Source organism: Actinoplanes sp. NPDC049548 (assembly GCF_040676695.1).
GTDB lineage: Bacteria > Actinomycetota > Actinomycetes > Mycobacteriales > Micromonosporaceae > Actinoplanes.
The window spans coordinates 1-114,695 of record NZ_JBFAPM010000007.1; the positions used below are offsets into that span (position 1 = coordinate 1).

The following is a 114,695-nucleotide window of genomic DNA, read 5'->3' on the forward strand; positions in this document are numbered from 1 at the left end:
TGCGCAACCTGACCAACGGCAAGACCAACCACCTGAAGACCGACTCGGACGCGTTCGTCGAGGAGATCCGCAGCCTCGCCGCCGCGGGCTTGGTCACCCCGGCCCCCACCCTTGCGTGGGGCTCGGTTGCGGGTGCGGGATGGGTTGCTCGCCGCTGGGTGGGCGGCTGGGATGGTGGCTCACCTTGCGGTTCGGGGTCTGGCTGCCGCGCCGGGGTTGATGGTCGTTCGTTTGTCGGGCGGGCCGGGCTGGGCGGTGGGTCAGGCGGACGTACCGCGCCGGTTCTGGTTGGTGGGGTGCGATCAGCGGGGCCGATCGCTTGTCGCGGTCCGGTCATCGTGCGGCGGCCGCTTTGCTCTGCCGTCCACGGCGGCTGGGGTCGGGTCAGGCCGCAGGTCGGGTCGAGACGGCCGGGGCGGGGTCTGCAGGACTTTGCCGGCACACGCATACTCAGGACATGAGCCTCAACGATCACCGCTCCGCGCCACCACTGTGGACGGGGCTGCCGCAGACGGCGTACAGCGCACTGACTCCTGCTGGTGAGGTGGAACAGGCGGCCAAGGTTGCCGAAGGGTTCCGTCAGCGGCGCCAGGGGTGGCGGCGGGTTGTCTTCGTCGCCGGGGTGGGCGTTCTGGGGCTTATGGCCGTTTTTATGCTCGTGTTCGCTCTCTTCGGTTCTTCCTCGTAAGAAGGCGTGGAGGGGAGAGGCTTCCCGCCCTCCTTCGATGAGGAACGAGCCGCTGGGCGACCGGACCCCGGCCACGCTCGTCTCAGGATCTTCGACGGAGCATAACTAGCTGTAACTGACATTCATCACGCACAGTGTTTACTTGTGTGACGGGAATGGCGCTGGGCGCCTCGCGAGCCGGCAGGGGTGCCGCCGGCCGCGTTTCCTTCGGCTCTCGCGTTCGGAATGGGTGCGAAATTGCCCGGAACCTGATCCGGAAAGGGCTCATCGGCACCCGGATGTGGAACGGGCGTGGGGGCCTGGGGGAGGCTCGGCTGTCCATCGCATGAGTGGGTCTTGTCCGGTTGGGGGAGGTTAGCCGGAATGGTGAACACTACTGTGCGTAGTTATGGAAAACCTCAAGACACGCAGTGTTACTAGCCGTCGCCGCTTCCTCTCGGTGCTTGCCGCGGGCGTCGCTCTCGGGGCCGTGGTGTCGACCGGGGTGTCGGCGCCTGCTCTGGCGGCGGTGTCCGAGGCCGGTACGGACCTGTCCGGGTGGACGAACGTGGTGGGTGACGGGGTGTTCGCCGCCTCCGGCCAGGCGCCGGTCACCAGTGCCGACATCGCCGTCGAGAACCGGGGAGCCGACTCACGCCTGCGTGCCAACGTCCAGAACCGCGGCATCATGGCGCACGTGATCTCGTTCAAGCGGGTCACCGACGTGTCGATGATGAAGACGGTGCACCAGGCCGGCTTCTCGTTCCAGATGCCGTACGTGCCCTCCACCGCCGGCGGTCCCCGCAACGCGCAGACCGTCGAGGGTGGCCTGTTCGTCTGGGACGGCATCAACACGCGCGTCGACCACGGTACGGCCTTCCAGTGGGTGCTCAACCCGTGGCAGTCGAACTTCGGCCAGATTCGCGTCTGGACCAGCGCCAATGGGGGCAGCTGGGCGGCCGCCGGATACCTGAAGCCGGACACCGCGCTGCACAACGTGTCGATGATGGTGGACCCGGTGAACCGCAAGGTGAAGCTGGTCATCGACGGTGTCGACATGAACGCGCCGTACTCGGTGACGCCCAAGAGCGGCTGGGGCACCGACGTGTCCGCCCGCCTGCAGATCGAGACCATCTCGCTCTACCCCGGTGCCACGGCGACGTGGGGTCCGCAGCAGGAGCTGCTGGCTCGCAACTGGAGCTGGACCCGGCAGTAATCTCGACGGTCGTCCGACTGCGTGATGCGGCCCCTGGAGTGTTTCCGGGGGCCGCATCACCATGTGGGTCGCACCCGCCCGGGGGTCGCGAGCTTGGAGAGGTCCTGCCGCAGGGTTGCCAGGCGTTCGGGTCCGAGCTGCTCGGCCCAGGGCCGGAGGACCTCCTCGGCGGCTTCGTCGGCCGCTCTTGTGCAGGCGCGGCCCTTCTCGGTGAGCACGATCAGGCGTGCGCGGGCGTCGTCCGGGTGCGGCCGGCGTTCCACATAGCCCTTCTTCGCCAGGTCTTCCACCATCTGGCTCGCCGCCTGTTTGGTCACGTCCAGGTGCTCGGCCAGTTGCATCACCGTGGCTCCGTCGCCGGCGAGGCGGGCGAAGGCGAAGCCGTGGGCCGGCCGGAGGTCCGTGAAGCCGCGGGCGCGTACCCCGGCGTCGATGCCGTCCACCAGGGCCCGTGCCGCGCTCAGCAGGAGCACCGGCAGATCGAGGAGTTGCACGGGCACCAGTTTGACAGATGGGTCAAGCTGCTTGACTATATGGTCAAGCTGATTGACTAAATGGAGGTTCGGAGATGACGGTCGTTCGTGAGCGGGACGCGGTCGAGCACCACCTGCACGGTGCGACGTTCCGGTCGTTCGTGGCTCCCGCCCGGGGGAGCCGGGAGTTGTGTGCCTGGCGGCTGGAGATCGCCGACGGCACCGTCGGGGTGCCCCACCGGGTCAGCCGGGAGGAGGTCGTCCTCGTGCTCTCCGGGCAACTGACGGCGACCATCGACGGAGTGGCCGCCACGGTACGCGCCGGGGAGGCCGCTTTCGTGCCGTCCGGGGCGGAGTTCGCCGTCGACAACACGTCCGGCGGTCCCGCCGCCGCCTGGGTGACCACCAGCGTGGGGCTGACGGCCACGCTCGCCGACGGTTCGACGATCAGCCCGCCGTGGGCGGCCTGACGGCGGGGACCGGAGATCTGTCCCCGCCGTGGGCGGACGTGCCCGGGCCGTCTACTTCGACGGCTCGGGGATGTCGCACTTGACCTTGGGGTTGACGCCCAGCCAGTTCAGCGGGCCCGCCACCACGGTGACGATGACCGTGCCGGCCTCGGCGCAGCTGGCGTCGCCGGTGTCCTTGAAATAGCCGCGCTCGAACGCGGCGACAACGCCGAGCACGAGCCAAATGATGACGATGATTCCGCCGATCGATCCAACGCGCATCGGGGGCTCCTATACGAGGTGGGGGAGTGGCCCGCGAGATACCCCGTACCCGATGATCTCTAAACGGCCGTGCGCACCGCCTGGAGGGTGTAGGTGTGCGGCAGCCGCCGTGGGCGTTCGGTGACCTGCCACTCGCCGCCCGGCAGCAGGGTCATCCGGCCCGGCAGGGCCTCCCAGGGCACGCTGTCGTGCTCGACCAGGCCGGTGATCGTCATGCCCGCCTCGAGCAGGGCGGTGACGATCTCGCCGAGGCCGTGGTTCCACTCGTGGGTGGTGGTGTGCTCGAACGTGTGGTCCGTGTCGACGTAGGTGCCGCCGTCGTCCCAGACCGTCGGCTCGGCGTGCTCGAAGTAGGGGTACTCGAGCACGAGCAGGTCGTCCTCCCGCTCGTCCTGCAGCGACCACAGCACCGGGTGGCCCTCGCGGATGAACAGCCGGCCGCCCGGTCGTAGCAGGGTGGCCACGACCTGCGCCCAGCGGCGGATGTCGGGCAGCCAGCCGAGCGCCCCGATGCCGGTGTAGACCAGGTCGAAGGAGCCGGCGTCGAGCACGTCGGGGGCGCCGTACAGGTCCGACTCGACGAAGTCGACCGGGGTGCCGGAGGCCGCCGAGAGCTTGCGGGCCTCCGCGAGAGACGCCGGGGAGAAGTCGAGGCCGGTCATCGTGGCGCCGAGCCGGGCCAGCGACACGGTGTCCGTACCGATATGGCATTGCAGATGAACGGCCCGCAGGCCCGCGATGTCCCCGAGCAGCGGCCGGTCGAAGGTGACGACGTCGCTCAGATGGTGCGGGTCGCGGGTGAAGGCGGCGAGGTTGTAGCCGGCCGAGGCGGCGTGGGCCGGCGCCCGTTCGTCCCAGTTGGCCCGGTTCACGTCCCGGTAGTCGGTCATGAGCTGGAGACGGTAGAGCACGAGACGGCCGTCCGCGCCATGGTTTCCGCGGGGTGCGTGGCACATGATGAGGCGGAGCCTTCCGTCCGGTCGTGGGTGGCGGTGGGGCGGTTGGGTTGGCGTAGCGTTTAATGGCGGGTCGGCGAACGTGGATTGAAGGCGGGTGCGGGTTGGAGACCAGGCGTACGACGGTGCGGGACGTCCGCCGAGCGAACCGGGCCAGCCTGCTCACCGATCTCTTCCACGGCGGTCGCCAGAGCCGCCAGGAGCTCGGCGACACCACGGCGCTGAGCCAGGCGAGCGTCAGCAACCTCATCGGCGAGATGATCGAGGAGGGGCTGGTCGAGGAGGCCGGCCTGGTCGGCTCGGACGGCGGCCGGCCGCGGGCGCTGCTGCGCGTCGCGCCCGGCTTCGGCTACGTCGCCGGTGCCGACGTGGGCGAGACCAGGGTCACGGTCGAGCTGTACGACCTCGCGATGTCCCGCCTCGGCTTCGCCCAGTTCTCACTGAACTCCGACGATGCGGACGGCGGTCGCCCCGATCCCGCCCTGGCCGCCGCGAAGCTGCTCGAGGGCCTCGACGCGGTCGTCGCCGAGGCGGGCATCGAGAAGTCCTCGGTGCTGGGGTTCGGTGTCGGCGTGGCCGGTGTCGTCGACCAGACCGGTGAGGCACCGGTCGTGCACTCGCAGACGACCGGCTGGGAGGGGGTGCCGCTCGGGCGGATGCTGCGCGACGGCACCGACGTCCCGATCTTCGTGGAGAACGGCGCGAAGACCGTCGGCCAGGCCGAAATGTGGTTCGGCGCCGGCCGCGGGGCGCGGCACGCGGTCATCGTCATGGTGGGTACGGGGGTCGGCGCCGCGGTCGTGATGGACGGACGCAGCTACCGCGGTGCCCACAGCAACGCGGGCGAGTGGGGACATACCACCCTCGTGTACGACGGGGACGTGTGCCGGTGCGGGGCCAAGGGGTGCCTGGAGGCGTACATCGGCTCGGACAAGGTGATCGCCCGCCTGGCGGAGGCGACCGGCCAGGCGCCCGACCCCAAGCTGCTCCATCGGGTGCTGGCGGCGGAGGGTGAGCTCGACGAGGCGGTGGCCGAGGTGATCCGGCAGACGGTCGGCTACCTGGGCGCCGGCATCGCGGGTCTGGTCAACCTGTTCTCGCCCGAGCGCATCGTGCTCGGCGGCCCGGCGGGCTTGGCCCTGGGAGAGCGCTTTCTTCCGGACATTCGGGATGCGGCCTCGCGAAATGCGCTGCGGCACCCGTACTCGCGTACCCGGATCGACCTCTGCCAGCTGGGACCCGACGCGGTCGCGATGGGCGCGGCCACCCTGCCGATCGCCCGCCTGCTCGCCGACGGCGGCCTGCCCGCGGCGGCCGGGCCGGCGCCGATGTCCCGGGCCGCGCACCGCCGCTCCTTGAGCCGCGGCCGGCACTGAGGTCTATTCTGGACGGGCGCGAAAACACTGCCCCGTCGGTAGTCGGGGCGTCGCCCCTCCCGGGTGGCCCGTCTCCTGCCGGTCGCGTCGTCGACCGGTTGTCCAGCGCAGGACGAACCATGCCTGCGCTGAGGAGACACGATGGCAACGATGACGGTGTACTTCGACGACCCGTTCTGGGTCGGCGTGCTCGAACTGCTCGACGGCGACGAGGTCCGTGCCACCCGGCACGTGTTCGGTGCGGAGCCGACCGATGCGGAGCTCTACCAGTTCCTGCTTCGCCACGGCGGTGCCCTGTTGACGAACGCCCAGGACAGCCCGGCCGTGCCGGTGGCGAAGGTGCCGCCGCCGGGGACGCGCAACCCGAAGCGGGCTGCCCGCGCGGCTGCCCGGGCCGCCGCCGAGTCCCGGCCGAGCACCGCCGCGCAGGACGCCATGCGCAAAGCCACGGAACTGCGCAAACAGGCGTCGGCGGAGCGGGGCCGGGAGAACCGGGCGGCGCACGACGAGCATCGCCGGCAGCGGCGGCGTGCCAAGTCCCGTGCGCGACGTCGAGGTCATTGACCTGACACAGCAGGGCGCGACATGGGTCGCGCCCTGCTGAAGCCGTCAGCCGTTGCGGTGCCGGCTGATCGTGTCGCGGTACCACAGGGCCGACTGCTTCGGCGTACGCTGCTGCGTCTCGTAGTCCACGTGCACGATGCCGAACCGCTTCGCGTACCCCTCGGCCCACTCGAAGTTGTCCAGCAGCGACCACGCGAAGTACCCGCGGATGTCCGCGCCCTGCTCGCGGGCCGCCGCCACCGCCGCGATGTGCTCCGCCAGGTATGACGTGCGGTCGTCGTCCGCCACGAAGCCGGACTCGTCGGCGGTGTCGTGGAACGCCGCGCCGTTCTCGGTGACGACGATCGGCAGGCCGGGGTAGTCCCGGTGCAGGCGGACCAGCAGCTGGGTGAAGCGTTCCGGGGTGATCGGCCAGTCCATCGCCGTGCGGGGGCGGTCCGGGATCACCGCCCGGACGACGGGGTTGCCGTCGGCGTCGGTCGTGCTGCCGTCCTCGTCGGTGCCGCTGAAGTCCTGGCCGAAGTAGAAGTTGACGCCCAGCACCTCGAACGGCGTGGAGATGATGTCCAGGTCGCCGTCCTGCACGGGGAAGGTCGAGCCTCGGGCCGCCAGCTCCGCCACCATGTCCTGCGGGTACTCACCCTTGCGCAGCGGGTCCAGGTAGACGCGCAGGCCCATGCCGTCGGCGCGGCGGGCGGCGTCGCGGTCCGCCTGGCTGTCGGTGGCCGGGTCGGCCGTACCCATGTTGAGGGTGATGCCGAACGTGTGGTCGCGGGTCGCCGCGGCCCGCATCCGCTGGGTGGCGAGGCCGTGGCCGAGCAGCAGGTGGTGCACCGCCGCGAGGCCCGCGTCGAAGTCCTTGCGGCCCGGGGCGTGCACGCCCGTGACGTAGCCCAGCCACGCCGAGCACCACGGCTCGTTCATCGTGGTCCACGTCTCGACGCGGTCGCTCAGCTTGTCGAACACCATCATCGCGTAGTCGGCGAAACGGTACGCGGTGTCGCGGTTGGGCCAGCCGCCCGCATCCTCGAGCTCCTGCGGCAGGTCCCAGTGGTACAGCGTCACCCACGGGTCGATGCCCGCGGCCAGCAGCTCGTCGGTCAGCCGGTCGTAGAAGGCCAGGCCGGCCTGGTTCACCGGGCCGCGTCCGCGCGGCTGGACCCGGGGCCAGGCCACCGAGAACCGGTACGTGTCCACGCCCAGGCTCTTGATCAGGGCGACGTCCTGCGGCATCCGGTGGTAGTGGTCGCACGCCACGTCACCGTTGTCGCCGCCCACGACGGCGCCGGGTACCCGGCAGAACGTGTCCCAGATGGACGGTGTCCGGCCGTCCTCGGCGACGGCTCCCTCGATCTGGTACGAGGAGGTGGCGACGCCCCACTTGAACGACGGGGGGAAGTCGGCCGCGGGCAGGAGCAGCCCGGGGGCGGAGCTGGCGGTGGGGTTCATGCTTCTCCTGGTGGGGATGGATAGGAGACGGCCCCGGCGGAGCAGGGCCGGGGCCGTCGGATTCCGGGGTCTAGCCGACCGGTTGCTTGACCGGGTGGAGCCAGCAGGCCACGGTCCGCGTCGACCCGTCCGGGGTGTCCGGGTTGCCGAGCACCGGGATGTTGTCGGCGCACGGGTCGAACACCTTGGGGCAGCGCGGGTGGAACGAGCAGCCGGTAGGCATGCCCTTCAGGTCCGGCGGCGAGCCGGGGATGCCGCTGAGCTCCCGGCGCGGGCCGCGCAGTGCCGGGAAGGAGCTGAGCAGGCCGGCGCTGTACGGGTGCAACGAGTCCCGGTACAGCGACGTGGCCTGCGCCTCCTCGACGATCCGGCCGCCGTACATGATGGCGATCCGGTTCGAGAACTCGACCAGCAGGGACAGGTCGTGGGTGATGAAGATGACCGAGAAGCCCAGCCGCTCCCGCAGCTCGATGAGCTGGCCGAGGATCTGCCGCTGCATCACCACGTCCAGGGCGGTGGTCGGCTCGTCCATGATGACCACCTGCGGCTGCAGGATCAGCGCCATGCCGATCATCACGCGCTGCCGCATGCCGCCGGAGAGCTGGTGCGGGTAGGCGTCCATCCGGTCCGGGGAGATGCCGACGAGCTTGAGCATCTCGCGGGCCCGGGCGTTGCGGCTGTGCGCCGTCATCTTCGGCTCGTGGGCCTGGAGGACATCGGTCAACTGCGTGGAGATCTTGTGTACGGGGTTGAGCGAGTTCATCGCCCCCTGGAACACGATCGCCGTCTCCGCCCACCGGAACTTGCGCAGTCCGTTGTCGTCGAGGCTGAGCACGTCGTACGGCTCGCCGTTCTCGGGGTGGTAGATGACCTCGCCGCCGCTGATCACGCCCGGCGGGGCGAGCAGCCGGGTGAGGCCGTACGCGAGGGTGGACTTGCCGGAGCCCGACTCGCCGGCCAGGCCGAGGACCTCGCCGCGGTGCAGCGTCAGGTTGACGTCGCGGACCGCGTGCACCGCCTGGTCGCCCAGGCCGTAGTCCACGTTGAGGTTCTTGATCTCGAGGACGGGATCGCCGCTCACTGCGTGGCCTCCTTGCTGCCGCGGTTCACCGGCGTCGCCGCCGCTGTGTTGATCGTGGGGATCGGCCGCGCGTGGGTGTGCGGCGCCGACGAGTTGCTCAGGACCGGGGTGAAGCCGACGCGCATCCGTACCGTGTGGCCGGAGGCGGTCTTGACCTTCGTCTTGCCGGCGCTGCGCAGGCGGGGGCTGACGAACTCGTCGATGCCGAAGTTGATCAGCGACAGGGCGGTGCCGAGGAACGCGATCGCCAGACCGGCCGGAACGAACCACCACCAGGCGTGCTGGGCCAGCGCCTGCTGGCTCTGCGCCCAGAACAGGATCGTGCCCCAGTTCCACTCCGACACCGTGCCGATGCCGATGAAGGCGAGGGTGATCTCGGAGGTGACGGCGAAGATGACCGTACCGACGAAGCCGGAGGCGATGATCGCGGTGAGGTTGGGCAGGATCTCGAAGAGGATGATCCGCCAGGTCTTCTCGCCGTTGGCCCGGGAGGCCTCGACGTAGTCGCGGCGCCGCAGCGACAGGGTCTGCGCCCGCAGGATGCGCGCGCCCCAGGCCCAGGACGTGAGACCGATGATGAGGGCGACCAGGACGTCACCGCCGCCGGGAACCGCCGCCGTCACGATGATGATCAGGGGAAGCGCCGGGATGACCAGGAAGACGTTGGACAGCGCCGAGAGGCTCTCGTCCCAGCCGCCCGAGAGGTAGCCCGCCGTGACGCCGATGAGCACGGAGAAGACCGTGGCGATCACGCCGGCGGCTAGGCCGACGAGCATGACCCCGCGGGTGCCGACCAGGACCTGGCTGAACACGTCCTGACCGAGGTGCGTGGTGCCGAACCAGTGGTCGGCCGAGGGCGGCGCCGTCAGCGCCGAGCTGCGCGCGTCCGGGTCGTAGGGTGCGACCCACGGTCCGATGATCGCGAAGAGGATGTAGATGCCGAGCACGATGAGGCCGGTGGCGGCCTTGGCGTTGGAGACGAAGCGGAACCGCTTGCGCTTGGCCTTCGCCGGCTTCGCCGTCTCGGGCTGCGCCATCGCCCCCTGCCCGGGGATGACCTGCTCGACGCTCGAGGTAGGAATGGTCACCGGTCAGCCCTCCTTGCGGGTACGCGGGTCGAGCAGCAGGTAAGCGATGTCGGCCACGAGGTTCGCCACGAGCACCGAGATGGTGATGACGAGGAAGATGCCCTGCATCAGCGGGTAGTCCTTGGCGCCGACCGCTCGGAACAGCAGGAACCCCAGACCCGGGTAGGAGAAGACGATCTCGACCAGCAGCGTGCCGCCGACGATGAAGCCCAGCGCCAGAGCGAAGCCCGAGACGTTGGGCAGCAGCGCGTTGCGGGCCGCGTAGCCGAGCGCCACCCGGCGTTCCGGAAGGCCCTTGGCGTGCGCGACGGTGATGTAGTCCTCCGCCGCGACGGTGACCATCATGTTGCGCATGCTCAGGATCCAGCCGCTGACCGACGAGATGAGGATCGTCAGCGCGGGCAGCAGGCTGTGCCGGATGGCGCTCGGGATGAAGAACTGGTCCCAGGCCGGCACCAGGCCGGGCTCGTAGCCGCCGGAGGACGGGAAGAAGCTGTCCGGTCCGGTCAGCAGGTAGATCGCCAGCAGGCCGAGCCAGAAGTACGGCACCGAGGACAGGAACGTGGTGGTCGGCAGCAGGCCGTCGATCCACGAGCCGCGCCGCCATCCGGCGATCACGCCCAGGCCGGTGCCGATCAGGAAGCTGATGATGGTGGTGATGCCCACCAGTGCCACGGTCCAGGGCAGCGCGTCGGAGATGACGTCGGAGACCGCGGCCGGGAAGGCGGTGAACGACAGGCCGAGGTCGCCGTGGAACAGCTGCTTCCAGTAGTCGACGTACTGGCTCCAGAGGCTGGCGTCCTTGTCGAGGCCGAACAGCACGTAGAGCGAGTCGATCGCGTCCGAGCTCATCTGGCCCTGGTAGCGGGCGAGCAGCGACTTGACCGGGTCGCCCGGGATCATCCGCGGGATGAAGAAGTTGATGGTGATCGCGGCCCACGCCGTGAAGACGTAGAACAGGATCCGCTGGAGCAGGTACCTCATCGGGCGCCCTCCACCTTGACGATGCCGGCGGCGGCGGCCGATCCCGGCTCCTGCGCGGCGACGGTGGCCTCGTCGTACAGCCAGCAGGCGGCCCAGTGGCCGGGGGCGTCGCCGATCTCGAGGCGGACGGGAAGGTCGGTGGTGCAGCGCGGCATCGCCATCGGGCAGCGCGGGTGGAACCGGCAGCCGGCGGGCGGGCGGATCAGGCTGGGCGGCTCGCCGTTGCCGCGGTCGCCGGTGTCCTCGAGCATGTTGTGGATGCGGTCCGGGTCCGGCGCCGACTCGATCAGGAGCCGGGTGTACGGGTGGGCCGGCGACTGCGTGACGCTCTCGCTGTCGCCGCCCTCGACCATCCGGCCCGCGTACATCACGAGCGTCTCGTCGGCGAAGTAGCGCGCCGACGCGATGTCGTGGGTGATGTACAGGATGGCGAGGTTGAGCCGTTCTTTGAGGTCCTTCAGCAGGTTGAGCACGCCGAGGCGGATCGAGACGTCCAGCATGGACACGGGTTCGTCGGCCAGCAGCGCCTCAGGGTTCGCGCCCAGTGCCCGGGCGATCGCCACGCGCTGCCGCTGGCCGCCGGAGAGCTCGTGCGGGAACTTGTCCAGGTAGCGCTCGGGCGGGGTCAGGCTGACCCGCTGGAGCAGGTCCGTGAGCGCGCGCTCGAGGTCCGCCGCGGACGAACCGGCGTTGCCGTGGATCTTCAGCGACCGGGTCAGGTGGTACCGGATGGTGTGCACCGGGTTCAGCGAGGCGAACGGGTCCTGGAAGATCATCTGGACCCGCCGGACGTACGCCCGGAACTGCCGGCCGCCCTTGACGCGGGTCGACTGCCCGTGCAGCTGGATGTCGCCACCGGTGCGCGGGTACAGCTGCGACAGCAGGCGCGCGACCGTGGACTTGCCGGAGCCGGACTCGCCGACCAGCGCGACCACCCGACCGCGCCGCAGCGTCAGGTTCACGTCGTCGACCGCGTGCACGGCGTCGTGCTCGCGCTTGAACAGGTCGCGCAGCTTCCGGCGGACGGGGAAGTGCTTGGTCAGGCCGATCGCCTCAAGCACCACCTCGTTGGCCGGCGCTTTCGCGTCGGGGCTCAACGTCATGCCGAGTTCCTTAGAGAAAGGGGGGTCACAACCGCCGCGGTGCCGCCCCCGGGACGCGGGTCCCGGGGGCGGCGGAGCGGATCAGGAGTTGGCGGGCTTGAGGTGCAGGACGACGTCCAGGGCGTTGGCCTGCGTGGGCTGGCCGGCGCCGTAGGGGTTGGTGTCGTCGGGCCAGCCGACCCAGTTCTTGGTGCTGTACGCCATGCCGACGTTGTCCGCGCCGACCGGGATCATCGGAACCTGCTCGACGAAGACCTTCTGCAGCGTGTTGATGGCGGTGGTGCGGGCCGCGTCGTCCGAGGCGTTCGCGTAGTCCTGGATCGCCTTGGTCGCGTCGTCGTTCTTGAAGCGGCCGAAGTTACCCGCCGGGGACGCGGTGCCGACCGGCTTGAGCAGCTTGCCGTCCATCACCGTCTGGTAGATGTCCCACGGAGTCGAGCCACCGTTGGTCCAGCGGAAGGTGGCGTCGAAGTTGCCCTCCTCCACGTTGCGGAACCAGGCGTCCTGGTTGGCCTTGTCGACCGTGGCCTGGATGCCGATCTCGGCGAGGTTGCTCTTCACGATCTCGAGCGAGGTCTGGTAGTCGGACCAGCCGCTCGGGTCGGTCAGGGTGAGCTTGACCGGCTTGCCGCTCGGGTCGTTCAGCGTGGTGCCGTTCAGCTTGTAGCCGGCCTGCTCGAGCAGGGTCTTGGCGCCCGCCACGTCGACGGCGTGGTTCTTGCCCTTGTACTCCGGCGCGATGAACGCGTCACCGGCCGGCGTCGGCAGACCGGTCACGCTGGTGACCAGCGGGTGGAAGTAGCCGGCCTCGGCCTGGTTGAAGATGTCCTCGCGGTTGACGACCATGTTCATCGCCTGGCGCAGCTTCGGGTCGTCGAACGGCTTCTTGGTGGTGTTGATGTAGAGGCCGTGGATGCCGAGCACCGGCGGCGCCCAGACCTTGTAGTGGGCCGGGTCCTTGTCGATGAAGACCGTCTTGTAGTTGGGGATGAAGACGAAGCTCCACTCGTTGGAGCCGTCCGACAGGGCGGTCGTCTGCGCGTTGTTGTCGGTGTACGACGTGTAGCGCAGCTCCTTGACCTGGGGCAGGTCCTGCCAGTAGCCATCGGTGCGCACCGACAGCGTGGTGGTCTGCGGGGTGAAGGTCTTCAGCGTGTACGGGCCGGAGCCGATCGGCTTCTTGTTCGGGTCCTTGGTGGGGTCGCTGATCTTCTCCCAGACGTGCTTGGGCACGATCGGGGTCTGGCCCAGCCACTTGTCCTTGTAGACGAACATCGAGCTGGTGAACGTCACGGTGACCTGGTTGCCGTTGGCGGAGATCTCGCCGTACGGGGTGGCACCGCTGTTGAGCGCCTCGTTCTTCTTGATCAGGTTGAAGGTGAAGGCGACGTCGTCACCGGTGACCTTCTGCCCGTCCGACCAGGTCGCGTTGTCCCGGACGGTGATGACGACCTTCTTGTAGTCGGGCGACCACTCGGCGCCGGTGGCGAGCCACGGCTTCGACGGGTCGGCCGGCTTCACCGGGTTCCACATCATGAGGGGCTCGTAGATCATCCAGCGGTAGCCCAGCGAGGCGCCCGCCGACGTGCTCAGGAAGGGGTTGTGGTTCTCGGTCTGCGGGCCGTTCGGCATGCCCACGGTGAGGAACGTGTTGCCGCCCGAGGCGTTCTTGTTGCCCGCGTTCGGCGAGTCGCTGCAGGCGGCGAGCCCGCCCGAGGCGAGCACGCCCGCCAGGGCGACCGCGAACAGTTTCCTTCTCTGCATCTCTAGATCTCCTCAGGGTATTGCGATCGGGTGAGAGGGGTGCCCGAGGAAGGGCGGCGGTACGGCCGGACGCCTAGGCAACCGGCGAGTGCGGTCGGTGGTCAAACAGTGGCCGGGCCCGCGCCCGTGGAGCCGCGGGCCATGAACGTGGCGGGAATGACGGTCGGTCGGTTGGGCAGGGGTGAGCCCTCGAAGTGGGCGAGCAGCGTGCGTGCCGCGGCCTCGCCCATCTCGCGCAACGGTTGGTGCACGGTGGTGAGTGGCGGCTGGGTGTGCGCCGCCAGGGGAATGTCGTCGAAGCCCACCACCGCGACGTCCTGCGGGATGCGCCGGCCGCTGTCGAGCACGGCCTGCATGGCGCCGGTGGCGGAGAGGTCGTTGTGGGCGAAGACCGCGTCGAAGTCGAGGCCCGCCTCGATGGCGGCGTTCACGCCCTCGAAGCCGCAGGCGATGGTGAAGTCGCCGGGCAGGTGGTGGCTCGCCGGGATCGGGTGGCCGGCCTCGGCGAACTCGGTGGCGAAGCCCTCGAGCCGCTGGACGGTGCAGCCGAAGCGCTCCGGACCGGCGATCACCAGCGGCTTGTGCCGGCCGATCTCGAGCAGGTGCCGGGCGGCGGCGCCGGCTCCGGTGAAGTTGGTGGTGCCCACGCTCGGGATCTGGCCGGGCTGGACGTCCCGGTCGTCGATGAGCACGACCGGAAGGCCCCGGGCGTGCAGCGTGGCGATGTAGTCGAGGGTGCCCTCGGGCTCGATGACCAGCAGCCCGTCGAAGCTCTTGGCGGAGACCTGCGCGCCGAACTGGCGCATCGACTCCTCACCGCGGTTGCAGGTGAACAGCAGCAGCCCGTAGCGCTCGGTCTCCAGCACGTCGACCGCGCCCTGCAGCACCTCGCCGATCCACGGCCAGGTGAGCGAGGGGACGAGCATGCCGACGACCCGGGTACGCCCGCGGGCCAGCCCGACGGCCCGGGAACTGGGCACGTAGCCGAGCTCCTCGATGACCGCGCGGACCCGGGCGGCGGTGGATTCGTCCAGCTCACCCTTGCCGTTCAGGACCCGGGACACCGTGGTCTTGCTGACCTTGGCGCGGGCCGCGACATCGGCGATGGTGATCGGCACTGGTCCTCCGACGTGTGTCCGTGGGGTTTCGGAACCGGTTTCGGGAGCGGTTCCGGCAGTAAACTCCGGTGAGCCCCGTCACGTCAACGCGTCGACGTCTTTATTTAGGTTTCGAGACGGTAACCACGGGGAGGCACACTCGTTATCCGGCTTTCCAAGCGGTAACGAAGGCCGCGAATCGGCCAGATGGTGTGTCAGAAGCGGACAGCGGCGCCTTCGACACGCTGGACGATCTCCGGAAGCACGCGGCCCAGCGGCGCGTCCACGATCAGCCCGGCGTACGGCTCGCCGCGCGTGACGCCCTGGTTGACGATCGCCACCCGGATGCCGTCCTTGGCGGCGCGCAGCACGAACCGGCGGCCGGACATCACCGTCAGTGATGAGCCCAGGACGAGCAACGTACGCGCCCCGGCGACGAGCTCGAAGCTGCGGCTGACCCGCTCCGGCGGCACGGTCTCGCCGAAGTAGACGACATCCGGCTTCAGCATCCCGCCGCACACCGCGCAGTTGACCACCGTGAAGCCGTCCAGCTCGGCGTCGTCGATCTCCACGTCACCGTCCGGGTTGACCGCCGACACCGCGGCTGCGAAACCCGGGTTGGCGGCGTCCAGCCGCTCCTCCAGCTCGGCGCGGCCGGTGCGTCGCCCGCAGCCCAGGCAGACGACGTATGCCAGATTCCCGTGCAGCTCCACGACACCGTGGGCCCCGCCCGCCTGGTGCAGGCCGTCGACGTTCTGAGTGATGATCCCGTCGAGCCGGCCGAGCTCCTGCAGCCGGGCGACCGCCCGGTGCCCGGCGTTGGGGCGGGCGTCACCGATCGTGCGCCAGCCGAGGTGACTGCGCGCCCAGTACCGGCGCCGGGCCACCGGGTCGCGGGTGAACACCTGGTACGTCATCGGGGTCGCCCGCCGCGCGACGCCCGAGGGGCCCCGGTAGTCGGGAATGCCGGACTCGGTGGAGAGCCCCGCACCGCTGAGCACGACCACGCCGCCGTCGCCGACCCATCCGGCCAGCTCGTCCACTCGTTCCACCCCACCATGGTCCCTCACCCGGATCACCCGCCGGAGTGGGACGAAGCACTCAGTCGATGCGATCTGTGCACGGACCTGCGGATCACGGTAAGTTGACCGGGTGACTGTCGTCGCGCGCCTGCTTCCCCGTCTCTGGGACGGGCGTCGCCTGCTGCAGTTCCTCACCGGCCTGGCGCTGATCGCCCTGGCCTTCGCGGCCCCGGCCCTGGCCGCCGTGCCGCAGCCGCCCACCCCCGCGGTCGTCGTCACCACGGTCGACGCGCCCGTCCGCGGCGCCGTGACCGACCGGGTCGCCGAGCCCGCCGCGGCCGGGACCGAGGCGGCCGACTCCGGCGCCGGCCATGCCCCGATCGTCCTCTCCGTCGACCGGGCCGGCTCCAAGCCGTTCCGCGACGGCGACGTCCGCCGCCCCGGCAGCGTCGCCCAGCGGCCGTTCTCGGGCCGCGGCCCCCCGCTCGCCTGAGCCACCCCGCTCACTGCCCGTGACATCCACCGGGCCCACTGTGTGCGCATGCCGGCGTGCCGGCGAAGTCCTTCCCACCACCGAAAGCGAACCCCCCACGCACGAGAGAAGCCGGTGTCAACCGTGGAAACCGCTGCCGTCCTTTGGATGACCTTGTTGCTCGCCGTCGCCGCCGCGACGGCCGCTTTCGCCGTCCCCCGCCGCGAGTCCCGCCCCGAGCCGGGCGGCCGGTCCGCTGCTCGGCGCGCCGGCTCGGGCCGTGGCGCCGTTGCTGCCCGCTGGGGGCTCGGTCCTCGCCCCAGCCGTCCTTGCGCGCGAGCGGTCCTTTCGGGCCGCCACGCCGAATCCCGAGGCATCGCCGACGCGGGCGGTTCCGCGTCGTCGGGCGGTTCCGCGTCCTCGGGCCGTTCCGCGTCCTCGGGCCGCTACGCCTCCTCGGATCGCTACGCGGATGAGGTCACGGCAGCGGCGGAGCAGGCCGCGGAGATCGCGCTGCGCCGGCGCCAGGCTTGGGAACACGCCCAGGAAGAGGTCGACGAGGCCTGGGCCGCCTTCGACGCCGCCGACCAGGCCGCCCGCCGGTGCACCGCCGCGGCGGCATTCCCCGTGCTGAAGCAACGCCGCACCCGCGCCGAGATCGCCGACCGCGAGCGCTTCCTGCATCGCTCCGCACTGGCCGCCTGCCGTCGTAAGGAGCTGTCGATCGCGCAGCTCAACGAGGTCCTCGCGCACCGCGACGGGTGGAATCCCCGCAAGCATCCGGTGGCTCAGGAGACCGCGCTGCGTGCCGCCGTGCGGGAGCATCGCTTCAGCGCGTACCAGGCGGCGACGCAGCGGGAGCAAGCCGCGTGGACGGAGGCCGAGAAGGCCGCTGCGGCCCTGCGCAGCCTCCGTGCCGAGGCGCTGGCGGCCCGCCTGCGTGCCGGGCGGAACCTGCGCTCCGAGGACGCGCGGCACCTGCGTGTCGAGGAGGCGCCGCGGCGTGCCGGGCAGTGGAGTCCCGCCGAGCCGGTCGCCCGCCCTGCCGCCGCCGCGACCCTCGCGGCCAGGTGAGCCGCCCGCTGACCCGCGCGGTGAGCCGCCTGGTGACGCTCCAGAGTGGACCGGTGCCCGCCGTTCACCCGTTGGGGCGCGTGATGAAAGCAGGCCAGGTACCGTCACAGGGGCGTTGACTGGCGAAAGACGGCAGGAGGGCGAAGTGTCTGGGACCCCGGCGGGCGGGCCGCCCGCCGTGCGGCTGCACCGCGCCGCACGGATCGAGGACGCCGTGCACGAGGTCGTCGAGCGCCGGCTGCGGCAGCGTGGCTGGCAGCCCGTGATCACGGCCTACACCGGGTACGGTGCGCCGGGCTGGGCGCGTGTCATGGCGCGGGTCGTACTGACCCGGCGTACGCAGGCGCGCAAGAAGCTCGAGAAGGTGCGCGGCTGGCGCAGCTTCACCACGTCGCCGGTGCACAACGCCCCGGTGCAGATCCAGGTCGGTGACCAGGTTCATGAGACGCGTACCGATCGCAGCGGTTACGTGGACACCCGGGTCACCGGCGACCTGAAGCCCGGCTGGGGGTGCGTCCGCCTGGTCACCGAGGGCGCGGAGCCGGTCGAGGCGCCGATCCGGGTGGTCGACCCGGCCAGCAAGTTCGGGCTCATCAGCGACATCGACGACACGGTGATGGTGACCGCCCTGCCGCGCCCGCTGCTCGCCGCCTGGAACACGTTCGTCCTCGACGAGCACGCGCGCACCGCGGTGCCCGGCATGGCGGTGCTCTACGAGCGGCTCGTGACCGCGAACCCCGGTGCGCCGGTCTTCTACCTGTCCACCGGCGCGTGGAACGTGGCTCCGGCGCTCAGCCGCTTCCTGTCCCGCCACCTGTACCCGGCGGGGCCGCTGCTGCTGACCGACTGGGGTCCGACCCCGGACCGCTGGTTCCGCAGCGGCCAGGAGCACAAGCGCAACACCCTGGCCCGGCTCTCCAGCGAGTTCCCCGACATCCGGTGGCTGCTGATCGGTGACGACGGCCAGCACGACCAGGAGATCTACTCGGAGTTCGCCCGGGCGCACCCGGACAACGTCGCGGCGGTGGCGATCCGCCGGCTGTCGCCGACGCAGGCCGTGCTGGCCGGCGCCATCCCCGGGCCGTCCGGTCAGGCGGAGGCGGTCGGCTCCGGCGGCAAGACGTGGTTCTCGGCGCCGGACGGCGCCGGCCTGTGGTCGCTGCTGCGGGACGCCGACGTTGTCTGACCGTCAGCTCTCGTCCGCCGTCGCGGCCGGGCCCTGTTCCGCCTCGGCGACCCGGGCGTGCAGCCGCTCCCGGATCTCGTCCGGCGTGTACGCACGCCGCCGCCGCTCCTGCCGTGCCAGCACCACACCCGTGGCGGCGACCCCCGCCAGCCCGGCCAGTCCCGCTACTTTCCACCAACGCATCTGCCGAGGATAGACACGTGGTTGCCGACATCAGTCTCGAAGAGGCCATCGATCTGACGCGTACGGGTGACATCTGGCTGTTCCGCGGCCGCTCGGGCCCGGACCGCGCCATCCAGGCCATGACGAACAGCCCGGTCAACCACGTCGGCATGTCCATCGTGATCGAGGACATGCCGCCGCTGATGTGGCACGCCGAGCTCGGCAAGTCGCTGCCGGACCTGTGGTCGGGCACCTTCCAGCGCGGCGTGCAGCTGCACGACCTGCGGGACGCGGTCACCGTCTGGGCCCACCGGTACGGCCAGCGGGGCTGGCTGCGCCAGCTGGAGCAGCCGGTGACCCCGGAGATGGAGGACAAGGCGCTCAAGACGGTGGCCCGGCTGGACGGCACGCCGTTCCCGTCGACGGCGCGGCTGGCCTGGCGCTGGGCGCGTGGCCGGGTGCCGCAGCTGCGCCTGCCGTGGCAGGAGTCCGAGAAGAGCGAGGGCGACCTGGAGACGGCGTACTGCGCCGAGGTGGTCGCGGTCACCTACGAGGACATGGGGCTGCTGCCGCGGGGCAAGAACCCCAACTGGTACGACCCGGGTCGCTTCTGGAGCGGCGACGACCTCGAGCTGTGCGACGGTTACCGGCTCGGAACAGAGATCGCCGTCCACACCCCCTGAGGCGGGGGAATACCCTGTCGGCGTGGGTCTCGTCGCGCGGGTGCCCGAGATCGTCACCCTGGACCGGCTGCGGGCCGCCGCGGCCGCCGGGGCGGGCGCGGCCGTGCTGGTCACGGGCGAGGCGGGGATCGGCAAGACCGCCCTGGTCGAGGAGGCCGTGGCGCGTGCCGGGGCGGCCGGTGCGACGGTCCTGACCGGACGGGCGGTTCCCGACGAGGGTGCCCCGGCGTGGTGGCCGTGGCTGCGCCTGCTCGAGGACGCTCCCGGGCTGCCGGACCTGCTGACCGCGACGCCCGCCGAGGGGGAGACGCCGGCCGCGACCCGCTTCCGGGTCGCCCAGCGGACGGTACGGGCACTGCGCGACGCCGGTCACCTCGTCCTCGTCCTCGAAGACCTGCACTGGGCCGACGCCGCCTCGATGGCGCTGCTGCGGCTGCTCTGCACGGAGATCTCGGGATCGCGGCTGCTCGTCGTCGGCACCGCCCGGGAGGCGCCCGACCTGCCCGGCGCCGAGGTGCTGCGACTCGAACCGCTCACCCCGGCCGCCGTGGGCGCGTGGCTGGCCGACCGGGCTGCCGGGCCGGTGCACCCGTCCTGGGCCGCCGAGGTGCACCGGCTCAGCGGCGGCAACCCGCTGTTCGTCCGGGAGGTGGTGCGCCGCCTGGTCCGCGCGGACCGGCTGCACCGTCCCGCCGGACCGGTCGATGTGCCGGCGGAGCTGCGCGGGCTGGTGGAGCGGCGGCTGGCGGACCTCAGCCCGGGATGCCGGGACCTGCTCGGCGGTGCGGCGGCGCTGGGTACCGAGATCGATGTGGCGGTGCTGCGCGCCGCCGCACCACACCCGGACACGGTCGACGCCCTGCTCGCCGAAGCCCTCGACGCGCGGGTGCTGACCGAGGATCCGTGGCGCCCGGCCCGGCTGCGGTTCGCGCACGAGCTGGTCCGGCAGGCGCGTTACGCCGGACTCGCCCGCGGCGAGCGGATCGCGTGGCACCACCGCCTGGCCGACGCGCTGGGAGCCCAGGCCGAACCGGGCGAGGTGGCCCGTCACCGTGTCCGGGCCGCCGTCGACCCGCCGTCGGTCGCGGCGGCGGTGGCGGCCTGCCGGGACGCGGCGGCCGCTGCCACCCGCGGACTCGACTTCGCCGAGGCCGTGCGCTGGTACGGCCACGCGGCCGACCTCGGCGCCGACCCCGCCGACCTGCTCGCCCGCGCCCGGGCCGCGTACGCCGACGGCCGCCTGGACCTGGCGACAGCCGACTGCGCCGCGGTGCTCGACGCGGGCGGTCCCAGCCTCGCCGTGGAAGCCGCCCTGGTGGTCCGCGGCGTTGCCACACCTGCCGTGCTGGTGCTCTGCGAGCGGGCGATCGCCCTGGCCGGCCGCCGGCCCCGCGTCCTGGCCCAGTACGCCTTCCAGCTCGCCGAGGCGGGCGACCTGCAGCGCGCGCACGCCATCAGCGCGGAGGCGATGGCACTGGCCGAGCGCTCGGCGGACGTGCAGGACGTGGCCGCCGCCGTGCACGCCCGGCACCAGGTCGTCGACCCTTTCGAGGACCCCGCGGAGGCGTATGCGCTCGCTGACCGCGGCTGTGCGCTGGGGCTGCCGGATGCCGAGCTCTGGGCCCGTACCTGGCTCATCGACCTGCATCTGATGGCAGGTGACCAGGCCGCCGCGGATGCCGAGACCACCCGGCTGGCCGCGCTCACCGACCGGCTGGGCTGGCCGCTCGCCCGCTGGCACCTGCTGCGGGCCCGGGCGACGCGGGCGTTGCTGGCCGGGCTCTTCACCGAGGCCGAGCGGCTGGCGCTGGAGGGCCGGGAGCTCGCGGTCCGCATGCAGGACCGGGCGGCCGCCACGGTGTTCCACGCCTTCACCGCCGACCTGGCATTCCACACTGGACGCAGCGAGCGGTTCCTCGACGAGGCGGTGCCGCTGCGCGCGGCGATGCACGAGGTCCCGGTCGCCGCGGCGCAGTTCGGCCGGATCGCGTTGGACGCGGGCCTGACCGACGTCGTGGCGGAGAGCTGGCAGAGCCTGCGGCCGGCGCTGGCCGGGCTGCCCAGGGACGGCAAGCGCACCTACATCCTCGTCACAGCGGGGGAGCTGGCCGCATCGCTGGGCGACGAGGAGGCCGCCCGGGAGTGCTACGAGCGGACCGTGCGCTACGCCCACTTCCACCTGAACACCACGACCAGTTGTTACGGCGCGGCGGCACGCCCGCTCGGCGTGATCGCCTCCCGGCTCGGCGAGCACGACACGGCGGTCGCCCACCTGGAGGCCGCGGTGGCCATGGATGCCGGGTCGCCGCCGTTCCTCGCGCACGCCCGGCTCGGGCAGGCCCGGGCGCTGGTGGCGCGTGCCGCACCGGGGGACCGGCAGCGGGCGCGCGAGGCCGCCGGGCAGGCCGTGGCCATCGCGCGCCGGCTGGGCATGACCCGGGTCGCAGCCGACGGGCAGGCTTTGGTGGACGAGACCGCCGGCGTACGCGCGGGAACCGGCGCCCTGACCGCCCGGGAGCGGGAGATCGCGCACCTGGTCGCCGACGGACTCGCCAACCGGGCCATCGCCGACCGTCTCGTGCTGTCCGAGCGGACCGTGGAGACCCACGTCCGCAACCTGCTGGCCAAGCTCGGCCTGACCAACCGCACTCAGGTCGCGGCCTGGGTACGTACCGTTTCTCAGCACTGGCACTGAGGTCCGATCGAGCCGCGGCGACGAGGCTCGAGGCATGACCGACACCCTGCGCCTCGAGAGCGCGATCACACCCGGCACCTACCGCATCGACACCGGCCGGTCGACGGTCCGGTTCACCGCCACCCACGCCTTCGGCCTCAAGCCGGTCGACGGGACGTTCGCCGTACGCACCGGAACGGTGGTCGTGGCCGCCGACCGGGACCGGTCCACCGCGTCCGTGGAGCTGGACGCGGCCTCCTTCACCACCGACGACCCGCGCCGGGACCGGGACATCCGGGGCCGGCGGTTCCTCGCCGCGGACGCGCACCCGTCGATCGGGTTCCGCAGCAGCGGCATCACGCGTACCGCTTCGGGCGTACGGCTCGACGGCGTGCTCAGCGTCCGCGGCGGTTCTACGCCCATCGGCCTGACCATCGTGGAGGTGACGCCGATGGTCGACGGCTACCGGTTCCGCGCGACCGCCTCCGTCGACCGGGTCGCCGCCGGCGTCAAGGCGGGCCGGGGAATCATCGGCCGCCAGGTGGCCGTCGTGGTGGACTGCTGTGTGACCCGCGCCTGAGCGGGGTACCGGGAGCCGATGACCAGTCGCATCGCGCAGTGGACGCTGGACGTGCAGGACATCGGCGTCATGTCCCGGTTCTGGTCGGCGGCGCTCGGCTACCGCGTCGAGGCCGGTGACGACGGCTCCGCGAAGCTCTATCCGCCGGACGAGGCCGTGCCCGGGGCGCTGCCGGTGTGGTTGCAGGCGTCGGCCGGACCGAAGTCCGGCAAGAACCGCAACCACCCGGACCTCGTCTCCCCTGACGGCGACCACGCGGCCGAGGTGGAGCGGCTGCTCGCGCTCGGCGCCCGGCGGGCCGACGTGGGCCAGACCGGCGAGGAGGGGTTCACCGTCCTCGCCGATCCCGAAGGCAACGAGTTCTGCCTGCTCAAAAGCCCGCCGGTCTAGGGGCTAGCGGCCGCGGCGCCCGCCGACGCGGGTGCCCGCCGAGAACGCGGCGGCGCCGCCGGACTCGCTGGTGTGCACCGCAGTGGAGCCCGTCGCGCCCGACCGCCGGGCGCGAGGCTGACCCTGGCGAGCCGCCTGAGCACCGCGGGCCGGCTGACCGCCGCGGGCGCTCTGGCCCCGGCCGCCCTGTGACTGGGCGCCGGCCTGGCCCCGGCCGCCGCCCGTGGCGGGAGCGGCCTGGTCGTGGGTCGCCGTGGCGGGACGGCTCGCGCCTCGCCCGCGGCCCCGGCGCGGACGGCCCGGACGGGCACCGCCGGCCGGTGCGGCCGGCTCCTCGGCGGCCGGTGCCGCGGGCGGGGTGAAGCTGCGCTCACCCGGCGCCAGCCGGGCCAGCAGGGCGTCGCCCGGCCGCGCCTTCGTGGTCGTCGGCTTGATGCCCGCCTTGCGGGTCAGGTCGCGCACGTCACCCTGCTGGTCGTCGGTCATCAGCGTGATGACCGTGCCCTGCGCGCCGGCCCGCGCCGTACGCCCGGAGCGGTGCAGGTACGCCTTGTGCTCCACCGGCGGGTCGGCGTGGATCACCAGCGCGACGTCGTCCACGTGGATGCCCCGCGCGGCGATGTCGGTCGCCACCAGCGTCTGGGCGCTGCCGTCGGAGAACGCCGACAGGTTGCGGTTGCGCGCGTTCTGCGCGAGGTTGCCGTGCAGCTCCACGGCCGGTACGCCCGCAGCCACCAGCTGCCGGGTCAGCGTCTTGGCGCGCCGCTTCGTACGGGTGAACACCACCGTGCGGCCCGGCGCGGCGACGAGGTCGACGAGCACCGGGAAACGGTCGTCGTGGCGTACGTGCAGGACGTGGTGGGCCATCTCCACCGGCGCCTCGGCGGCGGCGTCCACGTGGTGGGTGACCGGCTTGCTCATGAAGCGTTTGACGAGCACGTCGACGCCGCCGTCCAGCGTCGCGGAGAAGAGCATCCGCTGGCCGTCGCGGGGCGTGGCGTCCATGAGGCGCCGGACGACCGGGAGGAAGCCCAGGTCGGCCATGTGGTCGGCCTCGTCGAGCACGGTGATCTCGACCGCGTCCAGGCTGGCGTGTCCGCTCTGCAGGTGGTCGGCGAGCCGGCCCGGGCAGGCCACGAGCACGTCGACGCCGGCCTTGAGGCCCTTGATCTGCGGGTTCGGCCCGACACCGCCGAAGACGGTCAGCGTGCGCAGGCCCATCGCGGTCGCGAGCGGGGCGAGGGTGGCGTCGATCTGGCTGGCGAGCTCGCGGGTCGGCGCGAGGATCAGCGCCCGCGGCCGGCCGGGGCGGCGCGGCGTGCGGGACCGGGCGAGGCGGGCGACGACCGGCAGGACGAACGCGTACGTCTTGCCGGAGCCGGTGCGGCCGCGGCCGAGCACGTCGCGGCCGGCCAGCGAGTCCGGCAGCGTCGCGGCCTGGATGGGGAACGGGGTGGTGATGCCGAGGTCGGCGAGCACCGTGGTGAGCTCGGCGGGCAGGCCGAGGTCGGTGAATGACGGCATGTGGGTGAGAACTCCGAACGTCTGAAGGGGTCGTCCTGCCCGGCGCAGACCGCACGGGTCGCGGCGCGTGGTGGCCGATCCGTAACGCGGCCCGAGGCAGAACAGGTCGTGACCGCGAGATCAAGTGTACGCGCCCGCCGACCGCAACCCCGCTGCACCCGACTGTGACCCGTCCTGCACCTCGTGGATCGGACCGTTTCTCCTCAGTGCCGGTGTCTCCCCCCGACCCGGCCAGGTACCTCTGAGGAGACCCCCCATGAGCGGTGCTGTTCAGGTCGACCGCCGTCGCGAGGACGTCGTACGGGCGCACATGCCCCTCGTCGGGCACCTGGTCCGCGAGATGCTCGCCCGGGTGCCGTCCCACGTGAACCGGGACGACCTGCTCTCGGCCGGGTACGCGGCGCTGGTCGCGGCGGCACGCGGCTTCGACGACTCCCGCGGCGTACCGTTCGCGCGGTTCGCCGCGGCCCGGGTCCGCGGCGCGTTGCTCGACGAGCTGCGCGGGCTGGACTGGGCCAGCCGGTCGGTGCGGCAGCGCGCCCGCCGGACCGACTCGGCGCGCCAGGAGCTGACCGCCGAGCTGGGCCGCACGCCGACGGTCGCCGAGGTCGCCGACCGGCTCGGCTGCTCGGTCGAGGACATCGAGGCGGCGGACGACGACGTGCAGCGCGCGGTGGTGTTCAGCCTGCAGGGCTTCGCGACGGCCGCGGCCGACGACATGGTCACCGAGCCGAGTGCCGGACCGGAGGAGATGCTGATCCGGCGCGAGCGCCTGGGCTATCTCCGGCACGCCGTGGACGTGCTGCCGGACCGGCTCCGCGCGGTGATCATCGGCTACTTCTTCGAGGAGCGGCCGATGGCGCAGATCGCGACCGACCTCGGCGTCACCGAGTCGCGGGTGTCGCAGCTGCGCGCCGAGGCGCTGTCGCTGCTCAAGGACGGCTTGAACACGCACCTGGAGCCGAGCCTGGCCGCGGCGCCCAAGGATGGGTGCGTGGCGCGGCGGCGGGCGGCGTACTACGACCAGATCGCGACGCGCGGCACGCTGCGTGACCGGCTGGCGGTCACCGGACCGGACGGCCTGCCGGTAGCGGCCTGAGGACGCGCCCGAGGCCCGGTCACCGCTCCTGCGTGCGGTGACCGGGCCTCGGGGCTTTTCGGTGGGATCAGGCGTTGGCGCAGGTACCGGCCTTCTTCTGGGCGGCGATGGCCTTGTCGGCGCCCTTGGCGTACAGGGCCAGGCCCTCCTTGGCCGGCTCGAGCCGCCAGGCGTTCTGCTCGTACACCATCGTGTACGACTGCGCGGCGACGAGCTGCTTGGCGATGACGACGGCCTTGTCCGTGCCCTCCATGCGCGCGCTGGTCAGCTGGATGGCGAGGCCCTTGCGCGAGCACGCCTCGTTGAGCTTGACGTAGTCCGCCTTGCTGATGGCGGCCTTGCCGGCGGCGGTGTACATCTCCCACGCGCCGCCGAAGTCGCCGCCGCTGAAGCGGTCGAAAACGGTCTGCGCGGCGGCCTTCGCGCCTTCGATGGTCTTCGGCTCGGGGCCGCCGGCCGCGGCCGCGGCGGCGTTGCCGGCGGGTGCGTCGTCGGCGTCGTCGGAGCAGGCGGAGCTGAAAGCGAGTGCGGCGACGGCGACGAGGACCAGGGCGCCGGCACGCCGGATCGGGTGGTTGTGGTTCATGACCCGGTTCAACCCGGGACCGGCTCGCACGTAACGGCAAGGGCCGATGGTGACGGATTACTGACAGTGTCGGAGTTCGCCGTAACCTCGCTCACGTGGTCGCCCGGCGACCGGGCATCGGCTATTCTGAGCGTTTGCACGGCAACAAAAAAGCGGCCATCAATGGCCGCGGACTTGCGAATGCTACCACGATAGGGAGTGGTTTTGTCAAGCTCCGCCGACGGTACGGACACCTTGCGGAACGATGACATCGAGTCCGAACAGGCCTATCTGACCGCCCTCTACGCCCGCCTCGACCAGCTCCGTGAGCAGGCCGCCGAGCGGTTGCGCGCGATCCTCCTCGAGGCCGGCGGCACGCCGCAGGGCCGTTCGCAACGGGAGGCCACCCGCAGTCACTGGGCCGAGCAGGTGGCCCAGATGAATGCCGTCGAGAACGGATTGTGTTTCGGCCGCCTGGATTTCGCGGCGGACAATCCGCGCTACATCGGCCGGCTCGGCATCTTCGCCGAGGACCGGGACCGTGATCCGTTGCTGGTCGACTGGCGCGCGCCCGCCGCGCGGCCGTTCTACCTCGCCACGGCGGTGTCCCCCGAGGGGGTCACGCGCCGCCGCCACCTGCGGACCAAGGGCCGCGAGCTGACCGGGATCGACGACGAGGTGCTCGACCTCGACGCCGGCGGAGCGGGCGGGCGCGAGGACGTGACCGGCGAGGCGGCGCTGCTGTCCGCGCTCAACGCCGGGCGCACCGGCCGGATGCGCGACATCGTCGAGACGATCCAGGCCGAGCAGGACGAGGTCATCAGGTCCGGGCTGGCGGGCGTGATGGTGGTGCAGGGCGGCCCGGGTACGGGCAAGACCGCGGTGGCGTTGCACCGGGCGGCGTACCTGCTCTACACCCACCGCGCCCAGCTGACCAAGCAGGGCGTGCTGATCCTCGGTCCGAACGCGACATTCCTGCGCTACATCTCCCAGGTGCTGCCGTCGCTGGCGGAGACCGGCGTGCTGCTCGCCACCCTCGGCGACATGTTCCCGGGCGTGACGGCCCGGGCGAGCGAACCGGCGGCCACCGCGGCGCTGAAGGGCCGGCTCGCCATGGCCGACGTGCTGGCCCGGGCCGTGGCCGACCGGCAGACCGTGCCCGACGACTACGTCGAGGTCGACCACGACGGCTACCCGCTGCGCATCGAGCGGTCCGTCTGCGAGGACGCCCGGGCCGCCGCCCGCCGCTCCGGCCGCCCGCACAACGTGGCCCGGCAGCTGTTCGTCACCGAGGCGGTGCACGCCCTGTCGCTGCAGATCGCCGAGCGGATCGGCGCCGACCCGCTCGGCGGCGACAACCTGCTGGAGGAGGCCGACCTCGCGGAGACGCGCCGAGAGCTGCGCGAGGACGAGGACGTGCAGCGGGCCCTCTTCGAGCTGTGGCCGGTGCTGACCCCGCGGCAGGTCCTGCGCGACCTGCTCAGCGACGCCGACCGCCTCGAGTCGGCCGCGGCGGAGCTGAGCCCCGAGGATCGCGCGCTGCTGCTGCGCGACCGTGCGGCGCGCTGGACCCCCGCCGACGTCCCGCTCCTCGACGAGCTCGCCGAGCTGCTCGGCGTGGACGACACCCTCAGGGCGCGGGCCGCGGCGCGCGAACGGAGCCAGGCCATCGAGTACGCCGAGGGCGTGCTCGAGATCGTCGAGGGATCCCGCTCGCTCGACTTCGAGGACGAGGAGGAGGAGATCCTCTCCGCGATCGACGTGGTGGACGCGAGCGCCTTCGTCGAGCGGCACGAGGTGATCGACACCCGGACGGCGGCCGAGCGAGCCGCCGCGGACCGCAGCTGGGTCTTCGGGCACGTGATCGTCGACGAGGCCCAGGAGCTGTCGCCGATGGCGTGGCGGCTGCTGATGCGCCGCTGCCCGAGCCGGTCGATGACCGTGGTCGGTGACGTGGCGCAGACCGGGGAGCTGTCCGGTACGACCACCTGGGACCAGGCCTTCGAGCCGTACGTGGGCCAGCGCTGGCGGCTCGTCGAGCTGACGGTCAACTACCGCACGCCGGCGGAGGTCATGGCCGTCGCGGCCGACGTGCTGGCCGCCGTCGACCCGTCGCTGCAGCCCCCGCGATCGGTGCGGGAGTCCGGAAGCGTCCCGTGGGCGACGCGGACACGGCCGGAGACGCTCGCCGACGACCTCATCGCGGCGGTACGCCGGGAGACGGCCACGGTGCCGGACGGCCGGGTCGGTGTCCTGGTTCCCACGGCCCTCGAGGGCCCGCTGGGCGACGCGCTGACGGCGGCGGTCCCCGGGGCGGCCGTGGGGGAGCAGCCCGACCTGCGCAACCACATCGTGCTGATGACCGTGCGTCAGGCGAAGGGCCTGGAGTTCGACAGCGTGCTGGTGGTGCAGCCGGACGAGATCATCGCCGAGAGCCCCCGCGGTCTCAGCGACCTGTACGTGGCGGTCACCCGGGCGACGCGGCGGCTCGGCGTCCTGCACACCGCGGACCTGCCGAAGGTCCTCAACGCGTTGGCGTGACAGCGAGAAGGGGCCGGCGCACGAGCGCCGGCCCCTTTCCCAGGAACTTGTCGTCAGGCCGCGCCGGCGGCGTACGGGGTGTGCCCGTAGGCGTTGGTCATCGCCAGGCGGGACTGCATCGTGGTGTTGCCGGCGATCGCGGCGTAGTAGCCGGCGCGGCGACGCGCGGTGATGCTCTCCGGGTTCTCCGGGACCGGCGCCAGGTGCGGGTCGAGGTGCGTGTTCAGGCCGTCCTTGAGCAGCGCCAGCGCCTCGGCGCGCAGCTGCGAGATGCGGCTCTCGGTGACACCCAGGTCGGCGGCGATCTCCGCCATCGGGCGCTCCTTGAGGAAGTACTCGGTGATGACGTACTGCAGCCGCTCGGGCAGCGAGTCGATCGCGTGGTGCAGGTAGCCGATCTGCTCACGGCGCAGCAGCATGTCCTCCGGGCCGGGGGCCGGCTCGGTGACGAGGTCGTCGGCGCTGCTCGTGGTGAAGCCCTGCAGGGACAGCACGGTGGCGCGCTGCACGTCGTTGTCCGTCTGGTGCAGGTCGGTCGTGGTGGTGCCCAGTGCCTGCGCGAGCTCCTCGGCGGTGGGGGTCCGGCCGAGCGTCGTCGTCAGGTTCTGGCGGGTGGTGTCGGTCGCGCGGGCCTTGGTCCGCACCGAGCGGGTGGCCCAGTCGAGCGAGCGCAGCTCGTCGAGGATGGCGCCGCGGATGCGGGTGGTGGCGAACCGGTGGAACGGGATGCCGCGGGTCGGGTCCCAGCCGCGGGCGGCGGTCACGAGCGCGTGCAGGCCGGCGCTGGTGAGGTCGTCGCGGTGGATGTGGTTCGGGATGCGGGTGAGCATGTCACGCACCAGGTGGCCGACGAGCGGCATGTGCGTACGGATCAGCTCTTCCTGCTCGACGGCGGACAGGGCCGGCACGGCGGTCGCGGTGTCGGCGTCGAAGTCGGCAACTGCGGCGGTCATGGTGCTGGTCATGTCGTTTCCCCCGGTTTTCGTCGGTGGCCCGCGGCTGGTGGGCGGCACCGGCTGACAGGGAGAAACTTTGGGTGACCAGGGGTACATGTTCCGGTGGCGGAGAGTTGCCGCCTGGTTGCTTCGTCTCTTTTCCTCAAGCGGCCGCGGAGAGGTCCCACAGGAAGCGCTCGGGAGCGAACGCCTCGGCGTAGCGCACCCGCGCCTGGGCGCCGTAGTGCCGGGCCGTGGCGGTGGCCAGCTCCGGGTCGTCCACCAGCTCGAGCTTCCGCTCGAGGTGCGCGGTGACGTCGACGAAACAGGCGGCCCCGAAGCGCAGCGTCGACTCACCCGGGTAGTGCAGGATCCGGCGGCTGTGCCGGGCCGCGGCAACGGTCGCGACGGCCGCCGCCCGCCGCCCGGCGTCGGAGTCCTCCGGCGCGGGCGCGTAGATGACGTCGGCGTCGACGCCGGTGAGCACGTTCTCGATCGCGGCGACCGCGGCGCCGTCCCAGACCCCCAGATTCCGGGTACGCCGGTCGCCGCCGCGGACCCGGTCCCGCCGATCCGCGGTACGCCGGCGCTCGGCCGCCTCGGGCCCCCACACCAGCAGGCAGTCGAGGGCGCGGGCGGACGCCTCCGTACGCCGCGTCAGCGGATGCTCCGGCCCGTCGCAGGAGAGCACGAGCATGGTCACGGAATCTCCGGCCGCCCGGTGCGCGGCGAGCGTCCCCGCACAGCCGAGCTCGAGATCGCCGGGAAGGGCGCCGACGGCCAGGACGCTGCGTGCCACCGGACCTCCTCGCCTCACCCGCGCCGTCCGGGGGTCGGGCGGCGCTGAGTGTCCATCGGCCGGCGCACCCGCCGGTTGAGGGTTGTGGCACGGCTACGGCAGGCTGGTCCCATGGACCTCGGCGACACCGGTACGACCGTCACCCTCATCGCCGCCGTCGCCATGGTCGCGGGAGTTCTCGGCGTGGTGATCCCGGTGCTGCCCGGCCTGCTGCTCTGCTGGGCCGCCGTGCTGCTGTGGGCGCTGCTCGGCGACGCATCCGGCGGCCGGTGGGCGGTGCTGGCGCTGGCCACGGTGATCGCGGTCGGCGGCACGGTGGTGAAGTACCTCTGGCCCGGCCGTCGCCTGAAGAGCACCGGCGTGCCGACGTCCTCCCTGGTGGCCGGCGGGCTGCTGGGGGTGGTCGGCTTCTTCGTGGTGCCGGTGGTCGGCCTGGTCCTGGGCTTCGTCCTCGGGCTCTTCCTGGCCGAGCGGCTGCGCCTCGGCCCCGGTCAGGCCTGGCCGTCGACCCGGCAGGCCCTCCAGGCGGTGGGCCTGTCCCTGCTCGTGGAGTTCGCCGCGGCGCTCGGCATCGCGGTGATCTGGGTCTTCGGCCTCATCGCGACGTAGGGCGTGCCCTCCCGGCGGGGCGGCGGCGCACCCGGTGGCGACGCCGCTGGGTGAGCAGGAGCAGCAACGGCGTGGCGGCCAGGATGACGGCGATGGCGGCGGCCGCACCCAACGGCAGCCCAGAGCTGGAAGCGGCGCGGGCGGCGGCCGGTGCGGGAGCGGGGCGCTTCTCCGCCAGCGGGGCCACGCTCGCGCCGGTCGCCGTACCCTTGGTCTCCGGGCCGTCGGGAGCGACGAGCTTGCCCACCGAGGCGTCCCGGGGCAGTGAGAAACCCCAGTCCAGCAGGGCCGCACCCTGCTGCCAGCCACGCAGCGGCCGAGCCTCGGCGCCGAGCAGGGTCGCGACCAGCCGGCGCCCGCCGCGTTCGGCACCGCCGACATAGCTGTGCCGCGCGAGCTGGGTGAAGCCGGTCTTGCCACCGAGCGCACCCGGGTAGTTGAAGATCAGCTTGTTCTCGTTCTGAATCTGGAAGCCGCCCTTCTTGAGCTGCTTCTGCGCGGGGATCTGCGCCGTCCGGGTCAGCGCGTACTTGCGGAACTCCGCGTCGGCGAAGCACTTGCGCGCGATCAGCGCCAGGTCGTACGCGCTGGTGAACTGCCCGGGCCCGTCCAGCCCCGAGGGCGTCACCGCATGCGTCTGGTACGCCCCCAGCCGCTTCGCCTCGGCATTCATGGCCGCCACGGTCGCGGGAACCCCACCCGCGCCGCCACCCAGCCGGGCGAGCGCGTTGGCCGCCTCGTTGCCGGAGTTGAGCAGCAGCCCCAGCCACAGCGTCGCGATCGTGTACCGCCCGCCCTTGAGCAGCCCGACGGCCGAGCTGCCAGGCTCGATGGCGAGGTCGCCCTCGGTCACGGTGATCGTCTTCTTGGGGTCCAGCCGGTCCATGACCGTCGCGGCGAGCAGCAGCTTCTGCACGCTGGCCGGGGTGCCGTAGACGTGCGGGCCGCAGCTGCCCAGCACCTCACCGGTGTCCAGGTCGGCGACCAGCCAGCTGGTCGCGGTGAGCGCGGGCGGCCGCTTCGCCCCGGGCGGGACCACCAGCCCGTCGGTGGCCAGGGCGTCGCCGCCGACCGCGCGCAGGACCGGGTCGTCCTTCGGCGGGGTCGGGCGCGGCGGCCGCCCCGGCGGCGGCTTCACGTCCGGCCGCGGGCACGGCACGGCGGGCGCCGCGGCCTGCGCTGCGGGATTCCGAGCGGTCTGCGCTGCAGGGTTCCCTGCGGCCTGCACCGCGGGTTTCGCTCCGGCGGGCGTCGCGGCTCGTGCCGGCAGGCCCGCCGCGGCCTGCGCCGGATATCTCGTCGTGGCCGCGAGGGAGGCCGCAGCCGGCGCGGGCGCGGCAAGGGCGGCGGCGCTCAGGGTGAACGCGGCTGCGAGGGACGCCACCAGGCGGCGCGGGGTCGGGGATGGGGTGTCGCCAGGGCTCACGGCCAGACGGCTCCTGCTTCGAGACGACGCTCCAGCAGGAGCGCCAAGGGGATGGTCTCGCCGTCGCCGCCTCCCGCGCCGACGACCAGCCGGGGGGTGCTGGGCGGCACGTCGGCGCCCGAGAACCGGGCGCGCAGCGACGAAGGCACGGTCAGGACGTAGTACCCGCCGTCCGCGCCGACGGCCACCGACCGGTTCTTCTTCAGATACCAGCCGTGCAGCGTCGTGCGGTAGGTCGAGCGGCCGTCGTACGACGTCGCCCGCAGGGGTCCGGGCGGCAGGCCCTTGCCGGCGGCCCGCCGCACGAAGTCGGCGAGCAGCGCGCCCGCCTCCTTCGCCTCGGCGGCCCGGCCCGCCTCGAGCGCGGCAGCGTGCCCGGCGGCCGGCGTAGCGGCGTGCCCGGCCGTCGTCGCTGCGTGCCCGGCGGCCGGCTTGGCGGCGTGCCCGGCCGTCGTCGCTGCCTGCCCGGCGGCCGGCTTGACAGCCCCGGGGCGGCTTCCGGCACCGGGCGCGCTTGCGGCCGTGGACCGGCTTATGGCGCCGGATTCGCTTGCGCCACCGGATCGGCTTGCGGCGGTGGGCCGGCGCGGGGCGTGCGGGGTGGCACGGTCGTCGTCGGCGTCCATGGCGATGACCCTAACGCCGATCAGCGGGCCGAGCCCAGCGCGGGTTGTGATCGCTTCGTGACGCATCCCGGGCCGGGGCGGCGCGGATTGTGCGCCAATAACGATGTCGCATTTACTGGAGCCATGCCTCGATAATTGCCCGGCGTCGGCGATATTCTGTGAACTCCGGGAGAACTGTTGCGCGCGGAGTGCATCGCACGCCACACTGACCCCGGTTCTTCGGATTTCTTCTCAGGAGTCGTTATGGCGCGGCAGGTAATCACCACCCTCATCGACGACATCGACGGAAAGCCGGCCGATCGCACGGTGGAGTTCAGCCTCGACGGCACGGCGTACACCATCGATCTGTCCGAGGCCAATGCCGGCAAGCTCCGCAAGGCGCTGGATCCGTTCATCGCCGCGGGCACCCGAATCGGCCGTTCCTCTTCGGGGCGTGGGGCGGGCCGGACGGCACCGGCGCGCACGGCCGGCAGCCGCGACGAGAACAGGCTGATCCGCGAATGGGCGGCGCAGCACGGGCACCAGATCTCGGAGCGCGGCCGCATCCCGCAGAGCGTCAGCAGCGCCTATCGGGCGGCGCACGGACGCTGAGTCGCCGCCGCTCCCGGCTACCCGGCCGGGAGGGTCTGACCAGGACGTGAGGAGCCGGCGCGGACCAGGCGGTCCGCGCCGGCGGTGTGAGCGCTATCAGCCAGGCCCCGGAAAGGCGACTGCAGCAGCGCCCGATGAAGCGCCACCCCGGGCAGGCCGCGCGAGCGGGGAAAGCGCCACCTCGGGCAGGCCGCGCGAGCGGGGAAAGCGCCACCCCGGGCAGGCAGCACGGTGGAAGCGCCACCCTCGGCAGGTAGCGCGAGGGAAAGTGCCACCCCAGGCAGGCAGCGCGAGGGGAAGCGCCACCCCCGTGCAGGCCGCACTGCCGAGGAAAGCGCCACCCGCGCAGCCGGCGCCGGGGAAACCGCCACCGCGGGCAGGCAGCGCCGCCGACGGAACCGCCACCCCGGCGGCCGGCCCCGCCGGCGAAAGCGCGACCCGGCTGAGGAAAGCGCGACCGCACCCCGCCACCGCGCCCAGGACAGGAAAGCGCCACGACGACCGGCCGCCGCCCCGGGGAAAGCGCGACCGCGACCGGCCGCGCCGGGCGGAGGAAAGTGCGCGACCGGCCGGCAACGCCCTTCGGTGGCATCGGCGCCGGCGCATCACGGGCCTGATCGAAGGCATCACAGGTGGTGAATGTGGCCGGTTCCGGTCCTGGTTCGTGTTTTGCGCACCCGGTGCCGCGGCGGAAAGCTCACCGGTGGTAAAGGGCGGGGCAAGGGGGTCCTACGCAGAAAGGCTTGTACTTCCGGAAGGATTGTGGCCTTTACCGGTCGGCGGCGTCAGCCTCGGCGCAGGCGCGGCAGCATCGGCGCCACCTTTTCCAGGACCTTCTCGTCGCCGGCGTACCAGCTCGTCGCCCGCGGCCAGTGCACCATCACGTCGGTGAATCCGAGTTCCCGCGCCCGGCCCACCGCTTCCTCGAATGTCTCGGGGCTGCTCAGCGAGTAGACCGGCGCCGAGTCGAGGCTGAGATAGCGGTCGGCGTGCGGACGGCCCGCCCGTTCCAGTGCCGCGGTGAAGCGGTCGCCGGCCTCGCGGACCGAGCGCCACCACGTTTCCTGGTCGTCGAGGCCCTGGGCGCCCGTCGTGACCCAGCCGTCGCCGTGGCGGGCCGCCAGGGTGAGCGATCGCGGGCCGTTGGCCGCGAGGATCAGCGGCGGGCGTGGCTGCTGCAGCGGTCCTGGCAGGGTCCGGGCGTCCATCGCGCGGTAGTACGCGCCTTCGTACGAGACGTGGTCCTCGGTCAGGAGCCGGCCGAAGAGCTCGACGAACTCCGTGAAGCGGTCGACGCGCTCGCGCGGGGTCAGCGGTGCGGCGCCCAGCACCTCGGCGTCGAAGCCGATGCCGCCCGCGCCCACGCCCAGCAGCAGCCGGCCGTCGGACACGTCGTCCATCGCCAGCGCCTCGCGCGCGAAGTGGACCGGGTGGCGGAAGTTCGGGGAGGCCACGAACGTGCCCAAGCGGATGCCTTCGGTCACCGTCGCCGCCGCCGTGAGGGTCGTCACGGCGTCGAACCAGGGGCCGTCGACGAGGTCTCGCCATCCGAGGTGGTCGTAGGTCCAGGCGTGGTCGAACCCGTACTCCTCGGCGCGGGCCCAGCGGTGCCGGGCCGCCGACCAGCGTTCTTCCGGGAGGATCACGATGCCGATGCGCATCGACGGACCGTACCCCAGATCGATCTAGGCGGTCCGCAGGCCGTCGCCGGCGCCGGACGTGCCGGCGGTCGCCGCGTCGTCGAAGGCCGCGAGGGCGCGGACCAGGTCGGCCCGGCGGGCGGGGCTCATCCGCTCCATCACCTCGGCGATCGCGGCCTGGCGGCGCTCGCGCAGCTCCTCGAGCAGCCGCCGGGCGGCCGCCGTGGGCAGCAGGCGCACCTCCCGGCGGTCCCGGGGGTCGGGTACGCGCCGGAGCAGCCCGGTGGCCTCGAGCCGGTCGCAGAGGCGGCTCGCCGACGACGGCACCACGTCGAGGGCCTCGGCGAGCCGGCTCATGTTGGTGTCCTCGTTGCGGGAGATGATCGTCAGCACCCGGAGCTGAGCCGGCGGCACCGCCGGCGAGCGGGCCAGCCGGGCGCTCTCGAAGACGCCGAGCAGCGACTCCACGGTCGATTCCACCGCCGCGGCGACGTCTGTGAGGCGCTCCATGCCGGTCCTCTGTCCGCAGGAATTGAGGCGTTGCGGACCGCCCGTACCCGTTGGCCGCGGATCTGAAGCGTCATCGCCGCCAGTCGAGGCAGACGGTGACCGCGTCGTCGTCCGGGTCCAGCCCTCCGTGGTATTCGCGTAGCCCGCGCATCACCGTACCCACTGCCTCGGTCGCCGGCTGCAGCCGCGTCCTTCGCAACGCGGTCAACAGCGCGGATTCACCGTACGGGGGGCGTCCCCCGGGAGTGGCGGCGTGCACCCCGTCGCTGACCACCAGCAGGCGGTCGGCGGGTTCGAGCAGGAAGCGCTGGGTCTCGTAGCGGGTCTCGCCGAACATGCCGAGGGGCAGCTGCTGCTCGAGCGTCACCGTCCGGATGTCTCCGTCCCGGGCGACCATGGCTCGCGGTGAGCCGGCGTCGACGGCGTCCACCCGGCCGCTGACGAGGTCGATCTCCAGCAGCAGCGTCGCGGCGTGCGCGGCGCCGCCGTAGCGGGCGTAGAGCGCGTCGGAGGCCAGCTCGGCCTGTTCGACGATGTTGGCGCCGGAGCGTCGGGCGTTGCGCATCGCGTTGACCGCCACCGTGGTGAGCAGCGCCGCTTCGAGTCCGTCGCCGTTGCCGTTGAGCACCGTGACGGTGAGCCGGTCCGCGGTCAGCGACCAGTCGAAGTGATCGCCGAACACCGCGTACGCGGGCTCGAGCTGGCCGGCGATCAGGAACCTGTCGTCGCCCAGGGAGCGGCCGGGCAGCAGCTCCCACTGGAGCTCGGCGGCCATGGTGAGGCGTTCGCGCCGGCAGGCCCGGCGGTAGCGGTCGGTCACCACGTCGGCGGCCCGCAGCGCCAGGGCCAGCTCGTCCGCGACCGCCGACAGCTGCTCGGTGAGGCCGGTGGCGGCGGGTGCCGGCGTCTCCACGACCAGCACGCCGAGCCGTTCTCCCCAGACGTGCAGCGGCAGGTACGCCCGGTGGATGCCCGGCGCGCCGTCGATGACCGGGCGCTGGCTGCCCAAGCACCGCTGGGCGAGCACGTCGCCGGCGAACCCGTCCTCGTCGAGCAGCGGCCGGAGCCCGGTGAGGGTGAGGTCGCTGAGCAGCACCTCGATCCGGCCGGCGGCGTGGTGCCGGCGCAGGTGCTCGGCCGTCACCTCGGGCAGCCGGTCCGGGGGTGCCGCACGCAGCGCCGCGCCCACGGACGTCGGACGGTCGGACAAGGGACCTCACTCTCGCAGCGAAGACGGCAATATTTGCTGTAGAGCAAGAATGATAGAAAACGCGCACGGCAGCTCCGCGCCGGGCCGCGCGATGCGGTCCCGACCCGCGGGGACGCCGTCAGCGCGCCGCGGCGAAGGACTTCTCGAAGTGGATGAGGCTGCCCCGGCGGGGAGTCGAGTGCATCCGCACGTTCTCGCTCAGCGCCTTGATGAGGAGCAGGCCCCGGCCTCGTTCACTGCGGTTGTCCGGCGCCTCGACCGCATCCGCGTCGAACCCGGCACCGTTGTCGGTTACGTCGATAGCGCAGCGGTCTTCGGCGAGGTCCAGGCGCACCTGGATGGAGTCCGCCCCGGACGCGTGGTCCACCACGTTCGCGCACGCCTCGGTGAGCGCGATCTCGAGGTCGTGGCCGGCTTCCCGGTCGACGTGGAAGGCCGCGAGGGCACAGCGCAGCAGCCGCCGTACGGCCGGGACGCTGCCCACCTCCCGGGGCAGGTTCAGGTGGACCGAGATACGCATGACCCGCCTCCTTCCGCCGCCGGCGCGACTCTCGGCGCCTGCTCTGTGTGTTCCCGGCCGGGCGGTGCGTTAACCACGTCCAGGTCGGCGTACCCTCGCCCGGCGTTCCGGGACCGGCCGGCCGAACTTCCTGTTATCGGGGCCCGTTCGGCCGGTCTCCCTCCCCGTGGTCGTCGAAACCGCGGCCGCGAGCGATGATCGATGCTCCACGGAGAGGTCCTCACACCCATGGCGTTTCAACCGGACACCGCGACGGTGGTGGCTGCCCGCGCCGGCGACCCGGCCGCGATCGACCGTCTCGTCGCCGGGTACCTGCCGCTCGTGTACACGATCGTCGGCCGGGCCCTGGACGGGCACGCCGACGTCGACGACGTCGTGCAGGACACCATGCTGCGGGTGCTGCGCAACCTGGGTGACCTGCGCGACCCGGAGGCGTTCCGGTCCTGGCTCGTGGCGATCACCGTCCGGCAGGTGCGCGAGCGTTACCGGGTCCGGCGAGGGGCGCCCGACGCGCTGCTGCCCGACGACGTCCGCGACCCCGGCGCCGACTTCACCGATCTGGCGATCACCCGGCTCGAGCTCGCCGGCCAGCGCCGGGAGACCGCCGAGGCGACCCGCTGGCTCGACGAGGACAACCGCGAGCTGCTGTCGCTGTGGTGGCTGGAGGCGTCGGGGGAGCTGACCCGCGACGAGATCGTGGAGGCCATCGAGGTCACCCGCCAGCACGCGGCCGTGCGGATCCAGCGGATGAAGGGCCAGCTCGAGACGGCCCGCGTGGTCGTGCGGGCGCTCGCCGCGACCCCGCCGTGCCCGGAGCTCGCCGTGGTCACCACCGGCTGGGACGGCCGGCCGGGCCCGCTGTGGCGCAAGCGCATCGCCCGCCACACCCGGGACTGCCGCCAGTGCTCGCCGGCCTGGTCGGGGCTGGTCGCGGCGGAGAAGCTGCTGGTCGGGATGGCGCTCGTGCCGCTGCCGCACGCGCTGAGCGGCGGCCTGGCCGGTCTCGGCGGAGCGGCCGGCGGCGCACACACCGCGGCCCACCTGGGCGCGCACGCCGCGGGCGGGTCGGGCAAGGCGCTGGCGGCGAAGATCGCGGTCAAGGGCACGGTCGGCGTCGGCCGCCGGGTGCTGACGGCCATGCTGGCCACCGGCGCGGTGGCCGGCGGCGGCACGGCCGCGGTCGTCTACGTGCAGGACGACAAGCCGGCCGCCCGGGCCGCGGTGGTGTCGACGACCGCGCCGGCGCCCCGGCTGTCACTCCCGCCGTCGCCGAAGCCGAGCGTGACCTCCGCCAAGCCCTCGCCGACGAAGAAGAAGACGACGAAGGCGCCCCCTCCCGTGCCGCCGACCGGCACGTCGGCGAAGAAGGGCGTCGGCACCTGGCAGTTCGGCGGCATCAAGGGTGCGCTCGACGACGTCGGCGCCGGCTGGTACTACAACTGGGCTCCGGACAACGACACCATGCCCGGGCCGGCCGACGTCGAGTTCGTGCCGATGATCTGGGGCAAGGCGAACGTCACCGACGCGACGCTGGCCAAGGCGAAGCGCGAGGGCGACGTGCTGCTCGGTTACAACGAGCCGGACATGGCGGGCCAGGCCAACATGTCGGTCGAGGACGCCCTGGCGGCGTGGCCGAAGCTGCAGGCGACCGGGATGCGGCTGGGCAGCCCCGCCGTCGCGTTCGGTGCCGACAAGGACGGCGGCTGGCTCGACCGGTTCCTGAAGGGCGCGAAGCAGAAGAACCTCCGGGTCGACTTCATCACCCTGCACTGGTACGGCTCCGACTTCAGCGACGCGGCGGTCGGCCAGTTCCTGGGCTACGTCGACGCGGTGCACAAGAAGTACGATCTGCCGATCTGGGTGACCGAGTACGGCCTGCAGAACTTCGGCGGCAGCCCCAGGTACCCGAGCGCCGCCCAGGAGGTCGCCTTCATCAAGGGCAGCACGAAGGGCATGGAGTCCCGGTCGTACGTCGAGCGGTACGCCTGGTTCGGACTGCCCGCCGTGGGCGACAGCGTCGAGTTCGGGCTCTACAAGGACGCGAGGACCCCGACCGAGGCGGGCAAGGCCTACAAAGCCGCGGGATAGGGTCGAACCATGATTCGGTTCGGCTACAAGGCATCGGCGGAGCAGTTCGCCCCGCGCGAGCTGCTCCGCTACGGCATCGACGCGGAGCAGCACGGGTTCGACTCCGTGTTCGTCAGTGACCACCTGCAGCCGTGGCGGCACGACGGCGGCCACGCCCCGGCCGCGCTGCCCTGGCTCGGCGCGCTGGCGACCAGCACCGAGCGGGTGCTGCTGGGCACCAGCGTGCTGACCCCGACCTTCCGCTACCACCCGGCGGTCGTGGCCCAGGCCTTCGCGACGCTCGGCTGTCTCGCCCCGGGCCGCGTCATCCTCGGCGTCGGCTCGGGGGAGTCGCTCAACGAGGTGCCGCTCGGCCTCGCCTGGCCGGAGGGCAAGGAGCGGTTCGCCCGGCTCAAGGAGGCGGTGGCGCTCATCCGCCGGCTCTGGACCGAGGACCGGGTGACCTTCGAGGGCACGTACTACCGCACCGAGCTGGCGACGATCTACGACAAGCCGGAGCAGCCGGTCCCGATCTACATCGGCGCCTCCGGCCCGGCCGCGACCCGTCTCGCCGGCCGGGTCGCCGACGGGTTCATCACGACCAGCGGCAAGGGCCACGAGCTCTACACCGACACGCTGCTCCCGGCCGTACGGGAAGGGGCGGAGAAGGCGAACCGCTCGCTGGACGACATCGATCTCATGATCGAGGTGAAGGTGTCGTTCGACCCGGACCTGGAGAAGGCGCGCAACGACACGCACTACTGGGGCGCTCTGGCCCTGTCGCCGGAGGAGAAGACCGGCGTCGAGGACCCGATCGAGATGCAGCGCCGGGCGGACGCCCTGCCGGTCGACCGCACGGTCACCCGCTGGATCGTCTCGTCGGACCCGGACGAGCACGCGGCGAAGGTCGCCGAGTATCTGGACATGGGCTTCCGGCACCTGGTGTTCCACGCGCCCGGGCCCGACCAGGACCGCTTCCTGCGCGTCTACGGCGACGAGGTGCTGCCGCGGCTGCGCGAGCGGACCAAGGGTCAGTAGCGGCCGTCGCCCCGGATCACCCGCCGGTCCGCCCGGCGCCGGGGGCGCGGCGGAAGCGGCACCGAGTGCCGGCCGGTCGGCTCGTCGGCCGGCCGGTCGGGTGTCAGGGACCGGGGGTGCGGCGCCGGCCGGTGGGTGGCCTCCACGGGTACGCGACGCCAGCGGCGGGCGTACTCGGTGGCGATCGTGCGCAGCACCCGCAGCGCCGAGGGGAGCAGCCGCCGCGGCCGGTCGCCGTGGATGCGCGGGTAGCCGACCGTCGCCACCTCCACCACGCGCAGCCCGCGGGTGGCCATCCGGATCGTGATGAGGGTCTCGACCTCCGGGCCGTCGCCCCAGGCGAGCCGGCCGCGCTTGAGCCCGGGTACCTCCGGCCCCGGCAGGTCGAGCACCGGGAGCAGCTCCCGCCAGTACGCGTTGTAGCCACAGCTGAGATCGGTGAACCGGGTCCGGAAGAGGACGTTGACGACCCGGCTGAGCACGGTGTGCCCGAGGCGCTCGGCCGGCAGGGCGTCGCGGTGGTCGCCGCCGTAGCGGAACCGGGAACCGTGCGCGGCTTCGGCGCCGGAGAGCAGCGCGTCCACGAAACGAGGTATCTCGCCCGGGTCGGCGGAGCCGTCGGCGTTGAGCGTCACGACGATGTCCCCGGTGGCTGCGGCGAAGCCGCACGCGAGGGCGTTGCCCTTGCCGGAGCGGGTCTGGCGCACCACGACGACGTCCGGGCGGACCTCCCGCGCGACGGCCACGGTGTCGTCGTCGGAGCGGCCGTCGACGACCACGACCTCGTTGACCGGCGGCAGGTTCTCGAGCACCAGGGGGAGGTTGTGCTCCTCGTTGAGCGCGGGTATGACAACGGTCACGGTGGGTGACGACGCGGCGTGGGACGGCGCCGGGCGTCGCGGCGAGGGAGGCATGGCGGTGGCTCCTCGACGGCCGGGGTGAGCGGGGGCGGCTCACAACTTACCAACTGGTTACCGTGGGTCAACCGGGCCGCGAGAGCGCAGTAGGGTTCGGGGGAATCGTCCGCGGAAGGGAAGCTCGCGCGTGAACACGATCGAAGCGGTGGTCTTCGACCTGGACGGCGTCATCATCGACACCGAGGAGGTCTGGGAGGAGGTCCGCCGCGGCTACGTCGCCGAGCACGGCCGCGAGTTCCTCCCCGACAGCCAGGCTCGGATGATGGGCATGAGCACGGGGGAGTGGTCCCGGCACCTGAGCGAGGACGTCGGCGTGCCGCGTACGCCCGAGCAGGTCGCCGCCGACGTCCTGGGCCGGATGGCGGACCGCTACCGCGAGGACCTGCCGCTGATCCCGGGGTCGGTGGCGGCGGTCCGCCGGCTCGCCGAACGCTTCCCGCTCGCCCTCGCCAGCTCGTCGGCGCGGATCCTCATCGACCAGGTGCTGAAGACGGCCGGGCTGACCGACGCCTTCCGGACCACTCTCTCCACCGAGGAGGTGCCGCGCGGCAAGCCGGCGCCTGACGTCTACCTCGCGGCGGTCGAGCGCCTCGGGCTCGATCCGCAGGTGTGCGCCGCGGTCGAGGACTCCAGCAACGGCCTGCGCGCGGCGGGTGCGGCAGGGCTCGCGGTGGTCGCGGTGCCGCACGGCGTGTATCCGCCGGCTGCCGACGCGCTGGCACTGGCGAGCCTGGTGATCGCGGGCCTGGACGAGCTCACCGTGGAGGCCGTGGAGAAGCTGCGCTGAGCCCGCTGTAGGCGGGCAGGTCGATCTTTGCGCTGCGGTCGCCGGCGATCTTCATGACCATGCCCAGGAACCACTGCTGGTTGTGCAGCCAGTTGCGCATGCGGATGCCGTGGGCGGTGCGCGGCGCCAGGAACCTTCCGGTGGTGTTCCCGCCCCGCTGGGCCCGGCGGGCGAAGTCGCCGACCAGCTTCTCGTAACGCGGGAACGCGACGGTGTGGTCCCCGCCCGCCGCCGCCAGCTCACCGGCCAGGGCGTAGGCGGCCACCAGCGCCGTGCCGTTCCCCATCCCGCCGATCGTCGCGCCGGCCGCCGCATCGCCGACGAGCGTGATCCGTCCGCGCGACCACGGCCGGACGTCCACCCGGCAGATCTGGTCGAAGTACAGGTCGGTCGCGTCGTCGAGGGCGGCCAGCAGGCGCGGCACCTCCCAGCCCAGCCCGGCGAACCGGTCGCGGAGAATCCGCTTCTGCGCAGTGACGTCGCGCCGGTCGTACCCGATCTGCCGCGGTGACGAGAACGCCAGGAACGCCTGGCCGCCACCGAGAGCCGCGAGCCGGCCGGGAACGTTGTAGTTGCGGGTCGGGCCGGGACCGTCCGGCATGCTCCAGCCGGCGACGTAGTAGCCGAGGTGCCGGACGTGGTCCCGCTCGGGGCCGAAGGCGAGGCGCCGCACGGTGGAGTGCACGCCGTCCGCGCCGACCACGAGGTCGAAGGTGCGTCGCCGGCCGCTGCGGAACGTCACGTCGACCCCGGCGGCGGTCTCGGTGAGCGAGGTGACGCTGTCGCCGAAGAGCCACTCGGTGCGCTCGCCGCTCGCCTCGCAGAGGATCCGCGACAGGTCTCCGCGGGCCACCTCCAGATCGCCGCCGGCGAAGTCGGCCGGCATCTCCATCAGCACCCGGTCCCGTTCGTCGACGAAACGCATCGCGGTGCCGCCGGTCTGCACGTCGCGCAGCCGGTCGAGCACGCCCATGCGTTCCAGGAGTCCGAGGTGGACCGGCCCGCGGTAGTCGACGGCGCTGCCGCCGGTCCGCAGCGCGGGCGCGACCTCGACGACTGTCGGGTGGAAGCCGTGGTGGCTCAGCCAGTAGGCCAGGGCGGGCCCGGCGATGCCGGCGCCCGAGATGAGAACGGTCGTGGACATGGCGGCTCCGAACTGTGTCCGATGGAATCAGTTATTTCTGTGTACGGTAGATACAGTTCGCACCGAGCGCAAGGGGAGCCGATGACGGTCGAGTTCCTGTGGGGCGGCCGGGCCCGGCCCACCCGCGGGCCCAAGCCGGCACTCACGCTGGAGGGCATCGCCGACGCGGGCATCGCCGTGGCGGACGCCGAGGGGCTGGCTGCCGTCTCCATGCAGCGCGTCGCCGCCGAGCTCGGCTACACGAAGATGTCGCTGTACCGCTATCTGCCCGGCAAGGCGGAGCTGGTCGCCGTCATGGTCGAGCGCGCGATCGGCGAGCCGCCCGCCCTGGCCGAGCCCGGGTGGCGTCCGGCCCTGGAGGAGTGGTCGCGGCTGCTGCTCGGCCGCTACCTCGCCCACCCGTGGACCGTCGAGGCCACCGTGGGGCGGCGGCCGCTGGGGCCGTACGAGATGGGTTGGATGGAATGCGCGCTGGACCGGATCGCGGAGTTGCCGCTGAGCGGGCCCGAGCGGCTCGACACGATCGCGGTGCTCGCCGGGCATGGCCGCATGCTGGCCCAGCAGGCCGCCGCCATGCTGGGCGAGGCGGAGATGAGCACGGCCATCGCCGCGGTGCTGCGCGAGCACGGCGAACGCTTCCCGCAGCTGACCGCGGCGCTGGCGGGGGCCGCCGACGGGGGCGCGGACCAGGCCTTCGAGTACGGCCTGGCCCGCATCCTGGACGGGGTGGAGATGCTGGTCAGGAGCCGCAGCTGAGCCGGGCGTCCGCCCAGTCGGCGTGGTCGAAGTTCTTGCCGTCGCCGCCGTCGGTGGCGCGCAGCGTCAGGACCCGTACGCCCGTCACGTCGGCACTCAGCGCAGCCACCGGATCGGCACTGCGCCGCACCCCGCTGGTGGCCAGGGTGCGGCCGTCGCCGAGCACCTCGAAGTCCACCGAGCCGGACTGGGTCACCTCGTCGTCGATGCCGACCTGGGCGGCGAAGCCGGTGCACGCCTCGCCCAGCCAGACGGTCACCTCACCCGGCGCGTGCATGCCCAGCCCTTTGGCGTAGACGGTGCCCCGGATGGTCAGCGGGTTGCCGTCGCCGCCGGCCGCCTCGCCGTTGGACCGGTCGCGCTCGACCGGGCCGTACCCGTTGCTCTCGGACAGGAACGGCAGATCGCTGACCGCGGGCGTGCCGGCCGGGTCGGCGGGCGGGACGAGCGCCCGGACCGCCTCCTCGACGTGGACGGGCCGGGAGGCGGGGTCGCCGGGGAAGGTGAACTCGGCGGCCACCGGGAGGTCGACCCGCCCGGTGCCCACATCGGGTCCCGCGGTGAACGTCCACGTGCCGCTCAGCGAGTCACCACCGCGCATGCTGCGGTCCGTCGCCGCGCCGCCGCGGACCGTCCAGCCCTCCGGCGCCCGTGGGGCGAGCCGCACGCCGGTGATCGGCCCGCCGGCCGGAAGCGTGAACACCGCCTTCACCGTCACCGACCCTCCGGGATGGACGTCCGCCGTGGACGGATCGACGGTCAGCGTCGTGGCCGGCGCCCGCCGGACCGGCTGGTCGCAGGTCGCCGACCCGGTGTACGCGCACACCACCGTCACGAACCCGCCGTTTCCCGCCTCCGCCACCGCCAGGGTGTCGCCGCGCCGGACGATCCGGCTCTCCCGGACCAGCCCGTGGTCGCCGTCGCGCAGGGTCTCGGCCAGGTACCGGCCGCCGCCGAGGAAGTCGAGCGGCGCCGTGACGGTGTGCGCGGGGATCGCCGAGATGCCACCGAGGTACCACCGGTCGTCGCGGCGCCGCGCGACCACGGTCTCCCGGCCGGGTGCGCCGGCCAGCAGCCGGGTCTCGTCCCACACGGTCGGCAACTGGCTCAGCGTCCGCAGCGCCTCGGGATGTGCCTCGTAGGTCTCCGGCTTGTCGGCGAGATGCGTCCAGCCGGACTCGTACACGAGCGCGAGCGCCACCTCGTGCGCGTCGGTGGTGTCCCGGTCGCTGACCACCCAGGTCACCGGCGTGTAGTCCATGCCGCCGACGACGTTGCGGGTGTACGGGAACATCGTGTTGGTCGCGGCTCGGGTGCGGAACTGCTCGGCGCCGCGGACGGCCTCCAGGGTCATCACGTGCGGCCAGGTGCGCTGGATGCCGCGCGGGATCGTCGCGCCGTGGAAGTTGACCATGAGGTGCTGCGCCGCGGTGGCGGTGAGGATCTCGTCGTACCAGCGGAAGCGGGCCTGGCTGTCGGAATCCATGAAGTCGACCTTGATGCCGGCGACGCCCCAGGACCGGAACTGCGGCAGCCGGGTCGCCCGTTCCTGCTCGGTGTCCAGGCCGGTCCAGTGCAGCCAGAGCAGCACGTCGACGCCGCGGGCCCGGGCGTAGCGGACCACCTCCGGCACCCAGTCGGCGCTCCAGCCCTCGTCGATGAGCACGTACGGCCAGCCGTTGCGCGCCGCGAAGTCGATGTACTGCTTCTGGCGTACCGGATCGGCGGGGCTGCTGTGTTCCGACAGCCAGGACCAGGCCACCATGCCGGGGCGTACCCAGGACGTGTCGGTGAGCCTCGACGGCGGTGCCAGGTCGTCCACGAGCATCGATGCCGTCACCGTGGCGAGGTCGCCGACGACCGCGACCCGCCAGGGGGTCGCCAGCCGGTCGGCGGCGGCGATCTGCGGGTCGGCCAGCTTGATCCGGTACGTCCCTGAGCCGGCGTCATGGGTCAGCCGCGCCCCGGCGTACCGCCCGTCCACGTCGGACTCGGTGAGCAGGGCGTAGTTGGCGCCGACCTGGAACAGCGACGGAAACCCGTAGTCGCCCGTGGCGGCGGCCGCCGCGGTCGCCTGCAGGCGGGTGTCCTCGTAGTTCGGCGTGTACGGCAGCAGCCACGCGGGAGCGTCGGCGGGCAGCGACCACGACGACGCCTCCCCGGTCACCGACCCCCCGGCGGGCAGCACATAGCGGTACGCCGCCCCCTCCGCCGAGACCCGCACCACCACGTCGAGCCGCACCCCACCGGCGCCGGTGAAGGCGAACGTGGACTCGCTCAGAGTCACGTCCCGGTGGAGCTGCTTGCCGGTGGTGCGGGTGTAGCGCTCGCGCACGGTGCGGTCGCTGCGCGCCGTGAAGCTGAGGCCGGCGGTCAGGTCGGCCTCCGTGGTGGTCAGGCCGATCGGTGCGGGAGCCAGCACGCCGGCGCCGCGCCGGTCGACGCCGAAGCTCAGCCGCCCGGAATCGTCGATCGCGAGCCGGGCGGAGACACTCCCGCCCGGCTCGCTCACGGTCCAGTCCGTGGCGGCCTGTGCCGGCGCCGGCACGGCCAAGGGGATCGCGGTCAGCACAAGACCGAACACAAAGGACAACGTCCGCATGAGTTCAGACTCTATCGATAATTGACTATCCCTGGGGAGTGAGGCGCTCCGGGCGGTTCTCGGCCGTCACGCCGTGGCGGGTGTGCGGCGCCGCCGTCGAGGGCTTCAGCGTCGCCGGGCCGGTCACGGGCAGGACCAGCGTGCTGCGGGCCAGGTCCACCTCGACCGTCGCGCCGGTGTTCGGCGCCTCCGTGTACTCGGGGTCGCTCTGGGTCAGCACGAGCCCGAGCGTGTGGCCCGCCGGGACGGTCGCGTCGTACGCGCTGACCGGCACCGTGATCGCGTACCACCGGCCGGGGCGCAGCGGCGTGGTGAAGCGCAGCGACACGTGGTGCGCGGCGTCCTGCCAGCCGCGGGTCAGCACGGCGTGGTCGGTCGTGGCCACCCGTTCCGCCACGTCGAAGTAGCAGGCGTCGTCGGCCGCGGTCGACTCGCCCCAGCACGACTCGGTGGTCAGCGTCCGTACGCCCTCACCGCGGTCGTACTGCACGCGGTCGGCCGTACCGTAGTCGACCAGCCGTGCGGTGAGCTGGGTCGTCGGGCGGTCGACGCGGACCCGCAGCCGCACGGACGGTGAGCCGGAGATGCGCAGCGGTGCCGTCAGCGGTCCGTACCGGAAAGCGAGCCGGCCGTGGATCTGAGCGCCCGGATCGGCGACGGCCACGTCCTCCGGCAGCCCGGCGTCGGTGTACGAGGCGACGCCGGTGCCGAGGCGCACCGCGACCGGGCGGGTGCCGGGCACGGGCCAGTCCCGGGCCTCGGTGAAGACGCCGGGCGAGGTCTCGACGGTCGCGCGCGGTGCCCGGTCGATGCCGTTGTGCAGGCCCTGCAGCCAGCGGTCGAACCACTGGTGCAGGGTGTCCACCCAGGCGTCGCGCCGCACGTCGAACGGGTCGACGTGGCCGGTCTGGTGCAGCCAGATCTTGCGGGGTACGCCGCGCTTCGCGAGCTCGTCCCACCACTCGGCGAACTGGGGCGTGGTGACGTTCAGGTCGTTGACGCCGTGCACGACGAACACGCTGGCGTGCACCCGCGACGCCGAGCGGCGGTAGTCCCGCTCGCGCCAGAACGCGTTGTAGTCGGCCGTCGCGTCGTCGCTGTCGGTCGCCAGCGACTCGGTCACCGCCGCACACTGCGCGATGCGGTCGCTCACCAAGCCCTGCAGGTAGGTCGGGTAGCCGGTGGCGCGCAGCGTGCCGTTGAAGCGCATGTAGTCGTACCAGCTCGAGATCGCGGAGATGGGCACGATGGTCTCGAGGCCCTCGACGCCCGTCGAGGCGACGCCGTTGGCGACCGAGCCGTCCCACGACTTGCCGATCATCCCGACCTTGCCGGTGCTCCACGCGGTCGCGGACACCGGGGTGCCGTCGGCGCTGAAGCCGGGAGCGCGGCCGTTGAGCCAGTCGATGGCCGCCTTGGCTCCGGCCACCTCGTGCCGGCCACCGACGTCCTCGCAGCCGGTGGAGCGGTTGGTGCCGGTCAGGTCCACGGCCGCGAAGGCGTACCCACGGGGGACGAAGTAGTTGTCGTAGAAGAGCGGTTCCTTGCTGATCACACCGTTCGCGTCGTACGCCTTGAGCTCGCTCTCGTTTCCCCGGCCGCAGCAGGCGTAGTACGGCGACGCGTCCATGACGACCGGCACCTTGACGCCGGGCTCGGTCCGCGGGCGCACGAGGTCGACCGCAACCCGGTCCGGGACGCCGTCCTCGTCGGTGTCGTCCGGGGTCTGCACCCACACGCTCTCCCGGATGGCGGTGGCGTAGTCGTAAACGGGGACGGTCTCCCCGCCGCGCACGTACGGCCGGTCGCCAGGCGCGGCATGGGCGGGTGACGGCGCCGCCAGCACGGCGACGAGGGTGGCGAGGAGGAAGCGGGGCAGGGCAGTAGGCATGGATGACATTCGATCGCATCCGGCCGAGGTGTGAAAGAGATTCGGCTCGGGTAACGACGCGTCGACTGCACAGGAGGTGCCCATGGGCGTTCTCGCGGCTGAAGGGCCCGGGCTCAGGCTCGATCTCGACGTATTCGACTACCTCATCCTCGTGATCTACTTCGCGACCGTCCTGGGCATCGGCTTCGCCGCGCGAAGAGCGATCAGCACCAGCGCCGACTTCTTCCTCTCCGGCCGCTCGATGCCGGCCTGGGTCACCGGCCTGGCCTTCGTCTCCGCCAACCTGGGCGCCCTCGAGATCATCGGCATGGCGGCCAACGGCGCGCAGTACGGCCTGATGACCCTGCACTACTACTGGATCGGCGCCGTGCCGGCGATGGTCTTCCTCGGCATCGTGATGATGCCCTTCTACTACGGCTCCAAGGTCCGTAGCGTCCCGGAGTTCCTGCGGCTGCGCTTCAACCGCCCCACGCACCTGCTCAACGCGGTGATCTTCGCCGTCGCCCAGGTGCTCATCGCCGGCGTCAACCTGTACGCCCTCGCCCTCATCCTCGACGCGCTGCTCGGCTGGCCGCTCTGGGCCTCGATCGTGATCGGCGCCGCGATCGTCCTGACCTACATCACGATCGGTGGCCTCTCCTCGGCGATCTACAACGAGGTCCTGCAGTTCTTCGTGATCATCGCGGGCCTGCTGCCGATCACCATCGTGGGCCTGGTCAAGGTCGGCGGCATCGACGGGCTCTTCGACGCCGTCCGCTCCAGCGAGCTCGGCGACGCCGCCCTGCACGCCTGGCAGGGCACGGCCGGCTCGGAGAACCCGCTCGGCGCCAACTGGATCGGCATCGTCTTCGGCCTGGGCTTCGTGCTCTCGTTCGGCTACTGGACGACGAACTTCGCCGAGGTGCAGCGGGCGCTCTCCGCCAAGGACATGAGCGCGGCCCGGCGTACGCCGATCATCGGCGCGTACCCGAAGCTGATCATCCCGATCATCACGGTCATCCCCGGGCTGATCGCCATCGTCACGGTCAAGGGGCTGGGTGCCAAGACGGGTGACCTGCAGTACAACAACGCGATCCCGCTCCTGATGCGCGACCTGCTGCCCAACGGCGTGCTCGGCGTCGCCGTCACCGGCCTGGTGGCGTCGTTCATGGCGGGCATGGCGGCCAACGTGAGCGGCTTCAACACCGTCTTCACGTACGACCTGTGGCAGTCGTACGTGCGCAGGCACCGGTCGGACGACTACTACCTGCGGGTCGGCCGGATCGCGACGATCGCCGGCATCATCATCAGCATCGGCACGGCGTTCATCGCGGCCGGCTACGACAACATCATGAACTACATCCAGGCGCTGTTCTCCCTGATCAACGCCCCGCTGTTCGCCACGTTCATCGTCGGCATGTTCTGGAAGCGGATGTCCGCCTGGGCCGGCTTCTGGTCCCTGCTGCTGGGCACCCTCGCGTCGCTGACGCTCTACCTGCTCTACCTGGGCGACGTCGTGAAGTTCAACTCCGACCTGGAGGAGAGCTTCTGGGGTGCGGGCCTGGCGTTCGTGACCGCCCTGGTGGTCGCCGTGGCGGTGACCCTGTTCACGCGGCCGAAGCCCGAGAGCGACCTGCGCGGCCTCGTCTACGGCCTGGCGGGCACCTCCACCTCCGGCGAGGTGGTGCTGGCCGCCGACAAGGTCTGGTGGCGTAACCCGGCCCTGCTCGGCGGCGTCGCCGTCGTCCTGGCCTTCCTGCTCTACATCCCGGTCTGGTGAGAGGCACTGTGATGGCTGAGGAAGTGAACCGTCCCGAGGACGAGCTGCTCGCGGAGGGTGAGGAACTGGAGAAGCGGTCCGCGGCCGCCCGCCTGTTCGACGTCCGCCGGGTGATCGGTGGCCTCTTCGTGGTGTACGGCGTGATCGTGACCCTGCTCGGGATCTTCGACTCCAGCAGCGACATCGACAAGGCCCAGGGCGTACGGATCAACCTCTGGATGGGTCTGGGGATGCTGGTGCTGGGCGGCCTGTTCCTGCTCTGGCAGTGGTGGCGCCCGACGCACGTGCCCTCCGCCGAGGAGCTGCGAGCGGCCGACGGGCACGGAGAGTAACTGAACAGCAACCGTTATAGGAGCGCTGAGGGAGAAGTTAGTGCGAATCAGGTGCAGCTCGGTTGCACCGGGTCCCTGAACCTTCCGATGAGGGCACCGAGCTTCCGATACTCGTGGCATGGAACCCCTCGCCTCAGTAAGCCTCGCCAGCGGAGCGTCGCCACGCCCCGCTGGCTGGCAGATGCAGCTTCGTGTTGACTACGTGGTCAACAAGGTCATGCAGACGCATCGCGGCCAGTCCGAGGATGCGGTTGCGCAGGCCATCAAGGATCAGCTCCGCAGTTTCGGCGTGGTGCCGAACGGCCGGCAGATCGACCAGTATGCCCAGGTGATCAGCAGTCTCCCGCTGCTGCCGCCGAACAACCGCTGACGGCCTGCGGTTCCCCGCCCGTCCCCCTCACCGGGCGGGGAACCGCAGGATCCGGTCGTCGCCGTCGCGCACGTCCCCGCGTCCGTCGGTGTTCGACGTGGTGAGCCACAACGCGCCGTCCGGCGCGACCGCCACGGTGCGCAACCGCCCGTAGCGTCCGGACAGCTCGTCCTGCGGATCGCCGCCGCCCAGCGGCACGGTCCACAGCCGCTCGCCGCGCAGCGCCGCGACGTAGAGCGTGTCGCCGGCGATCGCCGCCCCGGACGGGGACGCCTCGTCGGTCGTCCAGGTCACCAGCGGGTCGACGTACCTGCTGTCGTTCCCTGTGCCCTCGACCTCCGGCCAGCCGTAGTTCTTCCCCGGCTCGATCTTGTTGACCTCGTCGAACCGGTTCTGGCCGAACTCGACCGCGTACATCGTCTTGTCGGCCGCCCAGGCGAGGCCCTGGACGTTGCGGTGGCCCAGGCTCCAGACCGGCGAGCCCGCCCGCGGGTTGCCCGGGGCCGGCTTGCCCTCCGGGGTGAGCCTCAGGATCTTGCCGTTGGTGTCGTCCGGGTTCTGCGAGGCCGAGCGGTCGCCGGCGTCGCCCGTGCCCGCGTACAGCATGCCGTCCGGGCCGAACGCGATCCGGCCGCCGTTGTGGATCCCCGCCTTGTCGATGCCGTCGAAGATCACCTCCGGCGCGGCCTGGCTGCCGAGCTTGAACCGCACGATCCGGTTGTCGTCCGCCGCCGTGTGGTACGCGTACACGTAGTCGGTCTTCTCGAAGTCCTTCGCCACCGCCAGGCCGAGCAGGCCGCCCTCGCCGGACGCGGAGACGCCGGGCACCCGGTAGACCTCGCGGGGCGCGCCGCCGCCGGCGGAGACCTGCAGGACCCTGGCGCTGTCGCGCTCGGCGACCAGCGCGCTGCCGTCGGGCAGGAAGGCCAGGCCCCAGGGCGTCTCGATGCCGGTGGCCACCGTTTCCGGATCACGCAGGTCAGGCGCGTCCCCGGCGGGGGCCGAAGGGGCCGAAGGCGCGGCGGACGACGCCCGTGGGATCGTCGACACCCCGCCGGAGCCCTGGTCGTCCGAACAGGCGGTGAGCAGGGCGATACCGGCCGTGGCGGCGGCGACTGCCCAGCGTGCGGCGATGGTCATCCCTTCACCGTGCCTCGCCGGCCTGAGAGAAACCTGAAGACCGCCGGGAGCGGAAGCTTGACACCGTCCTGGGCTGCGGCGAAGGTCCACTCACGACCTTCCCACCCATGGAGGCCTCCACCATGACACCAGTCCGCTGGGCAGCCGCCTGCGCACTTTCCTTAGCGACCGCGGCCGCCGCGGTCCTGCCCGGGATCGCGCCGGCCGCCGCGGCTCCTTCCGACGACACCCTCGGGGTGTACGTCGGCACTCTCGACGCCGCGCAGCTCGAACGCCTGCGCGCCGTCGGCCTCGACCACGACGAGAGCGCGGTGACCGCCGCCGCGAACGGCAAGATCGCCGTCGAGACGATCCTCGGACGGCGCCAGGCCGAACGACTCGTCGCGGCCGGCGTACCCCTGACCGCCAAGCGCCCCACGGCCCGGATGCGCGCCGAGGCCGCCCAGGCCCCCTCGGTCTTCCGGCCGTACGCCGCCCCGGGCGGCATCCGCGACGAGCTGGCCGCCACTGCCGCGAGGCACCCGCGGCTCGCCAAGCTGGTCACCGTGGGCAAGACGCTCAAGGGCGTACCCATCCAGGCCGTGAAGGTGACCCGCGACGCGCGGCTGGTCCGTGACGGGCGGCGCCCGGCCGTGCTCTACATCGGCGGCCAGCACGCCCGCGAATGGATCACCCCGGAGATGACCCGGCGGCTGTTGCACCACGTCCTCGACGGGTACGGCACCGACGCGACGATCACGAAGGTGCTCAACACCACCGAGCTGTGGTTCGTGCCGGTCGCGAACCCGGACGGCTACGACTTCACCTTCACCGAGGGCCACCGCCTCTGGCGCAAGAACCTGCGCGACAACAACGGCGACGGTGAGATCACCGCGGGCGACGGCGTCGACCTCAACCGCAACTTCGCGGAGAAGTGGGGCTACGACAACGAGGGTTCGTCGGCCGACCCGGCCAGCGAGACCTACCGCGGCACCGCGCCGAACTCCGAGCCCGAGACCAAGGCCCTGGACGCGCTCTTCAAGCGGGTCGGCTTCGAGTTCCTCGTCAACTACCACTCGGCCGCCGAGCTGCTGCTCTACGGCGTCGGGTGGCAGGTCAGCACGCCGAGTCCGGACGACCAGATCGCCGTGGCGCTGGCCGGCGACGACGCCCACCCGGCGGTGCCCGGCTACGACCCCGACATCTCGGCCGAGCTCTACACCACCAACGGCGACACCGACTACCACGCCCAGGTGCGCACCGGCACGATCGGCTTCACGCCGGAGATGAGCACCTGCGAGACCATCTCCGGGCTGGACCCGGACGACCAGTGGAACCCGGACGACTGCGAGAGCGGCTTCAACTTCCCGGACGACGAGAAGCTGATCCAGGGCGAGTTCGTCAAGAACCTGCCGTTCGCCCTCTCGGTCGCGCAGTCCGCCAAGGACCCGGCCAACCCGGTGTCGACGGTCGGGCGCAGCACGCCCGATCTGGCCGTGGACGCGTTCGGCACCTCGTACGGCTCGCGCCAGCAGGTCGCCGTGACCGCCAAGCGCAGCCTGCGCGCCGTCACCCTGCACTACTCGATCAACGGCGGCCGTCAGCGGATCGCCCCCACGGCCGAGTGGCGCGGCGGCGAACGGTACGGCGACGTCCTCGACAAGTACTTCGCCGAGCGCCGCGGCACCGTGCCCCGGGCCCGTCCCGGCGACAAGGTGAAGGTCTGGTTCACCGCCCGCAAGGGCGCGGCCACGATCACCTCGTCGGACTTCACCTACACCGTCGCCGACAAGATCGGCGGCGACGTGCTGGTGCTCGCCGCCGAGGACGTCACCGGCGTCTCGCCCGCGAACACCGACGGCGCCACCAGCGCCCGGTACGCCGACGAGTACGTCGCCTCGCTCAAGAAGGCGGGCCGCTCGGTCGACGTCTACGACCTCGACACCCGTGGCCGCGTGGCGCCGCACCCGCTGGGCGTCCTCTCGCACTACGACGCCGTGGTGTGGGAGACCGGCGACGACGTCATCCCGCGCGCGCCCGGACAGCCGGCCGGCACGGTGGCCCGCTCGGCCCTCGAGACCGAGCTCGCCGTGCGGGACTACCTGAACGAGGGCGGCAAGCTGCTGCTCGCCGGCAAGTACGCTGGCTTCGCGCAGGGCGCCAACGGGGCGTACCGGTACCTGCCCGACGGGCCGGGGGAGTGCACCGACCCGGACAACCCCGCCTGCCTGCCGATCTTCAACGACTTCCAGCAGTACTGGCTGGGGGCGTACTCGTACGTCGACGAGGGCGGGACCAGCGCCGACGAGAAGCCGTACCCGGTGAAGGGTGTGGCCGGGAAGTTCGAGGGCTACTCCGCGACGCCGGGACCCGGGCACACCGCCGCGTTCCTGGCCACGTCGAGCTTCCTGCAGCCGTTGCGGTTCCCGCAGTTCGCCGACTCCGCCGCGCCGATCGACTGGCAGCAGCCCGGCGCCGCGCCGTACGACCCGTACGACGGCGACTGGTACCTGTGGAGCGGGCAGGCCGACAGCTCGTACAAGCGGCTCACCAAGACGATCGACCTCACCGGGGCCCAGGCGGCGCGCCTGAAGTTCCGTACGTCGTTCGATACCGAGGCGGACTGGGACTTCATGTTCGTCGAGGCGCACGTGGTGGGCAGCGACGACTGGACGACGCTGCCGGACGCCAACGGGCTCACCACCACCGGCACCGGGGAGAGCTGCGAGTCGGGGATCACGAGGCTGCACCCGTTCGTCGCCCACTACCAGAGCGCGGACTGCACGCCGCAGGGGACGACCGGCACGTGGAACGCCGCCACCGGCAACAGCGGCGGGTGGAAGGAGTTCGACGCGGACCTGTCGGCGTATGCGGGCAAGCAGGTCGAGGTCTCGATCACGTACATGTCGGACTGGACCACCCAGGGTCTCGGCGTCTTCCTGGACGACGTCCGGGTGGAGACCGGCGGCACGGTGGCCCAGCGGACGTCGTTCGAGAGCGACCTCGGCGGCTGGACGGTGGCCGGCCCGCCGCCCGGCTCGGGGGTGAACAGCTCCGACTGGTCACGCAGCCGGTTGGCCTTCGACTCCGGCGCGGCCGTCACGACCAAGGACAGCGTCTATGTCGGCTTCGGCCTGGAGACGCTGACCGCGGCGGAGCGCGACGCGCTGGTGAAGCGGGCGCTCAAGCACCTCGGAATTTAGTTCTTTCGGGGTGAAAATCCCGGTTCGGTAGATTGCGCCGCGCGCTTCCTCTAGACAGGAGGCGCGCGGCGCGCTGCCGTGCAGGGCGGAGAGACGACGCGGTGCGAGCAACGACCCGGCCGATCCTGGCCGCGTTCCTGGCTGTCCTCACAGCGGGCGCCGCGAGTCCCGCCCATGCCGCCCGCGACCGCGGTCCGGTGTGGAAGGCCTGCGTCGAGGACCGCACGGCGCAGTGCACGACGGTGCGGGTGCCGGTCGACCGGGCCGACCCGTACGGGCCGTCGCTGAGCATCGCCGTCGCCCGCCGCCCGGCCGCCGACCCGGGACACCGGATCGGCACGCTGCTGGTCAACCCCGGCGGCCCCGGCGGCTCCGGCGTCGACTTCGCGCTGGACAGCCCCTGGTTCTTCAGCGAGCAGGTGCGGCGCCGCTTCGACATCGTCGGCTTCGACCCGCGCGGCGTGGCCCGCAGCAACCCCGTCGTGTGTTCGGCGTCGCTGCTCGCCGCCGGGCCGTCCGTGGTCATCACCAGCGCCCACGAGTACGCCGACACGATCGCCTACAACCGCAGGCTCGCCGCCGACTGCGCCCGCCGCTCCCGCCCGGTCTTCGGCCACGCCGACACACTCAGCGTCGTGCAGGACATGGAGAGCATCCGCGCCGCCCTCGGTGAGGAGCGCATCAGCTTCTACGGCGCCTCCTACGGCACGCTCCTCGGCGCCCAGTACGCCGAGCGCTTCCCTCAGCGCGTCCGCGCCCTGGTCCTGGACAGCGTGATGGACCACAGCGGCGACACCGACGCCTTCCTCGGCGCGGAGACGAGCGCAGCGCAGGACTCCTTCGACGAGTTCGTGGCCTGGTGCACGAGAAGCGCCGAGTGCGCCCTGCACGGCCGGGACGTCCGCCGGATCTGGGCCGCCCTGCTCGAGCGGGCGAAGCGGGGCACGCTGCGGGACCCGTTCGACCCGTCCCACCGGATGACCGTCTACGACCTGCTCGGAGTGGCGTTCGGCTCCTTCTACGACCCGCAGTGGCACTCGCTTGCCATCTACCTCAAGGAGGCGTCGGCGCCGTCCGGCCGCCGCGCCCGTGGGACCGTCACCGAAGTGGAGTACGGCTTCCCGGCGGTCTTCTGCGACGACTGGTCCGTGCCGGTGGGCGGGTGGACCGGCCTGCGCGACCGGCTCGCCGCGCTGGCCCGCGCGAACCCGCAGATGCCGGTGTCGCCGCTGGCGCTGGCCTCGGTCGCCGGGTGTCTCGGCTGGTCGCTGCCCGTGAGCAACCCGCAGCGGGTGCCGGCCCCCGCGCGCACCGGCCCGGTTCTGCTCATCAACGCCCGGCACGACCCCGCGACCCCGTACGCCTGGGCCCGCACTCTCGCCGCGCAGCTCGGACCGAAGGCGACGCTGGTCACGTACGACGGGTGGGGCCACACCGTGTACGGCCGCAGCGACTGTGTCACCACGCTGGTGGACCGCTACCTGCTCGCCGTACGCCCACCCGCGGCCGGCACCTCCTGCCCGGGCGTCGAGCCCGCCCCGCACGGGGTGGGGAAGCGCCCGGCGGCCCGGCGGGGGTATCGTTAGCCTGGCTAACTACTCCCGTCCGGAGAGGAGGGCGCACCTTGAGCCGTCGCGCGCCCAGGGCGTCCATCGACCCGGACACCGGAAAATCCTGGCTCCGCCGTGCCCTGCCCCTGGTCAAGGCGCACCGCGTGCTCCTGATCACCTCGCTCGTGCTCTCCTTCGCCGGGCTCGTCGTGCAGGTGCAGATCCCCAACCTGCTCCGGATCGGCATCGATGACGCGATCGTCGCGCGCAGCGGGCAGCTCACCACCTACGTGTGGTGGATCGTCGCGCTCGCGCTGGCCCAGGGCGTCATCAACTACCTCGCCCGGCTCTACCTGCTGCGCACCGCCTACGAGCTCGAGTACGACCTGCGCAACATCCTCTACGCCCACCTGGCCCGGATGCCGTTCGGCTTCTTCGACCGGGTGCAGTCCGGCGAGCTGATGTCGCGGTCCGGCTCCGACATCCGGGCCGTGCAGATGTACCTCTCGTTCGGCCCGTCGATCCTGGTGCAGTGCCTGATCGCGGTGGTCGCCTTCGGGCTGATGCTCTCGATCAACGTGCCGCTGGCCGTCGTGGCGATGGTGACCATGCCGGTCATCGGCTTCCTCGGCGTCGGCATGCGCAAGGCGATCTTCCCCGTGTCCTGGCTGATCCAGGCGCGGCTGGCCCGGCTCGCCACCGTGGTCGACGAGAACATCCAGGGCGTCCGCATCGTCAAGGCGTTCGCCGCGGAGGGACGCCAGCTGCGCACGCTGGGCGAGGCCGCCGACCGGATCCGGTGGGCGTACCTGCAGGACGCCCGGATCCGCAGCCGGTGGACGCCGGTGCTGGACAACCTGCCCCGGCTCGGTCTCGCCCTCGTCCTGCTGGTCGGCGGCCTCATGGTCATCGACGGCGGCACCACCGTCGGCACGATCGTGGCCTTCAACTCGTACGTGCTGATGCTCCAGCCGCCGTTCCGGCTGCTCGGCATGATGATCATGCTGGGCCAGCGGGCGTCGGCGTCGGCCCGGCGCATCTACGAGATCCTCGACACGCCCAGCGAGGTGGTCGACGCCCCGGAGCCGGTCGACGCGAAGCTGCGCGGGGAGGTGCGGTTCGAGGGCGTGCGGTTCGCGTACCCGAACGGCACCGTCGCCCTCGACGGCCTGGACCTGCACATCCGGCCGGGGGAGACGGTCGCCGTCGTGGGCGCGACCGGCAGCGGCAAGTCGACGCTCGGCCGGCTGATGGCCCGCTTCTACGACGTGACCGCCGGGCGCGTGACGATCGACGGCCACGACGTCCGGTCGCTGCGGCTGTCCGGGCTGCGGGACCAGGTGGGCATCGTCCCCGACGAGCCGTTCCTCTTCTCGCTGTCCATCCACGACAACATCGCGTACGGCCGCCCCGGCGCGAGCCGGGCCGAGGTGGAGCGGGCGGCCCGGGCGGCGGGCGCGGACGAGTTCGTGCGGGCCCTGCCCGAGGGCTACGACACGGTGGTGGGCGAGCGCGGCTACACGCTCTCGGGCGGGCAGCGGCAGCGCATCGCGATCGCGCGGGCCCTGCTGGTCAACCCGCCGGTGCTGGTCCTCGACGACGCGACCAGCGCGATCGACGTGACGGTCGAGAAACGGATCCACGCCTCGCTGCGGGACCGGATGCGCGGCCGCACCACCCTGATCGTCGCCCACCGGCTCTCCACGATCAGCCTCGCCGACCGGGTGGTCCTGCTCGAGGGCGGCCGGGTCGTGGCGGACGGCACCCACGCCGGCCTGCTGGCCACCGAGCCCCGGTACGCCCGCGTGCTGGCCAGCGCGACCCTTTCCGAGGACGAGGTGGCCGCATGAGCATGTTCGGGGGTGGGTTCGGCGGGTTCAACGCGGGCGGGCGGCCGTCGGTCGGCGCGGCCGGGCGCAAGGGCAACGGGCTGCCCTTCGCCGGCATCCCCGACGACCTCGCCGAGGGGGTGGCGAGACTGGAGTCCCGCGAGCCCGACCACGGCGACCCGCGGGCGTCCTACGACCCGGTGGCCGACCGCGGCAGGAAGGTCACGCTGGGCCGCCTGCTCGCCGGCCGGCCGGTCCTGCTCGCCGCCGCCACGGCCGCCGTGCTCGTGGAGACGCTGCTGCTGCAGGCCGGCCCGTACCTGGTCCAGGTCGGTATCGACCACGGCATCGCCGGCCGCGACCTGCGCGTCCTGATCGGCGCGACCGTCGCGTTCGTGGCGGCGGTGCTGCTGACCGGCGTCGCCACCGCCGCCCGCATGCGCCAGACCGGCCGGATGGCCGCCTTCGCCACCCGTGACCTGCGGATCCGGCTCTTCGCGCACCTGCAGCGCATGTCGCTGGACTACTACACCCGCGAGAAGGCGGGCGTCACCATGACCCGGATGACCTCCGACGTCGAGGCGCTACAGAGCCTGCTCAGCGACGGTTTCGCCCAGTTCGGCATCCAGGTGCTGACCATGGTCGTCGTCACCGGCCTGCTGTTCCACTACAACGCGGAGCTGGCCCTCATCACGTTGGTGCTGGTCGTGCCGCCGCTGACCGCGGCGTCGCTGTGGTTCCGCCGCGCGGCCGACCGCGGCTACAACCGCCAGCGCGACACCATCGCCGCGATGTTCGCCGATCTCGCCGAGAGCCTCAACGGCGCGCGGGTGGTCACCGCGCACAACCGCCAGGAGCGCAACATCGTCGCGCACCGCGAGGTGGTCGGCGGCTACCGCGACGCCAACGACTTCACCGGCCGGATCAACGCCGTCTACGGCCCCGGCACGTCGGTGATCGGCCTGCTCGGGATGGCGGCGCTGCTGCTCGTCGGCGGCCGCATGGTGCTGCGCGGCTCGCTGAGCATCGGCGAGCTGACCGCCTTCGTGCTCTACCTCAACTCGTTCTTCCAGCCGGTGCAACAGCTGGTCCAGCTCTACACGCAGTACCAGCAGGGCCGGGCCGCGGTCGGCAAGATAAACGGGCTGCTCGCCACCGAGCCGACGGTCCGCGAGGCTCCGGACGCGCGTCCGCTCCCACCCGTCCGGGGCGAGATCGTCTTCGCGGGGGTCAGCTTCGGATATCTGCCGGACCGGCCGGTGCTGGAGCACGTCGACCTGACCATCCGACCGGGGGAGACGGTGGCCTGCGTGGGGCCGACCGGCGCCGGCAAGTCCACCCTGGCGAAGCTCGTCACGCGCCTGTACGACCCGACCGCAGGGCGCATCCTCATCGACGGCCACGACCTGCGCGGGGTCACGCTCGCGTCGCTGCGCCGGCAGATCGGCGTGGTGCCGCAGGAGCCGTTCCTCTTCGCCGGGACGCTGCGCGACAACATCGCCTTCGCGCGGCCGGACGCGACCGACGAGGAGGTCCGCGCGGCGGTGGACGCGGTGGGGCTGAACGACCTGGTGGACCGCTCACCGGAGGGCCTCGAGACGCCGCTGCACGAGCGCGGCCAGTCGGTGTCCTCGGGCGAGCGGCAGCTGCTGGCCCTGGCCCGGGCCTTCCTCGCCGAGCCGCGGGTGGTCGTCCTGGACGAGGCCACCTCCAGCCTCGACCTGCGCAGTGAGCTGCGGGTCGAGGCGGCCCTCGACCGGCTGCTGCAGGGCCGTACGGCGATCCTCGTCGCGCACCGCCTGTCCACCGCCCGCCGCGCGGACCGGATCATCGTCGTGGACGACCACGGCATCGTGGAGTCGGGCTCGCACGACGAGCTGGTCGCGGCCGGCGGTCGCTACGCCGACATGTACTGGACCTGGGCCTCCCACGGTTCTGCTGATCACGCAGCGTGAGTCGCGTGTCCCAGGTTGTGCCCGGTCGCCGGTACCGGTAGGCAGAGAGGGACTGTCCACTCTCTCTGTCGCGCCGGAGGCACGATGCGGTTCACTCTTGCGCTAGCCACCACCGCCACCCTCGCCCTGACATCCGTCACCCTGGCCCCCACCGGCGCGAACGCCCACACCCGCAACGGCGGACCCACCGCGGTCGGCTTCGGCGGGGCGGTCTCCACCGTCGACGCCACCGCCACCGCCGTGGGCCTGGACGTCCTGCGCCGCGGCGGCAACGCCGTCGACGCCGCCGTGGCCGCGGCCGCCACCCTCGGCGTCACGGAACCGTTCTCGGCCGGCATCGGCGGCGGCGGCTTCTTCGTCTACTACGACGCGAAGCGCGGCACCGTCAGCACCATCGACGGCCGCGAGTCCGGACCGGCCACGATGACCGAGGACACCTTCATCGACCCGGCCGACGGCAAGCCGTACGACTTCGCGGAGGCCCGGGTCAGCGGCCTCTCGGTCGGCACCCCCGGCACCCTCGCGACCTGGGAGGCCGCGGCGAGGAAGTGGGGCACGCGGTCGCTGAGCAGCCTCCTGCTGCCGGCCGCGCGGGTCGCCGACCGCGGTTTCACCGTCGACGCGACGTTCCGCCAGCAGATCGCCGACAACGCCGCCGCGTTCGGCCAGTTCGACTCCACCCGCGACCTCTACCTGCCCGGCGGCGCCCCGCCCGCGGTCGGCACCGTGCAACGCAACCCCGACCTCGCGGACACGTACCGCCTGATCGCCCGGCGCGGCACCAACGTCTTCTACCGCGGCCAGGTCGGCGCGGACGTGGTCCGTACCGTGCAGCACCCGCCGGTCGCGGACGACCCGACCGGCACGTGGGCGTACCCGATCCGCCCCGGTGACCTGCGCCTGTCCGACCTCGCAGGATACCGGGTGCGCTACCCGGCACCGACCCGCTCCGGCTACCGCGGCCTCACCGTCTACGGCATGTCGACCCCGTCCAGCGGCGGCACGGCCGTGGGCGAGGCCCTCAACATCCTCGAGAAGACCGATCTCTCCAAGGTCTCGATCACCCAGGCCCTGCACCGGTACGCCGAAGCCAGCGCGCTGAGCTTCGCCGACCGCAACCGCTACGTGGGCGCGTACACCCCGCAGCCGGTGCTGGACAAGCTCATCAGCGACGGCTGGGCCACCCAGCGCGCCTGCCAGATCAACCCGTCCCGCGCCCTGCCCAAGCCGGTGCCCCCGGGCGACATCAACGCCAGCGGCTGCACGCCCGCGCGCATCGGCGGCCCCGTCGAGCAGGGCCAGAGCACCACCAACCTGACCGTGGCCGACCGCTGGGGCAACGTCGTCGAGTACACCCTGACGATCGAGCAGACCGGCGGCAACGCGATGGTCGTGCCCGGCCGCGGCTTCCTGCTCAACAACGAGCTGACGGACTTCAACTTCACGGGTACGCAGGGAACGGCCCCCGACCCCAACCTCCCGGGCCCGAACAAGCGCCCCCGCAGCTCGATGTCCCCGACCATCGTCCTCAAGCACGACCGCCCGTTCCTCGCCCTGGGCTCCCCGGGCGGCGCGACGATCATCACCACGGTCCTGCAGCTCCTGGTCAACCGGATCGACCTGGGCATGACCCTGCCGCAAGCCATGGCGGCCCCGCGAGCGTCACAGCGCAACACCCCGGGCATCCAGGCGGAACCGGCCTTCCACCAGCAGTACGGGCCGGGACTGGAAGCGCTCGGCCACACGTTCAGCGCGGACGTGCCCGAGCTCGGCGCCGCCACGGCGATCGAGTTCACCCGCCACGGCGGCCTGATCGCCACCGCCGAACCCGTCCGCCGCGGCGGCGGATCGGCCGCAGTGGTGGTCCCGCGCCGCTGAGGAAGCACGACGAGGGGCGGGCCGGCAGGCCCGCCCCTCGTTCACGCCGTCAGGGCGATGGTCAGCGCCCCGGCGGCCACCATCACCGCCGCCCACAGTTTGTCCACGTTGAACCAGGCCCGGCGCAGCACGCTCAGCCCCACGAACTCGTAGACGCCGACCGCGCACGCCGCCATCACCGCGAACATCGCCACCGTGTGGACCGCGGCGGCCAGGAGCCCGGTGAGAGCCCCGGAGGGCGCCGCGGTCACGGCGTGATGCATGGGCATGCCCGCGGGCATCGGTGTCGTCGCCAGGACCGGTAGCAGCATCAGGCCGGCCCCGTGCGCGGACGACATGAGGAACGACCAGCCCGCCAGCTGCCCCTGCGACAGCCGCATCCCCGCCCACCGGAAGTGCCGGGCCGAGAGCAGCCGCCACAGCCCGAAGGCGACCAGGACCACTCCGCCGACGATCGCGACCACGTTGCCCGCCACCACCGACTCCGTCGCGGAGACCACGGCCGCCACGATCGCGACCGAGGCCAGATGGCCGGCCGCGATCGCCGGGAGGGAGGCGAGGAGCACCGTACGGCTGCGTTCCTGCATGCCCCGCGCCACCGCGAACAGCCAGCCCATCGCGGGGTTCAGGCCGTGGAAGGCGCCCAGTGCGGCGAGGGCGGCCAGCTGGCCACCCGTCACGGGAAGCAGTACGAGTCGGACGACGCGTCGCCACCCTGCAGCCGGGTCTGGTGGACCCGCAGCCCGCGGAAGTCGTCGCCGTGCGGGAAGAAGCGTTCGTCCAGCGTCATCCCGCCCGCCTCGGTGTCCACGTCGATCTTCGCCATCCAGGCGCCCACGCCGTCCGGGTAGAACTGGTCGTCCCACGAACCGTAGAGCGAGTTGGTCACGTAGACCCGCTTGCCGTCACGGGAGATCTCCACCATCTGGGGGCCGCCGGCCAGGCGTCCGGTGGGGGAGGCGGGGTGTGCCACGCGGCCGACGACGCCGCCGAGGCGGATGGAGCCGGTCTCGCGGGGGTGGAACGGGTCGCTGACGTCGAACTGCTTGAGCTCGCCGGTGCCCCAGCAGGAGACGTAGAGGAAGCGGTCGTCGACGGACAGGTCGATGTCGGTGACCAGCGGGGGCACCGCGCCGAACGGCTGCAGCGCCGGCGGAAGATCCGCGGCGTCGGCGGGCTCGGCAGGGATGTCGATCACCTTGGTGACGGCGAACTCCCCATCCGACCACCCCGCCGCCGCCCCTGACCGGACTGAAGACTGCGCTCCGTCCCTGTGCCACACCCACACCGAGGCCGAGAGGTCCTCGACGCTGGTGACGACGCCGACGAAGCCGTACTCCTTGCGCGGGTCGTGGGCCGGGCGCAGCTCCAGCGGCATCTGGTACTGGTCGCCGAGGTCGACGCTCTGGACGAGGGTGCGCTTGGCGAGGTCCCAGAAGTGGATGCGGTGGCCGTACTTGCGGCCGACGAGCAGCTCGGGGTTGATGCCGTCCTCGATCATCGACGGGGTGCCCCACTCGGACGACACCAGCACGTCGCGGGTCAGGTGCCACCAGAAGTCGTAGGCGAGGTACTGGTCGCCGCGGTCGTGCTCCCACGGGCCGCGTACCTCGAAGGTGGTGTGGTCGAGCACCGCGATGCCGCCCGGGCCCTCGGAGGAGCCGCCGCCGAGTGCGGAGACGTAGATGCCGTCCGGCCCGCAGTGGATGGTGTGCGGGCGCGAGTAGCCCGCCTTGGCCGCGAGCTCCTCGGCGGGGATCTCCTTGACCAGCGCCGGGTTGCGCGGATCGTCCTTGGTGTCGAGCACGTACAGCCGCGACGACCGCAGGCCCGGGACGATCAGGTAGCGCCGTTCCACGTGCGGGTGCGGCGCGGTCGGGCAGAGCGCGCTGCTGCACGCGTTCCAGCCGAAATGATGAAGCTCGTCACCGGTGTGCGGAAGATCGGTCCAACCCACGACCTTCCCGTACGCGTCGGAAGCGGGATCGGTGTCCAGCACGACGATGGCGTCGGGGCGGGTGGCGGAGCGGTCGAAGGCCGCGACGTACGCGAGCTGCTCGGCGGGCGCGGTCAGTGCGTCCCGCGGCGAGGCGTAGAAGGTCGGGTCGGGAGTCCAGCGCGTCATGTCGCCATCCTCGCCGGGGGCGAGCCCTGTGAACAGGGTCACAGGTGTCAACAGGTTGTCAACGGATCTCCAGCGGCAGCCGGACCACCACCGTCGTACCCGGACCGTCGTGCTCGGTCAGCTGGATGCTGCCGTGATGCCGCTGCACCACCGCGCGGCTCAGCGTGAGGCCCAGACCCGACCCGGGAATCGCGCGGTCACGTGCCCTGCTCGTCCTGTACAGACCGGTGAACATCTTCTCTCGCTCCTCGGGGGCGACGCCGATCCCCGTGTCCGAGACCGACAGCTCCGCGGTGCCGCCGTCGGTCCGGAGGGCCACGGTGATCCGCCCGCCGTCCGGGCTGTACTTGACGGCGTTGCCCAGCAGGTTGTCGACCACCTGGCGCAGCCGCCGCCTATCCCCGGGGACCACCAGATGCTCAGGCAGGTCCTCCTCGATGAGCAGCGGTTCGTCCTCGATCGCCCCGCGGGTGTCCGCCACCGCCTCGCGCACCAGCTCGGCCAGGTCCAGCGGGGCGAGCTGCACGGCGGCGTGACCGGTGTCCAAGGCCGACAGCTCCAGCAGCTCGCTGATGATGTGCCGCAGCCGGGTGGTGTTGCGGTCCACGACCTCCAGCATCGCCGGCCCGTCCTGCACGAGCGTCTTCGCGTCCGCCTCACGCAGCAGCTCGGTGTACGCGCCGATCGAGGTCAGCGGCGTGCGCAGCTCGTGACCGATGAGCGCCAGATACTCGTCCTTGGTCCGGGCCAGCTGCCGCTGCAGATCCTCGACCATGCGCCGCTCGATGAACTGCCCGATGTGCGCGGCGATCCCCGACATGAGCGCCACCAGCTCGTCGTCCGGGCTCTCGGCCGAGTCGGCGAAGACCGTCAGGACCCCCAGCGCATCCCGGCCGTGCCGTACGGGAATCGCCAGGGCGGCGTGCAGCTGAGACTCCTGCGCGGTCTCCGGCGAGATCAGGCTCTGCGGCCGTTCGACGTCGCGGATCCACAACGGCTTGCCCGCCTGCCACGCCCGCCCGGCGAGCCCCGTACCGTAAGGAAGCTCGGCCGGCACCTCGATCCCGGCCGCCCACCCGGGCGCATGCCACTCGGCGACCGACCGGGCCACCCCGGCGGCGTCGTCCACCAGCCAGAGCTCGGCATGTGTCCACCCGAGCGTGCGGACGATCGCCTCCAGCACCCGAGACCCGGCGGCCTCCACGCTCGGCGCGTCGGCCAGCGCGGTGATGACGTTGAGCTCGCAGGTCCGGAACCGCTCGGCCCTTTTGCGCCGGGTGACGTCCTGCACGGCCTGGACCGCCCCGACCGTACGCCCGTCCGGCCCGATGATCGGCGTCGCGTCGACGACGTAGTGGCGGGTCCGCCGCCCCCGCCCCGACAGGATCAGCTCGTGGTCCCGCAGGCGCTCACCGCGCAGCGCCCGGTACAGCGAGATGTCGTCCGGCTTGACCGGCTTGCCGTCACGGTCCGTGAGCCCGGCGATGGCCTGCTCGTCGTCCAGCTCCCCGGGGATCCCGGCGGCACCCCACAGCTGCTGCATCCGCGCGTTGACCAGCACGATCCGCCCGTCCGCGTCACACGCTGTCACCCCGTCATGCAGGCTGTCGAGCACGGCGTCGAGAAACCGCCGCTGCCGGTCCACCTCGTGACGCGCCAGCTGCTCGGTGATCAGCAACGTCCCCACCTGCGCGGCGTCGGCGACGGCGGCCCGGTCGTCCTCGCTCCACCGCCGCGGCTCCGCGTCGACCGCGCAGCACACGCCGAGAATCGCCCCACGCTCGTCACGGATCGGCCGGGCCAGGTACGCCCCGGGCAGCCCATGCCGCCGGATGGGCGAGCCGGCCGGCACCCGTGCGTCGGCGGCCAGGTCCTCGACGACCAGCTCCTCACCGGTGCTGACGACGATGCCCGCCAGAGTGTCCCCGATCGGAAGATCGTCGAAGTCCGCCCGTGGCACCCGCAGCCCATGGCCGCCGTAGAGCAGCAGCCGGTTGCCGTCGACGAAGTGCACGAGCCCACAGGTGGAGTGCGTGGCGCGGGCCACGAGGGCGGCGACCTGGTCTGCGGCGCCGCTGGTCAGGACGCTGCGGGCGGGAATGACGGACCGGGCGTCTCCACCGGAACCGCCGGTCATCCACGGCGCCTCCATCCCGCCGCCGCCTCCGGTCCTGCTGTCAGCCGCCGTAGACCCTCCGGGGTCGCCCGCCGTGGCGTTGCCGGCCGGGGGAGACCCTTCCGAGCCGGGGGGTGGGGGCGCGACGGTATCCGGGGCGCCCGGGTGCCCGGGTACGCCCCGCCGCGCCGGGCGGTCGAGGCCGAGATCGCTTCGTGGCATGCTCCGCCCTCCGCCTCCCAGCGTACGGGCACGAAAGCGATGAAACCGGCAAATCCGCTCAGCGCCGCCGGTACACGAGGTCGAAGATCTCTCTCCCGGCCCGTACGCCCCGCTGCTCGAACTTCGTCACGGGGCGATGCTGCGGGCGGGGCGCGTAGCCGCCGTACACATCCTCCAGGCCCGGATCGGCCCGCAGCGTCTCCGCCATCGCCTCGGCGTAGTGGGCCCAGTCGGTCGCACAGTGCAGCGTCCCGCCCGGGCGCAGCCGCTCCCGCAGCAGAGCGACATGCGCCGGTTGCACGAGCCGCCGCTTGTGGTGCCGCGCCTTCGGCCACGGGTCCGGGAAGAAGGAGTGCACGGCGTCCAGGCTGCCCGCAGGCAGGCGCCGCACCAGCTCCATGGCATCGCCGTGCGCCACCCGTACATTCGTCAGACCGTGCTCCGCCACGAGCGCGAGCAGATTCCCGATGCCCGGCGTGTGCACCTCCACCCCGAGATAGTCCCGCCCGGGATCCGCCGCGGCCATGGTCGCGGTCGCATCACCCATCCCGAACCCGATCTCCAGTACGCGCGGAGCATCACGCCCGAAGAGCTCCCGCAGATCCAGCGGAGTCCGGTCCCCATCGACGACGGTGAGCCCCAGGCGCGGCCACAGCTCGGCGAAGGCATCGGCATGCCGGTTGCTCATCCGGCCCCGCCGCGGGTGAAAGGTCCGGATGGCCCGTTCGGTCGTGTCGCTCATCAGGCGCCCCACGATACGCAACCGGGGCCGGACGCCCCACGGCATCCGGCCCCGCCGGTCTCTCGGCGCCCCTGGCGCCCGCGGTCGTACGCGACCGGGGCAGGCGCCCCGCGGTCAGCGGACGGGCTGGACGCTCGGCTGCGAACCCTGGTGGAACGGCGTCCGCGCGCCGGTGGCCAGGTTGACGACCATCACCCAGGAGCCGTTCTTGTACGTACCCGTCGCCACCGCCCGGCCGGTGTCGGCGTACGCCAGCTCCCGGTCCTGGCTGGCACCGACCGTGCGCTTCGCCCCCGTCGCGACGTCGTACTCGACGACGTGCACCGGCAGGTCGTCGGCGGCGGTCTCACCCTTCTGGTACGCCGTCCACGCCAGCTTCGCCCCGTCCCGGCGCCAGCTCGGCACCACGGCGAAACCGGAGTTCTGCCGGCTCCCGCCGCCGTACGCGTCGACGGTCTTCTCCCCGCCGGTGGCCAGCGTCCCCACGGTCAGGCAGGCGTCGTAGATCGACTCGCAGTCCCCGCCCCGGAAGGCTACCTTCGTGCCGTCGGGCGACCAGGCGACAGCGTCGTCGGCACGCAGCCGCTCGCTGAGCGACCCCGACTCGGCGGCCCGGGCGGCGGGCTCGGCGGGCAGCTCCTCATCCCGGCAGTACGCGGGGAACACCACCGCGGGCGACGCGCCGACGGTCGTAGCGGAGATCGTGTACACACCGGGACCACCCGAGCACGACAGCGAGGCGAACGCGATCGACTTCCCGTCGGCCGACCACGACGGCCCAGCGGCGGCCCGCGTCGTCAACCGCCGCTTGGCGCTGCCGTCGGCCTTCATGGTCCACAGCTGACCACCCTTGAGCAGCGCGATCGACCGCCCGTCCGGCGACCACCGCGGCCGCGACCAGCCCCCGCCGGTGGTCAGCCGAGTCTCGGTGGCGCCCTTGCTCACATACACATCCCCGCTGCGCACGTACGCGACAAGGCTCGCCATGCTGGGCGCCGTGGCGGCGGAGGCGGGCGTCGGCCCGACCAGAGCCACGCCGGCGACACCCGCCGCCACCAGAACACTTCCCGAAACCCGGCTGACCACCGACATGACCAACGCCCCCCGACGCCGTTCCCCCGCTTACACCGGAAGACATCGTCGCAACCGCGCTGCACCTAAGAAGTTCCCACTCCGAAACCAAAACAATTCCGGACCGTTCGGACGACCCCTCCCGGTCATCGGTTCACGAGCCGTGCACTCGCAACCCGAAACGCACCCGAAGGGCGCGAGTGTCCGGTGAATCCTGCGCGAAGCGGCCCCGAGGCCGTCTTGCGGCGGCTCGATCGCTTGACGCCGCGCCGAGAGGGTCGGTGCGGGACTCGGGGGATGTGCTGCGGGGACGTGCGCTTCGGGCCGAGATTCCCCGGCCACCGCGCAGGAATCAGCCGGCCGAAGGGCCCCGGTTGCCGCCGTCGAGTAGTCGGCCGAGCATCGTGATGATCTGGTCAAGTTTGCCGTGCGCGGCGGTCAGCGACTGCTCGTGCCGGTCGAGCTTCTCGTTGTGCTGTGACTGCGTGATGGCCAGGGCCTGGATGGTGTGCTGCTGCGCGCGCGAGGTCTGCGCCATGTCGGCTAGGTTGCGGTCCCCGCTGGCACGCAGCCCGGACTCCGTGCCGAGGCGTTCCTCTTGCGCGGCGACGCGACGGGCCAGGTCGTCCAGGTCGGGCATGTGGTGCACCCTCTCGTGTCTGGCGCGGGATGGCATCACCCGGCCGGGGGTGAAGTCAATGTCCTACGCGGGGAGTAGCCGGTCAGCCTAGCCGGGATCTTCGGCTCACGTTCGGCGTCGCCGACGACGGTGGCGACGGAGTGGGCGGCTCGACCGTGGTCGTGCCGGATATGCCAGTCAAGCATGTGCGCGACAGGCGGCCGCCGGGCGAAAAGGCGCCGTGCCCGAGGCTGGACCGCGCTCGGCCCGCCCCGGCGGCACCCGGGACGGGCCTCGACGTCAGGCTGCCGTTGCGGTCCACATGGCCGTGAAGGCCGCCGCCTCGCCGGCGAGCCAGCGTTCCACGTCGCCCGTCTTCGCTCCCGGGTCGATGCGGTGGGTCGTGCCGCGGCGGAGGTCAACGACGACCGGGTCGGCGTTCGGGAGGATCTGGTCCATGTGGCGGGCCATCAGGTGCAGGGTGGCCGTGAGGGCTTCCGGGGTCGGGGGTTCTTCGTCGAAGTGGAGGCGGACGGCTTCGCGGTGGTTGTCGGCGTACCGGAGTCCGAAGTGGGGGTTGATCTTGACTGCGAGCGGGCCGACCGAGGCGAGGGCCTCGCGGGTCTGGGCCAGGCTCACGGTCTCCGGGTCGCCGAGGGAGTGCAGGTAGGTCAGGGCGCCGGCGCTGACCGCCTCGTAGAGCGGCTTCCAGCGGGGCTTCACCAGGTCGACGACGCCGGTCAGGTAGCTGCCGCCGGTGCGGAACGCGATGTCCGCCTTGAGGGCCTTGACGAGTTGACTGTGGGGATTGAAGCCGGTGCGGCGTTCGCGCTGGCGGCGCAGGCCGCCCACGAACGTGGCCTTCGCGGGCCCCGTGCGCGCGACGTAGCGCGTGAAGCCCAGCATGGTGGCGTACGGCGGAACGGTCGGCACTGAAGTGGACAAAACAGGCGTGGTCACGATGATCTCCCCGCAGCTCAGACGCCGTTTTCGTACATACATTCTAATCGACGGGTACGACATTCCCAACCGCGCTGGAAGCGGGTGCCGTGTCAGGTCCGCGCGAACCTGCGAGTGTCCGGGCAAGTCTTCGAGTGATCTTGCGAGCGGTCCGTCGGTAGGTCGCCGGGTGGTGTCACCGGTGGCGCTGATGCGGTCCGTGGCTACCGGCTGCCGTAAGCACTTTGTAAGGTTTGCGCCTGGCATATGCCCGCTACGGCGGGTTGACTCGACGGGTGACCCGCAGATTCCCTACCAAGCTCGTGGTCTGGGCCGTCGCCGCGCTGCTCGGCATTGGCGGTGCGGCCGCCCTCTACTGGTTCCAGCCCTGGCGGTTGGTCACCGACACGACGGTGTCGGACACCCTGGCTGTCGTGCCCTCCGCAACGTCGCAAGCACCAGGCGCCTCCACTGAGCCTGACCTACCGACGGCGCGGGTGATCGCCCAGGGGTCCTTCGTGACCCACGAGCACGACACCGCGGGCACCGCGCGGATCGTGCGCAACGTCGACGGTTCCCGACAGCTGGAACTGGTCGGCCTCGCTACCAGCGATGGGCCCGACCTGCGGGTGTGGCTGTCAGACCAGCCGGTACGCTCCGGCGCCGCCGGCTGGCGTGTCTTCGACGACGGCGCCTACGTGGAACTGGGCAGGCTCAAGGGCAACCACGGCGACCAGGTGTATTCCATCGACGCCGATCTTGACCTGTCCAGCTTGCGCAGCGTCAGCATCTGGTGCAAGCGGTTCTCCGTCTCATTCGGAGCGGCCGCACTCACCTGATCGCGGGCTTCGCCGTGGAGCTCCTCGATGCGGGAAGGGTTCCGCGCCGCGAGGCACGGGACCAGTCGAACGGGATGGCTACGATCCCCGCGTGACGGGCACTGGGATGGAGACGACGGCGGAGCTGGTGCAGGAGCTGGTGCGCGATCAGCACCCCGATCTGGCCGACCTTCCGGTGACGCTCGGCGCCCGTGGTTGGGCCAACCAACTGTGGCGCCTCGGCGACGACCTCGCCGTGCGCTTGCCCCTGGCCGGCGAGGAAGCGGGTGAGCTGTTGCTTCTGGAGCACACGTGGCTGCCTGTGCTCGCCCCGCGCCTGCCGCTGCGGGTCCCCGTTCCCCAACGCCTCGGCGCGCCCTCCCCGCGGTTCCCCCATCCATGGATCGTCACCACCTGGGTTCCCGGCGTCCCCGGTGACCTCGCACCGATCAGCTCCCGCTCGTCGGGAGCCGGTGCGCTGGCCGCCTTCCTGTCCGCCCTGCACCGGCCGGCTCCCGCGGATGCGCCCCGGGGCCGTGGCCGGGGAGGGACGCTGGCGGAGGTGGCGGAAGGCGTCTCCGCGGGGCTGGCCACCTTGACGGAGCTCGGGCTCGTTCCCGACCCGGACGCGGTTCGCGCGGTCTGGGACGACGCCCTTGCCGCTCCGGAGTGGGGCGGGCCGACGCTCTGGCTGCACGGGGACCTGCATCCGGCCAATGTCCTCACCGAGAACGGCAGCCTCTGCGGAGTGGTCGACTTCGGCGACCTCTGCGCCGGTGACCCGGCCTGCGACCTCGCCGCCTGCTGGATCCTGCTCGACGATGCCGGGATCGACCGCTTCCGGCGGGCGTATGAGCCGGGTGTGGACGCCGCGACCTGGCGGCGTGCCCGGGGGTGGGCCGTGTGGCGGGCGATGGGCAGCCTGTTCATCGCCGAGGCCGGCAAGGCGGGCCGGCCCGGCGGGAAGACGACCTGGGGTCCGCCGGCTCTCGCCTCGCTGCGGCGTCTCACCGCGGGTGTGACAGTGCGGTGATACTGGTGCGATGGCATTGATCCGCTGTGACTTCTCCTCCGAGGCGCTGGCGCTGAGCACCTCGATGACCGTCATCCTGCCGCAGCAGGCGAGCACCCAGATCGGTATCGAGGGGCGGGCCGGCGACGCGGCCCCTCCGGTGCTCTATCTGCTGCACGGGCTGACCGATGACGACACGGCGTGGACGCGCTACACCTCGATCGAGCGGTACGCCGCCGCGAAGGGCATCGCCGTGGTCATGCCCCAGGTGCACCGCAGCTTCTACGCCGACGAGGTGCACGGGGGCAGGTTCTGGACGTTCCTCTCCGAGGAGCTGCCGTCCGTGGTCTCGTCGTTCTTCCGTGTCTCGACCCGCCGGGAGGACACCTTCGTCGCGGGCCTGTCGATGGGCGGCTACGGCGCTTTCAAGTGGGCGCTGCGGCAGCCGGAGCGCTTCGCCGCGGCGGCCAGCCTGTCGGGTGTCCTGGACCTGGCGTACATGGCGGAGCGGGACGAGCGGCCGCACATCACCGAGCTGATCTCGCGGGTGTTCGGGGGGCGTCCCGTCGCCGGCACCGATGACGACCTGCTGCACCTGCTCGAGACGAGCGACGGCGAGCTGCCGCGGCTGCTGCTGCGGTGCGGCACCGAGGACCATCTCGTGGCGCACAACGAGCACTTCGTCGCGGCGTGCCGCCGGCTCGGGATCGACCTCGACGCGGAGTTCGGTCCCGGGGAGCACGAGTGGGGTTACTGGGACACGCAGATCCGCGCGGTACTGGACTGGTTGCCGCTGAAGAACTAGGACTGCAGCGCGGACGCCATGCGGGCCTGCTCCTCGAGCACCTCGTTGATGCGGGCCTGCACGGCGTCCATCTGCCCGATCGTCTCGCTGGTCGTGTGGATGCCCGAGGAGACCGTACGCGCGCTGTTCTGGATCCCGGTGATCTGCTCGGACACCCGCTGGGTGGCCTCCGCGGTCTCCCGCGCCAGGTCCTTGACCTCGCCGGCGACCACCGCGAACCCGCGGCCGACCTCGCCGGCGCGGGCGGCCTCGATGGTGGCGTTCAGCGCCAGCAGGTTCGTCTGGTCCGCGATGGACGAGATGATCTTGATGACGTCGCCGATCGCGGTCGACGCCTGGCCCAGCGCCTCGACCTCCTGGGTCATCTCCGACGCTCGGGACACCGCGTCCTGGGCCACGCGGGTCGCGTCGTCGCTGGCCGCGCGCAGCCGCGACACGGAGTCCAGCAGGGAGCGGGCGTTGTCCGCGGCCGCCTCGTTGTTGCGGACGATGTCGAGCCGCTGGGACACCAGCTGGGCGACGTTGCGCAGTGCGGACTCCCGGGACTCCGACAGCTCGATGTAGTCGGAGGTGAAGAAGTCCATGGTGCCGATGATCCGGCCGTGGCTCCTGACCGGGAAACACACGCCGGACCGGACCCCGGCGCGCTGCGCCGCCGGCGCGCGGACGCAGTCTGTCAGCTCGCCGATGTCGCGGACGAAGACCAGGTCGCCGGTACGCCACGCGCGCCCGGACAGGCCCACGCCCTCGGCGAAGGTGGCCGCCAGCGTCACCTTTCGGAACTCGTCACCGGCCGAGCCGGACTCGACCTTGAACCGCAGCAGGCTGTCGGCGTCGTCCACCTCCCAGTAGGAGCCGTACGCCCAACCGAACGAGGTGCGCACCGCGTCGAGGGCGATCCGCAGCGCGGACGGCACGTCCTTGGCCTCGCCCAGCGCGGTGACCACTGTGGTGACGGCGAGGCGGTCGGCGGCGACCTGGCGCAGCTCGGCCGCGGCGACGGCGGAGAAGCGGGCCCGCTCGGCGATCCGGGCGATGGACGCCCACTTCTCGGTACGCGGCCCGTCGACGTACATCGGCTCGGCGGAGTAGTACTCGAGCACCGCGACGATCTCGTCGTCGCGCAGCACCGGCGTGACGACCGCGGCCGCCATCCCGGCCCGGGACGCCTCCTGGCAGCGGGCGCAGTCGTCGCACTGGTCGAGGGCGCTGACGTAGACCGGCTGCCTGGTGCGGACGGCCTGGCCGACCAGCCCGGCGTCCATGGGCACCGGCCTGCCGGCGATCGCTGCTCGCAGCTCCGGGATGATGGCGCCGATCTCGTACTCGATCTCGATCTGGCCGCTCCCGGTGGGCCGCCAGACCGCGCCGTAGCTGAAGTTGTGCGAGTTCACCGTGCTGTCGACGGTGACGCGCCAGGCGGTCTCCTCGTCGGCCACGCCCTCGAGATCGAAGATCAGCTTCTCGAGGCTCTCGACGTCGCGCGGAATCTGACGCACTGCCGGCGCTTCCGCCGCCCGCGACCGTAACGAGACCACCCGACGCTCCTGTCACTCGACATGCCTGGTCAAACCCATGATGGGGCAGGTTTGGGGCCGAGTGTGGCGGATTGCCGGAACCGGTGCCGGCGGTGCTCCTGCGCCGGGGTGCCCACTGTGTGACGGGCACCCCAGGCGGAGGTCATTCGCTGTCGCGGGCCTGCTCGGCCAGGAAGCGTTCGAGCTCGGCGCCGAGCTCCTCGGCGCTCGGCAGGGCGCCGTTCGGCTCGGCGAGCAGGTTGCCGGCGCGGCCGCGCAGGAAGGCGTCGTACTGGGCCTCGAGGGACGCGACGAGCCGACCGGCCTGCTCGTCGTCGGCTACCTGGCGGTCGATCTCCTCGCGGATCTCGGTCGCGGCCTCGTGCAGCGCGGCGGTCGGCAGCACCAGGCCGGTCGTGTTGGCGACGGACTCGACGAGCAGCTCGGCGGCCGCCGGGTACGTGGTCTGGGCGAGGTAATGCGGGACGTGCGCCGCGTAGCCCATGGCATCGTGGCCGGACTCGCCGAGACGGAACTCGAGCAGGTTGCCGACGCTGGCCGGGACCTGCACCCGCTGCAGCCACGACTCGCGCTCGCCGAGCAGGCGCCGGTCGGTGGCGTGCGCGGTGACGCTCACCGGGCGGGTGTGCGGCACGGCCATCGGGATGGCGTTGAGGCCGACCGTCAGGCTGACGCCGAAGCGGTCGATGAGCCCGCGGACCGCCTTGATGAACCGCTCCCACTGCAGGTCCGGCTCGGGGCCGGCGAGCAGCAGGAACGGCGTGCCGGTCAGGTCCTTGAGCAGGTGGAGGGCCAGGCTGGGCTGCTCGTAGCTCTCCCAGTGGTCCTCGACGAAGATCATCGGTGGGCGGCGCGACCGGTAGTCGAGAAGCTGGTCGAGGTCGAACGTCGCCAGGACGCGTCCCTCGAACTGCTCCAGAAGGTGTTCCCGGGAGAGCTGGATGGCGCTCCCCGCGTCGACGAACCCCGTGAGTGCCTGGACGAGTACCACGCCGTCCAGCTCAGGCAGGTCGTCGGCCAACTCGTAGAGCCCGTGTGGGTCGAGCACGCTGCGGACCTCCTCATGTACGTCGCCCGTGGGCCCACGGGCGACACCCGTGATCCCACGGGCGACGGAGGTGCAACACCCGAGCGTGACCGGAAATTCCGAGGATCAGACGCGGAACTGTGCCACCAGCGATTGCAGTTCCTCGGCGAGACGCGCCAGTTCGCCGGCGGTACGCCGCGACTCGTTCACACCGTCGTTGGTGCTCTGTGCCGCCTCGGCCACGCCGGAGATGGTGCGGGCGATCTCGGTCGAGCCGCCGGCCGCCTCGGCGACGCTGCGCCCGATCTCGCTGGTGGTGGCGGTCTGCTCCTCGACGGCCGAGGCGATGGTGTCGGAGTACGCGTTGATCCGCTCGATGACCGCGGCGATCTCGCCGATGGCCTCCACCGCCGCGGACGTGTCCGTCTGGATGGCCTGGATCCGGTTGGAGATCTCCTCGGTCGCCTTGGCGGTCTCCTGGGCGAGGTCCTTGACCTCGCTCGCGACGACGGCGAAGCCCTTGCCGGCCTCGCCCGCGCGGGCCGCCTCGATGGTGGCGTTCAGCGCGAGCAGGTTGGTCTGCTCGGCGATCGAGGTGATCACCTTGACGATGTTGCCGACCTCGGCCGACGAGACACCGAGCTTGGCGACGGTGCTGTTCGCCGACTGGGCGACCTCGACCGCGCCGCGGGCCACCGCCGCGGCGTCCGCGGCGCTGCCGGCGATCTCCCTGATGGACGCCGTCATCTCCTCGCTGGCCGCGGCGACCGTGTCGACGTTGCTGCTCACCGTCCCGGCCGCGCTCGACACGAGGTCGGCGCGCGAGCTGGTCTGCTCCGCGTTGACCGCGATCCGGCTGCTCACCTCGGCCATCTCCTGCGCCGAGCCGGCCAGCGTGTGGCTGCTGCCGGTGATGCGGGAGATCGTGGTGCGCAGGGTCGAGGTCGCCCGGTCGAGCTGGTCCGCCATCCGGCCCACCTCGTCCTTGGACTTCATGCTCGCCGTACGCGTCAGGTCGCCGGCGGCGATGCTGTCGATGACCTTGGAGACGCCGCGTACCCGGGCGACGATGTCGCGGGCGATGGCCAGGCCCAGCAGGGTGGCCAGGATCAGGCCCACGATCAGGGTGACGATCACGAAGGTCCGGGCGGACTTGTAGGCCGCAGCCGCGTCGGCGACGCGACCTCGGGCCGCCGCCTCCTCCTGCATCGCGAGCTGCTCGAGGTTGTACTTGGCCCGGACGATGGCGGGCTGGACCTGCGTGTCGCGGGCCAGCAAAGTGGCCGTGGCGTCACCGGCGTCGGCGGTCTTCAGGTACGCGTCGCGGGCGGCCACGTACTTGGTCCACAGGAAGACCGTCTGGTCCATCAGCTGCGGATTGATGGTGACGGCCTTGTATTCCGCGACGTCCTTGGCGATCTGTGCGTCCATCTTCTTGATCGCCGCCGCGACGTCCGGCGACGGCGACTGGCCGTACGTGAGGACGTAGGCGTGCATCGTCCCGGTGTCCGAGGTGATCCGGTTGAGCCCCTGCCCGGCCGTGAAGCTCTGCTCGTACAGCTTCTGGCCGACGGAGTTCACCTCGGACAGGCGGGCGAGGGCCACCAGCCCCACCGTCGCCGCCACGATCGTCATGGCACCCACGATGATCAGGATCTTCGTGTTCAACGACCGGTTGCCGAGCCAGCTCCCCAGCGGGTTGCTGACGGCGGGCATGCGGAAGGACGGCGCTCTTCTGGCGGCAGACATGTGGTGACGACCTCGCGGTAGCTCGAACGGGAACGCTCTCGTCCCCTTCATCACTATCGGTTGTCGTTCGGGTCCGCTGAGGTGATATCCCGGAGATGGCCCTCAGACGGTCAGGGGCCGGTGCTCGGCCAGGTGCTCGCTGACCTGGTCGGCGGAGAGCGGCCGGGAGAAGTGGTAGCCCTGCGCGAAGCGGTAGCCGAGCCGGAACAGCGTCTCCGCCTGCTCCGCGGTCTCCACGCCCTCGGCGATCGCCTGCAGGTGCAGGCCGTTGGTGATCTGGATCATGGCGGTGGCGATGACCGCCTCCTCGGAGCGGCCGCCGATCCCGTCGACGAACGACTTGTCCACCTTGAGGGTGTCCGCCGGGCAGGTCCGCAGCAGGCCCAGCGACGAGTGGCCGGTGCCGAAGTCGTCGAGCGCGATCCGGACGCCGAGGGTGACGAGGTTCTGCAGCGTGTCCAAGGCCACGCCGCCGTCGAAGACCGCCGTCTCGGTGACCTCGACGACGAGCTTCTCCGGGTCGAAGCCGGTGTCGGCGAGCGCGGCCCGGACGTCCGCGGCGAACCCGGGCTCGCGCAGCTGCCGCGCCGACACGTTCACGCCGATCTCGCCCGGGGCCGCGGCGCCGTAGCGCTGCTGCCACTCGGCGGCCTGGCGCAGCGCGGTGCGCAGGATCCAGTCGCCGAGCGGCACGATGAGGCCGGTGCGCTCCGCGATCGGGATGAAGACGTCGGGCCCGATGAACCCGCGCTCCGGGTGCTTCCAGCGGATCAGCGTCTCCAGCGAGGTCCACTCGCCGCCGGGCAGCGCCACGATCGGCTGGTAGACGAGGTTGAAGTCGCCGTTGTCGAGGGCCCGGCGCAGCTCGGCGCCGAGCTGGGCGTCGGCCGCCTGGTCCTGCTCCAGCCGGGCGTCGTAGACGGCGTGCCGGCCCTTGCCGCGCTCCTTGGCCGCGTACATGGCCAGGTCGGCGCGGCGCAGGAGCTCCTGCGGGCTGGCGCCGGGCCACACCTCGGCCAGGCCGATGCTGGCCTTGACCAGCAGGTCGTAGCCGAGCGCGTGCACCGGGCGGGTCAGCGACTCGGCGATCCGGTCCAGCACCTCGGTCGCCTCGTCGCTGCGCAGGCCGTGCAGCAGCAGGCCGAACTCGTCACCGCCGAGGCGGGCCACGATGTCGTCCACGCGCACGGCCTCGCGCAGCCGGTCGGCGACCACGACCAGCATGGCGTCGCCGACGGCGTGGCCCAGCCGGTCGTTGATCGCCTTGAAGTCGTCGAGGTCGATCAGGGCCAGGCTGAGCGTCTCGGCGGCGTCGCCGGCCTGGGCCAGCGCCTCCTGGGTCCGCTGCTCGAACAGAGTGCGGTTGGCGAGGTCGGTGAGGGCGTCGTGGTTGGCGCGGTGGGTCAGCTGGGTCTGGTAGCGGTTGAGCTCCAGCAGGTTCGCGTCGACGCGGCGCAGCAGCCGCCCGTTCTCCGCGAAGGCGTTGATCTGGCGTGCCACCACGAGCGCGGTGAGCACGACGGCCGCGAGGGCGACGGTCAGCACCACGCTGCCCGCCGCGCTGCCGACGACCAGCAGCAGAGCGTCCGTCGCGGCGACCGCCAGGTAGGGGACCATGCTGAAGGACGGCGTACGCCGGGCGACGACCGGCACGCGGGCGGATCGGCGCTGCCGGTCTGCTGCCAGGGCGACGAACAGCAGGGTGGCCGGGATGAACGTCATCGAGCCGCTCAGACCCGGGTGCATGTTGAGCAGGAGCGGGACGAAGCCACCGCCCAGCGCGCCGACCGCCGCGGCCATGGCCAGCAGCCGCAGCGCGACCGGGTCGAGGCCACCGAACCCGGTCATCCCGACCTTGAGGAAGGCGAGCGCACCGACCAGCCCGAGGGCGGTCAGCATGAGCATCGGCACGATCTCGGTGCGGCCGGCGCCGGAGGCGTCGAGCACGCGGAGGGTGAAGTACCAGGAGAAGACGCCGAGGGTCACGGTCACCGTGGTCGCGTCCAGGACGAACCGCACCATGACCCGGTCCTGGCGCTGACGGGCGCTGATCGGCAGCCGCATCAGGGTCCAGAGCAGGACCAGGACCGCGAGGGCGTACGCGACCGAGGTGGGCATGTCGTGGTCCTGGTCGACCGCACCGGGGTTCAGCGCGTAGTAACGGGTGTCGCCGGCCACGCCGAGCACGATGAAGAAGCAGACGATGGACAGCGAGCGCCACACCCGAGCCGTGATCCGGGGGAGGCCGCGGGTGCACGCGGTACGCCGGCAGGACCAGCCCGCGACGGCCGTGCCGAGCAGCGCGGGCAGCCAGCCGAGCACCACGGGCGTACGTTGCTCCGTGTAGTTGACGGCGAACAGGATGATGGAGGCCACGAGGACCCCGGCCGCCGTCAGCAGCATCGGAGTCGGCCGCAGCCGCTCCACCTGCCGTTCGTCGACCGTCATGCGGCTTTGCCTTCCTGCCGGGTCCGGGTGCTCTCGGGTGACTGATCGGTCGCACCGCGTGCAGCATGAGCAGAACGGTCGTCCGGGTCCGTGACCAGGTGATTGCGCAGCGTCGAATATCCGGAGAGCGGTGTCGTGCACGTGCATCTGCAAGGCACAATGAGTGCAGACCTCCCCTCCCGCCGCTCGGAGCGATCCGTGAGTGAACCCGCCGTACCCTTTTCACCCAGCACGTCCGACGACGCCGGCCCACCGGGGTCCCTCTGGGCCCGGATGAAGGCCGACCCCCAGTACGCCCCCGAGCACCTCGCCCTCGAGGCCGTGCGCAGGCTCGGCCCGGAGGCTCGCAGCTGGGCCGAACGCGCCCGCGAAGCAGAGCCCGGCGTCACCGCCGACACCCTCGCCGAGCAGGCCGCCAAGCGCTTCCTGAACCACGCCCGGCTCTCCGGCGCCGTCTCGGGGGCCACCGGACTGCCCGGCGCGGTCGTCGACGTCGGGGTGCTCGCCTGGACGCAGTCGCGGATGGTGCTGCACATGGCCGCGGCCTACGGCGTCGACCCCACGAGCGCCGAGCGCGCCACCGATCTCCTGGTGCTGCAGAAGGTGCACAAGGTCGCCGAGACCGCCCGGGTGGCGCTGGGCGTGGCGGCCGGCCGCGAGCGGGCCAGCCGGCTCTTCGCCGGCGCCACCGACCGGCCGCTCAGCGGCGTGATGGTCAAGCTGGGCGTCAAGCTCGCGCAGATGGCGGGCGTACGCGCGGCCAAGCGCATGTTCGCCAAGATGATCCCCGGCGCCGCCGTCGTGCTGGGCACCTGGGTCAACTCGGCTGCTACCAAGGATCTCGCCCAGCGCACCCGTGAGCTGTACGGCCGCTCCTAAAGTGCCCTTCGCCGCTGTCGATCTGTCCCGGGTGATCGACCAGGTCCGGCAGCAACGAGGGGAGGAGCGCATGAGCGACCGCCGACGCTGGCTGCTGCTCTTCGCACCCCTCCTGCTGGCGGGCTGTGGAGGGCTCGGCGGCTCCTCGCCCACGGGGACACCCTCTCCCGTCGCGACCACCGGCAACGGAAACGGCAGCGGCTCCTGGCTCGTGGTCGCCCACGGCAGCCCGACGCCGACGCCGCGGCCGAGCAGCGGCATCCCGCCGTACCCGATTTCGACCGCGACAGGTTTCCTGCCGGTCGCCCCGACGACCGGGCCCACGCCGACGCCGACCTGCGCTCCGGACACCGTGCACTTCTCCCGGATCGGTGCGCTGGACGTCACGCCGGGCACCACCAGCGCCACGGCGACCTGGTACAACGTCGGCGGGTACAACCTGGTCGAGTACCGGCTCACCGCGATCAGCCAGGACCTGAGGACCGGCAAGCAGCGCGACATCGGCTGGGTGACGATCAAGCCCAAGAAGGCGTGCGGCCCGCTGAGCGCCACGATCAGCAAGCTCGACCGCAAGACCGGCTATGTCTTCTCGCTGGACGCCGTGGTGACCCGGCGCAGCGGTGCGGGGACGCACGCGGGCACGCTCATGCGCTCGCACGTCATCTACACCAAGTAGTCCGCCAGCTCCCTCTGCGGCCGGTAGCCCTGCGTGCGGGCGCGGCCGATGTCGAGCACCATGCCGTCGGTGAGCTGGTCGACCGCGTAGCGGGTCAGTGAGGGCGTCACCGCGGCCAGGCCGCGGACCGGGCCGGCGGGAACATGCCGGACCGGCACGCCGAGGACGCGGGCCAGCACGTCATCCCTTCGGTACGGGCGCGCGTCCGCGATGTTGTACGCCCCGCCCGGCCACGTCAGCGCCGCCAGACAGGCCGCCGCCAGGTTCTCCACCGCGGTCAGGCTCATCGCCACGTCGGGCCCCGGCAGCCAGGCCCGCCCCCCGCGCACGACCCGGCGCAGGCGCGGCAGCAGGTGCCGGTCGCCGTCGCCGTACACCGCCCGTGGGCGCAGCGCCACCGCTCCCGCCGCCAGGGCGAGCCGCTCGCCGGCGGCCTTGGTGCGCCCGTACGCGCTGCGCTGACCGTCGGCCGGATGGTCCTCGCCGAGCGGCTGCTCGTACGGGCCCGGGCGGTAGACGCTGGCGCTGCTCACCCACACGACGGGCCGGCCCCGGGCGGCGTCGAGCAGCCGGGCCGTGCCTGCGACGTTGACCTCCCGGTACGCCTCCTCGGCCCGACGCCCCGGGGGAGGATCGCCGACGGTCGCGGCCAGATGCACCACGGCGTCGGCTCCGGCCAGGTCGGGCACCTCACGGGCGGCGTCCCAGCGGACGTGCGCGCCGACCGGACCGGGACGCCGGCCCAGGCACACCACGTCGTGCCCGGCCGCGGCGGCGAGGCGTGCGACGGCCGTACCGCAGAAGCCGGAGGCGCCGGTGACCGCGAGTCTCACGACGGCCGCACCACCAGCGAACGCCACGACGGCAGGGCGGCCCGGCGGTCCACCCGGGCGCGCACCACGACCGGCCGGTACGGCGCGAGAGCCCGCAGCACGTCGGTGAGCTGGGTCCGGGCCAGCCGGGCGCCGGGGCACGCGTGGGCGCCGGCGCCGAACGCCAGCTGGGCGATGCGCGCGGGCATCGGCCGGGCCGGGTCGGGGTCGAGCCGGTGGGCGTCGAGGGCGTGCCGGGCGACCAGCAGCATCCGGTCGCCGGCGCGCACGGGGCATCCTCCCGGCACCGGCAGCTCGCCGGGCCCGGCCGCCACGCGGGGCAGCAGTGGGGTCGGGGCGGTCACCCGCAGCAGCTCGTCGGCGAGCGCCGGGTGCTCCGCGTACCCCCAGAGCTCCGCGTCGCAGGCCCAGGCGACGGCCCGCGGCACGGCCGCCACGGTGGTGGTGACCGCGGCCACCGCCAGCATGGTGGCGAGCGCCGCCGGGTCACCGCCGCCCGGCGAGAGCAGCGACGAGAGCTTCTCCGTGGCTTCCCGGGCCGTACGGTCCGTGCCGGGTCGGCGCGGGCCCGGCAGGTGCGCGCGGGCGGCCGCGGCGGCGGCTTCGCGGGCCGCCGAGGCGAGCGTGACGCCGTCCACATCGGCCTCGAGCAGGGCGGCGGCGGTCGTCCCGGCCAGCTCGGCCGCCACCGGGACGAGGTCGACGGGATCGCCGTCGGCGAGCGGCTTGAGGCGGCGGTCCAGCAGCTCCGTCCAGATCGGGCGGAGCCGCGCCACCCCGGCCGCGCCGAGCGCCTCGGCGGTGTCCCGGCGGGTCCGGCGGTGGTCGTCGCCGGACTGGTCGAACAGCAGGTCGCCGCCGGTGAGCCTGCCCGCCGCCCCGCCGGTGGTGCCGGGCGCGGTCCGGTCGAGCGGGACCCGCGTCAGGCCGGCGACGAAGGCCTCGCGGTCGTGCACGAGCAGGGTGCGGCCCAGCCGTACGGCCGGACGGCGGCGGGTGGCGGCCAGCAGGGCGAACAGCAGGGGGTGGCTGCCGAGGTAGACGCGCCGGTCGCGGGTGCGGGCCCTCATCGGACGTGCACCGCCTGGCCCTCGGGCCGGTAGCGCCGGTCCCAGTGCCACAGCAGCGTGCGGCGCGGGCCCCAGCGGCGCAACCGGCGCAGGCTCGACTCGACCACCAGCTGTTCGGCCCGGATGATCCGGTCGGTGTGCTGCCGGGCGCGGTTGAGCAGGGTCACGTCCTCGGCGCCGTCCTCCAGGGCCTCCCGGGGGGTGCCGCCGCACCGCTCGTACAGCGCGGCGGTGATGGCCAGGTTGTGGCCGTGGACCAGCAGGAACGGCGTACGGGCGGACGCGGAGCGGTGCAGCAGGCGGCCGACGCGGGCAGCCAGGCGCACGACGGCCGGATACACCCGGCGTTGCGCCCACGTGGGTCTCTCATCGGCGCGGGGGACGCTGCGCCCGCACACCATGTCGGCGTGGTCCAGCAGGGCCCGGCCGGTCGCGACCCAGTCCGGGGCGGGCAGGCAGTCGGCGTCGGTGCGCAGCAGCTTGGTGGCGCCGTGTGCGATCGCGTACCGGAATCCGGTGTCCGCCGCCGTGCCCGCACCCGGCGCGGGCTCGGTGACGACCTCGACCTCGCCGGCGAACCCCGCGGCGACGGCGGCGGTGTCGTCCGTGGACGCGTTGTCCACGACGACCAGGGTGAAGTCGCGGTCGGACTGGGCCGCGAGCGCCGCCAGCGTGCCGGGCAGCAGCCGGGACTCGTTGTAGGCGGGAACCACCACGGCCAGCTCCCTCATGAGCGCGCCGCCAGCCGGGCCGCCGCCGCCCGGTCCGGTTTGCGGGACCGCCCGGCGAGGGGCACGTCGGCGACGACCACCGCGTCCGGCCGGGCCGCGCCCATCCTCTGCAGCGGGTCGCGCAGCGCGGCCCGGACGGCGTCGGCGGACACGCCCGGCGTGGGCTGCACCACGGCCACCACGCGCTCGTCGCCGTCGCCGGCCGGTACGCCCACGAGCACCGCCAGCTCCACACCCGCCACGTGCAGGGCGGGCTCGTACAGGCCGGGATAGATGTTCTCGGCGCCGCGCAGGATCATGTCCTTGCAGCGGCCGCCCAGCACCACCCGGCCGTCCACGGCCCGGCCGACGTCGCCGGTCGCGACCCACTCGTGCGGCTCCTCGCCCAGGTAGCGGTGGGCGGCGTTCGCTCCGGCGAGCAGCAGCTGCCCCTGGTCGTCCGTGCGGGCCCGGACGCCCGGCAGCAGGTCGCCCACCAGGTCGCCCTCGCCCTCGTACGCCGCCTTCGCGCGGGCTTCGACGGCGGCAGCGGGGAAGACCTCGGTGAGGGCGTACACGCCCCAGGCCTCCTGCGCGCCGGCCTGCCGGACCCGGGCCAGCAGGTCCGCATTGACCGGTGCGGATCCGCTGTAGACGCGGCCGGTGAAGCGCATGCCGGCGGCGAGCGCGGCGCGCAGCTGCGGCGGCGTCAGGTACGTCGCCTGCGGCCCGAGCCGGGCGGCCTGCCGGACCAGGCGCGCCGCCCCGCCCGCCGGCAGGGCCACCGGAGCACCGCCGGCCAGGGACGGGACGAGGACGAAGAAGGTGCCGCCGAGCACCGGCCGGTCGGGCGCCGGGCGGACCAGGTCGTGGACCAGGCGCATGCCCGCGGTGAGGCTCGCGCGGGTGTGCACCACGGCTCGCGGGCGGCTGGTCGTGCCGGAGGTGAAGACCACGACGGCGTCGCCCTCACCGTCGTGGCCCCGGGGGCGCGGGCCGGGGGCGGGTGGCAACGCGGGGGCGCTACCCGGCAGGCGCCGTCCGATGGTGACGGTCGGCGCCAGCGCGGCGAGGTCGGGCAGGGCCAGGTGGGCGCGGCGGGCGAGCGGGGCCGCCCAGCCGGCGACCGCCTGCGCGGCCGCGTCCGCCAGAACCAGCCGCGGGCGGGCCAGGGCCAGCCGGGCCAGCAGCACCTCCGGGCCGGCGGTCGGGTCCAGCACCGCGACGCGCAGGCCCAGGTGATACGCCGCCAGCAGGACGGTCAGGGAACGGGGGCCGGGGCGTACCGCCACGCCGACCGTGTCACCGGCGACGAGCCCGCGCGCGTGCAGCGCCGCCGCGTAGCCGGTGACGAGCCGGTGCAGGTCGCCGCGGGTGGCCCGGACGACGGGCCGGCCGCCGCGCCTGGCACCGAGGACGGCGGGCCGCGGGTCGTCCTCGCGCAGGCTCGCGATGAGGTCGCCGAGCATCAGCGGGGATCCGCCGTGAGCGGGCCGCTGCCCCGGTCGAGGTACCACTTCGCGGTGCCGATGATCCCGTACGCGCTCAGCCGCCGCGTCGAGTTCTCCACGACCATCGCCCGGCTGTGCCGGATGGCCGGGGTGGTCCGGCGTACCCGGTTGAGGAAGGTCCGGTCGGTGGGGGAGGGCCGCCGGGGCATCCCGCCGCACGCCTCGTACAGCTCCGCCGTGATCGCCATGTTGTTGCCCGCGTGCATCCGGTAGGGCGCCTGGTACCCGGCGTCGCGGTGCGCCGGCCGCAGCCGCCCGAAGGCCGCCGCCGCACCCACCAGCGCACGGAAGAGCGCCCGCCCGGCGGGACCGTGCTCGTCGCGGCGGGCGGTGATCCGGCCGCACATCAGCCCGGCGCCACCGTGCAGCCCGGCCCGGGCCGCCGCCACCCAGCCCGGCCGCGGCAGGCAGTCCGCGTCGGTACGCGCGAGCAGCGTGGCACCCTGCGCGATGGCGTGCCGGAACCCGGTGTCCACCGCGCAGCCGACCCCCTTCTCCGGCTCGACGAGCACGTGCACCGGGAACGGCGCGGTGAACGCCCGGGCGATGTCCGCGGTGCCGTCGGTGGAACCGTTGTCCACCACGAGCAGCTCGAACGCGGTGTCCGTCTGCGCCGCGAGCGCGTCGAGGGTCTGCCGGATCCGCGCCGCCTCGTCGTACGCCGGCACGACCACCCAGAGCTCGGTCATGAGGACACCTCCCAGACCATGGTCATCAGGCTCACGCCGCCGCCCAGCCCGACGAACAGCACCCGGTCGCCCGGCACGAGCCGGTCCCGGACCCGGGCCAGCTGCACGCCCAGCGTCGCGCTGGCCAGGTTGCCCAGCTCCGGCACGGTGATCTCGAGCTTCTCCGCCGGTACGCCCGCCACCTCCACGAACCGCTGCAGGTACGGCATCGTCACCTGGTGCACGAGCACCTTGGCGTAGTCGTCCCACCCGAACCCGGTGCGGTACGCCACCCGTTCGAGCAGGCCGAGCCCGATCTTCTCGAAGACGCCGCGCAGCTTGTGCCCGTCCCCGGTGAAGTACGTGTGCTCGTCGCCGCGCGGGTGCCGCGAGCCGCCGCCGAAGATGCCCCCGACCGGCCAGTGCTGGGAGTGGGTCTCGCTGTCCACGTCGAGGATGCCGCCCGTGCCGACCCGCTCGACGAGCACCGCCGCCCCGGCGTCGCCGAAGGTGAACCCGGCGAAGGACTTGCGCGCCTGGGCCATCCCGTCCAGCCGGGGCCGCATCGACCGCGTCGGCGTCTCCCCGGTCACCACCAGCGCCCGGTGGGCGCGCCCGGCCAGGATCATCGAGCGGGCCAGGTCGATGCCGTTGAGGAAGCTGTTGCAGGCGTTGGTCACGTCGAGGGCGTGCGCCCGGCTGCCCAGCGCCGCCTGCACGACGTGGGCGGTCGCCGGCTCGACCATGTCGCGGGTCGCCGAGGCGAACAGCAGCAGGTCGATGTCGAGCGCGTCCAGACCGGCCCGGTCGAGCACCGTTCGGCCGGCGCGGACGGCGAGGTCGGAGGCGTACTCGTCGGGGGCGGCGACGCGGCGCCGGTCGATCCCGGTCGTCTGCGCGAACATCCCGGCGGGCAGCGGCAGGCCGCTCGCCGCGGCGACCCGCTCCTGGAGGTCGGCGGTGGTCACCTCGCGTTCGGGCAGGACGCTGGCCACCGCGGTGATGCCCACGCGGGGAACGGTCAAGGTCATGAGCGCCAGCCTTCAGCAATGCGGGGGTGCACGGCGTGAGTAGAACGGCTCATTCTTCCTAGGCCCCGCGGCTGCCGGCAGCCCCGCCGGGCGTGGGTGGCGCCACAGGCCACGCGGCGCGGACTTCTCTAAGCTTCCCGCATGGAACCCATCGTCGACACGGTCGTGATCGTGGCGATCTGCGTGCTCGGCGCGGCCCTGGCCCGGCGGCTCGGCTTCATCGCGCCGCTGGTGCTGCTGGTGGCCGGTCTCGGCCTGTCCTTCGTGCCCGGCCTGCCCGAGGTGCACGTCGAGCCCGAGCTGGTGCTGATCGGCATTCTGCCCCCGCTGCTGTACGTGGCCGCGCTGCAGACCAACCTCGTCGCCTTCCGCCGGGCGCTGCGGCCCATCCTGCTGCTCGCCGTCGGTCTGGTGATGTTCACCGCGTTCATCGTCGGCTTCGTGGTGCACGCGTTGCTGCCCGACGTGCCGCTGGCCGCCTGCATCGCCTTCGGCGCGGTCGTGGCGCCGCCCGACGCGGTGTCGGCCACGGCCATCGCCCGCCGCATCGGCCTGCCGCGCCGGGTGGTGGTCATCCTCGAGGGCGAGAGCCTGCTCAACGACGCCACCGCGCTGGTCATGGTCCGGATCGCGGCCGGTGCGCTCGGTGCGGCGGTCAGCTTCTGGGACATCGCCGGGCAGGTCGCGCTGAAGGCGGGCGTCGGCGTCCTGCTCGGCCTGGCGGCCGCCGTCGCGGCGGCGTGGCTGCACAAGCGGATCACCGACCCGCTGCTGGACGACGCGGTCTCGCTGCTCACCCCGTTCGTCGTGGTGATCGTCGCCGAGGAGCTGCACTCCTCCAGCGTGGTCGCGGTCGTGGTGGCGGGTCTCTACCTCGGCCACCGGATCCCGTACCTGTTGTCGGCGACGTCGCGGTTGCAGATGGACGCCGTCTGGAAGCTCATCACCTTCCTGCTCGAGGGGGTCGTGTTCCTGCTGGTCGGCCTCCAGCTGCGCGATCTGGTCAGCCACCTGGAGGCCGACGTGGCCACCACCTTCCGGGTCACCGCCCTCGTCTTCCTCACCCTGGTCGCTGCCCGCTTCCTCTGGATGTATCCGGCGACCTACCTGGCCCGGCTCTTCCCGCGGATCCGGGAACGGGAGGAGCGCCCGCCGCCGGCCGTGCCGGCCGTCATCGCGTGGGCGGGCATGCGAGGCGTGGTGACGCTCGCGGCGGCGCTCACTCTTCCGCGCTCCGCGAACGTGCCGGGGGACCTGTTCGTCTTCGTCGCCTTCGCGGTCATCGTGCTCACCCTGCTGATCCACGGCACCACGCTGCCGATGCTGGCCCGCGGGCTGGGCGTGCGCGAGGACACCAGCGCGGAGGACGCGCTGGCCGAGGCGAGCGTGCAGCACGCCGCGAGCCGGGCGGCCCGCGAACGGCTCGAGGCGGCCGCGGACGGCGCACCCGAGTCGGTGGTGGACCGGCTGCGGGCGCTCACCGACAGCCGCTCCAACAACGCCTGGGAACGGCTCGGCAGCCAGGCGCAGGAGACCCCCTCGGCCGCGTACGGCCGCCTGCGCCGGGAGATGATTACCGCCGAGCGGCACGTCTTCAAGATCGCCCGGAACGAGGGGCGCATCTCCGAGGAGGTGCTCAACCGTGCGCAGCGCGAGCTCGACCTGGAAGAGTCCCAGCTGAACCGGAGTGACGATTGACCTGCGAGCATCTCAAGAACGTTGCCGAGCCCACCCCGCAGTCGCCGTACGAGGCGGGCTGCCCGGAGTGCGTGCACGACGGCTACCAGGACTGGGTCCACGTCCGGCTCTGCCTGGACTGCGGGTACGTGGGCTGCTGCGACTCCTCGCCGCGGCGGCACATGTCCCGGCACCACGAGGAGACCGGGCACCCGGTGATGCGCTCGTACGAGCCGGGTGAGACCTGGAAGTGGTGCTTCGTCGACGACGTGCTGGGGGTCTGAGGCGTGCGGACCCTGGTCGTGGGCGCCGGGGCGACCGGCGGCTACTTCGGCGGCCTGCTCGCCGGTGCCGGCCGGGACGTCACGTTCCTGGTCCGGCCGCGACGCGCCGCCGCGCTGGCCGAGCGGGGCCTGAGGATCCTGTCACCCGGCGACGAGCGGGTGATCCCGGTCCGCACGGTCACCGCCGACGCCCTCGACGGGCCGTACGAGCTCATCGTCCTGGCGGTCAAGAGCTTCGGGCTGGAGCAGGCGATCGCGGACGTGCGGCCCGCCGTCGGCCCGCGGACGGTGATCGTGCCGCTGCTCAACGGCATCCGTCACATCGGCGTGCTCGTCGAGGAGTTCGGCGCGGACCGCGTCTACGGCGGCGTCTGCATGATCGCCGGCACGATGAACGACCAGGGCGACGTCGTGCGGATGACGGGCCTGCACCGGCTGGCCTACGGCCCGCTGGAGGGCAGCGACGACCGGCTCGACGCCGTGGCCGGGGCGCTGTCCGGCGCGGAGTTCGAGTCCCAGCCGTCGGCGCAGATCGTCCAGGAGATGTGGGAGAAGTGGGTCTTCCTGGCGAGCCTCGGCGTGGTGACGACGCTGATGCGCGCCACGGTCGCCGACGTCACCGCGGCCCCGGGCGGTGTCGCCTTCGCCGGGGCCGTGGCGGAGGAGGCCATCGCCGTGGCGTCGGCCGCCGGCCACCCGCCACGGGAGTCCGCCCAGGCCTTCCTGCGCACCTCGATCACCGCGCGCGACGTCCCCACCACCTCGTCGATGTACCGCGACATGGTGGCGGGGGCCCCGGTCGAGGCGGACGCCATCGTGGGCGACCTCGTCGCGTACGCCGAGCAGCACCGGATCCCCGTACCGCTGATCTCCGCCGCCTGGACCAACCTGTCGATCTACAGCCGGGGACGCGGCTAGAACCGGACCTAGGCGCCAGGACGAAGGCGGATCGCGGTGGCCAGCATGTTCCGGGTGCTCTGCCCGCGGAGCCTGGCCCGTACTACCTCGGGTGCGGTGATGACCAGGGCATGCAGCTGACGCTGAGCGTCAGCGCCGGCTTCGACCGCCGCGCGCGCCGGGGATGCGGCCGGTCGAGTTCGACGACCGGTTCCCCGGCGGTCAGGCCGACGCCGTATCCGCTGGAGCACCAGTGCCCAGGCTCGTAGTCCTGAGTGCTGTTCGGCCGGGGCGAGCAGTTGCGCGTATCCGTCGGGATCGGTGGCCACAGTGATGCTGGCCAGGACTGCGGCGGTGTGGGGCCGGTACCGGCAGCAGCGAACGGACAAGTCCCGCGCGAAGGCTCAAAGCCAGTCAGACGAAGAGTCACGTCCACCGCTACCGGCCGCCAGCCCATCATCAACAGACCGACACCACCAGCTTCACAGTCAGTCGAGGCCGCGGCCGGGTGCGGACATGTCGCCGGTCCCCGGCGTGCCGTCGGCGAGCGCGTAACGCAGGTAGACGGTTCCCTTCGGGCTGACCGCCGGCGGTTCGAGCAGCGTCAGGTTCGTGGGCACCGCGCCGCCGTCGAACACCTTCTTGCCGACGCCGAGCACGATGGGGTGCACCCAGAGGTCGAGGCGGTCGAAGAGCTTCTCGCGCAGCAGGGTCTGCACCAGGTCGAGGCTTCCGACGACCTTGATGTGCTCGTGCCGGTCCCGGATCTCGCGGACCGCGGCGGCCAGGTCCGGGCCGAGCTGCGTGGACCCCGCCCACGGCAGGTCGGGCTTGCCGCGCGAGGCCACGTACTTCGGGATGCTGTTGAACAGGGTGGCGATCTCGTCGTCCTCGCCGCCCTCCTGGTGCGGCCAGAACCCGGCGAAGATGTCGTACGTGCGCCGGCCGAGCAGGAGGGCGTCGGTGCCCTCGTACGCGGCGCCGATCTGCGCGCCGGACACGTCGTCCATCAGGGGCGCCTGCCAGCCGCCGAAGGGGAACCCGGCCGGGTCCTCCTCGGGGCCGCCGGGCGCCTGCCCGACGAGGTCGAGGGTCGCGAACATCTCGATGTGGATGAGGCCCATGGCGTACTCCCGATAGGTCGGTCGGCTGTCGTCAGACGGTAGACCTGCCGACGCCGGCGAACTCATCGGTCGACGGGCCGTGCAGGTGCGAGCCGTGGGTCCAGAGCCGCTTGGCCCGGCACATGGCACCGAGCGGCGCCGGCTCGGCGGCGGCCGAGACCAGGATCCGCCCGGCGGTGCCGCCGCAGGCCCAGGATCTGGCGGTGCTGGTCATCGAGGTTTCCCCGGCCGGTGCGGATGGCGAACCGGGCCGGTGCCGGTTTCGTCGGTCGGCATGCCGGGGCCGGCGTTCGCTGTTTCGTTTGTGCCGGAGGTGCGGATCGTCCAGTCGGTTCTGGATGATTTCTTGATATGAAATGTCCCTGGTTGGCTTCGTCGGATCCGGGGGTGCGCGGGATAATGGGAAAATGACGCAACTCGCATTGTTTTCCACGAAGAATGTGCGGGATCGGACGTTGCGTCGCCATCATTCGCCGGAGGCTGAGGAGTTCCGGCGCCAGCATGAGCGGCACCGCGCGTGGGGCTTGGTGCAACGTCATTCCAGGCGTCTGCGTCGGCTGCGCCGGGCCGCGGCCCCACAGCCGGTCGTTGATGACCGCCGCCCGGAGGCGTCGCCCGGCATGCCGCATCCCGGTGACACAATGGATCATCGCGGGCGGCCGGAGCGATCGGCACTGCACGACGGGCCGGGGGGTTGCACCGCATCTGAGGACGGCAGTGTGCACCGTAGCGGCGCGGGACACCGCGGCGAGGCGGGGGCCGTGGAGCAGGTGCGGGCGACCAGCTCGCCTGGTTCCACCAGCGCGCGGCGGCCGCTCCAGCCGGGCGTGGCAGCTGTTTCAGCGGGGCGTGGCGGTCGATTCAGCGGGCGCGGCAGCCGCGCGTCCCATGCGACCAGAAACGGGCAAACTCGAAGCCCGCCTGCCGCTTCCGTGCACCCGAACATTCCGGCGCACATCGAACCACCGACCATTGTCATGCCGGACCGGTGAGGGGGCCCTGCCGATCACGACGGAAAGGCGAACGAGACCTCCGGCGAGAACTGTCAATGGCGAATCCGAGCGCACTCATATTGGCGGATCAGAGGATGCTCCGGCGACTGGAGAAAGGAGACGATCGCAGCTTCCCGGCAGAAATCTCGACCCCTGACAGCGCACTCAGCTCCAGGCCTGCGCGACGGCGGCCGCGACCTTCTCGGCCTGGGCGGCGCCCGCGGCGAGGGCGGGTCCCCGGCGGCCGGGGTCGAGGATGTTGCCGCCGATCGCTTGCCGGGCGGTGGCGTCCGGGACGATCAGCATGCTGCGGGGTGCCGCCAGCTCGGCCAGCTCCTCCGCGGGCGAGGCGCGGAACATCCCGGAGGTGGGGGCGATCACCACGACGGCGTCGGCACCCGCGGCCAGGTCGGCGTTGGTGACCGACCGCACGCCGCCGTCCATGTACCAGCCGTCGCCCACCCGTACCGGTGGGAAGACGCCCGGGAGCGCGCAGCTGGCCGCGACCGCGGCGGGCAGCGGCACCTCCGCGCCGGCGTCCCAGGCGGCCAGGTTCCCGGTCGCGGTGTCCACGGCCGTGACGACCAGCCGGGGCGCCCAGGGCCACTCGTGCACCGGCAGCTGCCCGGCGAACCGGGCGACGTGCGGGCCGTCGTCGCCCACCGGCGCGCGGCGGGCCAGCGCGCCCAGCCTCGCCCGGACGTCGCGCGGCGGCAGGGACCGGTCGCTGAGCACGGCGAAGCCCTGGGCGAGCAGGGTCGGGTCGATGCGCGGCGACAGCTCGATCTCGATCCGGGCGGCGCCGGAGACGGCCTCGTCGAGGTCCGCGCCGGTGGCCAGGAGCGCACCCACGTACGCACCCGCCGACGTGCCGACGATCAGGTCCGCCTTGCCGAGGTCGGTGCCGGCGCGGCGCAGGCCGGTGAGCAGTCCGAGCTCCCACGCGATGCCGGTGATGCCGCCGCCGCCGAGGACCAGCGCCCTCATGCGGTGAGCAGCCGGTCCGCCGCCAGCACCCGCTCGGCCTCCCGGGTCATCCCGCCGCTCGCCTGCGCGGCCTCGTACACGGCGAGGGTGCGCGCCGCGATCTCGGGCCAGGCGAAGTCCTCGCGGACCCGGCGGCGGCCGCGGCGGGCCAGGCCGCGGGCGAAGTCGCGGTCGGCGAGCACCGCGCTCACCGAGGTGGCCAGCGCCTCCGGATCCTGCGGGCGGAACGTCACGCCGGTGACGCCGTCCTCGACGATCTCGGCCAGGCCGCCGGTCGACGACACGGCCACGGGCGTGCCGGCAGCGGCCGCCTCCAGCGCGACCATGCCGAACGGCTCGTAGATGCTCGGCACCACATAGCAGTCGGAGGCGCCCATCAGGGCGGTCAGGTGGTGCCCGGTCAGGAAGCCGGCGAAGCTCACCGCGGGGCAGGCCATCGCCTCCAGCTCCGCCCGGTACGGGCCGTCGCCCGCGATCACCACGCGCAGCCCCGGGCTCGTCTCGAGCAGCCGGGGGACCGCGGCGATCAGGTGCTGGACGCCCTTCTCGTAGACGAGCCGGCCGGCGAAGGACACCAGCGGGGCGTCCCCGGCGAAGCGGCGGCGGGCGGCGGCGACGGCGCGGGGGCGGGCGTACCAGCGCAGGACGTCGACGCCGTTGTGCACCACGTCGGACTTGGACACGGGTACGCCGAACTGCCGGACCACCTCGGCGCGCATGTACTCCGAACAGACGATGACGCGGGCGGCCTCGGCGGCCAGCCAGCGCTCGACGTCGTCGATCGTGCGGTTGTGCGGGTGCGGCAGGTAGCCCTGATGCCGGCCCGCCTCGGTGGCGTGGATCGTGGCGACCAGCGGCACGTCGAGGTGTTCGCGCAGGGTCACGGCGGCGTGCGCCACGAGCCAGTCGTGCGCGTGCACGACGTCGTACCTCGCGGTGCGGGCGGCGCGCAGGGCGGCCCGGGTCAGGGTGTGGTTGAACGCCGTCGCCCAGCCGGCCATGTTGCCGTTCTCGACGGGGAAGGCGGGCGGGTCGTCGGGGGCGCGGACGATGTGCACGCCCTCGGCGTACTCCTCGCGCAGGGAGCCGGGGGTGTGCCGGGTGATGACGGTGACCTCGTGGCCGGCGGCCACCAGCGACGTGGCCAGGGCGTGCACGTGCCGGCCCAGGCCGCCGACCAGCAGCGGCGGGTACTCCCAGCTCAGCATCAGGATCCGGCTCATGAGGCGTACCCCCGTACCCGCAGTGCCTCGGCCACCGACCGGGCCGAGAACGGACTACCCGTCGCCCGGTGCGGCGCGTCGCCGTCCGCCGTCTCGCTCAACGATCCCACCCCCGCTTCGCGCATGTGCGCCTCCAGTCCGGTCAGCAGCCCTTCCGTGGGCAGGCCCGTGGCGGCGCAGGCGTCCGCGTACGGGCCGATCAACCAGGGCCACACCGTGCCCTGGTGGTAGGCGATGTCCCGTTCGTCCCGGCCACCGCGGTGGGTGCCCTGGTAGCCGTACTCGGTGGGCGCCAGCGTGCGCAGGCCCAGCGGGGTGAGCAGCGCCCCGCCGACGGCGCGCACCGCGGCCCGGTCGAGGTCGCGGCCGTCCGGGCCGGCCAGGGGCGCGTGCGGCAGGGACCAGGCGAAGAGCTGGTTGGGGCGCAGCGACGGGTCGTCGTCGTAGGCCCCGGCACCCAGCGGGTACGTGGAGGCCGGCCCGTCGATGACGTCGTAGAGCCAGCCCTCGGCGGCGCGGAACCGGGCGGCGAACGACTCCCGTGCCCGCGCGTGCCGGGCCCGCAGGTCTCCGCTGTCCCTGCCGGCCTCGTCCAGCAGGTCGGCCATCGCGGCCAGGGCGTTGACCCAGAGCGCGTTGATCTCGACCGGCTTGCCGATCCGCGGGGTGACCGGCCCGTCGTCGGTGTACGCGTTCATCCAGCTGCCCGCGTCGCCGTCCAGCCGTACCAGCTCGTCGGCGGTGTCGAGAGCGAGCGTGCCGCCGTCACCGATGTGCCCGCGCAGGAGCCGGGAGAGCGGGCCGACCAGCATGGCGGCGAGATCGCTGTCCCCGGTCCGCCGCACGTGCCGGTCGACCGCGTGCACCAGCCACAGCGGCGCGTCGAGCGAGCCGTGCGGTCCCCACGGGCCGGTCTCCTCGCGCACCGCCCGCGCGGCCGCTTTCGCCCGGGCCAGCAGCAGCTCGCGGCCCTCCTCGGCGCGGCCGGTCTCGAGGAACAGCCCCTCGTACGCCGTCATGGTGTCGCCGAGGTAGCTGCCGAACCACGGGTAACCGGCGACGACGTCCGGACCGTCGGCCCCGGCGACCACGAAATGATCCGCGGCCAGCACCAGGCCGGCCGCGGTCCCGTCGGCCTTCGCCGAGGTCACGAGCGCATGAGCGCGTTCGCGGGCGGCCGCGACGACGGCGGAGGCGGCCGGCGGCCGGTCGTCCAGGGCGCCCGCCCAGGCGCAGATCTCCATCGTGCCGCCGGCGTCCAGGCGGTCGACGAACGTGCCGGCGAACCACAGGTCCTCGGTGGCGCTCAGCCCGCGGGCCGCCTCCTCCCGCTGGTACGCCCCCAGATGCCAGCCGCCCCCGGCCTGCCAGCCCGGCCCGGCCAGCCGGTACGCGTCCTCGACGACAGCCCCGTCGGCGAGGTGCTCGACGCGCGGGTCACCCGCACCCGCCTGCCGCAGGCCGTGCGCGTCCCGCCACGTGCACATGGCCGCGACGGCCAGCCCCACGGGACCGGGCGCGGCGACGACCCGGTGCACGACGCCGAGGGCGCTGCGGCCGTGCACCATCGCCAGCTCCCGCTCGACGACGACGTCACCGACCCGCCACCGCCACCGGGGCAGGCCGTCGTCCAGCGTGAAGGTCTCGAGGTGGCGGTGGCCCTGGGGCGCCACGGCCCCGGACTCCCACTCATGGGTGTACAGCGGGACGTGCGCCCCCGAGGGCAGCGTGAGGGTGAGGTCGAGCGCGGCCAGCGCGACGTGCCGGACGGCCGTGGCGGGGTGGGCCACGGCGAGCAGCGCGTGGTACCGGCGGGTGCGCAGGCCGGAGACGGTGCCCGTGGCGTATCCGCCGAGGCCGTCGGTCACGAGCCATTCGAGGTGGGCGCCGCCGTCGGGCGAGAGTGAGCCGCAGGTCTGCGGACCGGTGACGATCGGCAGGGTCATGGCTTGGACAGCTCAGTCAGCGACACGGTGCCCTCTATGCTCGAATTCTCGACCGTCAAACCACCCTGTCCGGTGATCGACCGCACAGCTCGGGGGCGAAGTATCTGCGGGTAACCGGACAGTCGCGCAGACGTTATCAGCCGCATCGGTGAGAATGACCGCTGACGCGGCCGTACAGGATTGAACCCCCGCAAGCGTGGGCACACGTGCCCAGCCCGCGGGGGGTCGCCCTCACGATCGCGGGCACCGACGGTCGAGGGTGGGAGCAGCACATGCAGGTGTGGCCGGGGCACCGGTATCCACTGGGCGCGACGTACGACGGGACGGGCACCAACTTCGCGATCTTCTCGGAGGTCGCCGAGGCCGTGGAGCTGTGTCTCTTCGACGCGTCAGGCAATGAGCGCAAGGTCCAGCTGCACGAGCAGGACGCGTTCGTCTGGCACGCGTACCTGCCGGGGGTGGAGCCGGGACAGCGGTACGGCTATCGGGTGTACGGGCCGTACGACCCGTCCCGGGGGCTGCGGTGCAACCCGCACAAGCTGCTGCTGGACCCGTACGCGCGGGCGGTGGACTCGGACATCGACTGGCACCCGAGCCTCTACGCGTACGACTTCGACAACCCGGACCAGATGTCCGATCTGGACTCCGCGCCGCACATGGCCAAGGGCGTGGTGGTCAACCCGTACTTCGACTGGGGCAACGACCGGCGTCCGGACATTCCGTACCACCACTCGGTGATCTACGAGACGCACGTCAAGGGCCTCACCGAGCGCCACCCCGAGGTGCCCAAGGACATGCGCGGCACGTACGCGGCGATCGGCCACCCGGCGATCATCGAGCACCTCGCGAAGCTGGGCGTGACCGCGATCGAGCTGATGCCGGTGCACCAGTTCGTGCACGACAACCGCCTCGCCGACCTCGGGCTGCGCAACTACTGGGGCTACAACACCCTGGGCTTCTTCGCGCCGTACCACGGCTACTCGGCGATGGGCTCGCTCGGCCAGCAGACCCAGGAGTTCCGGGGCATGGTCAAGGCGCTGCACGCCGCCGGCATGGAGGTCATCCTCGACGTCGTCTACAACCACACGGCGGAGGGCAACCACCTCGGCCCGACGATGAGCCTCAAGGGCATCGACAACCGGACCTACTACCGGCTCGTCGACGACCAGCCCAATTTCTACATGGATTACACGGGTACGGGTAACAGCCTCAACGTGCGCAGCCCGCAGAGCCTCCAGCTGATCATGGACTCGCTGCGCTACTGGGTCACCGAGATGCACGTCGACGGCTTCCGCTTCGACCTCGCGTCCACCCTGGCCCGGGAGTTCTACGACGTCGACCGCCTGTCCACCTTCTTCGAGGTGGTCCAGCAGGACCCGGTCGTGGGCCAGGTCAAGCTGATCGCCGAGCCGTGGGACGTCGGGCCGGGCGGCTACCAGGTCGGCAACTTCCCGCCGAACTGGACGGAGTGGAACGGCAAGTACCGCGACACCGTGCGCGACTTCTGGCGCGGCGAGCCGGCCACCCTGGCGGAGTTCGCCAGCCGGATCACCGGGTCGGCCGACCTCTACCAGGACGACGGCCGCAAGCCGTTCCACTCGATCAACTTCGTGACGGCGCACGACGGGTTCACGCTCAACGACCTGGTCTCGTACAACGACAAGCACAACGAGGCCAACGGCGAGGAGAACCGCGACGGCGAGAGCCACAACCGGTCGTGGAACTGCGGCACCGAGGGCCCGACCGACGACAAGGCCGTGCTGGCCCTGCGCGCCAAGCAGCGGCGCAACTTCCTCGCCACGCTGATGCTCAGCCAGGGCGTGCCGATGATCTCGCACGGCGACGAGCTCGGCCGCACCCAGCAGGGCAACAACAACGCGTACTGCCAGGACAACGAGCTGGCCTGGATCGACTGGGAGAACGCCGACGAGACGCTGCTCGAGTTCACCCGCAAGCTGACCGCGTTCCGCCACCGCCACCAGGTGTTCCAGCGCCGCCGCTTCTTCACCGGCCTGCCGGTGACCGCCCGCGGCGGCGGCGACCCGCTGCCGGACCTCGAATGGTTCACTCCGGACGGCCGGCAGATGGCGGGCGACGACTGGGGCAACGACTTCGGGCGCGCGGTCGCCCTCTTCGTCAACGGCGAGGGCATCCGCGAGCGCGGCCAGTACGGCCAGCGCCACGTCGACAGCTCGTTCCTGCTGTTCTTCAACGCCCACGACGCGCCCATCGAGTTCGCCACCCCGCCCGCCGAGTACGGCGAGAAGTGGGAGAAGGTCATCGAGACGGCGGAACCGTCGCCCGACCGCCCGAACGTGGTGGAGGCGGGCTCCAAGATCCTCGTGCCCGACCGCTCGCTCATCGTGTTGGACAGGACGGTTTGATGCCCCCCCACCAGCCCACTGGTACGTACCGAGTCCAGATCCGCCCCGACTTCGGCTTCAAGCCCACCGCCGAGCTCGCCGACTACCTGGCCGACCTGGGTGTCAGCCACCTCTACACCGCGCCGATCCTCACCGCCGCGCCCGGCTCCGAGCACGGCTACGACGTCGTGGACCACACCAAGGTCAGCCCGGCGGTCGGCGGCGAGGAGGGCCGGCTCGCGCTCAAGGCCGCCCTCGACGCGGCCGGGCTGGGCCTGGTCGTCGACATCGTGCCCAACCACGCCGGGGTGGCGGTGCCCGCCGCCAACCCGACGTGGTGGGACGTGCTCAAGAACGGGCGCGAGTCGGCGTACGCGAAGTTCTACGACATCGACTGGGAGAGCGGGAGGCTGCTCATCCCGGTGCTGGCCGACGAGCCGGACGCCCTCGACGACCTGCGCGTCGAGGACGGGGAGCTGCACTACTTCGACAAGCGGTACCCGCTTCGCCCCGGCACCGGGGAGGGCACCGCCCGCGAGGTCCACGACCGCCAGCACTACGAGCTGGTCAACTGGACCCGCGGGGACAGCGAGCTCAACTACCGACGGTTCTTCGCCATCGTGGACCTGGCCGGGCTGCGCGTGGAGGACCCGGAGGTCTTCGAGGCCACCCACCGCGAGATCCTGCGCTGGTACGCCGAAGGCGCGGTCCAGGGCCTGCGCGTCGACCACCCGGACGGCCTGCGCGACCCGGGCGAGTACCTGCACCGGCTGCACGAGGCGGCGCCGGACGCCTGGCTCGTCGTCGAGAAGATCCTCGAGCCGGGGGAGGAGCTGCCCGACTGGCCGATCGCCGGCACCACCGGCTATGACGCGCTGGCTGAGGTCTGCGGCGTCTTCGTCGACACCACCACCGAGCGGTTCTTCGACACCCTCGACCACCACCTCACCGGCGGTGAGAAGAGCTGGCAGGACCAGGTCCACGAGACCAAGTTCCACCTCGCGACCACGCAGCTCGCCGCCGAGCTGGCCCGCATGTGCCGGCTGGTCCCGGAGGTCGAGGGCGCCGCGCAGGGCCTCGCCGAGCTGGCCGCCTGCTTCCCGGTCTACCGCTCGTACCTGCCGTTCGGCTCCCGGCACCTGGCCAAGGCGCGCTCCGAGGCGGGCCGCCGCCGGCCCGGGCTGATCCCGGCCCTGGACCAGCTCACCGCGCGGCTGCGCAACCCGGCCGACGAGCTGGCGATCCGCTTCCAGCAGTACACCGGGGCGGTGATGGCCAAGGGCGTGGAGGACACCGCGTTCTACCGCTGGACCCGCTTCACCGCCCGCAACGAGGTGGGCAACGACCCGTCGAAGTTCGGCGTCAACCTCGACGAGTTCCACGACGTCACGACGGAACGCCAGCGGCGCTGGCCGGCGGGCATGACGTCGCTGTCCACCCACGACACCAAGCGCAGCGAGGACGTCCGGGCCCGGCTCGCCGTGCTGTCCGAGCTGCCCGGCGACTGGACCGAGGTGGTCCGCCGCTGGGTGCGGGTCGCCCCGCTGCCCGACCCGGCCCTGGCCCACCTCATCTGGCAGGCCGCGGTCGGCGCCTGGCCGCTCGACCGGGAGCGGCTGCAGGCGTACGCGTTGAAGGCGGCCCGCGAGAGCGGCGTCGGCACCAGCTGGACCCGGCAGGACGAGAAGTTCGAGACGGCGCTGCGGCAGATGGTGGACCGGATGTACGACGACCCGGCCCTGCACAGCGAGATCGACGACTTCGTCCGCTCGATCACCGCACCCGGCTGGTCGAACTCGCTGGGGATGAAGCTGGTGCAGCTCACCATGCCCGGCGTGCCGGACGTCTACCAGGGCACCGAGCTGTGGGACCACTCGCTGGTCGACCCGGACAACCGGCGGCCGGTCGACTTCGGCGAGCGCCGCGAGCTGCTCGCCCGGATCGACGACGGCTGGCAGCCGCCGGTCGACGAGAGCGGCGCGGCCAAGCTGCTGGTCACCAGCCGGACCCTGCGGCTGCGGCGGCAGCGGCCGGAGCTGTTCAACCGGTACCGCCCGGTGTACGCCGATGGCCGGGTCGCCGAGCACGTGATCGCCTTCGACCGCGGCGGCGTGGTCGCGGTGGCCACCCGCCTGCCGGTCGGATTGTCACGTCACGGCGGCTGGCACGACACCACGCTGACACTCGACGGCCACACCTGGCGGGAAGTCTTCACGAACGCCAGTTACGGCGGGAACCGCCTGGCCGTGGCCGATCTGCTGCACACGTACCCCGTCGCCCTCCTGGTGAAAGAGTGACCATGACCCTCTTCGAGGTGTGGGTTCCCGAGAAGACCGTCAAGCTGCGCATCGACGGGTCCGATCGCGACATGGACCGCGGTGACGACGGGTGGTGGCGCCTCGACGTGCCCGAGGCCGGCGCCGGCACGGACTATTCGTACGTTTTGCCGGATCACGACAGCCCGCTTCCGGACCCGCGGTCGCGGTGGCAGCCTGAGGGCGTGCACGGCCCCAGCCGGGTGTACGACCACGCGGCCTTCTCCTGGACGGACGGTGCCTGGACCGGGCGCCAGCTCCCCGGTTCCGTCCTCTACGAGCTGCACGTCGGCACCTTCACCCCGGAAGGCACCTTCGACGCCGCCATCGAGCGGCTCGACCACCTCGTCGACCTCGGCGTCGACCTGGTGGAGCTGCTGCCCGTCAACGCCTTCAACGGCGAGTACAACTGGGGCTACGACGGCGTCTGCTGGTATGCGCCCCACGAGGCCTACGGGGGCCCCGACGGGCTCAAGCGCTTCGTCGACGCGGCGCACGCCAAGGGCCTGGGCGTGGTGCTGGACGTCGTCTACAACCACTTCGGCCCCAGCGGCGCGTACGCCCCCATGTTCGCGCCGTACCTGAGCGCGGCCGGGGCCAACCCGTGGGGCGCCTCGGTCAACCTCGACGGACCGCTCTCCGACGAGGTACGCCGCTACATCATCGACAGCGTGCTCGGCTGGCTGCGCGACTACCACATCGACGGCCTGCGCCTGGACGCCGTGCACGCGCTGGTCGACCACACCGCGATCCACCTGCTCGAGCAGCTGGCGAGCGAGGTGGAAAGCCTGTCGACGCACCTGGGCCGCCCGCTGTCGCTGATCGCCGAGTCGGACCTCAACGACCCCACGCTGATCACCCCGCGCGAGGCCGGCGGGTACGGCCTGCAGGCCCAGTGGGACGACGACGTGCACCACGCCCTGCACACGCTGCTCACCGGCGAGCGGCAGGGCTACTACGGCGACTTCGGCTCGCTGGACTGCCTGGAGACGGTGCTGACCGGGGCGTTCTTCCACGCGAACACGTGGTCGAGCTTCCGCCGGCGCCACCACGGGCGCCCGGTGGACCGCAACCGGGTGCCGGGGCATCGCTTCGTCGCGTACCTGCAGAACCATGACCAGATCGGCAACCGGGCGATCGGCGACCGGCTCTCGGCGACGCTGTCGCCGGGTCTGCTCAAGGTCGGCGCGACGCTGCTGCTCACCTCGCCGTTCACGCCCATGCTCTTCATGGGCGAGGAATGGGCGGCCAGCAACCCGTGGCAGTTCTTCACCAGCCACCCCGAGCCCGAGCTCGCGGAGGCGGTGCAGACCGGACGCCGGCGGGAGTTCGCCTCGCACGGATGGGCGGAGGCGGAGGTGCCGGATCCCCAGGACCCGGCGACCTTCGAACGTTCCAAGCTCGACTGGTCCGAGCGGGAGAAGCCCGGTCACGCGGAGATGCTCGACCTGCACAAGCGCCTGATCGCGCTGCGCCGCGAGCACGCCGACCTGTCCGACCCGCGCCTCGACCGGGTGGAGGTGTGGCACGGCGACCAGTTCGTGGTGATGCGCCGCGGCCGGTGCGTGGTGGCGGCCAACCTGGCGTCCGCGCCGCAGACCGTGAGCCTTCGTTCGGTGCCCAGCAAGGTGCTGCTCGCCACCGAGCCCGGGGTGGTTCTGCAGCGGGACCGGGTCGAGCTGCCCGCCGAGAGCGCGGTGGTGGTCTTCGCGCGCTGATCAGCGATGCGCGTTGGTGCGCGTCACCGCGGCCGGGTTCGGCGCCGCGGGGCGCGCACCGCGCCATTTCTGCCCGATCCGGTAGGCGAAGGCGCGCGAGCCGTGGATGAAGCCGGTCGGGTGCAGGTCGGCCGGGACGTTGCGCACCGGGTCGAACGCCAGCGCGGCGTCCGCCGCCGCCGGCAGCACCCGACCGAAGCGCGCCCGGCCGACGAGCCGCGTGGCCCCGGCACCGTCGGCGGCGCCCAGCATCAGGCGCGCCCCGTCGTCGTCGGCCGCCGCGGTGACCGATTCGAGGCTTGTGCCCAGGGAACGGCCGTCGAGGTCCGGCTGGACGCAGAGGTGGAGCTTCCTCCGGCTGCCGGTGCGGTAGGGGAGGATCGTCCCGTAGACGCTGTCGAAGCTCCGGCGCGGCACGGGCACATGCCGTAGCCACCGCCCCCGGCCGCAGGTGGAGAAGAGCAGGTCCGTCCGCCGCCCGGCGACGGGCCCGTGCACGCGCAGGGCCACGCCCAGCACGTCCGGGTAGCCCGGCGGCGTCCCGCCGCCTTTGGAGATCCGCAGGGTCACCGGGTGCCGGCCCGGCCGGTCGAGCAGGTTCGCGCCGCTGGGTGCGCCCAGCCCCCACACCTCCAGCTCGCCGGTGAACGAGCGGCCGTCCGGGTGCAGGAAACGACGGGTACGGGAGTGCCATACGCGCACTCCCACGCCGACCAAGCCGGCCGCCAGCAGAGCCCGCCCGATTCTCATGGCCGCCGGGGTACCCCGACTTCTCGCGCCCATGCTTCACCATGGTCGGCATGTGGGGCAGGAAACGACGCAAGCGTAAGAACCGGGTGGGCGATGCCTGCGACTGTGACTGCGATGTCTGCGACCTTCCGTTTTGCGACTTCGGTCTGCTCAGCACGACCCTGCTGACCGTCTCCCGCTTCTCCGGGGCCGGGTCCGGAGCGGTCACTGCGGCGATCCGCGGTTACCGCAAGGTGTCGCCACGGCTGCCCACCCGCTGCCGCTTCACGCCGACGTGCAGCGCGTACGGGCTCGAGGCGGTGCAGCGGTACGGGACCCGCCGCGGTCTGATGCTCACGGCCGGACGGTTGCGCCGGTGCCGGCCGGGTGTCGCGTACGGGACCCCGGACCCCGTTCCGTGACCTTGATCAGGCACGATGGGCGCTCCGCAAGGGGGGACGGAAGGCGATGTCGAGCATGGAGGAGGACCGGCCGCCGGTTCGCAAGGTAGTGGTACGCCGCCCGCCGCGGCAGCGCGGCGTGCCCGGGCGGCTGCCCGGCGCCCGGCAGCGGCGTGGCGAGCGGGCCCTGGCCGGGCTGCGCCGCACCTTCGCGCGCCCGGACGAGGCCGTCAAGACCTGGGGTGCCTCCCTGGCACCTTGGCGCCTCGCCGCCCTGGGCATGGTGCTCGTCGTGGTGCTGGCGTTCGCGTGGGTCAGCCTGTTCCACGTGGGGCCGCCGTCGGTGGAGGACCTCCGGCGCGAGGCCGGGGTCGACGAATGGCGCACGCTTCCCATCGCGGTCAAGGACGACCAGCCCGGCATCGCCTACCGCAATCCCGATGACGGCAGCTGGAGCGGGTTCGACGTCGACATCGCGTACATGATCGCGGAGGACCTGGGTTTCCGCCGCGACGACGTGCGCTTCTACGGCATCGAGAGCGAGGACCGGGCCCGGATGGAGGCGACCGACCTGCAGGGCAACCCGGTGCCGGTGAAGATGGTCATCGCCAGCTACAGCATCACCAAGGAACGCGAGGACATGCCAAACGTCATGTTCTCGTCGTCGTACCTGCACACCGAGCAGTCCGTCATCACCCTGCACGGGCATAAGAAGGTGGCGAGCCTGGAGGAGTTCAAAGGCAAGAAGGTCTGCAGTCTCTCCGCCTCGACCAGCGCGGCCACTGCGTCGTCCTTAGGCGCCCGCCTGGTCCGCCGCAACCGCGTGTCGGAGTGTTTTCAGGCGCTCGACAAGGGAGACGTCGATGCGGTCAGCACCGATGCCGCCATCCTCGGGGGCTTCAAGTCGAAATTTCGTGACAGGTACGACCACTGGGACCTCGGTGACGACAAGACCGAGGCGTGGGGTGTCAGCGTCGGCGACAACGAGGCGCTGCGGGACCTGGTGAACCTGACCCTCTACCGGTCGTACGCCGATCCCAAGGACGCGCGGTGGGAGACGGCGTACAAGAACAACATCCTGCCGGAGACCGAGAACAACCGGGGTGTTCCGCTCGCCCGCCCGCAGCAGCCCGTGACCCCGCGGCCGCCCGTGCGGGAGCTGCCTTGGGAGGACACCCTGTCGTGACCACCACCGTACGGACCCTGGAGCGCCGGCCGCGGTTACGGCGGGCCCAGCTGAACTGGCTGCTGACGGCGCTGCCCGCGTTCCCCCTGGTGCTGCTCGTGCTCCGGCTCTGGTACCTGAGCCGCCAGGACCTGCCCACCATGCTGCTGCTGGTGCAGTACATCAGCCCGCTCGGCATGCTCAGCGCGCTCATCATCTCGCTCGTCTGGACCGTGCCGGTGGTGGTGCTCGTCGTGCGGATGCTGGGCGGCATCCTGCTGGTCAGCACGCCCGACGAGGATGAGACCGCGCGGCGTTCGCTGCTCGCGCTCACCGCGCTGCGCATGCCCGACTGGGTGGTGCTGGTCGCCGTGGCGGTGGCCGGCTTCACCTGGCAGATGCGGATGCTGCCGACGCTGGTCATGCTGGCCGTCGCGATCCTCGGACTCACGGCCGTGCAGCGCTACCCGACCGAGCACCGCATGCTCGCCGTGGTCACCCTGGTCATCCCGATCCTGCTCGGCCTGCTCACGCTGCTCTGGGTCCGGCCCGGCATCCGGGTTGCCTGGTCCGCCGACGACTGGGGCACGGTCGTGCTGCTCGGCGCGCCGCCCCTGCTCGGCTGGCTGCTGACCGGTCCCGTACCCGCCCGCCTGGCCCGGCTCGCCACGCACTGGCCGGCTGTCGCCGGCGCGCTGATCGCACCGTTCCTCGTCGGCGTGGTGTTCCTCCGGGTGCCCGTGCTGCCGGACAGCGCGGTCGAGGTCCGCGACGGGACCACCTCGACGCGGGTGATCCGCGGGCAGCTGATCACCGTCGACGACACCGCCACCACGATCCTGCAGCGCGGCGGCGAGGTGGTGTTCGTCCCCAACGCGCAGGTGACGTCCAAGACCCTCTGCCCGGAGCAGGTACGCGCCCAGCACAGCCGGATCACGGTCCGCGGCTGGGCGGTCGACCAGTCGGCGCTGGAGTGGGTCGCGCCCACCAAACCGGCCGCCGCCGTCGACCCCCGGTGCCTGGGACGGCCTCTCGTTCCGTGAGAGGTGCCTTTTTCCGCAGTTCGCGAGCCGTTGTCCCGGCGCGCCGCCGACCGCGTGCAGACAGGCTGGACCCGACCTGGCAGGCTGCACGCCATGACCTTGCACCTGCGGTGGGCGGCCGTCACCGATAAAGGCCACGTGCGAAGCAGCAATCAGGACTGCTACTACGCCGGTGACCGGCTTCTGGTCGTCGCCGACGGCATGGGTGGGATGGCCGCCGGGGACGTCGCCAGCCGTATCGCCGTCGAGGCCATGGCGTCGCTGGACGTGCCGATCGACAACGAGCACCAGATGGACGCGCTGCACAAGGCGCTCGAGGTGGCGAACGGGCGGATCGCCGAGACCGTCGCCGGCGACGCCGCGCTGCAGGGCATGGGCACCACGCTGACCGCCGTCATCTTCTCCGCCGACCGGGCCGCCCTCGCCCACGTCGGCGACAGCCGCGCCTACCTGCTGCGCGACGGCCGGCTCAACCAGCTCACCAAGGACGACACGTACGTGCAGATGCTCGTCGACCAGGGGCTGATCCGGCCCGAGGAGGCGGGGAGCCACCCCCGGCGGGCGGTGGTGACGCAGGCGCTGCAGGGCGAGCCCGTCAGCCCGTCGTACGTGATCGTCGAGCCGGAGCCGGGCGACCGCTGGCTGCTGTGCAGCGACGGCCTGACCACCGTCGTGCCCGCCGACCAGATCGAGGCCGAGCTGCTCGCCTGTGACGCCCCGCAGAACTGCGCCGAGCGCCTGACCGACCTCGCCCTGCGCGGCGGCGGCCCGGACAACATCACCGTGATCGTCGCGGACCTGTCGGCCGGCGACTAGGGCTGCGGTACCTTACTCCGGTCGCGGTGGTCGGGGGCGCCGGTGACCGGTTGGTTCTCGAAGGCGCAGCAGGTGGTGATGACGGGACGCTCGGCGCGGTTGCCCGTGACGCTGGCGGTCGTCGCCGCCGTCACGGCCGTCGGCGCGTGGGCCGTCCCGGCCGGTGCCGGGCAGCGGCTCTACGGTGACGCCGCCCAGTTCGTGGCCGGCGCCCTGGCCGCGTTCGCCTGCTTCCACGCGGCCCGCAGCCACACCGGCGCCCGGATCCTGTGGCGGCTGCTGCTGGGCGCCGCCCTCACGACGTGGGCGCTCGTGCGGCTGTGGTGGACGATCCGCGACGTCGCCGGGCCGCTGCCGACGCCCGCCGTGACGGTCGCCGACGTGGCCCTGCTGACCCTGCCCCTGCTGACCTTCGTGGCGCTGGTCGCCGGCTCCATGGCCCTGCCCCGGCCGGCGCAGGCGTCCCTGCGGCGCGACCGCACGGTGCTGGTCATCGACAGCGTGCTGATCACCGGTTCGCTGCTGGCGATCGTGTGGTCCGTGCTGCCCGACCGGCCCCTCGACACGGCGGGACGGGACCCGTGGGTCGTCGCGGTGGCGGCGGCGTACCCGATCGTCGACCTGGTGCTGGTCGTGATGGGCGTGCTGCTGCTGGTCACGCGCCCGTCCTCGCGAGCGGCCCGGGCGCCGCTGCGGCTGATGGTGTGGGCCATGCTCGCGCTCGGCTGCTCGGACACCCTGAGGCTGCTGCGCGCGGACCCCGGCGCCCTCACTCCGTGGGAGTCGGCCGGGTACCTGCTCGGGCCGGCGCTGCTGGCGCTCGCCGCGATGAGCAACCGCGGCCTCGGCGCCGCGCCCGCCGACGAGCGGGTCGACCGGGACTGGCTGCACCTGCTGCTGCCGTACGTGCCCGTCGTCGCCACCGGCGTGTTCATCGCGGTGCGCACCGGCGGCGGCGGGCGGCTGACGTCGTACGAGGCGTACCTCGGCTGGCTGGTCCTCGGGCTGGTGGTGGCGCGGCAGATGTTCACCATCGTGGACAACATGGTGCTGCTGGCACGGGTCTCCGAGGGCCGGCGGAAGCTGCACCACCAGGCGTACCACGACCCGCTGACCGGGCTGGCCAACCGGGCGCTGTTCCAGGAGCGGCTGGTGCTCGCGCTGGACGCGTACCGGTATCGCGGGGTGCCGGTGGCCCTGCTCTTCGCCGACCTCGACGACTTCAAGCTGATCAACGACGGCTTCGGCCACGCCGTGGGCGACCGGCTGCTGCGGATCTTCGCCGAACGCCTGGCCGCCGCCGTGGGCCCCGGTGACCTGGTGGCCCGGCTCGGCGGGGACGAGTTCGCGGTCCTGCTCGAGCGCCGGGCGCCCGAGGCGGAGGAGATCGGCCACCGGATCCTGACGGCGCTGCGCGAACCGTACGCGATCGACGGGCACACCGTGGCGGTCAGCGCCAGCCTCGGCCTGGTCCTGCCGGAGCCGGAGGACCGCAACCTCACCGCCGACGTGCTGCTGCGGCGCGCCGACGCGGCCATGTACGTCAGCAAGCGCCGCGGCAAGAACGCCATGGCGCGCTACTCCGGCGCCGACGGCGGACCCAACGCCGACCTGCCTCACCTGCTGGCCCGCGCCGTGAGCGCGCCGGGCGAGTTCGGCTTCGAGACGTACTACCAGCCGATCGTGCGCTTCGCCGACGGCGCCGTCGTGGCGGTCGAGGCGCTGGCCCGGTGGACCGATCCCGTCGCCGGGCCGGTGGATCCCGACGTCTTCGTGGCGGTCGCCGAGCGCACGGGGCTGGTCGCGGCCATCGACGACTTCGTGCTCGACCAGGCGTGCGCGGACGCGGCGGCACTGGCCAACGCGTACGGCCGCCCGATCGACGTGCACGTCAACGTGTCGGCGGCGCGGCTCGGCCAGCACGGGCTCGAGGAGGGGGTGCTGCGGGCGTTGGAGCGGCACGCCGTACGCCCGTCGCGCCTGGTCGTGGAGATCACCGAGACCCGCCGCATCCCGGAGCTGCCGCCCGCCGTCGAGGTGCTGCACCGGCTGCGGCAGCGCGGCGTACGCGTGGCCCTCGACGACTTCGGCAGCGGGTTCAACGCGCTGGCCCAGCTGCACTCGCTGCCGGTGGACATCGTCAAGCTGGACTCGTCGCTGACCGATGTGGACGTCGCGCCCGAGCGGGCCGGCGCGCTGTGCCGCTCGGTGCTGCGGATCTGCGCCGAGCTCGGCGTCGTCGTCGTGGCCGAGGGCGTCGAGACGCCCGACCGGGCGCGGGCGCTGGCCACCCTGGGCTGCGACCTGGGTCAGGGCTACCTGTTCGGGCAGCCGGCACCCGCACGCACCCTGATCCGCACCATCCCCACCCAGCCCGGCCCGGGCATCGCCGTCATGCCTTAGGACCTGCGAGGGTTGGCCCGCCGCGTCGGCGCGGCGGCGGCCGGGTCCTCGGGCCACGGATGGCGCGGGTAGCGGCCGCGCATCTCGCCCCGGACGTGCGGGTAGGCGTTGACCCAGAAGGACGCCAGGTCGCTCGTCACGGCCAGCGGCCGGCCGGCGGGGGAGAGCAGGTGCAGCACGACGGGAACCCGCCCACCGGCCAGCTTCGGGGTGTCCTGCCAGCCGAAGGTCTCCTGGAGCTTCACCGCGAGCACAGGGGCGGCCGGGTCGGTGTAGTCGACCCGGATCGCCGAGCCGCTCGGCACCCGCAGACGTTCCGGCGCCACCTCGTCCAGGCGGCCCGCGACCTCCCACGGCAGCAGCCGCCGCAACGCCGTGGCGACGTCGATCCGCGCGAGGTCCGCGCGACGGCGCGCCCGCCCGATGTCGAGCCAGTCGCCGCCGGCCAGCGCCTCGTCCGAGACGTCCGGCCACGGTTCGCCCAGCGTCGCGCGGACGAACGCGAGCCGCTGCCGCAGTGCCGTCGCCGCCGGCGACCAGGTGAGCAGCCCGAGCCCTTCGCGGTGCAGACCCTCGAGGAGGGCGGCCCGCACCAGCGCCGGATCCGGGTCCTCGAGCCGGCGCTCGCCCAGGATGATCGCCCCAAGCCGCTCCACCCGCCGGGCCACCACGTCGCCGTCGATCCAGCCGATCTCCGTCTCGGTCGCCGTCAGGGTCTCGGCCGCGGCGCGGGCCGTCGTCTCGTCCAGCGGGGCCGCGCTGCGGATGCGCGCGGTGCGGGCGCCGGGCGCGCGGTCCGCGTCGGCCACGGCCAGCCAGGTCGTCCCCGCCAGGCCGCTGCCGGCGGCCAGCTCCGCGGCGGTTCCGCCGGCCATCAGGTACGCGCGGGAGCCGGCTTCCCGCACCCGGGCCACCCGTTCCGGGTACGCGAGACCGACGACGAGCCCCGCCGCGAGGTCGTCGCCGAGGCGCCCGCCGCCGGGCTCTCGCGGGCCCTCCTGCCGGTCGAGGGCGGCGGTGAGCCGGCGTACCTCGGCGGTCCAGGCGCGGTCGGACTCGGAGCGGGCCCGGCGCCACGCCAGCACCACGTCGTCCCCGGTCGCGCCGGCGTCGAGAAGCGCCACGATCTCGGCCGTCCGCCTGGCCCCGGCCAGGGGTGCGCCGTCGACCAGTGCCCGGGCCAGGCGCGGATGCAGCCCGGCGTCGGCCAGGCGGCGTCCACGGTCGGTCACCCGGCCGTCGTCGCCGGTGGCGCCCAGGGCCCGCAACGTGGTCATCGCGGCCTGCAGCGCGCCCGGCGGCGGGGCGTCCGGCAACGCCAGGCCGCTGCCATCGGGATGTCCCCACAGAGCGAGGTCGAGCGCGAACCCGGTCAGGTCGGCCGCCGCCACCTCGGGCTCGGGCTGGGCGGGCAGGCGCTCGTGCTGCGCCTGCGACCAGCAGCGGTACACGCGGCCGGGCGCCTCCCGGCCGGCACGGCCCGCGCGCTGCACCGCCGAGGCACGCGACACCGGCACGGTCACCAGCGCGCCCAGCCCACGGGCGTGGTCCATCCGGGGTACCCGGCTCAGGCCGGCGTCCACGACCGCGCGTACGCCCGGCACCGTGAGGCTGCTCTCGGCGACCGCGGTGGCCAGCACCACCCGCGGCCCTGCCGCCGGGCGCAGCGCGGCGTCCTGGATGGAGGCGGGCTGCCGGCCGTGCAGCGGGACCACGGTGGCGGCGATGCCGTGCAGGCGCCCGGCGACCGTCTCGATCTCGCGGGCGCCCGGCAGGAACGCCAGCACGTCGCCGTCGCTCTCGGCGAGCGCCCGCCGGATCGTCGAGGCGACGTGGTCCAGCAGCCGGGGATCGACGCGCAGACCGTGTGCCGGGGTGACCGGCTGGGGCGGCGGGCACCAGTGCACCTCGACCGGGTGCAGGGCGGCGGCGGCCGTCACCACGGGGACGTCGCCGAGCAGGCCGGCGAAGCGCTCCGCCTCGGCGGTCGCGGACGTCGCCAGCACCCGCAGGTCGGGGCGCAGAGCGGCGCGCACCTCCACCAGGAACGCCAGCGCGAGGTCGGAGTCCAGATGCCGCTCGTGGCACTCGTCCAGCACCACGACGGCCGTGCCGGCCAGCTCCGGATCCCGGTGCAGCCGCCGGACCAGGACACCGGTGGTCACCACCTCGACCCGGGTCCGCGAGGACACCCGGCGGTCGCCGCGAACCGTGTAGCCGACCCGCTCGCCCACCTCCTCGCCGAGCAGCGCGGCCATCCGCCGGGCAACGGCCCGTGCCGCCACCCGGCGCGGTTCCGCCACCACCACCCGGCCGCCGTCGGCCGACGCCAGGGCCAGCGGCACGACGGTGGTCTTGCCGGTTCCGGGCGGCGCCACCAGCACCGCCGCGCCGTGCGTCGCCAGGGTGGCCGCCACGTCCGGCAGGATCGGCCGGATGGGCAGGTCGGGAAGCGCGGCGGCGGAGATCAGCACCGGCCCAGTCTCGCGTACGCGGATCTGGTTGACTGACCGGGTGAAGGCGTTCAACGCGCTGCCCGCGGACGAGCTGACCGCCACCCTGCTCGCCGTCTGTGCCGTGCCGGCCTGGGTGGAGGCGGTCGCGGCCGGGCGGCCGTACCCGTCGCGGGCGGCCCTGCTGTCCGCCGCCGACACCGCCGCCCGGGAGCTGAGCTGGGAGCAGGTCCAGCAGGGCCTCGCCGCCCATCCCCGCATCGGGGAGCGCGCGGCAGGCGAGTCGCGGGAGGCGGCATGGTCGCGCCGCGAGCAGTCCACGGCGGCCGCGGGCACGGACGAGCGGGTCCGCGCCGAGCTGGCCGACGCCAACCGGGCGTACGAGCAGCGGTTCGGCCACGTCTTCCTCATCTTCGCCAGCGGGCGGACGCAGGAGGAGATCCTGGCCGCCGCCCGCGAGCGCCTCCGCAACGACGAGGGAACCGAACGCCGGATCGTCGCCGGGGAACTGCGCAAGATCGCGCTGCTGCGGCTGGAGAGGGTGCTCGATGGGCTCGGGTGAGCGGTTCGAGGCGGAGTTCCACGCGCGGATCTCCACCCACATCCTCGACACGGCGTCCGGCGAGCCGGCCCGAGACGTGTACGTGCGGCTGGAACGGCGCGACGCGGACGGGTGGCGGCTGATCGCGGAGGGGCGCACCGACGACGACGGCCGGCTCAAGCACCGGGTGCCGGTGCACGACTGGCAGGCCGGCGGCTACCGTCTGGTGTTCTATGTGGAGCCCTATCTGGGCGGCGCCGCGTTCTTCCCGGAGATCACCGTCGCCTTCCAGGTGCACGACCCCGAACGGCACTACCACGTGCCGCTGCTGCTGAGCCGCTACGGCTACACCACCTACCGAGGGAGCTGACGCGTGGCGATCGTGCTGGGACCCAACCGATACGGCAAGGCGGAGACCCGGCTCGTGCACGTCACGCGCGGCGGCGACACGCACGGGCTGACCGACCTCAACGTCAGTGTGGCCCTCGCCGGTGACCTGTCGGCAACCCATCTGACCGGGGACAACGCCGGCGTCCTGCCGACCGACACGATGAAGAACACCGTGTACGCGTTCGCGCGCGAGCACGGCGTGGGCGAGCCCGAGGCGTTCGCGCTGCGGCTGGGCCGGCACTTCGTCGAGACGCAACCGCAGATCGTCACCGCCCGGGTCGGCATCGAGGCGTACGGCTGGGAGCGCCTCGGCCCGCACTCGTTCCGGCGCCGCGGCGACTTCACCCGGCTGTGCACGGTGACCGTGGGCGAGGGCTTCACCCAGGTCGTGTCCGGGCTGAAGGACTTCGTGGTGCTCAACACCACCGCGTCGGAGTTCCACGGCTTCCCCCGCGACCGCTACACGACGCTGCCCGAGACCACCGACCGCATCCTGGCCACCGAGGTCGACGCCCGCTGGCGGCACCTGTCGGACGCCACCGAGTGGGGCGAGTCGTTCGAGAAGGCGAAGGACGCGCTCGTCAACGCGTTCGTCAACACGTACAGCTACTCGCTGCAGCAGACGCTGTTCAGTATGGGCACCCGGGTGCTGGACAGCCGGCCCGAGATCGCCGAGATCCGCCTGGCGCTGCCCAACAAGCATCACTACCTGGTCGACCTGTCGCCGTTCGACCTGCAGAACCCGGGGGAGGTGTTCATCGCGGGCGACCGGCCGTACGGGCTCATCGAGGGAACGGTGACCCGCGACGACGTGCCACCGGCCGACGTGCCCTGGTACCCCGCCTGAATCAGATCTGGCCCAGATCGAGCTCGACGGAGAAGGGCGCGGCCAGTTTCACGACACCGGTGAAGACCTCACTGTCGCGGTAGCGGTTGGTCGCCGGGTCGAGAACGTACGTGTAGACGAGAGGTGCCCCGGTGGCGGCCTGCTCGACACGCCAATAGCGTCACGTCAGGACGACGGTTGTTCAGCGGCACGTCCTGGAGCCGCACATCGAAGTCGGTGTCCGCGTTCCAGTCCGGTCCCGCGGCGACATCCAAGGCGTTCGCCAGAAGCCGGGCCAGGCGGTTGTGCCGCTTGGACGCGCTCGGACGCACGACGACCGTCCCGTCCACGATCTCGATGCGTGCACACTCCGCTTCCGTCCAGGCCGCGTATTGCTCCGCCGTGGTCTGCTGCTGCCTGTGTTCGCTCACCGACCTGAAGCTACCGTGGCTGTGGCGACGACCGGCCTCTCTGTGCGCTTCGCGTCGCCACCCGGCGTGGCAGCGGCGCTTAAGGAACTTTTAAGGCTGAGGTCCACAGAAATTGTTATTTCGTAGCGATAACGCGGCCACCTGCGGACCCGCGCAAGCCCATCCTCAAATGTTTCTTCAAGGGTTGAAGCAAGCGCGCTGAGCTGGGCATACTTCCTCGCGAAATGCGCTAGCCCCGCTCTCGTCGAAGGATTGGTAATGCGGAGATCTGCCTTGCACGCCGCCCCGGAACCGGCGAAGAAGCGCCGGCGCACCACCCGCGTGGTGCTCGCCACCGCGGTCGCTGTCGCGCTCGGCGGCAGTGCCGTCTACATCGCCAACGCCAGCGCCGCGGAGAACGCCGTGCCGGGCCGGCTGCAGGCCGAGTCCTTCGCCGCTCAGTCCGGGGCGCAGACCGAAAACACCGGCGACGCCGACGGCGGCAAGAACGTGGGCTGGCTCGCCGACGGCGACTGGCTGCGCTACGACAACGTGACGGTCTCCGGCGCGAACCTGTCCGCCCGCGTCGCCTCGGACAACGCCGCCGGCGGTTCGATCGAGCTGCACCTCGGCTCGCAGTCGGGCGCGCTGCTCGCCACGTTCCCGGTGAGCAGGACGGGTGGCTGGCAGAAGTGGACCACGGTCACGGCGCAGGCCAAGTCGGTTCCCTCCGGCGCTCAGACGGTCTTCGCGGTGCTGAAGAGCTCTCAGCGCGCCGACTTCGTCAACATCAACTGGT

Annotated in this window: 100 protein-coding genes (1 of these 100 running past the window's edge); 48 read left to right on the forward strand and 52 right to left on the reverse strand. The window is 72.5% G+C overall.

The genetic code is table 11. The features are described from left to right. Positions 1-457 precede the first annotated feature (457 nt). Both AB0J80_RS15590 and AB0J80_RS15595 read left to right on the forward strand, forming a co-directional pair. A complete protein-coding gene (locus AB0J80_RS15590) occupies positions 458-688 on the forward strand; it encodes a hypothetical protein (RefSeq protein ID WP_364705090.1) in 231 nt (76 codons plus the stop codon). A gap of 388 nt (positions 689-1,076) precedes the next feature. Further along, the gene (locus tag AB0J80_RS15595) at positions 1,077-1,883 is read left to right on the forward strand and encodes a hypothetical protein (RefSeq protein ID WP_364705092.1); all 807 of its coding nucleotides are present in this window, start codon (positions 1,077-1,079) and stop codon (positions 1,881-1,883) included. 56 nt (positions 1,884-1,939) lie between these two features. Here AB0J80_RS15595 and AB0J80_RS15600 read toward each other — a convergent pair whose 3' ends face one another. Continuing rightward, complete coding sequence (locus AB0J80_RS15600) at positions 1,940-2,377, reverse strand: MarR family winged helix-turn-helix transcriptional regulator (RefSeq protein ID WP_364705094.1); 438 nt, start codon at positions 2,375-2,377, stop codon at positions 1,940-1,942. Positions 2,378-2,451: 74 nt separating this feature from the next. Between AB0J80_RS15600 and AB0J80_RS15605 the strand changes: the two genes are divergently transcribed. Further along, complete coding sequence (locus tag AB0J80_RS15605) at positions 2,452-2,826, forward strand: cupin domain-containing protein (protein ID WP_364705095.1); 375 nt, start codon at positions 2,452-2,454, stop codon at positions 2,824-2,826. Between the two features lie 51 nt (positions 2,827-2,877). Here AB0J80_RS15605 and AB0J80_RS15610 read toward each other — a convergent pair whose 3' ends face one another. Next, positions 2,878-3,087, reverse strand: a complete 210-nt coding sequence (locus tag AB0J80_RS15610; RefSeq protein ID WP_364705097.1) for a hypothetical protein — start codon at positions 3,085-3,087, stop codon at positions 2,878-2,880. Positions 3,088-3,146: 59 nt separating this feature from the next. Further along, entirely contained in the window at positions 3,147-3,977 is an 831-nt protein-coding gene (locus tag AB0J80_RS15615) for a class I SAM-dependent methyltransferase (RefSeq protein ID WP_364705098.1), read from the reverse strand. Positions 3,978-4,147: 170 nt separating this feature from the next. On the opposite strand from AB0J80_RS15615, the gene AB0J80_RS15620 reads away from it, so the two are divergent. Then, positions 4,148-5,419, forward strand: a complete 1,272-nt coding sequence (locus AB0J80_RS15620) for an ROK family transcriptional regulator (RefSeq protein ID WP_364705100.1) — start codon at positions 4,148-4,150, stop codon at positions 5,417-5,419. Between the two features lie 141 nt (positions 5,420-5,560). Further along, complete coding sequence (locus AB0J80_RS15625; RefSeq protein ID WP_364705101.1) at positions 5,561-5,983, forward strand: YjdF family protein; 423 nt, start codon at positions 5,561-5,563, stop codon at positions 5,981-5,983. A 45-nt stretch (positions 5,984-6,028) separates the two neighbouring features. Here the strand turns inward: AB0J80_RS15625 and AB0J80_RS15630 are convergent, their stop codons facing one another. The 8 genes from AB0J80_RS15630 to AB0J80_RS15665 all read right to left on the reverse strand — a co-directional run bounded on the left by AB0J80_RS15630 (position 6,029) and on the right by AB0J80_RS15665 (position 15,601). Then, positions 6,029-7,432 (reverse strand): GH1 family beta-glucosidase, encoded by a 1,404-nt coding sequence (locus tag AB0J80_RS15630; protein WP_364705103.1) that lies wholly within the window; start codon positions 7,430-7,432, stop codon positions 6,029-6,031. Positions 7,433-7,502: 70 nt separating this feature from the next. Continuing rightward, positions 7,503-8,513, reverse strand: a complete 1,011-nt coding sequence (locus AB0J80_RS15635) for an ABC transporter ATP-binding protein (RefSeq protein ID WP_364705104.1) — start codon at positions 8,511-8,513, stop codon at positions 7,503-7,505. Next, positions 8,510-9,601, reverse strand: a complete 1,092-nt coding sequence (locus AB0J80_RS15640) for an ABC transporter permease (protein WP_364705105.1) — start codon at positions 9,599-9,601, stop codon at positions 8,510-8,512. The genes AB0J80_RS15635 and AB0J80_RS15640 overlap by 4 nt, the downstream gene beginning before the upstream one ends. A 3-nt stretch (positions 9,602-9,604) precedes the next feature. Continuing rightward, on the reverse strand, positions 9,605-10,585 hold the full coding sequence (locus tag AB0J80_RS15645; protein WP_364705106.1) for an ABC transporter permease: 981 nt from the start codon (positions 10,583-10,585) through the stop codon (positions 9,605-9,607). Continuing rightward, positions 10,582-11,688, reverse strand: coding sequence for an ABC transporter ATP-binding protein (locus tag AB0J80_RS15650; RefSeq protein ID WP_364705108.1), 1,107 nt, complete (start codon positions 11,686-11,688; stop codon positions 10,582-10,584). The genes AB0J80_RS15645 and AB0J80_RS15650 overlap by 4 nt, the downstream gene beginning before the upstream one ends. Positions 11,689-11,769: 81 nt before the next feature. Continuing rightward, the gene (locus AB0J80_RS15655) at positions 11,770-13,452 is read right to left on the reverse strand and encodes an ABC transporter substrate-binding protein (protein WP_364705109.1); all 1,683 of its coding nucleotides are present in this window, start codon (positions 13,450-13,452) and stop codon (positions 11,770-11,772) included. Positions 13,453-13,553: 101 nt separating this feature from the next. Further along, a complete protein-coding gene (locus tag AB0J80_RS15660; RefSeq protein WP_364705111.1) occupies positions 13,554-14,570 on the reverse strand; it encodes a LacI family DNA-binding transcriptional regulator in 1,017 nt (338 codons plus the stop codon). A 194-nt stretch (positions 14,571-14,764) separates the two neighbouring features. Then, entirely contained in the window at positions 14,765-15,601 is an 837-nt protein-coding gene (locus tag AB0J80_RS15665; RefSeq protein ID WP_364705112.1) for an NAD-dependent protein deacetylase, read from the reverse strand. Positions 15,602-15,701: 100 nt separating this feature from the next. On the opposite strand from AB0J80_RS15665, the gene AB0J80_RS15670 reads away from it, so the two are divergent. The 3 genes from AB0J80_RS15670 to AB0J80_RS15680 all read left to right on the forward strand — a co-directional run bounded on the left by AB0J80_RS15670 (position 15,702) and on the right by AB0J80_RS15680 (position 18,303). Beyond that, on the forward strand, positions 15,702-16,064 hold the full coding sequence (locus tag AB0J80_RS15670; RefSeq protein WP_364705114.1) for a hypothetical protein: 363 nt from the start codon (positions 15,702-15,704) through the stop codon (positions 16,062-16,064). Positions 16,065-16,211: 147 nt separating this feature from the next. Next, on the forward strand, positions 16,212-17,117 hold the full coding sequence (locus AB0J80_RS15675) for a hypothetical protein (protein ID WP_364705116.1): 906 nt from the start codon (positions 16,212-16,214) through the stop codon (positions 17,115-17,117). Positions 17,118-17,262: 145 nt separating this feature from the next. Then, entirely contained in the window at positions 17,263-18,303 is a 1,041-nt protein-coding gene (locus AB0J80_RS15680) for a phosphatase domain-containing protein (RefSeq protein ID WP_364705118.1), read from the forward strand. 3 nt (positions 18,304-18,306) lie between these two features. Here the strand turns inward: AB0J80_RS15680 and AB0J80_RS15685 are convergent, their stop codons facing one another. Continuing rightward, complete coding sequence (locus tag AB0J80_RS15685; RefSeq protein WP_364705119.1) at positions 18,307-18,486, reverse strand: hypothetical protein; 180 nt, start codon at positions 18,484-18,486, stop codon at positions 18,307-18,309. Between the two features lie 17 nt (positions 18,487-18,503). Here AB0J80_RS15685 and AB0J80_RS15690 point away from each other — a divergent pair, with 17 nt between their 5' ends. From AB0J80_RS15690 to AB0J80_RS15705, 4 genes are read left to right on the forward strand one after another with little or no spacing between them, the layout of a single operon-like run. Further along, positions 18,504-19,148, forward strand: a complete 645-nt coding sequence (locus AB0J80_RS15690; protein WP_364705120.1) for a hypothetical protein — start codon at positions 18,504-18,506, stop codon at positions 19,146-19,148. A gap of 22 nt (positions 19,149-19,170) precedes the next feature. Beyond that, complete coding sequence (locus tag AB0J80_RS15695; protein WP_364705121.1) at positions 19,171-21,843, forward strand: AAA family ATPase; 2,673 nt, start codon at positions 19,171-19,173, stop codon at positions 21,841-21,843. A gap of 34 nt (positions 21,844-21,877) precedes the next feature. After that, complete coding sequence (locus AB0J80_RS15700) at positions 21,878-22,402, forward strand: YceI family protein (RefSeq protein WP_364705122.1); 525 nt, start codon at positions 21,878-21,880, stop codon at positions 22,400-22,402. 18 nt (positions 22,403-22,420) lie between these two features. Then, positions 22,421-22,792 carry a VOC family protein gene (locus AB0J80_RS15705; RefSeq protein WP_364705123.1) on the forward strand — a complete coding sequence of 124 codons (372 nt, stop codon included), beginning with the start codon at positions 22,421-22,423 and terminating at the stop codon, positions 22,790-22,792. Positions 22,793-22,795: 3 nt separating this feature from the next. On the opposite strand, the gene AB0J80_RS15710 is transcribed toward AB0J80_RS15705, so the two are convergent. Continuing rightward, a complete protein-coding gene (locus AB0J80_RS15710; protein WP_364705125.1) occupies positions 22,796-24,316 on the reverse strand; it encodes a DEAD/DEAH box helicase in 1,521 nt (506 codons plus the stop codon). Positions 24,317-24,572: 256 nt separating this feature from the next. Between AB0J80_RS15710 and AB0J80_RS15715 the strand changes: the two genes are divergently transcribed. Then, positions 24,573-25,415 (forward strand): sigma-70 family RNA polymerase sigma factor, encoded by an 843-nt coding sequence (locus tag AB0J80_RS15715; protein WP_364705126.1) that lies wholly within the window; start codon positions 24,573-24,575, stop codon positions 25,413-25,415. Between the two features lie 67 nt (positions 25,416-25,482). Here AB0J80_RS15715 and AB0J80_RS15720 read toward each other — a convergent pair whose 3' ends face one another. Beyond that, a complete protein-coding gene (locus tag AB0J80_RS15720) occupies positions 25,483-26,001 on the reverse strand; it encodes a hypothetical protein (protein ID WP_364705128.1) in 519 nt (172 codons plus the stop codon). Positions 26,002-26,205: 204 nt separating this feature from the next. Between AB0J80_RS15720 and AB0J80_RS15725 the strand changes: the two genes are divergently transcribed. After that, a complete protein-coding gene (locus tag AB0J80_RS15725; protein ID WP_364705129.1) occupies positions 26,206-28,521 on the forward strand; it encodes an AAA family ATPase in 2,316 nt (771 codons plus the stop codon). Between the two features lie 53 nt (positions 28,522-28,574). Here AB0J80_RS15725 and AB0J80_RS15730 read toward each other — a convergent pair whose 3' ends face one another. Together AB0J80_RS15730 and AB0J80_RS15735 are read right to left on the reverse strand one after the other, a co-directional pair. Next, positions 28,575-29,486, reverse strand: a complete 912-nt coding sequence (locus AB0J80_RS15730; RefSeq protein WP_364705131.1) for a FliA/WhiG family RNA polymerase sigma factor — start codon at positions 29,484-29,486, stop codon at positions 28,575-28,577. 133 nt (positions 29,487-29,619) lie between these two features. After that, positions 29,620-30,255: a PIG-L family deacetylase gene (locus AB0J80_RS15735; RefSeq protein WP_364705133.1), complete on the reverse strand. Its 636-nt coding sequence runs from the start codon at positions 30,253-30,255 to the stop codon at positions 29,620-29,622. Between the two features lie 111 nt (positions 30,256-30,366). Here AB0J80_RS15735 and AB0J80_RS15740 point away from each other — a divergent pair, with 111 nt between their 5' ends. Then, positions 30,367-30,864 carry a DUF456 domain-containing protein gene (locus tag AB0J80_RS15740; RefSeq protein ID WP_364705135.1) on the forward strand — a complete coding sequence of 166 codons (498 nt, stop codon included), beginning with the start codon at positions 30,367-30,369 and terminating at the stop codon, positions 30,862-30,864. Here AB0J80_RS15740 and AB0J80_RS15745 read toward each other — a convergent pair. Both AB0J80_RS15745 and AB0J80_RS15750 read right to left on the reverse strand, forming a co-directional pair. Further along, on the reverse strand, positions 30,851-32,092 hold the full coding sequence (locus tag AB0J80_RS15745; RefSeq protein ID WP_364705647.1) for a serine hydrolase: 1,242 nt from the start codon (positions 32,090-32,092) through the stop codon (positions 30,851-30,853). The genes AB0J80_RS15740 and AB0J80_RS15745 overlap by 14 nt on opposite strands. Before the next feature lie 194 nt (positions 32,093-32,286). Further along, entirely contained in the window at positions 32,287-32,916 is a 630-nt protein-coding gene (locus AB0J80_RS15750; protein ID WP_364705136.1) for a hypothetical protein, read from the reverse strand. 243 nt (positions 32,917-33,159) lie between these two features. Here AB0J80_RS15750 and AB0J80_RS15755 point away from each other — a divergent pair, with 243 nt between their 5' ends. Then, positions 33,160-33,507, forward strand: a complete 348-nt coding sequence (locus AB0J80_RS15755) for an Lsr2 family protein (protein ID WP_364705137.1) — start codon at positions 33,160-33,162, stop codon at positions 33,505-33,507. Between the two features lie 785 nt (positions 33,508-34,292). On the opposite strand, the gene AB0J80_RS15760 is transcribed toward AB0J80_RS15755, so the two are convergent. The 4 genes from AB0J80_RS15760 to AB0J80_RS15775 all read right to left on the reverse strand — a co-directional run bounded on the left by AB0J80_RS15760 (position 34,293) and on the right by AB0J80_RS15775 (position 37,387). Continuing rightward, a complete protein-coding gene (locus tag AB0J80_RS15760; protein ID WP_364705138.1) occupies positions 34,293-35,168 on the reverse strand; it encodes an LLM class flavin-dependent oxidoreductase in 876 nt (291 codons plus the stop codon). 24 nt (positions 35,169-35,192) lie between these two features. Continuing rightward, positions 35,193-35,657 (reverse strand): MarR family transcriptional regulator, encoded by a 465-nt coding sequence (locus AB0J80_RS15765; protein ID WP_364705139.1) that lies wholly within the window; start codon positions 35,655-35,657, stop codon positions 35,193-35,195. A gap of 70 nt (positions 35,658-35,727) precedes the next feature. Beyond that, positions 35,728-36,867 (reverse strand): PP2C family protein-serine/threonine phosphatase, encoded by a 1,140-nt coding sequence (locus tag AB0J80_RS15770; protein WP_364705140.1) that lies wholly within the window; start codon positions 36,865-36,867, stop codon positions 35,728-35,730. A 118-nt stretch (positions 36,868-36,985) separates the two neighbouring features. Next, positions 36,986-37,387 (reverse strand): ATP-binding protein, encoded by a 402-nt coding sequence (locus AB0J80_RS15775; RefSeq protein WP_364705141.1) that lies wholly within the window; start codon positions 37,385-37,387, stop codon positions 36,986-36,988. A 228-nt stretch (positions 37,388-37,615) separates the two neighbouring features. Between AB0J80_RS15775 and AB0J80_RS15780 the strand changes: the two genes are divergently transcribed. Both AB0J80_RS15780 and fgd read left to right on the forward strand, forming a co-directional pair. Further along, a complete protein-coding gene (locus tag AB0J80_RS15780) occupies positions 37,616-39,475 on the forward strand; it encodes a sigma-70 family RNA polymerase sigma factor (RefSeq protein WP_364705142.1) in 1,860 nt (619 codons plus the stop codon). A 9-nt stretch (positions 39,476-39,484) separates the two neighbouring features. Then, entirely contained in the window at positions 39,485-40,492 is a 1,008-nt protein-coding gene (gene fgd, locus AB0J80_RS15785; RefSeq protein WP_364705144.1) for a glucose-6-phosphate dehydrogenase (coenzyme-F420), read from the forward strand. Here fgd and AB0J80_RS15790 read toward each other — a convergent pair. Beyond that, on the reverse strand, positions 40,486-41,352 hold the full coding sequence (locus tag AB0J80_RS15790; protein ID WP_364705146.1) for a glycosyltransferase family 2 protein: 867 nt from the start codon (positions 41,350-41,352) through the stop codon (positions 40,486-40,488). The two genes, fgd and AB0J80_RS15790, sit on opposite strands and share 7 nt — an antisense overlap. Positions 41,353-41,536: 184 nt before the next feature. Between AB0J80_RS15790 and AB0J80_RS15795 the strand changes: the two genes are divergently transcribed. Then, positions 41,537-42,196 (forward strand): HAD family phosphatase, encoded by a 660-nt coding sequence (locus AB0J80_RS15795; RefSeq protein WP_364705148.1) that lies wholly within the window; start codon positions 41,537-41,539, stop codon positions 42,194-42,196. On the opposite strand, the gene AB0J80_RS15800 is transcribed toward AB0J80_RS15795, so the two are convergent. Continuing rightward, a complete protein-coding gene (locus AB0J80_RS15800) occupies positions 42,165-43,340 on the reverse strand; it encodes an FAD-dependent monooxygenase (RefSeq protein ID WP_364705149.1) in 1,176 nt (391 codons plus the stop codon). The two genes, AB0J80_RS15795 and AB0J80_RS15800, sit on opposite strands and share 32 nt — an antisense overlap. A gap of 81 nt (positions 43,341-43,421) precedes the next feature. Between AB0J80_RS15800 and AB0J80_RS15805 the strand changes: the two genes are divergently transcribed. Further along, positions 43,422-44,096 (forward strand): TetR/AcrR family transcriptional regulator, encoded by a 675-nt coding sequence (locus AB0J80_RS15805; protein ID WP_364705151.1) that lies wholly within the window; start codon positions 43,422-43,424, stop codon positions 44,094-44,096. On the opposite strand, the gene AB0J80_RS15810 is transcribed toward AB0J80_RS15805, so the two are convergent. Next, positions 44,080-46,698: a glycoside hydrolase family 97 catalytic domain-containing protein gene (locus AB0J80_RS15810; RefSeq protein ID WP_364705153.1), complete on the reverse strand. Its 2,619-nt coding sequence runs from the start codon at positions 46,696-46,698 to the stop codon at positions 44,080-44,082. The genes AB0J80_RS15805 and AB0J80_RS15810 overlap by 17 nt on opposite strands. A gap of 25 nt (positions 46,699-46,723) precedes the next feature. Continuing rightward, positions 46,724-48,589, reverse strand: a complete 1,866-nt coding sequence (locus AB0J80_RS15815; protein ID WP_364705154.1) for a Xaa-Pro dipeptidyl-peptidase — start codon at positions 48,587-48,589, stop codon at positions 46,724-46,726. An 82-nt stretch (positions 48,590-48,671) separates the two neighbouring features. Here AB0J80_RS15815 and AB0J80_RS15820 point away from each other — a divergent pair, with 82 nt between their 5' ends. From AB0J80_RS15820 to AB0J80_RS15830, 3 genes are all read left to right on the forward strand, one after another. Further along, a complete protein-coding gene (locus AB0J80_RS15820) occupies positions 48,672-50,348 on the forward strand; it encodes a sodium:solute symporter family protein (RefSeq protein ID WP_364705156.1) in 1,677 nt (558 codons plus the stop codon). A gap of 11 nt (positions 50,349-50,359) precedes the next feature. Then, positions 50,360-50,680, forward strand: a complete 321-nt coding sequence (locus AB0J80_RS15825) for a hypothetical protein (RefSeq protein WP_364705157.1) — start codon at positions 50,360-50,362, stop codon at positions 50,678-50,680. Between the two features lie 118 nt (positions 50,681-50,798). After that, positions 50,799-51,050, forward strand: coding sequence for a hypothetical protein (locus tag AB0J80_RS15830; protein ID WP_364705159.1), 252 nt, complete (start codon positions 50,799-50,801; stop codon positions 51,048-51,050). A gap of 27 nt (positions 51,051-51,077) precedes the next feature. On the opposite strand, the gene AB0J80_RS15835 is transcribed toward AB0J80_RS15830, so the two are convergent. After that, positions 51,078-52,190 (reverse strand): PQQ-dependent sugar dehydrogenase, encoded by a 1,113-nt coding sequence (locus AB0J80_RS15835; protein WP_364705161.1) that lies wholly within the window; start codon positions 52,188-52,190, stop codon positions 51,078-51,080. A 122-nt stretch (positions 52,191-52,312) separates the two neighbouring features. Between AB0J80_RS15835 and AB0J80_RS15840 the strand changes: the two genes are divergently transcribed. The 5 genes from AB0J80_RS15840 to ggt all read left to right on the forward strand — a co-directional run bounded on the left by AB0J80_RS15840 (position 52,313) and on the right by ggt (position 62,584). Next, entirely contained in the window at positions 52,313-55,372 is a 3,060-nt protein-coding gene (locus tag AB0J80_RS15840; protein WP_364705163.1) for a M14 family zinc carboxypeptidase, read from the forward strand. 101 nt (positions 55,373-55,473) lie between these two features. Then, positions 55,474-56,958 carry an alpha/beta hydrolase gene (locus tag AB0J80_RS15845; protein WP_364705165.1) on the forward strand — a complete coding sequence of 495 codons (1,485 nt, stop codon included), beginning with the start codon at positions 55,474-55,476 and terminating at the stop codon, positions 56,956-56,958. Positions 56,959-56,996: 38 nt separating this feature from the next. Next, positions 56,997-58,772 carry an ABC transporter ATP-binding protein gene (locus AB0J80_RS15850; protein WP_364705167.1) on the forward strand — a complete coding sequence of 592 codons (1,776 nt, stop codon included), beginning with the start codon at positions 56,997-56,999 and terminating at the stop codon, positions 58,770-58,772. Then, the gene (locus AB0J80_RS15855; protein WP_364705169.1) at positions 58,769-60,706 is read left to right on the forward strand and encodes an ABC transporter ATP-binding protein; all 1,938 of its coding nucleotides are present in this window, start codon (positions 58,769-58,771) and stop codon (positions 60,704-60,706) included. The genes AB0J80_RS15850 and AB0J80_RS15855 overlap by 4 nt, the downstream gene beginning before the upstream one ends. Positions 60,707-60,790: 84 nt before the next feature. Then, complete coding sequence (gene ggt / locus AB0J80_RS15860) at positions 60,791-62,584, forward strand: gamma-glutamyltransferase (RefSeq protein ID WP_364705171.1); 1,794 nt, start codon at positions 60,791-60,793, stop codon at positions 62,582-62,584. Positions 62,585-62,625: 41 nt separating this feature from the next. Here ggt and AB0J80_RS15865 read toward each other — a convergent pair whose 3' ends face one another. The 7 genes from AB0J80_RS15865 to AB0J80_RS15895 all read right to left on the reverse strand — a co-directional run bounded on the left by AB0J80_RS15865 (position 62,626) and on the right by AB0J80_RS15895 (position 70,424). Continuing rightward, positions 62,626-63,264, reverse strand: coding sequence for a hypothetical protein (locus AB0J80_RS15865; RefSeq protein WP_364705173.1), 639 nt, complete (start codon positions 63,262-63,264; stop codon positions 62,626-62,628). Further along, positions 63,261-64,709, reverse strand: a complete 1,449-nt coding sequence (locus tag AB0J80_RS15870; protein WP_364705174.1) for a selenium-binding protein SBP56-related protein — start codon at positions 64,707-64,709, stop codon at positions 63,261-63,263. The genes AB0J80_RS15865 and AB0J80_RS15870 overlap by 4 nt, the downstream gene beginning before the upstream one ends. 58 nt (positions 64,710-64,767) lie before the next feature. Next, the gene (locus AB0J80_RS15875) at positions 64,768-66,846 is read right to left on the reverse strand and encodes an ATP-binding protein (protein ID WP_364705176.1); all 2,079 of its coding nucleotides are present in this window, start codon (positions 66,844-66,846) and stop codon (positions 64,768-64,770) included. A gap of 259 nt (positions 66,847-67,105) precedes the next feature. Then, the gene (trmB, locus tag AB0J80_RS15880) at positions 67,106-67,789 is read right to left on the reverse strand and encodes a tRNA (guanosine(46)-N7)-methyltransferase TrmB (protein WP_364705178.1); all 684 of its coding nucleotides are present in this window, start codon (positions 67,787-67,789) and stop codon (positions 67,106-67,108) included. Positions 67,790-67,903: 114 nt separating this feature from the next. Next, on the reverse strand, positions 67,904-68,881 hold the full coding sequence (locus tag AB0J80_RS15885; protein ID WP_364705180.1) for a hypothetical protein: 978 nt from the start codon (positions 68,879-68,881) through the stop codon (positions 67,904-67,906). Positions 68,882-69,212: 331 nt separating this feature from the next. Then, positions 69,213-69,500 carry a hypothetical protein gene (locus AB0J80_RS15890; protein ID WP_364705182.1) on the reverse strand — a complete coding sequence of 96 codons (288 nt, stop codon included), beginning with the start codon at positions 69,498-69,500 and terminating at the stop codon, positions 69,213-69,215. Between the two features lie 279 nt (positions 69,501-69,779). Continuing rightward, a complete protein-coding gene (locus tag AB0J80_RS15895) occupies positions 69,780-70,424 on the reverse strand; it encodes a hypothetical protein (protein ID WP_364705648.1) in 645 nt (214 codons plus the stop codon). A gap of 317 nt (positions 70,425-70,741) precedes the next feature. Between AB0J80_RS15895 and AB0J80_RS15900 the strand changes: the two genes are divergently transcribed. From AB0J80_RS15900 to AB0J80_RS15910, 3 genes are all read left to right on the forward strand, one after another. Then, on the forward strand, positions 70,742-71,257 hold the full coding sequence (locus tag AB0J80_RS15900) for a DM13 domain-containing protein (protein ID WP_364705650.1): 516 nt from the start codon (positions 70,742-70,744) through the stop codon (positions 71,255-71,257). A gap of 106 nt (positions 71,258-71,363) precedes the next feature. Next, positions 71,364-72,269: an aminoglycoside phosphotransferase family protein gene (locus AB0J80_RS15905; RefSeq protein WP_364705652.1), complete on the forward strand. Its 906-nt coding sequence runs from the start codon at positions 71,364-71,366 to the stop codon at positions 72,267-72,269. A gap of 10 nt (positions 72,270-72,279) precedes the next feature. After that, positions 72,280-73,053 (forward strand): alpha/beta hydrolase family protein, encoded by a 774-nt coding sequence (locus AB0J80_RS15910; protein ID WP_364705183.1) that lies wholly within the window; start codon positions 72,280-72,282, stop codon positions 73,051-73,053. Here AB0J80_RS15910 and AB0J80_RS15915 read toward each other — a convergent pair. The 4 genes from AB0J80_RS15915 to AB0J80_RS15930 all read right to left on the reverse strand — a co-directional run bounded on the left by AB0J80_RS15915 (position 73,050) and on the right by AB0J80_RS15930 (position 79,815). Continuing rightward, positions 73,050-74,552, reverse strand: coding sequence for a GAF domain-containing protein (locus AB0J80_RS15915; RefSeq protein ID WP_364705185.1), 1,503 nt, complete (start codon positions 74,550-74,552; stop codon positions 73,050-73,052). The genes AB0J80_RS15910 and AB0J80_RS15915 overlap by 4 nt on opposite strands. Positions 74,553-74,733: 181 nt before the next feature. Further along, entirely contained in the window at positions 74,734-75,639 is a 906-nt protein-coding gene (locus AB0J80_RS15920; RefSeq protein WP_364705187.1) for a PAC2 family protein, read from the reverse strand. Positions 75,640-75,744: 105 nt separating this feature from the next. Then, a complete protein-coding gene (locus AB0J80_RS15925) occupies positions 75,745-77,334 on the reverse strand; it encodes a methyl-accepting chemotaxis protein (protein ID WP_364705189.1) in 1,590 nt (529 codons plus the stop codon). A 135-nt stretch (positions 77,335-77,469) separates the two neighbouring features. Further along, on the reverse strand, positions 77,470-79,815 hold the full coding sequence (locus AB0J80_RS15930) for an EAL domain-containing protein (protein ID WP_364705191.1): 2,346 nt from the start codon (positions 79,813-79,815) through the stop codon (positions 77,470-77,472). Between the two features lie 198 nt (positions 79,816-80,013). On the opposite strand from AB0J80_RS15930, the gene AB0J80_RS15935 reads away from it, so the two are divergent. Continuing rightward, on the forward strand, positions 80,014-80,694 hold the full coding sequence (locus tag AB0J80_RS15935; RefSeq protein WP_364705193.1) for an EcsC family protein: 681 nt from the start codon (positions 80,014-80,016) through the stop codon (positions 80,692-80,694). Positions 80,695-80,764: 70 nt separating this feature from the next. Continuing rightward, positions 80,765-81,370: a hypothetical protein gene (locus tag AB0J80_RS15940; protein ID WP_364705195.1), complete on the forward strand. Its 606-nt coding sequence runs from the start codon at positions 80,765-80,767 to the stop codon at positions 81,368-81,370. Here the strand turns inward: AB0J80_RS15940 and AB0J80_RS15945 are convergent. From AB0J80_RS15945 to AB0J80_RS15970, 6 genes are read right to left on the reverse strand one after another with little or no spacing between them, the layout of a single operon-like run. After that, positions 81,358-82,203: an NAD(P)-dependent oxidoreductase gene (locus AB0J80_RS15945; protein ID WP_364705197.1), complete on the reverse strand. Its 846-nt coding sequence runs from the start codon at positions 82,201-82,203 to the stop codon at positions 81,358-81,360. The genes AB0J80_RS15940 and AB0J80_RS15945 overlap by 13 nt on opposite strands. Further along, positions 82,200-83,273, reverse strand: a complete 1,074-nt coding sequence (locus AB0J80_RS15950; RefSeq protein ID WP_364705199.1) for a cytochrome P450 — start codon at positions 83,271-83,273, stop codon at positions 82,200-82,202. Before AB0J80_RS15950 ends, AB0J80_RS15945 begins: the two co-directional genes overlap by 4 nt. Further along, the gene (locus AB0J80_RS15955) at positions 83,270-83,989 is read right to left on the reverse strand and encodes a glycosyltransferase family 2 protein (RefSeq protein WP_364705200.1); all 720 of its coding nucleotides are present in this window, start codon (positions 83,987-83,989) and stop codon (positions 83,270-83,272) included. The genes AB0J80_RS15950 and AB0J80_RS15955 overlap by 4 nt, the downstream gene beginning before the upstream one ends. Before the next feature lie 11 nt (positions 83,990-84,000). Continuing rightward, a complete protein-coding gene (locus AB0J80_RS15960; protein ID WP_364705201.1) occupies positions 84,001-85,452 on the reverse strand; it encodes a class I adenylate-forming enzyme family protein in 1,452 nt (483 codons plus the stop codon). Then, positions 85,452-86,183, reverse strand: a complete 732-nt coding sequence (locus tag AB0J80_RS15965) for a glycosyltransferase family A protein (RefSeq protein WP_364705203.1) — start codon at positions 86,181-86,183, stop codon at positions 85,452-85,454. Before AB0J80_RS15965 ends, AB0J80_RS15960 begins: the two co-directional genes overlap by 1 nt. Then, entirely contained in the window at positions 86,180-87,193 is a 1,014-nt protein-coding gene (locus AB0J80_RS15970; protein WP_364705205.1) for a 3-oxoacyl-[acyl-carrier-protein] synthase III C-terminal domain-containing protein, read from the reverse strand. Before AB0J80_RS15970 ends, AB0J80_RS15965 begins: the two co-directional genes overlap by 4 nt. 141 nt (positions 87,194-87,334) lie before the next feature. On the opposite strand from AB0J80_RS15970, the gene AB0J80_RS15975 reads away from it, so the two are divergent. From AB0J80_RS15975 to AB0J80_RS15985, 3 genes are read left to right on the forward strand one after another with little or no spacing between them, the layout of a single operon-like run. After that, positions 87,335-88,891 (forward strand): Na+/H+ antiporter, encoded by a 1,557-nt coding sequence (locus AB0J80_RS15975; RefSeq protein WP_364705207.1) that lies wholly within the window; start codon positions 87,335-87,337, stop codon positions 88,889-88,891. Then, positions 88,888-89,154, forward strand: a complete 267-nt coding sequence (locus tag AB0J80_RS15980; protein ID WP_364705209.1) for a UBP-type zinc finger domain-containing protein — start codon at positions 88,888-88,890, stop codon at positions 89,152-89,154. The genes AB0J80_RS15975 and AB0J80_RS15980 overlap by 4 nt, the downstream gene beginning before the upstream one ends. A 3-nt stretch (positions 89,155-89,157) precedes the next feature. Further along, positions 89,158-90,072 carry a ketopantoate reductase family protein gene (locus tag AB0J80_RS15985; RefSeq protein WP_364705211.1) on the forward strand — a complete coding sequence of 305 codons (915 nt, stop codon included), beginning with the start codon at positions 89,158-89,160 and terminating at the stop codon, positions 90,070-90,072. A gap of 467 nt (positions 90,073-90,539) precedes the next feature. On the opposite strand, the gene AB0J80_RS15990 is transcribed toward AB0J80_RS15985, so the two are convergent. From AB0J80_RS15990 to AB0J80_RS16010, 5 genes are all read right to left on the reverse strand, one after another. Beyond that, the gene (locus tag AB0J80_RS15990) at positions 90,540-91,175 is read right to left on the reverse strand and encodes a dihydrofolate reductase family protein (protein WP_364705214.1); all 636 of its coding nucleotides are present in this window, start codon (positions 91,173-91,175) and stop codon (positions 90,540-90,542) included. A 31-nt stretch (positions 91,176-91,206) separates the two neighbouring features. Beyond that, positions 91,207-91,389, reverse strand: a complete 183-nt coding sequence (locus AB0J80_RS15995; RefSeq protein ID WP_364705216.1) for a hypothetical protein — start codon at positions 91,387-91,389, stop codon at positions 91,207-91,209. A gap of 943 nt (positions 91,390-92,332) precedes the next feature. Further along, positions 92,333-93,154, reverse strand: coding sequence for a patatin-like phospholipase family protein (locus AB0J80_RS16000; protein WP_364705217.1), 822 nt, complete (start codon positions 93,152-93,154; stop codon positions 92,333-92,335). Continuing rightward, positions 93,151-94,377: a glycosyltransferase family 4 protein gene (locus AB0J80_RS16005; protein ID WP_364705219.1), complete on the reverse strand. Its 1,227-nt coding sequence runs from the start codon at positions 94,375-94,377 to the stop codon at positions 93,151-93,153. The genes AB0J80_RS16000 and AB0J80_RS16005 overlap by 4 nt, the downstream gene beginning before the upstream one ends. Continuing rightward, a complete protein-coding gene (locus AB0J80_RS16010) occupies positions 94,374-96,323 on the reverse strand; it encodes an amylo-alpha-1,6-glucosidase (protein WP_364705221.1) in 1,950 nt (649 codons plus the stop codon). The genes AB0J80_RS16005 and AB0J80_RS16010 overlap by 4 nt, the downstream gene beginning before the upstream one ends. A 272-nt stretch (positions 96,324-96,595) precedes the next feature. On the opposite strand from AB0J80_RS16010, the gene glgX reads away from it, so the two are divergent. From glgX to treZ, 3 genes are read left to right on the forward strand one after another with little or no spacing between them, the layout of a single operon-like run. Beyond that, complete coding sequence (gene glgX / locus AB0J80_RS16015) at positions 96,596-98,707, forward strand: glycogen debranching protein GlgX (RefSeq protein WP_364705654.1); 2,112 nt, start codon at positions 96,596-96,598, stop codon at positions 98,705-98,707. Further along, entirely contained in the window at positions 98,707-100,983 is a 2,277-nt protein-coding gene (gene treY / locus AB0J80_RS16020) for a malto-oligosyltrehalose synthase (RefSeq protein ID WP_364705223.1), read from the forward strand. Before glgX ends, treY begins: the two co-directional genes overlap by 1 nt. A 2-nt stretch (positions 100,984-100,985) precedes the next feature. Beyond that, positions 100,986-102,719 (forward strand): malto-oligosyltrehalose trehalohydrolase, encoded by a 1,734-nt coding sequence (gene treZ / locus AB0J80_RS16025; RefSeq protein WP_364705225.1) that lies wholly within the window; start codon positions 100,986-100,988, stop codon positions 102,717-102,719. Here the strand turns inward: treZ and AB0J80_RS16030 are convergent, their stop codons facing one another. Further along, positions 102,720-103,469, reverse strand: a complete 750-nt coding sequence (locus AB0J80_RS16030) for a hypothetical protein (RefSeq protein WP_364705227.1) — start codon at positions 103,467-103,469, stop codon at positions 102,720-102,722. A 164-nt stretch (positions 103,470-103,633) separates the two neighbouring features. On the opposite strand from AB0J80_RS16030, the gene yidD reads away from it, so the two are divergent. From yidD to AB0J80_RS16055, 5 genes are all read left to right on the forward strand, one after another. After that, positions 103,634-103,870, forward strand: a complete 237-nt coding sequence (gene yidD, locus AB0J80_RS16035; protein WP_364705655.1) for a membrane protein insertion efficiency factor YidD — start codon at positions 103,634-103,636, stop codon at positions 103,868-103,870. A 46-nt stretch (positions 103,871-103,916) separates the two neighbouring features. Continuing rightward, positions 103,917-105,035, forward strand: a complete 1,119-nt coding sequence (locus AB0J80_RS16040) for a transporter substrate-binding domain-containing protein (RefSeq protein ID WP_364705229.1) — start codon at positions 103,917-103,919, stop codon at positions 105,033-105,035. Beyond that, positions 105,032-106,057 carry a hypothetical protein gene (locus AB0J80_RS16045; protein WP_364705231.1) on the forward strand — a complete coding sequence of 342 codons (1,026 nt, stop codon included), beginning with the start codon at positions 105,032-105,034 and terminating at the stop codon, positions 106,055-106,057. The genes AB0J80_RS16040 and AB0J80_RS16045 overlap by 4 nt, the downstream gene beginning before the upstream one ends. A gap of 138 nt (positions 106,058-106,195) precedes the next feature. Next, entirely contained in the window at positions 106,196-106,873 is a 678-nt protein-coding gene (locus AB0J80_RS16050) for a protein phosphatase 2C domain-containing protein (RefSeq protein ID WP_364705233.1), read from the forward strand. Between the two features lie 42 nt (positions 106,874-106,915). Beyond that, positions 106,916-109,276, forward strand: coding sequence for an EAL domain-containing protein (locus AB0J80_RS16055; RefSeq protein ID WP_364705234.1), 2,361 nt, complete (start codon positions 106,916-106,918; stop codon positions 109,274-109,276). Here the strand turns inward: AB0J80_RS16055 and hrpB are convergent. Further along, positions 109,273-111,747 (reverse strand): ATP-dependent helicase HrpB, encoded by a 2,475-nt coding sequence (gene hrpB, locus AB0J80_RS16060; protein WP_364705656.1) that lies wholly within the window; start codon positions 111,745-111,747, stop codon positions 109,273-109,275. The two genes, AB0J80_RS16055 and hrpB, sit on opposite strands and share 4 nt — an antisense overlap. Positions 111,748-111,778: 31 nt before the next feature. Here hrpB and uraD point away from each other — a divergent pair, with 31 nt between their 5' ends. From uraD to pucL, 3 genes are read left to right on the forward strand one after another with little or no spacing between them, the layout of a single operon-like run. Beyond that, on the forward strand, positions 111,779-112,291 hold the full coding sequence (uraD, locus tag AB0J80_RS16065) for a 2-oxo-4-hydroxy-4-carboxy-5-ureidoimidazoline decarboxylase (RefSeq protein ID WP_364705236.1): 513 nt from the start codon (positions 111,779-111,781) through the stop codon (positions 112,289-112,291). Then, the gene (uraH, locus tag AB0J80_RS16070; protein WP_364705238.1) at positions 112,278-112,640 is read left to right on the forward strand and encodes a hydroxyisourate hydrolase; all 363 of its coding nucleotides are present in this window, start codon (positions 112,278-112,280) and stop codon (positions 112,638-112,640) included. Before uraD ends, uraH begins: the two co-directional genes overlap by 14 nt. A 3-nt stretch (positions 112,641-112,643) precedes the next feature. Further along, on the forward strand, positions 112,644-113,507 hold the full coding sequence (pucL, locus tag AB0J80_RS16075; protein ID WP_364705240.1) for a factor-independent urate hydroxylase: 864 nt from the start codon (positions 112,644-112,646) through the stop codon (positions 113,505-113,507). Positions 113,508-113,575: 68 nt separating this feature from the next. On the opposite strand, the gene AB0J80_RS16080 is transcribed toward pucL, so the two are convergent. Further along, entirely contained in the window at positions 113,576-113,917 is a 342-nt protein-coding gene (locus AB0J80_RS16080) for a Uma2 family endonuclease (protein WP_364705241.1), read from the reverse strand. A gap of 258 nt (positions 113,918-114,175) precedes the next feature. On the opposite strand from AB0J80_RS16080, the gene AB0J80_RS16085 reads away from it, so the two are divergent. After that, positions 114,176-114,695, forward strand: the 5' end (the start) of a protein-coding gene (locus tag AB0J80_RS16085) for a DUF1996 domain-containing protein (RefSeq protein WP_364705243.1). 923 nt of this gene lie beyond the right edge of the window; only the first 520 of its 1,443 coding nucleotides appear in the window; its start codon is at positions 114,176-114,178; the stop codon falls past the right edge of the window.

Coding starts and splice junctions, on each gene's coding strand:
- treY (WP_364705223.1), top strand. CDS start 98,707: ATGCCCCCCCACCAGCCCACTGGTACGTACCGAGTCCAGATCCGCCCC.
- AB0J80_RS16005 (WP_364705219.1), bottom strand. CDS start 94,377: ATGAGCCGGATCCTGATGCTGAGCTGGGAGTACCCGCCGCTGCTGGTC.
- AB0J80_RS15805 (WP_364705151.1), top strand. CDS start 43,422: ATGACGGTCGAGTTCCTGTGGGGCGGCCGGGCCCGGCCCACCCGCGGG.
- AB0J80_RS15835 (WP_364705161.1), bottom strand. CDS start 52,190: ATGACCATCGCCGCACGCTGGGCAGTCGCCGCCGCCACGGCCGGTATC.
- AB0J80_RS15995 (WP_364705216.1), bottom strand. CDS start 91,389: ATGACCAGCACCGCCAGATCCTGGGCCTGCGGCGGCACCGCCGGGCGG.
- AB0J80_RS15650 (WP_364705108.1), bottom strand. CDS start 11,688: ATGACGTTGAGCCCCGACGCGAAAGCGCCGGCCAACGAGGTGGTGCTT.
- AB0J80_RS15685 (WP_364705119.1), bottom strand. CDS start 18,486: ATGCGTTGGTGGAAAGTAGCGGGACTGGCCGGGCTGGCGGGGGTCGCC.
- AB0J80_RS15780 (WP_364705142.1), top strand. CDS start 37,616: ATGGCGTTTCAACCGGACACCGCGACGGTGGTGGCTGCCCGCGCCGGC.
- AB0J80_RS16040 (WP_364705229.1), top strand. CDS start 103,917: ATGTCGAGCATGGAGGAGGACCGGCCGCCGGTTCGCAAGGTAGTGGTA.
- AB0J80_RS15905 (WP_364705652.1), top strand. CDS start 71,364: ATGGAGACGACGGCGGAGCTGGTGCAGGAGCTGGTGCGCGATCAGCAC.
- AB0J80_RS15615 (WP_364705098.1), bottom strand. CDS start 3,977: ATGACCGACTACCGGGACGTGAACCGGGCCAACTGGGACGAACGGGCG.
- AB0J80_RS15630 (WP_364705103.1), bottom strand. CDS start 7,432: ATGAACCCCACCGCCAGCTCCGCCCCCGGGCTGCTCCTGCCCGCGGCC.
- AB0J80_RS15775 (WP_364705141.1), bottom strand. CDS start 37,387: ATGCGTATCTCGGTCCACCTGAACCTGCCCCGGGAGGTGGGCAGCGTC.
- AB0J80_RS15825 (WP_364705157.1), top strand. CDS start 50,360: ATGGCTGAGGAAGTGAACCGTCCCGAGGACGAGCTGCTCGCGGAGGGT.
- AB0J80_RS15595 (WP_364705092.1), top strand. CDS start 1,077: ATGGAAAACCTCAAGACACGCAGTGTTACTAGCCGTCGCCGCTTCCTC.
- AB0J80_RS15990 (WP_364705214.1), bottom strand. CDS start 91,175: ATGGGCCTCATCCACATCGAGATGTTCGCGACCCTCGACCTCGTCGGG.
- AB0J80_RS15875 (WP_364705176.1), bottom strand. CDS start 66,846: ATGACCGGCGGTTCCGGTGGAGACGCCCGGTCCGTCATTCCCGCCCGC.
- AB0J80_RS15950 (WP_364705199.1), bottom strand. CDS start 83,273: ATGAGGGCCCGCACCCGCGACCGGCGCGTCTACCTCGGCAGCCACCCC.
- AB0J80_RS15930 (WP_364705191.1), bottom strand. CDS start 79,815: ATGACGGTCGACGAACGGCAGGTGGAGCGGCTGCGGCCGACTCCGATG.
- AB0J80_RS15870 (WP_364705174.1), bottom strand. CDS start 64,709: ATGACGCGCTGGACTCCCGACCCGACCTTCTACGCCTCGCCGCGGGAC.
- AB0J80_RS15705 (WP_364705123.1), top strand. CDS start 22,421: ATGACCAGTCGCATCGCGCAGTGGACGCTGGACGTGCAGGACATCGGC.
- AB0J80_RS15765 (WP_364705139.1), bottom strand. CDS start 35,657: ATGGAGCGCCTCACAGACGTCGCCGCGGCGGTGGAATCGACCGTGGAG.
- AB0J80_RS15810 (WP_364705153.1), bottom strand. CDS start 46,698: ATGCGGACGTTGTCCTTTGTGTTCGGTCTTGTGCTGACCGCGATCCCC.
- AB0J80_RS16000 (WP_364705217.1), bottom strand. CDS start 93,154: ATGAGGGCGCTGGTCCTCGGCGGCGGCGGCATCACCGGCATCGCGTGG.
- AB0J80_RS15645 (WP_364705106.1), bottom strand. CDS start 10,585: ATGAGGTACCTGCTCCAGCGGATCCTGTTCTACGTCTTCACGGCGTGG.
- AB0J80_RS15965 (WP_364705203.1), bottom strand. CDS start 86,183: ATGACCGAGCTCTGGGTGGTCGTGCCGGCGTACGACGAGGCGGCGCGG.
- AB0J80_RS15815 (WP_364705154.1), bottom strand. CDS start 48,589: ATGCCTACTGCCCTGCCCCGCTTCCTCCTCGCCACCCTCGTCGCCGTG.
- AB0J80_RS15730 (WP_364705131.1), bottom strand. CDS start 29,486: ATGACCAGCACCATGACCGCCGCAGTTGCCGACTTCGACGCCGACACC.
- AB0J80_RS15710 (WP_364705125.1), bottom strand. CDS start 24,316: ATGCCGTCATTCACCGACCTCGGCCTGCCCGCCGAGCTCACCACGGTG.
- AB0J80_RS15800 (WP_364705149.1), bottom strand. CDS start 43,340: ATGTCCACGACCGTTCTCATCTCGGGCGCCGGCATCGCCGGGCCCGCC.
- AB0J80_RS15840 (WP_364705163.1), top strand. CDS start 52,313: ATGACACCAGTCCGCTGGGCAGCCGCCTGCGCACTTTCCTTAGCGACC.
- AB0J80_RS15830 (WP_364705159.1), top strand. CDS start 50,799: ATGGAACCCCTCGCCTCAGTAAGCCTCGCCAGCGGAGCGTCGCCACGC.
- ggt (WP_364705171.1), top strand. CDS start 60,791: ATGCGGTTCACTCTTGCGCTAGCCACCACCGCCACCCTCGCCCTGACA.
- AB0J80_RS15740 (WP_364705135.1), top strand. CDS start 30,367: ATGGACCTCGGCGACACCGGTACGACCGTCACCCTCATCGCCGCCGTC.
- AB0J80_RS15760 (WP_364705138.1), bottom strand. CDS start 35,168: ATGCGCATCGGCATCGTGATCCTCCCGGAAGAACGCTGGTCGGCGGCC.
- AB0J80_RS15855 (WP_364705169.1), top strand. CDS start 58,769: ATGAGCATGTTCGGGGGTGGGTTCGGCGGGTTCAACGCGGGCGGGCGG.
- AB0J80_RS15960 (WP_364705201.1), bottom strand. CDS start 85,452: ATGCTCGGCGACCTCATCGCGAGCCTGCGCGAGGACGACCCGCGGCCC.
- glgX (WP_364705654.1), top strand. CDS start 96,596: ATGCAGGTGTGGCCGGGGCACCGGTATCCACTGGGCGCGACGTACGAC.
- AB0J80_RS15750 (WP_364705136.1), bottom strand. CDS start 32,916: ATGGACGCCGACGACGACCGTGCCACCCCGCACGCCCCGCGCCGGCCC.
- AB0J80_RS15590 (WP_364705090.1), top strand. CDS start 458: ATGAGCCTCAACGATCACCGCTCCGCGCCACCACTGTGGACGGGGCTG.
- fgd (WP_364705144.1), top strand. CDS start 39,485: ATGATTCGGTTCGGCTACAAGGCATCGGCGGAGCAGTTCGCCCCGCGC.
- AB0J80_RS16010 (WP_364705221.1), bottom strand. CDS start 96,323: ATGACCCTGCCGATCGTCACCGGTCCGCAGACCTGCGGCTCACTCTCG.
- treZ (WP_364705225.1), top strand. CDS start 100,986: ATGACCCTCTTCGAGGTGTGGGTTCCCGAGAAGACCGTCAAGCTGCGC.
- AB0J80_RS15720 (WP_364705128.1), bottom strand. CDS start 26,001: ATGAACCACAACCACCCGATCCGGCGTGCCGGCGCCCTGGTCCTCGTC.
- AB0J80_RS15885 (WP_364705180.1), bottom strand. CDS start 68,881: ATGTCGGTGGTCAGCCGGGTTTCGGGAAGTGTTCTGGTGGCGGCGGGT.
- AB0J80_RS15975 (WP_364705207.1), top strand. CDS start 87,335: ATGGAACCCATCGTCGACACGGTCGTGATCGTGGCGATCTGCGTGCTC.
- AB0J80_RS15715 (WP_364705126.1), top strand. CDS start 24,573: ATGAGCGGTGCTGTTCAGGTCGACCGCCGTCGCGAGGACGTCGTACGG.
- AB0J80_RS15755 (WP_364705137.1), top strand. CDS start 33,160: ATGGCGCGGCAGGTAATCACCACCCTCATCGACGACATCGACGGAAAG.
- AB0J80_RS15925 (WP_364705189.1), bottom strand. CDS start 77,334: ATGCCCGCCGTCAGCAACCCGCTGGGGAGCTGGCTCGGCAACCGGTCG.
- AB0J80_RS15820 (WP_364705156.1), top strand. CDS start 48,672: ATGGGCGTTCTCGCGGCTGAAGGGCCCGGGCTCAGGCTCGATCTCGAC.
- AB0J80_RS15970 (WP_364705205.1), bottom strand. CDS start 87,193: ATGACCTTGACCGTTCCCCGCGTGGGCATCACCGCGGTGGCCAGCGTC.
- AB0J80_RS15655 (WP_364705109.1), bottom strand. CDS start 13,452: ATGCAGAGAAGGAAACTGTTCGCGGTCGCCCTGGCGGGCGTGCTCGCC.
- AB0J80_RS15675 (WP_364705116.1), top strand. CDS start 16,212: ATGACCTTGTTGCTCGCCGTCGCCGCCGCGACGGCCGCTTTCGCCGTC.
- AB0J80_RS15910 (WP_364705183.1), top strand. CDS start 72,280: ATGGCATTGATCCGCTGTGACTTCTCCTCCGAGGCGCTGGCGCTGAGC.
- AB0J80_RS15700 (WP_364705122.1), top strand. CDS start 21,878: ATGACCGACACCCTGCGCCTCGAGAGCGCGATCACACCCGGCACCTAC.
- AB0J80_RS16030 (WP_364705227.1), bottom strand. CDS start 103,469: ATGAGAATCGGGCGGGCTCTGCTGGCGGCCGGCTTGGTCGGCGTGGGA.
- AB0J80_RS15605 (WP_364705095.1), top strand. CDS start 2,452: ATGACGGTCGTTCGTGAGCGGGACGCGGTCGAGCACCACCTGCACGGT.
- AB0J80_RS15610 (WP_364705097.1), bottom strand. CDS start 3,087: ATGCGCGTTGGATCGATCGGCGGAATCATCGTCATCATTTGGCTCGTG.
- AB0J80_RS15625 (WP_364705101.1), top strand. CDS start 5,561: ATGGCAACGATGACGGTGTACTTCGACGACCCGTTCTGGGTCGGCGTG.
- uraH (WP_364705238.1), top strand. CDS start 112,278: ATGGGCTCGGGTGAGCGGTTCGAGGCGGAGTTCCACGCGCGGATCTCC.
- trmB (WP_364705178.1), bottom strand. CDS start 67,789: ATGAGCGACACGACCGAACGGGCCATCCGGACCTTTCACCCGCGGCGG.
- AB0J80_RS15940 (WP_364705195.1), top strand. CDS start 80,765: ATGAGCGACCGCCGACGCTGGCTGCTGCTCTTCGCACCCCTCCTGCTG.
- AB0J80_RS15890 (WP_364705182.1), bottom strand. CDS start 69,500: ATGCCCGACCTGGACGACCTGGCCCGTCGCGTCGCCGCGCAAGAGGAA.